Consider the following 113,597-nt stretch of genomic DNA (forward strand, 5'->3'; position numbering starts at 1 on the left):
GGCGCCCCGGGCCAACGCCAGCTCGGCCTCGGCAGGTGCGAACACGGGCACCGACAGCATCTTCTCCAGCCGGGGCATCAGCGCGTCGAGACCGCCGCCCGACCCGACCAGGACCAGCGCCTCGGGCCGCCAGTCGGCCTTGGTGAAAACGGCGTTCAGCCAACCGGTCAACGACCTCTCGCTGTCGATCGAATGGTTGACCGCGGTCTGCACTGCGCCTTCGCGCGTGTTCACCACGAGCGCGATGGCGGTGTCGCGCTCGACGACGCACACCGCGGTGACATCGTTACCGATCATTTCGGCGAGACCCCAGGCCAACGCCTCCGACGCCTCTGGCAACTGAACCGGCATGACGTTGTCGAAGCCGCAGTGGCTCAAGGACCTGAGCAGCAGCGAGGCCTCGAGGTCGGCGTCGTCGCTCCACGTCACGCCGATCGCATGCAACCGGTGGCCACGGTTGACGGCGAGCGCCTCGGCACGTAGCACCGCCGCCGCCGCCTCATCGGAGGTCTCGCGCGGCGAGGACCGACGAGCGGGAAGAATCTCGATGGCATCGCGGTCGACGGTTGCGCCGTCGGCATCCTGTCCTTCGACGAGGACAAGGCCGACAGCAGAACGTGTCACCGACAGGCCCAGTACGGCGTCCACCCACACCCCTTCGGACGTCCATCCACCGGGGGTGACCGTAACAGCCGGGCGCGCCGCCGGCTCCGCCGGGCAGGGGACAGCGGGGCGGGTCGGCCGACGATTGCGTGAATCGAAATGTGCTGTGCCGCTTCAATCCCCTGTAAGCATCGGCTGCTCCCCTTTGCCCAGGCATCCGTTCGCAATCCCGGGTGATCACGCCCGGGACGCATACTCCCGTGGCAGGGTGACATCCCATGGCAGCAGTCGAGCAGACGGAAGGCGCGCCCAGCGGCCGCACGGTATTCGGGCACCCGATCGGCCTGACCAATCTGTTCGGAGTGGAGTTGTGGGAGCGGTTCTCCTTCTACGGGATGCTGACGATTCTCGGCTACTACCTCTACTACTCGGCCACCGACGGCGGCCTCGATCTTCCCCAGAGCACGGCCACCGGCATCGTCGGCGCCTACGGTGGCCTGGTCTACCTCTCGACGGTGCTCGGCGGGTGGATCGCCGACCGGATACTCGGTATGGAGCGCACCGTGTTCTACGGCGGCGTGGTGGTGATGTTCGGCCACATCGCCCTCGCGGTCGTGCCGGGGTTGGCGGGTGTGGCCGCGGGTCTTGTATTGGTCGCCCTGGGTTCTGGCGCGTTGAAGGCCAATGCGTCCTCCCTGCTCGGCACGCTCTACGACAAGGGCGATCCCCGCTGCGACGGCGGATTCACGCTGTTCTACCTGGGGATCAACCTGGGCGCGTTCACCGGCCCATTGATCACCGGGCTTCTGCAGACCCGCGTCGGCTTCCACTATGGATTCGGTGCGGCTGCCGTCGGCATGGCTTTGGGGCTGGCGCAGTACGTCGTGTTCCGGCGGAACCTGGGCGATCACGGTCGCCATATACCTAACCCGCTGCCGCACAGCGCCTTCGGTCGGGCAGCCGGCGTGGCGGTGGTGGGCATCGCGGTCATCGTCGTGGTCTTCGCAACCGGTGTGGTGCAGCTGTCGAATCTGTCGCAGGTCACGACCGGGGTCATCGTCGCGGCATCGTTGACCTACTTCGCGGTGATGCTCACCAGCGGGAAGGTCTCGGCCGTCGAACGAACCCGGGTACGCGCGTTCATTCCGCTGTTTGTCGCCAATGCGGTGTTCTGGTCACTGTTCCAACAGATCTTCACCGTGCTCGCCGTCTATTCCGATGAGCGGATGAACTGGTCGATCTTCGGATGGACCGCGCCATCGAGTTGGATCGGGTCGATCGAGCCGGTCTGGATCATCGCGCTCTCGCCACTTTTCGCGGTCCTGTGGACCCGGCTCGGCGATCGCGCTCCGACCACGCCCCGCAAGTTCGCGTACGGCGTCATCGGAATGGGGTGCGCGTTCCTGCTGTTTCTGCCGATGGCCGGCACTACCGGCCGCGCGGTGCCCGCGCTGTTCGTCGTCGGCGTCATGGCAGTGTTCGCGATCAGCGAGTTGCTGCTATCACCGATCGGGCTCTCGGCCACCACAAAGCTTGCGCCCGAGGCGTTCCGCGCCCAGATGATGGCTCTGTACTTCTTCTCGGTCGGCCTCGGCACTTCGATGTCGGGCGTGTTGGCCCGTTACTACGACCCCGCGCGCGAGTTCGTCTACTTCGGCGTCATCGGGGCGGTCGCGGTGGCGGCGGGCGTCGCGGTGTTCACGCTGGCGCCCTGGATCAGTCGCCACATGCAAGGCGTGCACTGACGGGCGCGCCGGCAGTCATGCGCCCAGAATATCTCGCAGCAAAGCAGACTCGATGTTACCGCCGGACACGATGATCACGGTCCGGCCCGCGGGGGCAGCCCCCTTACGGTACGCGGCCAGCGTGACGGCCCCGCTGGGTTCGCTCACCAGGTGAGCGCGCTGGACGAGTTCCACCACAGCCGAACGGATTTCGTCTTCGGTCACCGTGACGACGTCATCGAGTACATGCTGTAGATGGGCGAAGGTCAGATCGGAAGGTTGCGAGCGCAGGCCGTCGGCGATGGTGCGGTTGCGCGCTTCGATCGACCAGTCGACCCGGTGACCGGCGCGCAAGCCCTCTGCGGTGTCGGCCGCGAGTTCCGGTTCCACACCGATCACCCGGGCGTTGGGGCACAACGCTTTCACCGCCGTGCCGATACCGGAGGCGAGGCCCCCACCGCTGACCGGGACCAGGACCGTGTCGACCGTGGGCAGATCCTCGGCGATCTCCAGCCCGATCGTGCCCTGGCCCGCGATGATGTCGGGATGGTCGAAGGGCGGTATGAGCACGCCGCCGGTCTCCTCGACAACTTCGGCGGCGACCCGCTCCCGTTGTCCCGCAGCGCACAACACCACCCGCGCCCCGTGGCCGCGAGTGGCCGCCACCTTGACGTTCGGCGTCTCCTCGGGCATCACGATGTGCGCGGGCACCGCGTACATCGCCGCCGCGTACGCCACCGCCTGGGCGTGGTTTCCGCTCGAGTACGCCACCACTCCCCTGGTACGTACGGACTCGTCGAGATGACCGATCGCGTTGAACGCCCCGCGCACCTTGAACGCCCCGATCGACTGCAGGCTCTCCGGTTTGATCCAGAGCGGCCGCTCTTCGTCGTCTGCCCACGGCGCAGGCAGCAGCGGTGTGCGCAACACGAAGGCGCGGATGCGCGCGGCCGCCCGCTCGATGTCGTCCAGTGTCACCAGGTCCACGAACCCAGTGTGCCCCGGTCGGACGGCACGTCGGGCGACTTGCGCCCGAGCGTCGTGTCGGACGTGAGATCGGCAACTCCGCCGCAGATTTGCGGTGATCAGGGAGGACACTGGAGCTATGGCTGGAACCCTGTACTTCGACGGTAACTGCGGGATGTGTACCCGCGCGGTCTACACCATCGTGAGGTTGAACCGAACCGGAAACTTGCGCACCGAGACATTGCAGAGTCCCGACGCGCCGGAGCGCCTCGGAGTTCCATCGTCGCGGATCAGCGAAGCCGCCCGCTGGCTTGACGATTCCGGCGATGTCTACGCCGGCGCCGAGGCGATGAACGCGGCGGTGTCGGCCGCGCTGGGAGTTCGGCTACCCCTTCTGATCTACCGCATCCCCGGCATCCGCTCCCTGCAAGACGCCGTGTACCGGTACGTCGCGGGCCATCGGTATCGCTTCCCGGGTACGACGCCGTACTGCGAGTCGCATCCGGCCGCCTGCTGACACGATGCGCGCGACCGAATTGGCCATCCGGCCAACGCATGCCGGTGACCTCGGCGCGATCGGTGATATCTACGCACACTACGTCGAAAACGGTGTGGCGACATTCGAACTCACACGGCCGGACCACACCGAATGGGAGCGCCGATTCGGCGCCGTCGTCGAAGCAGGGTTACCGTTCGTCACCGCAACCATCGACGGCGAGATCGTCGGCTACGCATACTGCGGTCCGTGGAAGCCAAGACCCGCATACCGGCACACCGTGGAGGACTCGGTGTATGTGGCCTCCCATGCCGTCGGCCGCGGAATCGGCGGCAAGCTGCTCGACGCGTTGCTGACCGGCTGCGCCACGGCCGGTGTTCGTGAGGTGATCGCCGTCATCGTCGAAGCCGACGGGGCGACTTCGGTCGCATTGCACCGTAGTCGCGGTTTCGTCGAAGCCGGTCGGCTGACCGCCGTCGGGTTCAAGCACGGCCGATGGCTCGACACCGTGCTGCTGCAACGCAGCCTCGCGACCTGATCGGTGTCGACGCACCTGCGATTGGCCGGAGAACCTCAGGGGCGCAACCCCGCTCCATCGCTTCCGGCGATCCCGTCGAGCAGGCGGTCGCAGACGGCATCCATGTCGCGGCGCGCCTGCTCCCGATCGGCCGCCCGCGATACATAGAGTGCGGCCTCGTCGAGCGCGCCCAGCAAGACGTGCGCCGTGGCGCGCAGCGACTGGTCGGGTATGGCGCCCTCGGCGACGGCATGCGCGAGCATCGCCTCGATGACCCCGAGGCCGTACTTCATTCCCACCTCGCGCCAGCGCCCCCAGCCGAGCACCGCGGGCGCGTCGATCAAAACGATCTGCTGCACGTCGGGCTCGGCGCAGCCGTCGAGAAAAAGCCGAGCGCCGACCCGCATGGCCTCCAGCGGATCCAACGGCTGCCGTGCGCTTATCTCACGCGCGATGTCGGCGACCATGCCGCATTCGATCTCTTCGTACACCGCTTCGAACAGGCCGGCCTTGTCGCGGAACTGATGGTAGAGCGCGCCTCGGGTGACACCGGCGGCCGCAACGATGGCCTGGGTCGAGACGTCGGCGAACCCCTTGTCCGCGAACAGTTTCCGGGCTGCCCCCATCAGCTGAGCGCGCGTTGCGGCGGTGCGCTCTGCCTGGGTGCGGCGGCCGCGTGAGCCTGCGGCGGCCCGGTCATTGACTTTCATACAAGCTGCACGTAACTTTCATACTATCTGTTTGTAAGTTGTCACGGAAAGGATAGCGAACATGCCGCGATTGGCGCTGGAACAGTCCACGATCGATTACCGCGTGTTGGGTCCGGAAGATTCGCCACATCCGCCGGTGGTTTTCGTGCACGGCATCCTCGTCGACAGCCGTCTCTGGGACCGCGTGGCCGATGGGCTCGCGCGGCAGGGCTACCGCTGCTATCTGCCCACCTGGCCGCTGGGTTCGCACACGATTCCGGTGAATCCCGGTGTGGAGCTATCACCGCACACCGTGGCCGGAATGGTCGGCGATTTCATTGCCGCGCTGGGGTTGTCGGATGTGACGCTGGTCGGCAACGACACCGGGGGCGGGCTGTGCCAATTGGTCGTAGACGATGATCCCGAGCGCATCGGACGGTTGGTGCTCACCAATTGCGATGCGTTCGACAAGTTTCCGCCATTCCCCTTCAACGTGGTGTTCGCGCTGCTGCGCGGTCCGATTTCGATCAAGGTGTTGTTCAGCCTGATGCGGCTCACGGCGCTGCGTCATTCTCCGCTCGGCTTCGGCCTTCTGACACACCCGGATCCCCAGTTGACCGCGTCATGGCTGGAGCCCGCCCGCACCGACGTGCGGATCCGTCGCGATCTGGCGAGGCTGCTGCGTGCGGTCGCCGGGACGGACCTGGCGGATGTGGCCACGAGATTGCCGCGCTTCACCAAGCCGGTCACCCTGGTGTGGGGTCAGCGCGACCGCGCCTTCACGCCGGCGCTCGGCAGGCGCCTGGCCGCGTTGTTTCCGAACTCGACGCTGGTCGAGGTGCCCGAGTCCAGGACATTCGTGTCCCTCGACGCACCGAAGGCCCTGATCGACGCGATCTCGGAGCCGGTCTCGCTGCGCTGAGTTGATCCCTTCCTGGGTGAACCTTCGCGGTCTACAAGACCGCCACGGTTGCAACGGCTTTCGCGTTTGCGCCGTTAGCTTTTGGTCAGGGTGAACTGACAGACGTCGGTGTAACCCTCCCGGAACAGGTCGGCGCACCCGGTCAGGTACTTCATGTACCGGTCGTAGACCTCTTGGGACTGAATGGCGATCGCCTCGTCCTTGTGCGCCTCGAGCGCTGCGCTCCAGTGGTCCAGGGTGCGCGCGTAGTGCAACCGCAGGGGCTGCACGAGCCGGACGTTGAATCCGGCCTTGGTCGCGTGGTTCTTGACCGCCACCGGTTGTGGCAGGTCGCCGCCGGGGAAGATCTCGTCCATGATGAATTTGAAGAAGCGGATCTTGGTCATCGTGACGGGCAGGCCGCGGGCGGCGAATTCGTCGTCGTCGGGCTTGACGATGGTGTGCAGCATCATCACGCCGTCGCTGGGTAGCGCCTCGTAGGCCATCTTGAAGAACTCGTCGTAACGGTCGCGGCCGAAGTGCTCGAACGCACCGATGGACACGATCCGGTCGACCGGCTCGTGGAACTGTTCCCAGCCCTGCAGCAGGACCCGCTTGCTGCGGGGGCTGTCGAGCTCGTCGAGCACCTTCTGGACATAAGCCTGCTGGTTCTTGCTCAGCGTCAGGCCCACGACGTTGACGTCGTACTTCTCCAATGCGCGCTTGATCGTCGCGCCCCAACCGCAGCCGACGTCGAGCAGCGTCATCCCCGGCTGAAGTCCGAGCTTGCCGAGCGACAGGTCGATCTTGGCGAGCTGCGCTTCCTCGAGCGTCATGTCGTCGCGCTCGAAGTAGGCGCAACTGTAGGTCTGGGTGGGGTCGAGGAACAGCCGGTAGAAGTCGTCGGACAGGTCGTAATGCGACTGCACGTCCTCGAAATGCGGCGTGAGATTCTGGGCGGTGTCGGTCGATTTTTCTGGCACGGTAAGCCTCTGGCGTCGGAAGTGGTCAGGTTCGAAGCTCCGCACGGTTCGAGAGCCTCCCCCGTGGGTGGCAGTTTACGCACAGCGCCTGCCCGCAGACGTCATTGCCCTGGTCATAGGGCTGAGCCGCGACGTTCGAGCGCCAGGCGCCATGTGTCGTGCAGCTGGAACCGCACTATCCTGGCAGGTGCATGTCAGCAGTCCCTCGAGAAGTGGAACGGAGACCGATCATGACCAGACCTGACGGCCTCGCGTTCGGCGAAGCCATTCCCGAAGCAGATGTCGCAGAGCAGCGCATCCCGGTGGACCCGGGCGAGCAGGACACCTGGCTTGACGCCGCTGCGGCCTCGACGGCACACACGTGGGACGCCGACGAGGCGGATCTCATCGATCAGTCGATCGAGGTGCCGATTCCCGACGACGACCTCGAACTCGAGTAACGACGCCCGGTTCTGCGCGCAGTTTCCGCGCGCGTGGAGCACCGTCGGGCCGATCGGCTGCCACCACCCGCCGGTGGTAGTAAGCATGAGGCCATGGATTTGCGTGCAGAACTGTTGGAGACCCTCGACTTCGATCCCGGCGCGTCCCGTGTCTTCGGCCAGCCCTATGAAGCGGCCGACGGCACGACCGTCATTCCCGTCGCAGAGGTGCGGGGGCGGGCACGGCGCGGCGGTGAGGCGAACGTCAGGGTGCTGACCAAACCGGCCGGCGTATTCGTCGTCAAGGACGGCAAGGCCGTGTGGCGACCCGCGGTCGACGCGACGCGCATCGCGTTGACGGGCATTCTGGTCGGTCTGGTCTCGGCGACGCTTGCCGGGGTGGCGATGGTGCGTCGCCCACCGTGGCCCGATCTGTACGGGGACATCTCAACGCGGTAGCCGGAATCGGTTCAGGCGGTTCGGCGACGTGCAAGCCCTAGTGCATCCGAGCGAATGGACGTTAGGGTGCTGAAAACGCTTGCGAGAGAGCGAGGCATCGGTGGACGGAGCGGTGACGGTGTCGATGGCGGCGCCGGCGGAGCGGATCTGGGACCTGATCGCCGATGTGCGGAACACCGGCAAGTTCTCCCCCGAGGTGATGGAGGCCGAATGGCTCGGCGGCGCGACCGGCCCGGCACTGGGCGCCCGATTCCGCGGACACGTCAAGCGCAACGAGATCGGGCCGGTGTACTGGACGACATGTGAGGTGACCGCCTGCGAACCGGGCCGCGAGTTCGGGTTCGCGGTGCTCCTCGGCGACAAACCGGTGAACAACTGGCACTACCGGCTCACTCCCGTTGACGGCGGCACCGAAGTCACCGAGTCGTTCCGGCTGTCCGAATCGATACCGATGAAGGTGTTCTCGGTGTTGGGCGGTCAACTTCGACGCCGCCGCAACATCCGCGACATGCGCAAGACGCTCGAGCGCATCAAAGCCGTCGTCGAATCGCCCGACGGCGGTTGAGGCCGCGGCGCGGTCCGTGATCAGACGCTGCGCAGGCGACGTACGCGATCACTGATCGCCCGCTGCGATATGCCGGCGTTTCTGGCCAGCGCCTCGAACGCGTGCGGGCAGCCCGGGTACACGTGCAGCTCGGTGGGCACCCCGGCGTCGGCGAGGCGGCAGGCATAGGCGATGTCCTCGTTGCGGAAGATGTCGAGGTCACCCACGTCGAGGTAGGTGTCCGGGAGCTCGCCGAGGTCCGCGGCGCGCGCCGGCGCGGCGTACGGCGACACTGAATCGGTTCCCGCGTCCGCACCGAGCAACGCGCCCCAGCCGGTGGCGTTGTCGTCATAGGTCCACGTCAGAAACGGCATCAGGGCCGGATTTTGGACGCTGGGGCGGTCGTCGAGCATCGGGTAGATCAGAATCTGTGCGGCGATCGCCGGCCCGCCACGATCCCGCGCCAGGAGGCAGACAGCCGCGGCCAGGCCGCCACCGGCGCTGTCGCCCATCACGGCGATCCGGGCCGGGTCGACACCGAGCGTCGTGGCGTTTCCGGCCAGCCAGCGTAGCGCTGCAAAGCAGTCCTCGACCGGTTTCGGGTGCGGGTGCTCCGGGGCGACGCGGTAGTCGACGACGAGCATCGGCACGCCAGAGGCAGCGACGTAGTCGCGCACCGCCGCGTCGTACAGGCGGCCGATGTGTTCGAGCCCGAAGATCATTCCGCCGCCGTGCAGATACAGTGCTGCGCTGCCGGGTTGTGCCCCCGCTCGGTGGTACCAGCCGAGCGGCACCGTTGCGCCGTCCTCAGTGCGCAACGAGTACCGCGTGACTTCGACGCCCTCGGCGGGGTTCCATGCGGCGGCGACCGAGTCGAACATCCGGTGTCCGTTGACCCGCCGCGACTCGACGTCGCCCACCGGTGCGGGTTCGATGTCACCGACTGCGGCCAGAAGCGGCGCCATCTCCGCCAGCACCTGGGCGTCGATGCCGAGAGCCATGGCCCAGACACTAACGTGGCTGAACGTGTTTGTGGCCGAAGATCAGCGCATCGTCCCGTTCGCCACGGCAACGGTGCTCCCGATAGCCGGTCTGGCCGCCCTATTGCATTGTGTCGCTGGCGCATTGGGTAACGACTATTGGTTCGACGAGGTGTACATGTTGGCCATCGGCCGCCATCATCTGGACTGGGGGTCGGCCGATCAGCCGCCGGTTGTGCCGGCCCTGGCCGCAGTGATGGACACCATCGCGCCGGGGTCGTTGATCGCGCTGAGGCTGCCCGCGGTGGTGGCCACCGCGGCAGCTGTGGTGGTTGCGGGCCTGATCGCCCGTGAACTCGGATGTGACCGCCGCGCACAGGGTTTCACCGCCGCTGCCCAGGCGACGGTGATCTGGACCTCGCTGGCCGGTCACTGGCTGACGCCCTACAGCCTCGAACCTGTGCAGTGGCTACTGCTCATGTGGTTGCTGGTCCGCTGGATACGCCTGCGCGATGACCGCGTGCTTCTCGCGGCCGGCGTCGTGGTCGGTGTGGCGGCGTTGACGAAGTTTCAGGTGGTGTTGTTGTGCGTCGTGCTGCTGGGCGCGATTGCGGCGGTGGTCCGCGCGACCTTCTGCGCAGGCCGATGCTGTGGGCGGGGGCAGGGATCGCGCTGCTGCTCGCGGCACCGACATTGGTGTGGCAGTTCAACCACGGCTGGCCCCAGTTGCAGATGGCCCCGGTGGTGGCCGGCGAAGCGGAGGCGTTGTACGGCGGTAGATCCGGTATCGCCGTTCAGCTGTTGCTGTACGCCGGGGTGGCAGGTGTCGCGCTGATGGTCTACGGGCTGTGGCGGCTCCGCGATTTGCAGTTTCGCGACTACCGCTTCATCGGCGTCGCGTTCACCGTGCTCTTTGTGGTGTTCGTGGCGACCGCCGGACGGCCGTACTACCTGGCTGGGCTGTACGCGCCGCTGGCGGCGGTCGGCGCCCTGGCGTTGCAGCAGAGCCGTGAGGCTGGGTCGCGTCGCGTGCGCTGGCTGGTGTGGCCGGTGTACGCGGTGAGTGCGGCGTTGGCGGTTGGGACGCTGGTTCTTTCGGTGTCCATGGTGCGCGACGACGTCGGCGAGCAGATCGCCGCGGGCACGGCCGAGGCGTACCGGAACCTTCCTGCCGAACAACGCGAGCGCACCGCGCTGATCGGCGGGTCATACATCGTCGCGGCGTACGCCGACGGCTACGCCATGCGGTACGGATTGCCGGAGGCCTACAGCGTCAACCGCAGCTACGGCTACTTCCCGCCACCACCGCGGGACAAAGACACCGCCCTGTACATCGGAAAGGACCCCAGCGAGTTGAGCCGGTATTTCACCGATGTGCGGGTCGTGGGCGACGTCGGGGACGAGATGCGGGCGTTCTTGATGACCGGACGGCAGGAGTCGTGGGACCGAATCTATTCGCAATCACGGACGTTGACCGTGTCCTGATTCGGCCTCGCGGTGCGGACCGGTTTGGTAGAACCCGGTTGGACAGAACGACGCCAGTCAGCCGCGAAACCGAGGGAGCGTTCGATGGGTCAGTGGTCACGAGAAGAACTCGAGGACGCGTTCCGCGGCTACCAGGATGCGGTGGTAGACATCGGCCGGACCTGGAACTGGGCGAGCTACGCCGACCAGTTCACCGAAGACGCGACATATGTCGAGCATGCGCTCGGCAACATGTCCGGTCGCGAGGCGATCCGCGACTGGATCGTCCCGACGATGAACACCTTCCCGGGCAGCGAAATGCCGTTCTATCCCGTCGAGTGGTACTCGATCGACGTCGACAAGGGCTGGGTCATCAACCGGAACGTCAACACGATGAAGGATCCCGGCGACGGCAGCGTGCACGGCACACCGGTCATCACCGTGCTCAGGTATGCCGGTGACGGCAAGTGGAGCTACGAGGAGGACGCCTACAACCCGATGAACTTCCTGGTGATGGTGCAGGGCTACATCCAACGCTGCCATGAGCTCGGCACGATCTCCGACGACGCCCGGGTGTTCGCCGGAAACATGAACTGGCAGCTGTCCTAACGAATTTCCGCTTCTGCGGCCGCACACGGCCTACTCTCGGGAGGGTGGGTATCGCGACGCCGCACACATCTGGAGTACAGCTGGCCCGGGCGAACGGCACAGCGCCGCCGCAGGTGCCGTTGTCCGACATCGACCTGGGCTCCTGGAAGTTCTGGGTGCAATCCGACGACTTCCGAGACGGCGCGTTCGCCACGCTGCGCCGCGAAGCGCCGGTGTCGTTCCATCTTCCGCTCGAGACACCCGGTGTTCAGGAGGGGCCCGGGCACTGGGCGATCACCCGGTTCGACGACGTCTGGTACGCAAGCCGTCATCCGCACATCTTCAGCTCGAGCCCGAGCATCACGATCAATGACGCCAACCCGGAACTGTCGGAGTACTTCGGCTCGATGATCGTGATGGACGACCCGCGTCATCTGCGGCTGCGCAACATCGTCAGCCGGGCGTTCACCCCGCGAGTGGTGGCGCGCACCGAGGCGTCGGTCCGCGACCGGGCCCGCCGTCTCGTCGAGGCGATGATCGCCGAACATCCCGACGGTCACGGCGAAATCGTCGGGGAGCTGGCGGGGCCGCTGCCGCTGCAGGTGATCTGCGACATGATGGGCATCCCGGAGGACGATCACCAGCAGATTTTCCACTGGACCAACGTGATTCTCGGCTTCGGCGACAAGGACATCGCGCAGGACTACGAGGAGTTCGTCAAGGTCGCGATGGACATCGGCGCCTACGCGACCGCCCACGCCGAGGACCGTCGGGCGCGTCCGCAGGAAGATCTGACGACCGCCCTGGTGCAGGCCGAGGTCGACGGTGAGCGGCTGACGTCGGCGGAGATCGCATCCTTCTTCATCTTGCTCGTCGTCGCCGGCAACGAGACCACCCGCAACGCGATCAGCCACGGCGTGCTGGCGCTCACCCGCTATCCCGAGGAGCGGGCGCGGTGGTGGGCAGATTACGAAACCCTGGCCCCCACGGCGGTCGAGGAGATCGTCCGGTGGGCCTCGCCGGTGATCTACATGCGGCGCACGCTCACCGAGGACTGTGAACTGAGCGGCGTCAAGATGGCCGCCGGCGACAAGGCCACGCTGTGGTACTGCTCGGCGAACCGCGACGAGGACAGGTTCGCCGACCCGTGGACATTCGACGTGGGGCGTAACCCCAATCCCCATGCCGGGTTCGGCGGCGGTGGCGCACATTTCTGCCTGGGCGCGAATTTGGCCCGGCGTGAGATCAGCGTCGTCTTCGAGGAACTGCACCGGCGGATACCTGACATCGCCGCGACCGAGGAACCGGCGCGGCTGCTGTCGCCGTTCATCCACGGGATCAAGCGCTTACCGGTGTCCTGGACACCTCCGTCACCGCCTGAGTGAAACCGAGCCGCTCGCGTGGCCGTCCCCGGGAAAACCTGTGTCGTCGGCTGCTCGACGGGTAACCAACGGCCATGCAACCCGAACACTTCCGCACTTTGCTGACCTCGAACGGCCCATACGCGTCGGTGTACTTCGACGATTCGCACAACACAGCCGACGCGGCCGCGCAGATGGAGTTGAAGTGGAGGTCGCTGCGTGAGCAACTCGAGCAGCAGGGCGCCGATCCGGCGGTGACGCAGAGCATCGAACAGGCCGTCGTGGAGACCACTCCGCCGGTCGGACCCAGCGGCCGGGCCGTGGTGGCGAGCCGCGACGGCATCCTGGTCAACGAGCACCTCATCCGGCCGATCAGCCCCGTCGTGCGCGTCTCGTCGCTGCCCTACATCGTCCCGGTCGTCGAACACGCCCTTGACCGGCCGACATACGCGGTGGTGATCGTCGACCACGAGGGTGGCGACATCACGCTGTACCGCGAGGGCACCGCGGTGTCGGACACGGTTGACGGTGATGCGTACCCGGTGCACAAGGCGTCAGGGGCGGAGACACCTGGCTACGGCGATCCGCAACGCGCCGCCGAGGGGGCGCGCCAACAGAACATCCGCGCGGTCGCGGGCGAGCTCACCACCTTGGTCGACGACGCCGGACCGGAGGTGGTGTTCGTCGTCGGCGAAGTTCAGTCCCGCACCGATCTTGTCGCGCACCTGCCCGAACGGGTCACCGCCCTGGTCGTCGACGTGAATGTCGGCGCGCGGCACAGCGGTTTCGACGACGCAGACCTGCAGCACGCGATCGACCAGGAGTTCCAACACCGCCGCCTGGCCGCGATCGACGATGCCGCACAACGGTTCAGCGCAGAGTCGGGCCGAGGTGAAGGCCTGGCGACCGAAGGCCTCGACGGCGTCACCGCGGCCCTGCGGGCCGGGGCGGTCGAGACGCTGATCATCGGCGACGTCGGTGATGCGACCGTCGTCGCCGGTGACGACCTCGCGACGATCGCACCGAATGCCAACGTGCTCTCCGAACTCGGGACGGCTCCGACCCAGACCCTTCGCGCAGACGAGGCGCTCCCGATGGCGGCGATCGCGACCGGTGCCGCGTTGATCCGCACCGATGAGCGCATCGCGCCGGCCGACGGCGTCGCGGCGATCCTGCGGTACGCGCTGCCCCGCTGACCGCCGCAGCTGCCGCTCAGCGGGCGCCGACGATATTGGCCAGCGCCGCGATCGAAGTGTCGTCGAGGTGCTGGCACAGCTCGAGAGGATGTTCGAAAACCCGTTGTGCCCCAGACTTTTCGAGCTCTGAACGGGACACTCCCCCGCTCAGCACCCCGATGCTGCCGACTCCGGCGCGCCGACAGGCCTCCATATCCCACACCGTGTCGCCCAGGAAGACGGCGTGCGAGGCCGTCACCCCGGCGCGCTCGAGCGCGATCTCGATGATGTCGGGTTCGGGTTTGGCGGTGTCCACGTCCTTCGACGACGTCACCGCGAACACCAGGTGGTCGCAGTCGAGCACCTCGCGCAGGACCGACAACTCCTCCTCCGGAGCCGAGGTCGCCAACACGACCCGGATGTCGAGCTTGTGGACGGCTTCGAGCAGTTCCCGCGCACCCGGCAACCGTCTGAGATGGGGTGCCAGTTCCTTGTAATAGCGCGAGTGCAGATCCTTGGCCTGCTCACGCGCTGCCTCGCCGGCTGCCCCGGCCAGGGTGTTGACCAGCGTCGTGCCGTCCATCCCGATCGAGCGGTGGATGCGCCAAGCCTCAACGGGGTGGCCGGCCTCCTCGAACGCCCGGTACCACGCGTACACGTGCAGGTAGTTCGAGTCGACCAGCGTGCCGTCGACGTCGAACAACACCGCCGACGTGGTCTTCGCCCGGCCGGTCACGGACGGCGCTGTTCGGGTGCCCGGGTGTGGTCGGAACGGGTGGGTGGATCCGCCGGTGTCCCATCGGCTGAGGTGGCGGCGGCATCCGTGGTGCCGGCCCTGGGGTCGAGAGCGTCGGCGCGGGCGCGTTGTTCGTTGAGTTCGTCGCGCTTGGTGGTCACGTCGTCGCGATGCGTGCGGGCGGCGTCCTGCAGCCGGGCCGCCTCGGCCGCCTTCGCCTCCGCCTCCGCCTGCGCGGCGCGGGCCCGTGCCTCGGTCTCCTGGGCCACGTTCTCGCGCTTGTCGACGTGCTGGGTCTTCTGGTCGATCTCCGCCCGGAGCCGGTCGGCCTCCATGCGGCGGCGCTTGGTGCGCGCATTGCGTGCCAGGAACGCCACCAGCGCGATGACGGCGATCACCGCGATGGCGACGACGATCCACACGATGACGTTGCTATCCATGTCGGCTCCTTCGATCGGTCGAGCCGGCTCATTGACGAACCCGCTAATTCTGCGGGTAACCGGGCGCAGGCCCGGTTAAACGGGGTGGGCCGCAGTCGCTACAGCGTCGCGGTCAGCGGGCCGGCCGGCGCGCAGACCGGTTGCGGCGGGTTACCCGTCGTCGAGCAACCTCGACCGGTGGCGACATAGGTGGCGCCGGGCTGGTGCGGCGAGAAGTACACCCGCGCCGGCAACAGCCCGTTGTTCTGCTCGCACCGCCCGGGGCCCTGGCCACCCTGCAGTTGGACGCAGGCGATCGATTGATACGGGATGGCGCCGTCGCATCCCGCCGGTGACATCGTCACGGCCACCATGGCGGTGCCCGAGACTTCGACGACGTGTGGCGGGGACAGCGTGTAGGTGCACGGCGGCGTCTGGGGATCGGCGCCCGCCGCGGCGGTGATCGGTAGACAGCTCAGGGCGACGGTGAGGACCGAAACCATCAGCGACCTGATCATTCCCAGATCCTAAGCCACCCTGGGCGCGTAAATGGCCGTCTCGCCGCGGTTTGCGTCAGCGCACGCCCAGCGCCTGCAGCATGCCGGTCGCGGCCCTCGGCCAGGTGAACTGTTCGGCGCGGCGGCGGGCCTCGTTGCGACGCACCGTTTCCGGACGGCTGATGACCGACGCGACGGCGTTCGCGATCGCGACCGGGTCGTTGTCGGCGGCCGCTCCGCTTTCGGCGTCCAGGATCTCGGTGAGCGCCGACGTACGCGACACCACCGCTGGTGTCCCACACGCGAGCGCTTCCAGTGCGGCCAGCCCGAACGTCTCGTGCGGGCCGGGCGCCAACGCGACGTCGGCGGTCGCCAGGATCGTTGCGACGGTGTCGCGGCAGCCGATGTAGCCGGTGAAGTCGACGGGCAGACGCGCGGCCTGCCGTTCGAGCCGCGTCCGCAGCGGCCCGTCCCCCACGACGACGAGCCTGGCGTCGACGCCCGTGGCGCGCAGTGCCGCAACGGTGTCGATGCTGCGGTGGGCATGCTTTTCCACCGACAGGCGACCGCAATGCACCAGCAGCGTCTGCTCCGGGGCGGCCCAGCGTTTCCGGACCGACGCGGAGCGGTGGCGGGGATGGAACTGGTCGAGGTCCACCCCCAGCGGCACGGTGAACACATTCGAGGCGTGGATGCGGTCGAACTCGTCACGCGCGAACCCCGTCGTACACACCACCGCGTCATAACTTTGGGCGGTGCGACGGTTCGCGATGTCGGCGACCATGCGCGCGGCCCGCTTCGGAAGCACCTGCCCGACAAGGCGATCGAGCCGCTCATGCGAAATCATCACCGTCGCGACGCCGTGATGTCGGCCCCAAGCGCCCAGGGAACGCAGCGTGAGCCGATCCGACACCTCGACGGCATCGGGGGTGAGCTGTTCCAGCAGTGCGGTCACCGGACCGGGCAGCGCCGCGCGATACCCGCCCGTGAACGGAATACCGCGCGCGGGCAACGAGATCCGAACGACTCCTGACGGCAGCCGCCGCGACTCGGGGCGTGCTCCCGGCACGACAAGGTAAACCTCGTGACCGCGTGCGCAGTATTCGGCACCGAGTCGGTCGACCGCCGTGCGTAGGCCGCCCGAGCGCGGGCCGTAGAAGTTCGCTACCTGCACAACCCGCATGCGCTCAATGTGACCGCGGTGCGTGTGCGGTCACCAACGAGGCGATGACGCTCGGGCGAAGTGCGCGTTAACAACGCTGGTGAAGTGTCGACTGCGTCAGCCGATGTAGCGGGTGAACCAGTCCTGCACGCGGCGCCACGCGTCGGCGGCCGCGGTGGCGTTGTAGCGCTCGCGGGTGTCGTTGAAGAACGCATGGTCGGCGTCGGGTTCGGTGACCAGTTCGAACACCAGGCCGGCCTTCTCCAGAGCCGCCCTGGCGACGGGCTCGGTGGCGTTCACCCGTTGATCGCGGTCGGCGTAAATCCCCAGCACCGCAACATCTTTCGAACGCGAAAAGTTCGGGTCCTCGGGCGTCGGGCCGTAGAACGGTACCGCCGCCGACAGCCGCGGCTCACCGGCGGCCAGCAGTCGCCAGACATAACCGCCACCCATGCAGAACCCGACGGCGGCGAACTTCTGGCGGGGGACGCGTCGCTGGAGTTCGTCGACACCGGACCTCAGGTCGGCCAGCGCCTCCTCGGGCGGAATCTTGCCCAAAGCGGCCGTCGCCTCGGCGGGGTCGGCGAACGTTGCCGTTCCGCCCTGCGCCGAGAGCAGATCGATCGCCAACGCGGAGTAGCCGATCCCCGCGAACCGTCCCGCCACCGAGCGGGTGTGATCGTTGAGTCCCTTGTTCTCGTGGATGACCAGGACGCCGCCCCGGGGGTTCGGCGCTTCGGCCCAGGCGCCCTGCAGTTCACCCCGAGGCCCGGCCCACGTGATCGGCGCGGTCGGCACGGCGTTCTCGGCGCCCGGGGGCGGTGCGCCCGGGTCACTCGACGTCACCGGCGCCTCCTCCGCGGGCTCACGGTTTCGGCTGCACGCGGCGATCAACGCCGACGCCCCGGCGGTGCCGACACCGAGCAGGGCGAGCCGACGCAGCGCCTCGCGCCGCGACAGCAGCCCGTCGACGTGGTCGGTGGCGATCTCTTCAGCGATATAGCGCTGCAACGGGGTCATCTCCGCGAGTATGCCCCCATGGATTCGACACCTGAACGCGATGCGTTACGCGGTCGTATTGCGGTCGTCGCCGGAGCCACCCGCGGCGCCGGGCGGGGCATCGCAGCCGCCCTCGGCGAAGCCGGTGCGACAGTGGTCTGCACGGGCCGCAGCAGCAGATCAAGCAATTCACAATCGGATTACGATCGTCCCGAAACTATCGAGGGCACAGCCGAACTCGTCACCTCACTCGGCGGTCTCGGCATACCCGTGCAGGTCGACCATCTCGACGTCGCGCAGGTTCGCCGGCTCGCCGACCAGCTCCACGCCGAGTTCGATGCAATCGACATCCTGGTAAACGACATCTGGGGTGCCGAACTGCTCAAGGGGCCGCCGCCGACGTGGAATCGCCCGATGTGGGACCACGACCTCGAGGCCGGCCTGCGAATCCTGCGGCTGGGCCTCGACACCCATCTGATCACGTCGCATTGTCTGCTGCCGCTGATGGTCGATCGACCCGGCGGGCTGCTGGTCGAGGTCACCGACGGCACCCGCGGGTACAACGCCGAGCACTACCGGTTGTCGGTGTTCTACGACTTGGTCAAAACCGCCGTGAATCGGCTGGCCTTCAGCCACGGCCACGAACTCGAGCCGTTCGGCGCTACCGCGGTAGCGGTGACGCCGGGGTGGCTGCGCTCGGAGATGATGCTCAACAACTATGGCGTCACCGAAGAGAACTGGCGCCAGGCGCTGGCGGCCGACCGTACGGATGGTCCGACCGCGCCACCCGGCTTCGAGAAGTCGGAGACACCGCGCTACCTCGGCCGGGGCATCGCGGCGATCGCCGCCGACGACTCCCGCGCCAAGTGGAATCAGCGGTCGGTCAGCTCCGCCGAGCTAGCCCGCGAGTACGGCTTCACCGACGTCGACGGCCGCCAGCCGGACAGCTGGTCCGTCGAATGACGTACGTCAGTCATTGGAGTAGACAAATCGCAGAATCTGTTCACGATTTTCATTGACACTCGTCAACTCGGGCTGTTCTATGGCGTGGTGAGCTACGACACGATCATCCGCAACGGTCGCTGGTTCGACGGCACCGGTGCCTCGTCGGCCATGCGAAACCTCGGTATCCGCGACGGTCGCATCGTCGCGGTCAGCCCCGACGACCTCGACGCGACCGACTGTCCCCAGGTCATCGACGCGACCGGCAAGTGGGTGCTGCCGGGCATGCTCGACATCCACACGCACTACGACGTCGAGGTACTGGGCGGCCCCGCCCTGGCCGAATCGCTGCGACACGGCGTGACCACCGTGATGCTCGGCTCCTGCTCACTGTCGACGGTGCATGTCGACGCCACCGACGCGGGCGACATCTTCGGTCGAGTGGAAGCGATCCCCCGAGAACACGTCATCGGCGCGATCGAGCACCACAAGACCTGGACGAATTGCGAGGAGTACATCGAGGCGCTGGAGTCGCGGCCGCTCGGCCCCAACGTCGCGGCCTTCATCGGGCACTCCGACATGCGAGCCGCGGTGATGGGCCTGGACCGCGCCACCCGCAAGGACGTGCGACCCACCACGGGCGAACAAGCACAGATGGAGCGCTGGCTGGCCGAGGCGCTGAAGGCAGGCTTCGTCGGAATGTCTTCGCAACAACTGCTTTTCGACAAGCTCGACGGTGACGTGTGCAGGTCGCGGACGCTGCCGTCGACCTACGCCAAGCCGCGGGAGCTGCGCCGGTTGAAGTCGCTGCTGCGCCGCGCCGGACGGGTGCTGCAGTCGGGCCCGGACATCCAGAACCCGCTCAACCTCGGCTCGCAGCTGGCGCAGTCGCTGGGCATCGTCCGCAATCCGCTCAAGACCAGCCTGCTGTCGGCGGCGGACGTGAAATCCAACCCGTACAGCATTCACGCATTGGGTCCAGCGGCCCGGCTTGTCAACAAGCTCGGCGGCAACTTCCGCTGGCAGCACCTGCCGGTGCCGTTCGAGGTCTACGCCGACGGCATCGACCTGGTCGTCTTCGAGGAGTTCGGGGCGGGCGCCGCGGCGCTGCACCTGCGCGACGAGGTCGAGCGCAACGAGTTGATGCGCGACGAGGCCTACCGCCGCCGCTTCCGCAAGGAGTACGAAAGCAAGCTGGGCATCCGCGTGTGGCAGCGCGACTTCTTCGACGCCGACATCGTCGCGTGTCCCGATGCTTCGGTTGTCGGCAAGTCGTTCGGCCAGGTCGGCCGGGACCGCGGCGGGCTGCACCCCGTCGACGCGTTCCTCGATTTGGTGCTCGAGCATGGCAGGGCGCTGCGCTGGCGGACCACGATCTCCAACCACCGGCCCCAAGTGCTCAGAAAGCTCGCGCGCGACACCGGTATCCAGATGGGCTTCTCCGACGCCGGCGCACACCTGCGCAACATGGCGTTCTACAACATGGGTCTGCGGTTGCTGCGCCACGTGCGCGACGCCGAGAAGGCCGGCCGGCCTTTCATGACGGTGGAACACGCGGTGCACCGGCTCACCGGGGAACTGGCCGATTGGTACCGCATCGACGCGGGCCATCTGCGTATCGGGGACCGCGCCGACGTCGTCGTCATCGACCCCGCGCGTCTCGACGATTCGCTGGACACCTACGCCGAAGCGGAAGTCGACCAGTACGGCGGGCTCTCACGCATGGTCAACCGCAACGACGACACTGTGGCCGCCGTGTTGGTCGGAGGGCGTGCGGTGTTCCTCGACGGCAACCTCACCGACGTCGTCGGCAATCGGCGGACCGGGCGGTTTCTGCGTGCGGCGCACAAGGCGCCGGCGCTCTCGCGACAGGAAGGTGAACTGGCCAGTGTCAGTTAGCGATACGGTGCTCGGCATGTGGAAGGCGCTTTCGGCGCGGGACTGGGAGGCGGTGAAGACCTTCCTGTCCGACGACTGCATCTACCTCGACATGCCGGTCGGCCCGACCGCTGCCGCGCGTGGGCCCGAAGACATCGTCAAGCGCCTCAAGATCGGCCTCGAGCCGCTGGCGTCCTACGAGAACTTCGACGGCCTGATGCTCGACAACGGTGCGGACGTGATGTACGAGCATCACGAGGAATGGCACTGGGCCACAGGCGAATCGGCAGTCCTGAAGTTCGTCAGCGTGCACCGCGTCGAGAACGGCAAGATCACGCTGTGGAAGGACTACTGGGACATGGGGGCGCTCGCCAACAACGCGCCGCCCACCTGGATGGAGGATTTCGCCAACGCCGACATGTCGTGGGTGTTCGACGCGACCGGCCTGGTCTAGGTCGTCAAACGCTCCAGGCCAGCCGGAACTTGTCGGTGATCTCCTCGGGGCTCAGCGCGCCGTAGTTGTCGTGCTCGTAGCGGCGCACCGCGACCACGGCGTCGACGGCCTCATCGCCGAGAATCCTTCGCATCAACGACGATCGGTTCAGCACATCGAGCGCATCGGTCTGCTTTTCGCATAGCAGTACGACGCCCGTCTCCCCGCGCTGGGCATCGGTCAGCGTCGCGGGGTCGACGGTCGTCTCCGGCGGCAGCGGCAGCCCGCGTTCGATCCCGTCCAGCGCAAGACCCAGGATCGCCGCGGTCGCGAAATACGGATTGGCCGACGGGTCGACCACCTTGACTTCGATGTTCGCGCCGTAGGGATTGCTCGGCCCGCCGATCAGGTATCGCACTGAGGCTTCGCGGTTCTCGGTGCCCCAGCAGACATACGCCCCGGCCCAGTTCCCCGGCTGCATACGCTGACCGGACAACACCGAACCGGCGAGCACGCCCTGCGCCTCGGGGAGGCCGGCCACCAGCCCCGCGATCGCCGACTCGCCCTCCCGCGTCATCCCGTTCGCGCCGGCGCCGTCGAAGAACAGCTCCGTCTCCCCTCGCTTCATCGAGAAGTGTTGATGCGCACCGGATCCGACACCGCCGGCGAACGGCACCGGCGACAGGCTCACCCGCATGCCGTACTGCCGCGCAACCCGTCCCACGATGATGCGCGTCAGCATCAGCGCGTCAGCCGCCGCGACGGGTGGCAGTGGGGCCAGCGAGATCTCGAACTGGTTGGCCCCGTACTCGGGGTGGAACTGTTCGATCGCGACGCCCGACGCGGTCGCGGCGTTGGTGACGTCGCGCACGAACCCTTCGAACTCCAGCACGCCGGCCAACCCGTACTGCGCCCACAGGTGCGACGGCAGGCGCGCGCCGTCGGGACCGACGAGCACAAACTCCATCTCGTGACCGACGACGGTGGTCAGGCCCTCGTCCGCCAACCTGTTCTGCACCCGGCTCAACGCCCCGCGGCTGCAGAACGGATCGGGAGTGCCGTCCTGGTTGAAGAACATCCCTGGCGCCCAGGCCAACCCGTCACCGAGGATGCGAAGCGCGCCGAGGTCGATGCGGATCCGTTGATCGCCCACCGGTGTGATCGCTCGGCCGTAAACGATGCCGGTGTGGTCGATCGTGAAGGCGTGCCAGACCGGGCTGGCGCCCAGTCCGGGATCGGCGAACGCCCCCATGCGGCGCAACGGCACGGTCTTGGCGTGCGTGAGCCCCGCCGGGTTGACGACCGTGCCGATCAGCGTGGCGACCCCGTCGGCTTCCAGCTGCGCGATCGCCGCGGCGGCGAGGGGCTTGGCTGCCACTGGATTCACGACAGCCATTGTGCGCGGTCGCGCCGGTGCTTACAGCGTGATCTTGCAGCTTTGACCGATGTCGAGCGTGCGAAGCATGCGGCCCATACCCAGCCACATAGCGCACGACAATGCCAAGTCGGTCAGCAGTTCGTCGCTGAAGTGTTCGCGGCAGCGGTCCCAGAAGTCCTCGTCGTCGCGCAGGCCGGTGTGGTCGCTCGCGAAACGTTCGGCGAACTCCGCGGCCACGCGTTCCTGTGCGCTGTAGCCCGGCCAGGTCCGCCACTCGGCGGCGTGGTCGTAGAGATCTTCGTCGACACCGGCGGCCAAACCCTCTGAGTCGCGGGTGTTTTGACAGACGACACACTCGTTGTCGAGTGCGATGACCATCCGTGCGAGTTCACGGACCCGCATGGGCAGTCGGTTCTTGGTGTAGACCGCGTTGGTGAAGCCTGCCATCGCGACGCCGATGTCCGGCGACTTCACCACCCAGGCGGCGGCGTCGTCGGCGGCGAAGTCCCCAATGCGGCTCATGACGGCATCGTACGCCGCGAGCCGCGGAATTGGAACGCGTTCTAGTTTGGTTTCAGCCCGTGGCGACCAACTGCGGGCGGTCGTCGGTCCAGTCGCGCTGCACCAGCATGCGGTGGGCGATTCGCTCGAGCGCCGCCTCCACCTGCAACCGGTCCGGACGCCCCTCGAACGACGGCGAGGTCGCCAGCTTCTCGACGATGCGCCCGACGATCGCGGTGGAGATCGCGTCGACCTGTCTGATGCCCTTTTGGGTGAGCCACAGCCGGCCGCCGGTGCGCAGCGCGAGACCATGACGCACGAGGTCGTCGAAGGCCGGTTCGATGACCTCGTATGGCACGCGCAGTCGTTCGGCGATGTCGGTCAGCGTGGCCGAACCGAACACCTGGTTCTGCCGGTAGATCTGCAGCAGCGCCCACATCTGGCAGACGTCGAGGTCGCAGCCGGGTTGCGCGGCAAGCGCGCGCAACCGGATGTCCGGCGAATCGCGGAACAGCCGGCCGACGGCCACCTCCAGAATCTTCTCCGGCGATTCGGTGCCCGGCATCCCGAAGCCCTCGCCGAGGTCGGTCGCCGACACCATTTCCACCTCACGCAGTTGCACTTCTTTCAGGAACAGCGAGACGACGAAGCCGACGACGGCGACCGGGACGACGTAGAGGAACACCCGGCCCAGCGAGTCGGCGTACGCATCGATGATCGGCGCGGCCATCTCCGGCGACAGCGTGTGCAGTGCCTGTGGCGACTCCGCGGCGAGCGGCGGCGCGCCGCTGACAGCCAGCGCCGGCCCGATCCGGCTCGCGAGGAAATTGGCGAACAGGCTGCCGAAAATCGCTGCGCCGAACGAACTTCCGATGGTCCGAAAGAATGTGACACCCGACGTCGCCACTCCGAGGTCGGCGAAGCTCGAGGTGTTCTGGACGACCAGGATGAGGACCTGCATGCAGAGACCGATTCCCGCGCCGAGGATGAACAGAAACAGCGACTGCTCCCAGGTCGGTGTCCCGGCATCCATGCCGGACAGCAAGAAGAACGCCACCGCCATGATCGCGGTGCCCGCGATCGGGAAGACCTTGTACCGGCCCGTGCGTCCGACGATGTTCCCGCTGCCGATCGAGGTGATGAGCATGCCCACGACCATGGGCAGGGTCCGCAGGCCGGATTCCGTCGCCGACACCCCGTTGACGAACTGCATGAACGTCGGCAGGAACGTCAGCGCCCCGAGCATGGCGAACCCGACGATGAAGCCCAAGATGCAGCACACGGTGAACACCGGGCTGGCGAACAGCCGGATCGGCAGAATCGGTTCGGCCGCATGCAGTTCCACCCAGACGAAGATCGCGAGCGCGACGGCCGAGGCCGCGAACAACCCGGTGATGACCGCCGACGACCACGGGTAGGTGCTGCCGCCCCAGCTGGTCGCCAGCGTCAGCCCGGACGCCCCCAGCCCGATGAAGAGAATGCCGGCGTAGTCGATCACCGCCCGGCCGGCCTTCGCCAGCGACGGGATTGCCACGGCACCGACCGCGAGCACCACGAGCGCGATCGGGACGTTGATCCAGAATGCCCAGCGCCAGCTGAGGTGGTCGGTGAAGAACCCGCCGAGCAGCGGGCCGATCACCGTGGTGACGCCGAACACCGCGCCGAGCGCGCCCTGGTACCGTCCGCGCTCCCGTAGCGGGATGACCTCACCGATGACCGCCATCGCCGTCACCATGATCGCGCCGCCGCCGATCCCCTGCAGGGCGCGCGAAGCGACCAGCGCAGCCATCGACCCGGCCATGCCGCACAGCACCGACCCGCCGAGGAAGAACACCACCGAGACCTGAAACACGGTCTTGCGGCCGAACAGGTCGCCCAGCTTGCCGACCACCGCGGTGACGATCGTCGAGGCGAGCAGGTAACTGGTGACCACCCAGGACTGGTGACCGGCGCCGCCGAGATCCGCGACCACCGTCGGCAGCGCGGTCGCCACGATCGTCTGGTCGAGGGCTGCCAACAGCATGCCGAGCAGCACCGCGACAAAGATGACGTTGCGGCGCCGGCGGCTGATCAGCGCGCCGCCGGACTCCCGGTCGGCGGCGGCGCTCGGCGTGGCCTGGCTGGTCATGTCTCCCTTCCGAGGCGAAACTCTCCACACCCATATCGTTAGTCAGGCTAGGAAAGTTACACACCCCGACGAGGGTTGCCCCGCGAACGTGCGTGAAACGCTGCGACAAGCACGCCGTGTCGTGTGCAAACCCGCGCGCGGAAAGGGCTCGCGGAAAGGGGAGGTGTCGCCGGGGTCCTCGGGGAGGCGCCTACAACGCGGTCGGCGGGCGCGACACGCACTGTGCCGCGTAGAGCTCGTCGCCGAGCTTGTCCATCAGCTGCAGCTGGGTCTCGAGGTAGTCGATGTGATCTTCCTCGTTGGACAGGATCTTCTCCAACAGTGTGGCCGAGATCGCGTCGCCCTTCTCGCGGCACATGATGATGCCCGGACGCAGGCGCTCCAGCACCTCGTACTCGATCGCCAGGTCGGCCTCGAACTGCTCACGCAAGGTCTGACCGATTCGCAGGGAGAACAACCGCTGATAGTTCGGGAGCCCGTCGAGCAGAAGAATGCGGTTGGTGATGTCCTCCGCGTGATTCATTTCTTCGAACGACTCTTTACGCGTGTATTCGGCGAGTTCGGTGAAGCCCCAATTTGCTTGCATCTTCGAATGCAGGAAATACTGGTTAATGGCTGTGAGTTCGCTCGTCAATTGCTCGTTGAGCAATTTCAGTACGTCCGGATCGCCTTGCATGGTGACTCCTAGGGCACTTGAGGGCTGGTCAGGCATCGCTTCGATCATGCACCATCCAAACTAGTCCAGTTATGGCCGACAAGCTCGCTTTAATGCTTGCGCGAGGCGTGTTTTCGGTCCAATGACGAGCCGTCGCGACGACTCGAGGCCCTGATGCGGGCCCTAGTCTGGACTGCCTAGGCTAAGTAAGGTTAGACTGCGCTAACCATTGGGCCGGAGTCGAGACAGGCGGTAAGAATCGATGAGTGAGTACGATCTGCACTCGCTGATTCTTGCGTGCGACTTTCGAGTCGATGATGTCGAGCGAATGTGGAAATGGCTCAAGAAACGTCACGATAATTTGCAATCAATTGGTGCCCATCATGTCGTCGTGTACACGTCGATTTGGGAGCCGAACCGCGTGCTCGTGACAATTGGAATCCGCAACCCCCGGTCAATTCGCGACGTTTTGCGCTCGTCGGCGGTTTTCGAGGTGTTCGACGTCGCCGGAGTCGACGACATTCCGCCGGTGTTCGGCGGCGAAGTGGTCGAGAAGATCGACCTGTACGCCCCCTCGCCCGCGGATCACGTGGGCCGCGTGGTGGTGGGCGTCATGTCGTCGGTCGAGGACGTGTCGGCGCTGATGGTCAAGGTGCACGACGGTATCGAGCGCTTCAAGCGCAGCGGGGTGCGCAAGATCTGGGTCTACCGCGCGCTGGACGACGGACACGAAGTGATGATCCTGCAGGAGATCGAGGACGAGCTCGCCGCCAGGCAGTGGATCGATCACCCCGATGCGGCCGCTGAGTGGATGTCCAACGTCGGGCTTGGCGCCTATCCGACGCAGTTCGTCGGTCGGTTCGCCCACCTGATGAGCGTCGACGGGCAGGGCTGACCGATGTTTGTCTGCCTGTGTACCGGAGTCACCAGCCACGACGTCACCGAATGCGTGGCCAACGGAGCCCGGACGTCCAAACAGATCGCCGAGGCCTGCGGCGCCGGCGGCGACTGCGGGCGGTGCCGGCGCACCCTGCGGGCGATCCTCGCGGCGCACGCCGAGGTCGAGGTCGAGGTCGACCACCCGGTGCCCAGGGTGGCGAGTCGCTAGCGGGCCGCTAGGCTGGCCCGCGCTTACCAGTGAACTCTGCCAGCGCGCTCGCGTTAGCCGCGGCGCCCATCAACACCGCGAAATGTTCGATCTCCCTGGCGGTGGCGGCGGCGATGCCGTCCCGGGTCGGGGCGGTGATGGTCTGCTTGACCGCCATCAAGCTCGCGACGGGCCGCGCCGCGAGTATGTCGGCGTGACGGCGGGCTTCGGGCAACAGCTCCTCGGGCGCGCACACCTTCCACGCCAGCCCCATTCGCTGTGCCTCATCCGCATCCACCCACTCAGATGACATCAGCAGCCAGGCGGCATTCTGGCGGCCCATCAACCGCGGCAGCAGGTACGACGACGCGGCCTCAGGCGCGACACCGAGGCTGGTGAACGGCGTCTTCAGCCGTGCGGTCGCCGACATGAAGACCAGATCCGCGTAGCCCAGAATCGTTGCCCCGATACCGACACCGACCCCGTTGACGGCGCAGATCAACGGTTTCGGGAAGTCTGCGAGCGCATCGACCATGGTCGTGAAATGGCTGCCCTGCTCGTTGAACGCGGGATCGGTGATGCGCCTTTGCATCTCGACGAGATCGTTGCCCGCGCTGAACGCCCGTCCCTCACCGGTCAGCAGCACCACCGCGACGTCGGGGTCGGCGGCGGCCTCGCGAAGGGCGACGGCGGTCGCGCAGTACATCTCCTCGTTGAACGCGTTGAGCACCTCGGGCCGGTTCAGGGTCAGGGTGCGGACCCGGTTGTCGTCGGCGATCTGCAGGGTCGTGTCAGCCACGGCAGCAGCGTAAGCGCTCCGCGAACTGACAGCCGCGGGCGGGTGCGACGAGCCGGATCGCGCGGGGCTGTTTCATCCTCACGGTGTCGTATCCGGCCCGATCACCGCGGTTCTTCCTGTCACCGGGAAGTGTTGGTAGCGAACGGGGTTCGATAGACATAACGACTGGTCGGCACCGTGTCGACGTCGTGGTTCGCGCCGAACGCTTCGGTGCTGGCCACCATGCGGTCCATCCGGCTGCGCAACTCGACGTCGTCGGCCGCACCGAAGAACGCGTGCAGATCGGAGGTCGCCGCTTCGGGGAACAGCTCCTCGACGATCGCTGCGATGGCCGGCGCCGCCGGCGTCAACGCGCGGACCACAGCGTTCTGCGTGTAACCGAACGTCGACTGCGTCTCGATGGCCACGGGTGTGTGGTCGACGTGCCAGCGCGTCAGCCAGGTCGCCTCGTCCAGCTCGGCCGGTCTGCGCAGCAACGCGACGTTGGCCAGGCCTTCGGTGCGTTGCCCGGGACGGGTGTCCGGCGGGGCGAGCGGGACCGATTCGGTGACGAGGTAGGCCGCGACCTCGTCGGCCTCCTTGCTCAGCCGGGCGAGCGCAGCGGTCACCGCGTCGCCGTAATACTGCTGCGTCCACAGGCTGACGAACCCGACCACCGGCGGGTCCAGCGTCGTCAGCGTCATCAACGAATCGCGCACCGGATCGTCGCGCACGTTGACGGTCAGCCCCGGAAAACCGAGGGCGAGCAGGTCGGTCACGACGGGTCCCCGAATCCGCTCGGCCCACGCCTCGTCTGCGTCCGTCGCTCTGAGCGTGATGATGATCTTTTCCACGAGGTGAACTCAACGCCCGGCGGCGCTCAGGCTTCCAGCCGCTGGCGGATCGCGGCGAGGCGCTGCCGGAGTTCCGCTTCGCCGATGATGCCGTGCGCCACCAGCGAATGCGCGAGTGACACCAACTGGTTCTCCGGATAGGGCAGGTTCGAGTACCGCGTCGCCGACAGCACGTCCTCCTCGTCGCGGCGCTGCTTGAAGTCCGGGACGTCGGCGTCGCAGGCGGCGCGGTCGAGCGCGTCGCACATACCGTCCAGGCTGGTCTTCCACGGCGGCACCGGGTTCTCCACCCCGTACTTGGCGGCCATCCGGGACCACACCTGGTTGCGCTCGACGATCTCTTCCAGAGGTGCGATCGCCGCCCGCTCGACGCCCGCCGAATCGGGTGTGCCGCTCATGCTTTCGGTACGGGATGAACGGCCGGGCGGGTGTCGGTGATGACGTTGGTGGTCACCCCCGCTTTCGGCAGCGCGACGCCGATCAAGCAGTCGCGCGTGACGATTTCGGCGAGTTGTTCCTCGGTCCAGTCCTCGGTGCCCTCGGGGCGCATGGGCATCACCATGAACCGGTGCTTCTGATTGGAATCCTGTACCCGGATGGCGATCTCGTCGGGCAGGTAAAGGCCGAACTCCGCCAGCACCTGGCGCGGCCAGCGGACCATGCGCCTGCGGTAGTTCGGCGTGCGGTACCACTCGGGTGAGTTGCCCAGGATGGGGCGCGGGTAGCAGGAGCACAGCGCGCAGACGATCACGTTGTGCAGTGTCGGGGTGTCGGCGAGGATTTCGAACGCGGTGAAGTCGCTGGGTGTACCGAATCCGGTCGGTTCCATCCAGTCGACGCCGACCTCCTTGCTGGCGGTCATGGGTTCGACAAGGGCGAGCTTCTTGAATTCGGGATCCAGCCACGCCCGGGCCACCAGGGTCGCCGCCGGAGTCGGCCCGATCTGCTCGGCGAACTCGGTGAAACGCCGATGCTCCTCGGCGGTGAAGATGCCCTTCTCGATGCACAGTTCGCGTAACGCGATCTCGAGGACCTCGAAGTCGGTGATCTCGTCGACCATCGGTGCGACGGTGCGGTCGTGATCGTGATCGTGGTCGTGACCGGTCATGCGGCGGCCTCCAGCCAATGCTCGGGAACCTCGGTCTGTATGACGTCGTCGCCGGTGCCGGTGTAGCCGTGCCACAACTCCGACATGGTGAACCGCACGACGTAGAACCATTCCGGCTTGGCCGGGCGGTCCCACGTCTCGTCCTCGGCCGCCGGGCTCTCATAGGCGACGGTCGCGATCTCGCCTCTGGCGCCGCGCACGTACTCCGGAGTGCGGGTGTAGAAGATCACCGGCAACTCGCGCACGACGACCGCGTCGCCGACCTTGAATTTCGGCTCGCCCGCCTGCCCGGCATAGACCTGCGGATCGCCCTTGCCGACGGCGTGCTTGTGGTGGGCGTTGCGCTTGACCGCCGCCCCGTCCCCTTCGAACTTCGGCTTCGCTTCCAGTGTCTTTCCGGCCAGGCCGCCCTCGTAGCGCGCCTTGACCTCTGCCATCCGTTCGCTCAACTCGGTCAATCCGATGTGATGTTTTTCGACCAGCACCCGCGCGACGGCCAACAGCCAGCGGCCGTAGTACGGCAGGCCCAGGTATTCAGCCCTGCCCACATCGACGTTGCCGAGCCGGCGGCGTTCCTCCGAGAGCCAGATGCCGCGCCAGGCAAGGACCTCGCAGATCACATACGTCATGTGCTCCCAGAGTTCGTACTGCTTGTTCTCGTACTTCATCGGCGCATCGGGTTCGCCGCCGACATCATGGACGGGTTTGAGGTATGCGGTGATCCGGTGGTGATCAAGGAGATCCGGGGTGGGCGCATCCGGAAGTTCGGGATAGGCCGATTTCAACCGGGCCACCAGATCGAGTTGAGCTGCTCGCTCGGCCGCCGTGCTCATGACGAGTCCCTTCGTTGCCGCGGCCGGCCATCGGACGGCAATCGCGGGTGCGCTCGGTGCTTCTCGTGCGACGTCAGCTGACTTTATCCGCGCACCCGCATGCTCGCAGGGGAATCGGATCCAGGACCGGGATCCGGTCGTCGGCGCGAGCTTTGCGCTGTGCCCCACGATATTTGACGCATCGGCAGGTGCGGGCATTGCGCGACGGGCGGAATCAGCCCGGCGACGCCACCTATCCGACGCGCGTGTGCTGCAGCCGAGAGAACCCGCGGAGGCGTCAGAATGAATGGGTGAGCACCGGCAGGCGGATCATCGACGCTCTCCGGCCGACCATCCCCGACATCGGGGCGGCGGCGAGGAGCCTGCTCGCGGTGCTGGCGGTGGCCGCCATCGGATTGCTTTGGGATTCGGGCGCGACCGCGGTGTGGGCGGCGAGCGCGGCGGCGGTCGCCGGGGCCATCGGACTGCAGGACAGCCCCGGCGGGCGGATCACCCGGGTGCTCGTCGTAGCCGTGGAAATGGGGGCCGCGGTTTTCCTCGGGTCGCTGGCGTCCTCGTTCGACGTCGTGTTCGTCGCCGTGCTCGCACTGTGGTGCTTCGCCGCCGGACTGCAGTGGGCGGTAGGCGCCAAGGCCGGCCTCGTCGCCGCCGCGGCCGGTGCGCTGCTCGCGATCGCGCCGCCACTGGCGCCGTCGGCGGGGTCGGTGCTGGTCCCGACCATCCTGACGATGGCCGCTGCCGCTGTGCAGGCAGCGTTGATCGCCGTCTGGCCGCCGCAGCGGTGGCGCACTCAGCGTGACGCGTTGACCGAGGCCTATCGAGCACTGGCCACCGCTGCGCGAGAGGGCGCGCAGGACGCCAAGACCCCCGCCGCGGCGGTACTGATGCCGTCGTTGCGCGATGCGTTCGTCGACACTCAAGCCGGCCGTCATCCCGAGGCCTACCGCGGCGGGCACCGGGTGCCCGAACGGATCATGGCGACGTTGCGTACGCTGCGCGGCGCACCTGACGAAACCCGCGAAGCGGTCTCACGGGTGCTCGCGGCCGCAGCCGATGTGCTGGACGCGATCGCCGGGCACAGCCGCACCGCGAGGCGTGACGCCGAGCACGGCCTGGTCCGTTTGGACACCGCGACAGCGGCGCTCGACGGTCCCGACGATGCTGCCGCGAAACGGCTTTCGCAACAGTTGCACGAAGCCGCGGAACTGCGTTTCCCCGATCTGTATCGGCCCGATCTCGTCAACCCGCTGCGTGCGGCCCGTGCGGCGGTGCGGGCGCACATGACGCTGACGTCGCCGATTCTGCGGCACGCCATCCGGTTGTCCGCGGCCATCGCGGTCGGTGCCGCCGCCGACCGGTTCGCACCGGTCGCCTACGGCTACTGGATCCTGCTCACCGTGTTGATGGTGTTGCGGCCCGAGACCGCTCACACCTACACGCGCTGCGTCGGCCGACTTGCGGGCATAGCGAGCGGAATCCTGGTTGCCTCGCTGGTCGCACTGCTGCTGCACCCGACGGGATTACTCGCCGCCGTGCTGGCCACGCTCTGCCTCGCATCGACGTACGCCGCGACCAGGACGGGTTACATCGCCACCAGTGCGACCGTCGCGGCCGCCGCCGTGTTCCTCCTCGAAATCGACACCGCCACTTCGGGTGCGACGCTCGAGGACCGTCTGTTCTCGGTTGTCATCGGTGGCGGCCTTGCGGTGGTCGCGCATGTCGCACTGCCCGATCACGCGCTGACCCGGCTGCATCACCGGGCCGGCGAGCTGCTCAAGACCGAGATCGACTATGCCGCAACGGTCATCCGCGCCTACGTTCATCGACTCGACCATCCCGCCGACGCCGTGTCCTCGGCGTGGCAACGCGCATTCCGCGCCCGCGCCGGGTTCGAAGCCGCCTCGGGTGCCACCCGGATGGAGTCCCGCGAGCTACGGCGGTGGTTGCGCTCGTACCGCACCGCGGTGAACGCGGTCACCATCTCGTGCACCGCGTTGGAGGACAGCCTGCCGAGCCGTCCGCCCACGTCGCTGACCCCCGAATTCATCGCCGCCGTGGACGATTTCGTCGACGCCCTGCGCGGGGCGCCGCCGAACCCCGGGACACCGTGGACCGTCGACCTCGCGGCGTTGACGGCCGCCAACCAGCAGGTGCGCGAGCGGGCGGCGGGGCTCACCGGCGAGGACGGCGCCGCCCGGGTACTGGTCGCCGAGATCGCGTCGATCACCCGTAGCCTGTCCGGGATCGCCGCTATCCGCGAGACCGCCTCGACCGAATGAACGCCTAGCCCAGTGCCTCACGCGCGCCGGTTGAGGCGAAGCCCAGCCAGGTGTGCCGGTTGCCGGCCCAGCACCAGCCGACCTTCGGTGCGTCACGGTTGGCGGCGCCGTCGCGACCGGTGCCGTTGCTGATCCACACGGCGGGCGTCCTGGCATCCAGCGCACCCGACGGCTTGCGCCGCCGCGAACCGATGGTCATGAAGCAGCGGTTGCGTTGCAGCGTGTCGGGCTGCTGCAACAGCCAGTGCAGGCCCTCGGTCAGTGTCAACGGCGAGCGCCCGGCGCCGGCGATGGCCGGAAGCGCTTCGTCGGGACTCCAGTTCGCCATCGCGTCTCCCCGATCCGGCTCGCGCACCACATACAGCGGGGCGTCCGGCAGCAGCACCGACGGGATTGGGGTGAAGTCGTCGACGTCGACCATGTCGGACACCACGAAGCCCGGTTTGCCGTTGCAGCGCACCAGCGGCGCCAACGCGGATGCGGGCACCAGGTCTGGGTGCACAGCCAGCAGCGCACGCCGACCCGCCGGCCGCGCGCACATCCCGCGCAAGCGGCCGGCGGGCAGCCGGGCAAGGTCGTGCACACCCAGCCGGATCAGTGTCTCGGCTTGTTCGGCGAGGGCCGGCAACGGCGTGGTGAGGGTCGGCATGGGCCGACAACGAAGCACGCCCGCCCGATAGTTCCTGCTGCGACTGATCCGTAGACTTCGACAGATGGCCATCAGCGACGACGATCTCGCCCGCCTCGGCCGCTGCGTGGAACTGGCGCGAGAGGCGCTCGACGAAGGCGATGAACCGTTCGGCTCACTGCTGGTCGACGGGACCGGCCGGACATTGTTCGAGGATCGCAACCGCGTCAAGGACGGCGACCGGACCCGCCACCCAGAGTTCGCGATCGTCCGCTGGGCGGTGGCCAACCTGAGCCCCGAGCAGCGGGCCGACGCAACCGTGTACACCTCCGGGGAGCACTGCCCGATGTGCGCGGCGGGCCACGCCTGGGTCGGTCTCGGACGCATCGTGTATGCCACGTCGTCGGCGCAGCTGACCGGATGGCTGACCGAATGGGGGGCGCCGACGTCACCCGTTGCGCCGCTGCCGATCACGACGGTGGCCCCCGGCGTCGTGGTAGACGGGCCGGCCGCGCAGTTCAGCGACACGATGAAGACCCTCTACGAGGCGAAGTTCCGGCCGTGACCGCGTCTTCGCGCGGTGCGGTGGCCGAACCGAGCTGGGTCGAACACGTCATCTGGTGGCACATCTACCCGCTCGGCTTCGTCGGGGCCTACCCCGCCGACCCGCCGCCCGGACCCGAGGAGCACCGGCTGCGCCGCATCGTCGACTGGCTGGACCACGCGATCGCGCTCGGTGCGTCGGGCCTCGCGCTCGGACCGGTGTTCGCCTCGAGCAGCCACGGCTACGACACCGCCGACCACTTCCGCATCGACGCGCGACTCGGTGACGACGAGGATTTCGACGTGCTCATCGGTGAGGCCCGCCGCCGGGGCTTGCGAGTGCTGCTCGACGGCGTGTTCAACCATGTCGGAACCGATTTCACCAACACATCGTGGTTTCGACGGCGCGATGGAGCTCTCGACACGTTCGAGGGCCACGGCGATCTCGTCGCGCTGGATCACGAGAACCCTGCAGTGGTGGACTACGTCGTCGACGTGATGACCCACTGGTTGCGCCGCGGTGCCGACGGCTGGCGCCTCGACGCCGCATACGCCGTGTCGGACCGATTCTGGGCGCAGGTGCTACCGCGGGTCCGCGAACAGTTCCCTGACGCCTACTTCCTCGCCGAGATCATCCACGGCGACTACGCGGAGCGGGTGCGCGCGTCGGGTTTCCACTCGGTGACGCAGTACGAGCTGTGGAAGGCCGTCTGGAGCAGCCTCAACGACGGCAACTTCCACGAGCTCGACTGGGCGCTGTTGCGCCACAACGAGTTTCTCGACACATTCGTGCCCACGACGTTCGTCGGCAACCACGACGTCACCCGGATCGCCAGCCGGCTGGACGACATCCGTCACCTCGAGCACGCGTTGGTGCTGCAGATGACGACCGGCGGTACACCGAGCGTCTACGCCGGTGACGAGTTCGCCTACCGCGGAGTCAAAGAGGAGAGGTACGGGGGTGACGACGCCGTGCGACCGGAGTTCGGCGCCACCGCGGTCGGTGCCGACGAACACGGCGAGGATGTACTGCGGCTGCACCGGTACCTGATCGGGCTGCGCCGACGCCATCCGTGGCTGCACACGGCCCGCACCTCGGCGCTGCTGTTGACCAACCGCCAGTACGTCTACCAGACCCGCGTCGGCTCCGAGGTGCTGATCGTCGCGCTGAACATCGATGACGGGGCGCTGCCGATCTCGTTGCCTGAACTCGGATTCGACCGAGGTGAGATCCTCGGGGGGTCGGGGGCTCCGCCGGCGGATGTCGTCGTGACGACCGACGTCGGGCCGCACGGCTGGCTGATCATCGCTCCGCGGTGAGCCGTTGGACGGTGAGCGGGTCCGGTTCGCCGTTGTAATACTTCGTCAACACCTGATCGAACACGGCTGCGGCGTCGGGGTCGTCGGCGGCTTGGCGGAACAGCGTCATCGACGATCGCACCTTGAGGTTGTCGGGCCAGCCGAACAAGTCGTCGGCAGACGCCCGCCCGCTGCGGGCGACCAGCTGCGCACACTCCCGCAGCCGCGCCCCCAGCACATCGTGTCCGAGGTAGGCCCTCGCCTCGGCGAGCGAGGAGATCCCGTACCGCTCCGCGATCGCGCTCCTGCCGAGGCCGCGCAGTTGCGGAAACACGAACCAGATCCAGTGGCTGCGTTTTCGGCCGGCGCGCAGTTCGGCCAGCACGGTTTCGTACACGGGCCGCTGAGCGTCGACGAAGCGCTGCAGGTCGAACGGATCGCCCGCAGGTACCGATTTGTCGTCAGCCATCTCATCGGCAAGTCTGGCAAGCTACTCTGTGCGATTCAATGACAGGTGCACCATCGTGAAGCGCCGGGTGCCGCGCCCCCGCGAGCTGGCGCCGCTGCTGCAGTTCAAGAAGCCGCAGCGCAACGCGACGCAACGCAGGCTGGCGGCCGCTCTGACGATCGACGACCTGCGACGGATCGCCAAGCGCCGGACCCCCAGGGCGGCGTTCGACTACGCCGACGGCGCGGCCGACGACGAACTGTCGCTGGCGCGTGCCCGGCAGGCCTTCCGCGACATCGAATTTCACCCGGCGATCCTGCGTGACGTCGCCAGCGTGGACACGAGTGCGACGGTGCTCGGCGGCCACGTCGCCCTGCCGTTCGGCATCGCGCCGACCGGCTTCACCCGCCTGATGCACACCGAGGGCGAGATCGCGGGCGCGCGCGCCGCCGCACGCGCGGGTATCCCGTTTGCGCTGTCCACCTTGGGCACCAGCTCCATCGAACAGGTCAATGACGCTAACCCGCACGGTCGCAACTGGTTTCAGTTGTACATGTGGAAGGACCGGGACAGGTCGATGGCGCTGGTCGAGCGGGCTGCGGCGGCGGGCTACGACACGCTGCTCGTGACCGTCGACGTACCGGGTGCGGGCGCGCGCCTGCGCGACACCCGTAACGGTATGTCGATTCCTCCGACGCTCACGCTGCGCACCGTGCTCGACGCGGTCCCCCACCCCCGCTGGTGGTTCGATCTGCTCACCACCGAACCGTTGTCGTTCGCGTCGTTGGACCGATGGCCGGGCACCGTGGCCGAGTATCTCGACACCATGTTCGACCCGACGGTGACCTTCGACGACCTGGCGTGGATCAAACAGCAGTGGCCGAACAAGTTGGTGGTCAAGGGAATTCAGACCCTTGACGATGCCAGGGCGGTCGTCGACCTCGGCGTGGACGGCATCGTGCTGTCCAACCACGGCGGCCGCCAACTCGACCGCGCACCGGTGCCGTTTCACCTGCTGCCGCGTGTCGCGCACGAGCTCGGCGACGATACGGAGATTTTGCTGGACACCGGTGTGATGTCCGGCGCCGACATCGTCGCGGCGATCGCCCTCGGCGCTCGTTTCACGCTGGTCGGCCGTGCCTACCTCTACGGCCTGATGGCGGGCGGTGAGGCCGGTGTCGACCGCGCGATCGAAATCTTGTCCCAGCAGGTCAACCGCACGATGCGGCTGCTCGGTGTGAGCTCTCTGAGCGAGCTCGGCCCGCGGCATGTCACTCAGTTGCACCGGTTCAGACCCGGCGTGTCGGACCTTCCACCGCGAACCACATAGGTACCTGTGTTCCCACAGGTAACAGCGCACTTCCTGCCTTCCTGAGTCCTCGCCGAGTCGTAATCGTTAGCCAACCGCGACGTCGTAACTGCATGTCGAGCCGACAGTCCCAGTGCCAGGACGTGTTTCATTACGCACGCACAGCAACGGCAATTGCTTGTGGAAGCGATGAAAGGTGGGTTGGTTGCCGTTATGAAGTTCTTCGAGAGGTGCCGAGGTACCGGCACGAAATTGTTGCGCCGGATGGCGGTGGTCGCCTTCACGGCGGCCGCGCTGCCCGGGCTGATCGGCTTCGCCGGGGGTTCGGCGACCGCGGGAGCCTTCTCCCGCCCGGGCCTGCCCGTCGAGTATCTGGATGTGTTCTCCCCGGCGATGAACCGCAACATCCGGATCCAGTTCCAGGGCGGTGGACCGCATGCCGTCTATCTGCTCGACGGCCTGCGCGCCCAGGACGATTTCAACGGCTGGGACATCAACACCCCGGCCTTCGAGTGGTATCACCAGTCGGGGTTGTCCGTCGTCATGCCGGTCGGCGGGCAGTCCAGCTTCTACACCGACTGGTACCAGCCGTCGCGGGGTAACGGCCAGGACTACACCTACAAATGGGAGACGTTCCTGACCCAGGAACTGCCCGCGTGGCTGGAAGCCAACAAGGGCGTGTCGCAGAACGGCAATGCCGTGGTGGGCATTTCGATGGCCGGCAGCACCGCGCTGACGTACTCGATCTACTACCCGCAGAAGTTCATCTACGCGGCATCGCTGTCGGGCTTCCTCAATCCCTCCGAGGGATGGTGGCCGATGCTGATCGGGCTGGCGATGCAAGACGCGGGCGGGTACAACGCCGAAAGCATGTGGGGCCCGTCATCGGATCCGGCGTGGAAGCGCAACGATCCGATGGTCAACATCCGCCAGTTGGTGGCCAACAACACCCGCATCTGGATCTACTGCGGCACCGGTACGCCGTCGGATCTGGACTCGGGTACCGCAGGCCAGAACCTGATGGCTGCGCAGTTCCTCGAAGGGTTCACGTTGCGAACCAACATCACCTTCCGGGACAACTACGTCGCCGCGGGCGGCACCAACGGCGTGTTCAACTTCCCGCCGCAAGGCACTCACAGCTGGGGCTACTGGGGTCAGCAGCTCGAGATGATGAAGCCTGACATCCAGCGGGTGCTGGGAGCGCAGGCCAGCGCCTAGGGCCACCGCCGAGATCCACCCACAACAGGAAGCCTGCCGTTTCCCCCGAACGGCAGGCTTCCTGCCGTTTCGGGTGTCCGTGTCGCGCTGTACGCGCAGAGTGAACGCCCGCGGGAACAAACACGACACCGCCAGGGTTGAGTCCGTTCGACTGAACTTTGGAGGTGTTTGATGGCTCAAGCCAAGACAGTGCCGGTGCTCTTCCTGAGCGAGTCGATCGTGCTGCCCGGAATGGTGGTGCCGATCGAGCTCGACGACACCGCGCGCGCCGCCGTCGAAGCGGCCAGGGCCGCCGCATCCGATGGAGCCGGCGAGCTGCTGATCGCTCCGCGGCTCGAGGACCGGTACCCGTCTTATGGTGTGCTGGCCTCGATCGTGCAGGTCGGCCGTACGGTCGGCGGCCCCGCCGCGATCGTGCGGGGCGGAAGCCGCGCGCACATCGGCGCCGGTGCCACCGGACCGGGCGCCGCGCTGTGGGTCGAGGTGACCGAGGTGACCGAGCCGGAGCCGACCGAGGAGACCGTGAAACTCGCCGCGGAGTACAAGAAGCTTCTGCTGGCGATGCTGCAGCGGCGCGAGGCGTGGCAGATCATCGACTTCGTCAACCAGCTCTCCGATCCCTCGGTGCTGGCCGACACCGCCGGATATGCGTCGTATCTGACGCAGGTCCAGAAGCGTCAGCTGCTCGAGACCCCGGACGTCGCCGCACGGTTGCGTGCGCTGATCGAGTGGACCGGTGATCAGCTGGCCGAGGTCGAGGTCAACGAAAAGATCGCCGAGGACGTGCGCGAGGGCATGGAGAAGACGCAGAAGGAATTCCTGCTGCGCCAGCAGTTGGCGGCGATCCGCAAGGAACTGGGCGATGACGACGGGACCGGGTCCTCGGATGACTACCGGAGCCGCATCGAGGCCGCCGACCTCCCAGAGAAGGTGCGCGAGGCCGCGCTGCGCGAAGTCGGCAAGCTCGAGCGGTCCAGCGATCAGAGCCCGGAGAGCGGCTGGATCCGCACCTGGTTGGACACCGTGCTGGAGCTGCCGTGGAACGTGCGCACCGAGGACGCGACGGATTTGACGGGCGCACGTGAGATTCTCGACGCCGACCACCACGGCCTCGACGACGTCAAGGAGCGCATCGTCGAGTACCTGGCCGTGCGTGCACGCCGCGCCAAGCGGGGCCTGCAGGTCGTAGGCGGCCGTGGGTCGGGCGCGGTGATGGTGCTGGCCGGGCCGCCCGGGGTCGGCAAGACGTCGCTGGGCGAGAGCGTGGCGCGGGCACTGGGCCGCGAGTTCGTCCGCGTCGCCCTCGGCGGCGTGCGCGACGAGGCCGAGATCCGTGGGCACCGGCGCACGTACGTCGGCGCGCTGCCCGGTCGCATCGTGCGCGCGATCGGCGAAGCGGGTTCGATGAACCCCGTTGTGCTTCTCGACGAGATCGACAAGGTCGGCTCCGACTTCCGCGGCGACCCCGCGGCGGCGCTGCTCGAGGTCCTGGATCCCGTGCAGAACCACACGTTCCGCGACCACTACCTGGACCTGGATCTCGACCTGTCCGACGTGGTGTTCCTGGCGACGGCCAACGTCATCGAGAACATCCCGTCGGCGCTGCTGGACCGCATGGAACTGGTCCAGATCGACGGATACACCGAAGACGACAAGGTCGCGATCGCCCGTGACTTCCTGCTGCCCCGGCAGCGCGAGCGGGCAGCGCTGACCGACGACGAAGTGACGGTGACCGAGGGCGCGCTGCGCAAGATCGCGGCGGACTACACCCGCGAACCGGGGGTCCGCCAGTTCGAGCGGCTGCTGGCCAAGGCGCTGCGCAAGGTGACGACGAAGCTGGCTTCCGAGACCGGCCCGATCGTTGTCGACGAGCCGAATCTCGTTGACTACCTTGGTCGTCCGCGGTTCCTGCCCGAGTCGGCCGAACGCACCGCGGTGCCGGGTGTGGCGACCGGCCTGGCGGTCACCGGGCTCGGCGGGGATGTGCTCTACATCGAGGCCGGGGCCAACGGATCAGATGGGGCCGGTGAGGCCACTCTGACCCTGACCGGACAGCTGGGCGACGTGATGAAGGAGTCGGCGCAGATTGCGCTGTCCTACGTGCGTTCGCACGCCGAGCAGTTGGGTGTCGACCCCGGGGCGCTGGATCGGCGGATCCACGTCCACGTGCCCGCAGGGGCGGTGCCGAAGGACGGCCCGTCGGCGGGCGTGACGATGGTGACCGCGCTGGTGTCGATGTTCACCGGCCGGCAGGTGCGCTCGGACGTCGGCATGACCGGTGAGGTCACGCTCAACGGCCGGGTGCTGCCGATCGGCGGCGTCAAGCAGAAGCTGCTGGCGGCGCAACGGGCCGGACTGTCAACGGTTTTCATCCCGCAGCGCAACGAGGCCGATCTGGACGACGTTCCCGCCGACGTGCTCGACGTGCTCGAGGTCAAGCCGATGACCGATGTCGCGGACATCGTCGCGCAGGCACTGGAACCAGCTCGGGTGCAGGCGGCGGCGGCCTGACGCGAAAATTGCGCGCCGGGTCGTGGTTTACAACGGATCACGACCCGGCGCGCAAAAACCGCGCGGCGAGTAATTGTCGGGGGCTGCCGCTACGGTCGTCTCATGGCCTACGACGAGGACCTGGCCAACCGCATCCGAGAACTTCTCGGCGGCACCCGTGGTGTCGAGGAGAAGCGGATGTTCGGCGGGTTGGCGTTTCTGATCAACGGCAACATGGCGGTGGCGGCCAGCGGGCAGGGCGGCCTGATGGTGCGGGTGCCACCAGACGACACCTCGAAGTTGCTGTCGCGTGACCACGTCGAGCCGATGGTGATGGCGGGACGAGAGACCCGTGGCTGGCTGCGGGTGTCGGTCGACGGCATCAGGACCAGACGTCAGCTGCAGTCCTGGGTGGGCCGCGGAGTCGACTACGCCGGAAGTTTGCCGCCGAAATAGCAGGGGTACGTCAGCGGAGATGGAGGCCGCGGCACGCAAGAAGGTGGTGGCGAACCTGCTGAGACATGCGGGCACCACTTATGCGCATGAGGCGGGTATCCGGTTGGCGGACAGACCCATGCCCCTCTTTCAGCTGCTGACCCTGTGCATGCTGGCCAGCAAGCCGATCGACGCCTCGATCGCCGTGGCGGCCGCGCGTGAACTGTTCAGTGCGGGCATCCGCACGCCCAAGGCCGCCCTCGAAGCAGATCGCGCCGTGATGATCCGCGCGTTCGGCCGCGCCCACTACGTCCGGTACGACGAGAGCTCGGCCACCCGGCTGACCGACATCGCCTCCGTTGTCGTCGAGGAGTACGGCGGGGATCTGCGCAAGCTCGCCGAGGCCAGCGGTCACGAAGTGCCGGCATTGAGGCGTTCGCTCAAGCAATTCAAGGGAATCGGCGACACCGGCGCGGACATCTTCCTGCGCGAAGTGCAGGACGTCTGGACCTGGGTACGGCCGTACTTCGACAAGCGGGCACTGTCGGCGGCCAAGACGCTCGGATTGCCCACCGGGACCGAGGAACTCGCCGCGCTGGCCCCGCGCAGGAACGCGAAGCTCGCCGCGGCGCTGGTCCGGGTGTCGCTCGACGACGAGCTACGCGACACCGTGTCAGCGCGCGGATGAGGCGGAGATGATCCGGATCGGCACCTCGGGCTGGTCGTACGACCATTGGACCGACGTGCTGTACCCCGCCGGTACTCCGGTGGCCAAGCGGCTGGCCCGCTACGTCGAGGAGTTCGACACCGTCGAACTGAACGCCAGCTTCTACCGGTGGCCGAAGGACACGGCGTTCGCCGGGTGGCGCCAGCGACTGCCCGAGGGCTTCACGATGTCGGTCAAGGCCCAACGCGGGCTGACGCACTACCGGCGGCTGCGCGAGCCGGAGCCATGGGTCGAGCGGTTCGACCGGTGTTGGACTCTGCTGGGCGACCGCGGCGAGGCGCTGCTAGTGCAACTGCACCCGGAGTTGGAGCGCGACGACGCCCGCCTGGAGTACTTCTTGAAACTGATGCCCGACCGGATCCCGGTGGCGATGGAGCTGCGGCATCCCTCGTGGGACGACCCGGCGGTGTACGAGACGTTGGCGCGCCACGAAGCCGCGTACGTGATCATGAGCGGCGCGCGGCTGCGCTGCGTTCCGCGGGCAACCAGCGAGCTGGTGTACATCAGGATGCACGGTCCCGACCAGGATTCGATGTATGCGGGCTCCTATCCCGACGACGAGCTCCGCCGCTGGGCGGACCGGATCATGGCTTGGGACCGCGAAGGCAGACGCGTCCTGGTGTATTTCAACAACGATCTGGGCGGTCACGCGGTGCGTAATGCGCAGACGCTCAGAGCCATGGTGACCGACTGACGCGCCGAGGGCACCCCCGCGTCGAGCCCCGAAATCGGGTTCCGGCACGCTTGGGAGCCGAAATGCGTGTCCTATGTCTGATCTCGGCCGTCGCCATCCTGGCGGCGGGCTGCTCGGGTGAGCGGATCGTGACCACCGACGAGCCGCCCGCGGCGTCCCCGCCGACATCCACCACCAGCGCACCTCCCCCGCCGCCGAACACCAGGCACCTCGTCAACGCGTTCGACTACGTCGCCCACCCGGCAGGAACAGCCGTTTATTACTTCACCACTCCGAGCGGACGATGGGCGTGTGCGATCGTGCCGCGCGCCAAGGCGGGCTGCCAGTCGGCGACATCCTGGCAGTCGAGCATGAACATCACCGGCGAACCGGACACGGTGCCCAACGCCGAGGGCGAGCAGACGGCGCCCAACGCCGTGATCATCGAGCACGAGGGCCAGCCGCGATTCGTCGCGTTGGAACAGCCGGAATTCGTCCTCGAGAACGCAAAAGTGCTCGGGTTCAACCGAATCCTGGCGGCCGCCGGGTTTCGCTGCAACGTGCAGGAAGCCGGCGTTTCCTGCATGAGCGAGGCGACGGGGCGGGGCTTCACCTTTGCCCCCGAGGGATTCAAGCCGCAGTACACCCGGGTGCCCGCCGACGCACCCTAGCCACCTCAGAGCATCGTGGCGGTACCGTCCGCATTCACCTGAACCTTGGCGCCGGCGATGTCATCGCCGACCGTGGCCGCCGCCTCTTTCTGGTCGGTGATGACGGCCAGCACGCGCGAGTCCTCGGGCGTGCGTACGGCGAGAAACGCCTTCTCCGGCGAGCCTTCCCGGCTGAACGGCGTCGTCCAGGTTTCGACCGTGCCGACCCCGGACCATTCCACCAGGGCGGTACGAGTCGGCTCGCGATCGACCTCCGGTTGCACGTCTTCCCAACGGAATTGATGCGCAGGCGGTTCGGCGCTGTAGACCCCGAAGCTGTGCTTGGTGAGGTAACCGCCGTTCGCGGTGATCAGGCCGAGTTGGCCGGGCTGGGTCGCGAGCCGCTCGGCCATGGTGGCGATCGAGTGGGTGACGTAGTTGTTCCACGGCCCGCCGGCGAAGGTGAGCCCGCCGGTGACCGTGAGCGGTCTGGCGGCATCCCCGATCGGCAGCCCGAGTTCGTTGGCGGCCACCTGCACCGCCGACGGGAAGCACGAGTAGAGGTCGACGAGCGCGACGTCATCGATGCCCAGCCCCGCCAGTTCCAAGGCGCGTCGACCCGCGATCCGGATGGCCGGCGAGGTGTAGAACTCTGCGCGCTCCCCGATCGCGTAGGTGTCGTGCGCGTCGGTGCCCGAATACGGGAAGATCCAGCGGTCCCTGGGGATCTGCAGATGAGCCGCCTTCTCGGCCGAGGTGACGACGAGCGCCGCCGCTTGGTCGACCATGTTGTTGGAGTTCATCAGCTTCGGGTACGGCCAACTGATCATCCGGTTGTCCGGACCGGCGCGCCAAATCTGCTCCGCCGGCACCGGGTCTCGGCTCCAGGCGTGCGGATTGTTCGCGGCCACCGCACTGAACTGCGCCCACAGTTCGCCGATGCGACGGCGGTGCTCCTCGCTGGACTCGCCCGCGGCGATTCGCAAAGCCTGCTCGAACATCGGGTAGACATACGCCGGCCGGTCCAGGTGGATCCGGATCTCGGCGGGTCCGGCCATCGGCACCCCCTCGTCGGCGCCTTCGGCCAGCGGAACCGACTCGTCCTGGTGGGTCCATTGGGGCTTGATACCCTTGGCCCGCAACCGGGTTCGGGTGCGCCAGGTCTCCGCGCCGGCGATCAGGACGACGTCGACACGGCCGCTCTGGATGTCCCGGCACGCCTCGTTGACCAGTGACTGCGGTGTGTTGCCGCCGACCCCGGTGTAGCGTGTGGTGGCGCTGTCGGCGTTAAGACGTTGCGCCAGAAGCAGTCCCGGGTCGCGATATCGCCAGGACAGCAGGCTGACGACGCGCACCGAGTCGACGGCTTCGAGCACCCGCGGATCGGCGGCGGCCCGCGCGGCAGCGACCATCAGGTCGATCGGTTCCGCGTCAGGGTTCTCGTCGCGCTGGCTGAGCTGTCCGTAGCCCGCCAACACCGGTGTCCTCGGGTCCATCACGGCCTTCCTTCGTAGGCGAAGAGCACGCCATCGGCGATGAGCCGATCGGCCTCCTCGGCGGACATGCCGAGGACCTGCTCGCAGATCTGGCGGGTGTGCTCTCCCGGCATCGGCGCCGGTCGCATCTCCGCGGGCGGAATGTTGGTGTACGGCGCGGGCCCGGTCTCACTGAGCACGGGCTCCTCGAACAGCGGATGTCCCATGGCGGCGAACACGTTTCGGAAGCGCACCTGCCGGTCGGCAGGTACATCGACGGCGCGGTTCATCGGCGCCGCGGGGATCCCCGCCTCCTGCAGCGCGTGCGCCACCGCCGTCTTGTCCCGAGCGCGGGTCCACTCGGCGATGTCGGCGCCGCCGGTGAGGGCGGTCAACGCGTCGCGGTCGGCATCGGTGCGAAGCGAGATCACGCACCACTCGTCGTCGCCTGCACACGGGTACACGCCGTGTACGGCAGCGTCGTCGACCACCGGCAGGTGTGCGGCGCGTGCCGCCTCGGTGACATAACGCGTCGCCAACTGGTTCACCGCGGCCTCGGCTTGCGAGACATGTACGTGCGCGGGTTCACCGGTGCGGTCGCGCCGGATCAGCGCTGCCAGCGCCGCGATCGCGGTGATTCGCGCGGCCACATGGTCCGGGAAGATCGTCGTCGCGTCGTAGAACCCACCGTCGACCGACGTCCACACCGAGGTGATGCCCGTCGTTGCGCGCACCAGCGGCCCGTAACCCATCCGCGCGCTCCACGGGCCCGTCGAGCCGAACGCGCTGCTCTCCGCGAGCACGATGCGGGGGTTCAACTCCCGCAGACGCTCATAGGAAAACCCGAGCGCAGCAAGGGTTCCCGGCTTGAAGTTGGCGAACACCGCGTCGGCACCGGCAACCAAGCGGGCGAATAGTTCGGCGCCCGCGGCGGCGCGCAGGTCGAGGCCCAGGCTCTGCTCGTTGCGGTGGGTCAGCACCCACGACCTGCTCATCACCTGGCCCGGCGGCGTCTGTCGCAAACCGTCGGGGTAGGCGGCGCTCTCGATCTTGATCACTTCGGCGCCGAGGTCGGCGAACAACCGGCCCAGTTCGCCTCCGGCGACGATGATGCCGAGGTCGAGAATCCGCAGGCCGTCGAACGGGCGCTGCACCACGGCCGCCTTCCCGCGTGCCGTGGCCGATGGCTCACCGGCCCAATGGGCTTCGTCGGCCCCCGGAGACCGGGCCAGCCATCCCACCCCGGTGTGACGTCCGTCCACGACGAACGGCCCCGCGGGCGCGACGACCTGCGCCCCCGGCGCGAAGTCCGCCGCGGTCAACGCGCCCACGACGCGGAGATGTTCGGAGGCCAACGCCTCCGCGGGCGTCAGTACCGCGGCGATCGGCACCCCCCGCACCTGCCCCTCCGCCACCAGGGCATCCATGGTCTGCGGGGCGAAGAAGTCGGCGATAAGCGCGTTGAGTTCCCGCGAGGCCGCGTACCGTGCGGCGATCGTGTCGAACTTCGGATCGGCGAACTGCTCCGGTTCGCCCAGCCAGGCGCGCATTCCGCGCCACTGGCGCGCGGAGAGCAGACAGACGCGGACGTGTCCGTCCTTGCAGGCGAAGATCGGGTAGATGTTCTGGTTACGCGGCCTGCCGCGCCAGATCTCGGTGGTCTTCTTGAGGCCCACGGCGGCCTGACCCTCCGACCCGAACGGCGGGTCGAGCGACTGGAGCACGCCCTCGAACCGGGAGAAGTCGATGTAATCTCCTGTGCCGTCGCGCAACCGGCGGTAATAGGCGGCCAGCACCGCCCACGCCGCCTGCACCGCGGCCGTGCCCGATGCCAGCCCGATGGGCGGCAGCACCGGAGTTCCCGAGGTCGGTCCGGTGCGTGAGAGCGCGGTCGACAGCGCATAGAGCACCGGGTCGGTGGCCCGCCACGTCGCGTACGGACCGGAGGTGCCGAAGTCGGTGACCGACAGTGCCACGAGATGGTCGAACCGGCGCGCTAGCTCGACGCACGACGTTCCGAATCGCCCAGCGCCGCCCGGGTTTCCGCTGTCGACGACGATATCGGCGGTACTCGCGAGATCGAGCAGCCGCCGGTAGTCGCCGGGCTGGGCGGGATCGAGGACCGCGCAGCGCTTGTTCGCGTTGTCCACCGCGAACGGCACACTCGTCCCGGCGACGGTCGGCAGGGCGCGGCGCGCGGCGCCCCCCTCCGGGGGTTCGATCTTCAACACGTCGGCGCCGAGGTCGGCGAACAGCCGGCACACCGCGTCGGATTCCGCACCGCCGAGATCGAGCACCCGCGCGGATGCCAGCAGTGGCTCGCTCATGCGGCCAACAGCCGTTCGGCCCAGCGCAGGCGCTCGTCGGTGTCGGCCGCCACGTACATCAGGTCGACGAACATGTCTTGGTAGCCGCCGGCGGCGAGCATCCGCACCGCCTCGACGGCCCGCTCGATCGGCGTGCCCTCGGCGACGTTGACACGAAGGTAGGTGTGGATGGCCGACGGATCCCGGCCCGCCGCGCGGGCGGCGTCGTCGATGATGCGCCGATGCCGGTCGAGCATCTCGGGGAACACTTTGCCGGGGACGTTGACTGTGGGCAGCCATCCGTCGCCGCGCGCGCCGATCCGCGTCAGCCCGGCCGCAGTGAACGAGGCGAGGTAGATCGGCGGCGGCTGTTGCACCGGCTTGAGGTCGACCCACGACGGCGGGATCGACCAGCGCTCGCCGTCATGAGCCACGGGATTCGTCGTCCACAGGGCTTGCAGCACGTCGAGCAGCTCGTCCAGCTGTGCCCCGCGGCGGCGAAACGGCGCGCCCGCTGCCTGGAACTCCTCGGGTGACCAGCCGATGCCGAAGCCGGGCAGCAGCCGCCCACCACTGACCACGTCGAGGGCGGTCAGCTGGCGGCCCAGCTGCACCGGCGGATACCACGGCGCGACGAAAACACTGCTGCCCAACCGGACCCGGCTGGTGACGGCGGCCGCCACCGCCAGCGCGATGAACGGGTCCAGTCCGGTGCGGAACTGTTCGGGAATGGTGTCGGCACCCGCGTAGCCGACGCTGGGCTGCACAGCCGTGATGAGGCGGTCCCCGACCCACAGGCTGTCGGCGCCGAGGTCTTCGACCGTCTTTGCGAAACGGGCGAGATCGGCGCCCGCGGGTCCGCCGTACTGCGGCAATGCGAATCCCAACACGCTGGACAGGCTAGTGCGTAGGTTCTGGTGCAGTGGGTATCAGGGCTGGGTACCAGAACCCACACGCGCTGTTCGCCAACCCACGGCGTTCACCCGGCACGACGATGATGAGTTAGATGACCGCCCAGGCACTGTCCCCCACGCTGTCCGACGATGAACTCACGCTGATCGACGCGTACTGGCGCGCGGCAAACTATCTGTCCGTCGGACAGATCTACCTGCTGGACAATCCGCTGCTGCGGGAGCCGCTCGCGCCGCAGCACGTCAAGCCCCGCCTGCTCGGACACTGGGGTACCACGCCCGGGCTCAACCTCGTCTACGCGCACTTGAACCGCATCATCCGCAACCGCGACGCGAACGTCATCTACATCACCGGACCGGGGCACGGCGGTCCCGGCCTGGTCGCGAACGCCTACCTGGAAGGCACGTACAGCGAGGTGTACTCGGGCATCTCCGAGGACGCCGAAGGCCTGCGAAAGTTGTTCCGGCAGTTCTCTTTCCCCGGCGGCATCCCGAGTCACGTCGCCTCGGAGACGCCCGGGTCGATCCACGAGGGCGGCGAACTCGGCTATGCGCTGGTGCACGCGTACGGCGCGGCGTTCGACAACCCCGATCTGGTGGTGGCGTGTGTGATCGGCGACGGTGAGGCCGAAACCGGCCCGCTGGCCGCGAGCTGGCATTCGAACAAGTTCCTCAACCCCGTCACCGACGGTGCGGTGCTGCCCATCCTGCACCTCAACGGGTACAAGATCGCCAACCCGACGGTGCTGGCGCGGATCCCACAGGAGGAGCTGGAGTCGCTGCTGTTCGGCTACGGCTACCGGCCCATCACGGTGGCCGGAGACGATCCGGCCAACGTGCATCAGCAGTTGGCCACCGCACTCGACGAGGCGTTCGACCAGATCGCTGCGATCCAGCGCGCCGCCCGCCTCGATGGTGAGGCCGGCCGCCCGCTGTGGCCGATGATCGTGCTACGCACTCCGAAGGGCTGGACCGGTCCCGAAGAGGTCGACGGCAAGAAGGTCGAAGGCACCTGGCGGTCCCATCAGGTGCCGCTGTCGGGCACCCACACCAACCCCGAACACCGTGCGCAGCTCGAGGATTGGCTGCGCAGCTACCGACCCGAGGACCTGTTCGACGACGACGGCGCGCTGCGGCCCGAACTGCGTGCGATCGCGCCGGGAGGGCAGCGGCGGATGAGCGCCAACCCGCACGCCAACGGCGGCCTGCTGCTCAGGGATCTCGACTTGCCCGCGTTCGCCGATTACGCGGTGGCGGTCGACAAGCCGGCCTCCGAGTCCGCCGAGGCCACACGGGTGCTCGGCACCTTCCTGCGCGACGTCATCGCCCGCAACCCCGACCGGTTCCGGTTGATGGGCCCTGACGAGACCGCGTCGAACCGGCTGTCGGCGACCCTCGAGGTGACCGACAAGGCGTGGCTGGCCGAAATCGGGCCCGACGACGAGAATCTCGGGCCGGAGGGCCGCGTGATGGAGGTGTTGTCCGAACACCTTTGCCAGGGCTGGCTCGAGGGTTACCTGCTGACGGGCAGGCACGGGCTGTTCAACTGCTACGAGGCGTTCGTCCACATCATCGACTCGATGCTCAATCAGCACGCCAAGTGGCTCTCCAGTAGCCGCGAGCTGCCGTGGCGGCGCCCGATCGCGTCGCTGAATTACCTTCTGACATCGCATGTCTGGCGCCAGGATCACAACGGCGCGTCGCACCAGGACCCCGGGTTCATCGACCATGTCGCCAACAAGCGGCCGGAGGTCGTGCGGGTCTACCTGCCGCCTGATGCCAACACGCTGTTGTCGGTGGCCGACCACTGCCTTCGCAGTCGGCACTACGTGAACGTGATCGTCGCCGGTAAGCAACCGGCGCTGACCTATCTGGACATGGACTCCGCGATCGCGCACTGCACCAGGGGTCTCGGCATCTGGGACTGGGCAAGCAGCGGCGCCGGGCATCCGGATGTGGTGCTCGCGTGCGCCGGTGATATCCCGACCCTGGAAACCCTGGCCGCTGCCGACATCCTGCGCCGGCGGTTGCCCGAGGTGAAGGTTCGGGTGGTCAACGTCGTCGACATCATGCGGTTGCAACCCGACTCCGAACATCCGCACGGACTGTCGGAGCGGGAGTTCGATTCGATCTTCACGACGGACAAGCCGGTCATCTTCGCCTACCACGGCTACCCGTGGCTGATTCACCGGCTGACCTACCGCCACGCCAACCACGCCCAGCTTCATGTGCGCGGCTTCAAGGAGCGCGGTACCACAACGACCCCGTTCGACATGGTGATGCTCAACGACCTCGACCGGTTCCACCTCGTCATGGACGTCATCGACCGCGTCGACGGACTGGGCAGCAGCGCGGCCGGGCTGCGCCAGGAAATGGCCGACGCCCGCCTTGCGGCGCGGCGCTACACCCGTGAGCACGGAGAGGACGATCCGGCGATCTCGGAGTGGACGTGGGACCCGGACTACCGGGCGCCCTCGCTTTCGCAGGATTCGCTCAGCGAACAAGACCGCTAGACTGGATCTTCGTGTCCGACCAAGCCGTGCTAGCCGAGCGTCCGCATCCGCTGGTCGAACAGCTCTCCGCGCTGCATCACTTCCGCACCTACGTCGACATCGCGGTGGTCGTGGTGGTGCTGGCGTTGACAAACCTGATCGCGCATTTCACCACTCCGTGGGCCAGCGTGGCGACGGTTCCCGCGGCGGCGGTCGGATTGCTGCTCCTTGTCCGCTCCCGCGGGCTGGGCTGGGCCGAACTCGGGTTGAGCCGCGACCACTGGAGGTCCGGCGCCGGTTACGCGCTGGCGGCCGTCGGGGTGGTGCTGTCGGTGATCGCGATCGGCGCGCTGCTGCCGTGGACGCGGCCGATGTTCATGAACAACAACTACGCGACGATCTCCGGCGCGTTGATCGCGTCGATGGTGATCATCCCCCTGCAGACCGTGATCCCCGAGGAGCTGGCTTTTCGGGGCGTGCTGCACGGCGCGTTGAACCGCGCCTGGGGTTTCCGCGGCGTCGCGGCGGCGGGTTCACTGCTGTTCGGTCTCTGGCACATCGCCACCTCGCTGGGTTTGACCAGCAGTAACGTCGGGTTCACGCGCATCTTCGGCGGCGGGGTGATGGGTACCGTCGCGGGCGTGACGTTGGCGGTGGCAGCCACCGCGGTCGCCGGGTTCGTGTTCACCTGGTTGCGGCGTCGCAGCGGCAGCCTGATTGCGCCGATCGCCTTGCACTGGTCGCTCAACGGGCTCGGCGCCCTGGCCGCCGCGCTGGTGTGGCACCTGAGCTGACGCAGACCGCCGCTGGCCGAACTCTAGACGGTCAGCACCGCCGCCCCCGACACCCGGCCGGCGGCGAGATCGCTGAGCGCCTCATCCGCCCGATCGAGCGGATACTGCGGGCTTGTCACTTCGATGCGGTACTCACCGGCGAAGGCCAGAAAGGCTCGGGCATCGGCTCGCGTGTTCGCGGTGACTGACCGCAGTTGGCGCTCCTGGAAGAGGTGACGCTGGTAGTTCAGCGCGGGAACGTCGGAGAGGTGGATGCCGGCGATGGCCAGTGTGCCGCCACGATCGAGCGCTTCGAGCGCGGAGGGCACGAGGTCGCCGACGGGTGCGAACAGGATCGCGGCGTCGAGCGGGGCAGGTGGCGGGTCGGCAGCGCCCTGAGCCGAGGCCGCTCCCAGTGACAGCGCCAGCGCGCGGGCGGCCTCCCCGCGGGTCATGACGTGGACTTCGACGCCCTGCGCGATCGCCACTTGGGCGGTCAGGTGCGCGCTGCCGCCGAATCCGTAGATTCCCAACCGCCCGCCGGGCGGTAGCTCGGCGCGCACCAGGGCGCGATAGCCGATGATGCCCGCGCACAGCAGCGGCGCCAGTTCGGTGTCGGAGTAGCCCGCCGGCAGCGGATGAGCGTATGCGGCTGGCACCGTGGCGAATTCGGCGTATCCCCCGTCGGCGTCCCAGCCCGTGTAGCGGGACTCGGGGCACAGATTCTCGGCCCCTCGGATGCAGTACCGGCATCGTCCGCAGGTGTGCCGAAGCCATGCGATGCCGACGCGGTCGCCGACGGCGAACTCGGCGCCGACGCCCTGCCCCGCCTCGACCACTTCACCGACGACCTCATGGCCCGGGATGACCTGCGGACGATGCACGGGCAGGTCGCCTTCGGCGACGTGAAGATCGGTGCGGCACACGCCACATGCCCGCACTGCCACCAGAAGCTCGCCGGGCATCGGTCGCGGAATCTCGACGCGTGCCCGCTCGAGTGGTCGAGTGCTCACCGGCCCGGGTCGCCGAACCCGCCACGCCGTCATGGTCGAGATCGCCATACCTCATCGTCGCCCGGTGAATCACGAATGCACCACCCCGGGAACGAGCATCTTCACTGTGAGCGAACGACGCTAACGACCGCCGCGGTGCGCCAGACAAATGTGGTGGACGCCGCGGTGTTGAAGCGGTAGGGATAACCCCGATTCCTCACTCATGACAACGGCATAACCTGGAGATAACGGTGGACCGTCGAACATCGGCGGAACGGGCTTCGTACCCGGCGCAGGACTCCGGTACCGCGAAGGGAGAGGACGAGATGAGAACGCTTGTTGCATTGGCGGTCGGCGCGCTTGCGGCCGGCGGCATGGCTTTCGCCGCCCCGGCCCACGCCGGATGCCAGGGCGGCTGGACGCCGTGGGGTGGCGGGACGATCTGCGACGGACCGGTCAGCGCCGACGGCAACTTCGAGCGGTGTCAAACCGCAGGCGCGATGGGGTTCGGCGGCACGAATTGCGTCATCTTGAACGTCGCCAACGCCAACCCGCCGCGGGTTGGGCCCTGACCACCGCACGCGCACTGAAGAATTCGGCTTCCGCCACGGCTTGATGTCGTGGCGGAAGCCTTGACTTCGTCAGGGCGGAGGCACCATCCCCGGCGCGTTCTCCGGTGCGACCGGAACGGGCTCCCCGACGCCGGGCCGTGGCGCAGGCGCGTTCGGATCGGGTGGGGGCGCATTGGGAGCCGGTGGAGGCGGCGGGGCGTTCGGATCGGCCGGCGCCGGAGGCGCGGCGTTCGGAGCCGCCGGCGGCGGGGCGTTCGGATCCGTCGGCGCCGGCGGGCCGGTGTACGGCCGAATCGAGTTGGCCAGCGTCACCGCTTCTTCCTTCGGCACAGGGTTGTTCGCCGTGCCGAGCCAAACGACGAACCAGCGCTCAGGGGCGCGCTGCCCGCGCGGCGTCTCCGGCTCGACCGGATTGCCGACGACACCGGCCCAGATCTGACCGTTCGGCTTGTTGGTGTCGGTGAACTTCACCTCGTAATACGAAGCGACGCCCGGCATACCGTCTGCGTTGAGTTCGAAGGTCTCCTGGTTGATCCGCGTGCCGGGGAACGGCATGAAGAACTCGCCCATATCGGACGCCAACCGCTGAGCGGCCTTCGCGTTATCGGTCTCGGCCCCGGCGAAAAGCTTCAGGTCGAGTCGGCCGAGCAGAATGCTGGTGTCGTTGGGCGGCTCGGCACCTTCGGGTGCGATCTTGGTCACCAGCGCCTGCCCATAGGACAGCTGCGACGCGTCCGACACCTTCCAACCCGCAGGCACGACGTAGCTGAGTCCGCCTGCAGGCGCTTCGACACGCCCGGGGTCGCCGGGCGGCGGGGCGGGTGCATTCGGATCGCCGGGCGCCGGCGCAGGCGCAGGCGCACCGGGCGCGGGTGGCGGCGCAGGCGCGCCGGGCGGTGGCGGTGCCGGCGCGGGCGCACCAGGTGGCGGCGCGGGCGCGGGTGCACCCGGTGCGGGTGCGGGCGCTGGTGCCCCGGGCGGTGGCGGCGGTGGCGGGCCCTGCAAGAACGTGTTGCCGGGCGGCGGGGGTGGCGCCGGCGTCGGCTCGGGCTGCGCCTGCGCCACCGTTGGCAGCGCCAGCGCAACCGCGGTGGCGCCAGTCAGCGCCGCGACTGCAAGCGTCTTGGAGAGGCCCCTGCGAGGGAACGAAATCGCGTCCGGCTGATCCATGGAGAAGAAACTACCGTGTTACCGCCGTGACGCAAGTGCGTATTGCTCAAAAAGTGCTCAATTGAGAAATTGCTGAGAACCGGAAATGCCATGCAAGGCAACAGTACCCGGAATTGCTGACACGACGGTGTCCCCGCGCGTGGCGCGGGCTTGTCGAACCGCGTTCACCGCCGGAGGACGACGGTCGTCTAACTCGTTTTTCGCAGCCGCCCAGATGTCCGTTACGGGCCCGGGTGGATGGTGACCTCCTGCGCTTTCACGGCGAAGTACGCGCGCTCGCCGGGCGCCAGGCGCAGTTCGGCGGCGGAGTCCGCGGTGATGTCGGCGGCGAGCCCGGGGCCGCCATCGGGTTGTTCCTCGGCCCGCACCCGGATGGCCGGCCCGCGGCCGTCGACTTCGGCGATGGTCACTTCAACGGTGTTGCGGGGGCTGCCGTGCGGTCGCTCGCGGTACACCGCGACGGCCGCCGGGTGAAACAAGGCCACCGCCGAAGCCCCCGCCGTCACGTCCACGCCCGCGGTTCCGTACCAGGTGCCGCCCCACCGGGTGGTCAGCACCCCGCCGCCGGCCGCCGTGCCGCGAACCAGGTTCACTCCCGCCAGCCGCGCGCCGAATCCACTGCGCGGAGCCGTCAGAACCGTTGCCGCAGAACCATTTTCCATAACACGGCCGGATTCGAGCACCAACACCCGATCGGCGAGCGTCACCACGTCGAGCACGTCATGGGTCACCATCACCGCCGACCGGCCGTCGCGCACCAGCACCCGGCGCAGCACCTTGCGCATCGCAGCGGCGGTCGCGACATCGAGCTTGCTCAACGGCTCGTCGAGGAGCAACACGTCGGGTTCGGCGGCCAGCGCGCGGGCCAGCGCCACCCGCTGGGCCTGGCCCCCCGACAGGTGGCGGGGCCTGCGGTCGGCCAGATCCGTCGCGTCGACCTCTGCAAGCCAGTGCTCGGGTCGCCTACCGCCGGGCGGGAAGGCCACGTTGGCGGCGACATCCAGATGCGGAAACAACAGCGGATCCTGCAGCAGCAACCCGACGCGGCGGTCGTGGGTCGGCACGTCGACCCGCGTTGCGGTGTCGGTGAGCACCCGATTCCCCACGCGCACGACACCGTCGTCGGGCCGGACCAAGCCCGCGATGACGTGCAGCACCGTCGACTTGCCCGCCCCATTGGGGCCCAGCACGGCCAGCACCTCACCGGCGGCGACGTCGAACTCGACATCCACGCCCCGATGCTCGACAACGGCCCGCAGGCTGACTCCTGTCACGCCGCACTACCAGGCACTGTCGCCCCGCAACCGCCGACTGCCCAGGCCCAAGACCACCACCGCGGCCACCACCACGAGCAACAACGACAACGCCACCGCGGCATCGGCGTCGCTCTCCCGCTGCAGATAAATCTCCAACGGCAGCGTCCGGGTGACGCCCTGACGAGAGCCCGCGAACGTGAGCGTGGCGCCGAATTCGCCCAGCGAGCGCGCGAATGCCAGCACGGATCCGGACACCAGGCCGGGAATCAGCAGCGGCAACGTCACGCGCCACCACACCCGGGACGGCCGGGCGCCCAGCGTGGCCGCCACCATTTCGTAATCGGCGCCCGCGGTGCGGGCGGCCCCTTCCAGCGCGATGACGAGGAACGGCAGCGACACGAACGTCTGGGCGAGCACCACCGCCGTCGTCGTGAACGCAATCTGGACACCCGCTGCCTCCAGGTACTCCCCGATCAGGCCGAGCCGGCCGAACGCGTAGAGCAGCGCGATACCGCCGACCACCGGAGGCAGCACCAACGGCAGCAGAATCAGCGGCCGCGCCGCGCGGATCAGCCGGCTGTCGCTGCGCGCGAGCACCAGGGCCATCGGCACACCGAAAACCAGACACAGCGCGGTGCTGGCGGCCGCCGTCCGCAGGCTCAGCAGCAGCGCGCTGATGGAGGACTCGCTGCTGATCAGGTGCACGAAATTCGGCCAGTCCACCCTCGCCGCCACCGCGACAAGAGGTACGGCGACGAACAGCGCGCCGACCGCGGCGGGCAGGTACAGCCAGCGCGGCAGGCCAGCCGAGATGCTCAACCGCTCGCCGCCCTGCGCCTCACGGGAAAAACCCTATGGCACATGCGCCCGCGCGCCGGTTTCGCGCCCTAGCTACTGTCCAGTAACATTGCCCGGGATCGCTGAGTTCAGCGTTGGCACGACAAGGAGGTCCCGCGATGGAGGTGCTCGTCACCGCCGGTGACACGGATTTAGGTCGCACGATCGCCGGAGGCTTCCGCGACGCCGGTCACCGGGTCGTGATCGCAGGTGCCCGCCGCGACGACCTCGAAGTCGCCGCCAAGGAACTCGACGTCGACGCAATCGTGTTCGACAACACCGATCCCGCCAGCCTGGAAGCGGCGCGACCGCAGTTCCCGCACCACCTCGACACGATCGTCAATGTGCCCGCGCCTCGTTGGGACGGCGGCGACCCGCGCACCTACTCGCTGTCGGAGCTGGCCAACGCGTGGCGGGAGGCGCTCGACTCGACCGTGCTGTCAGCGGTACTGACCGTGCAGATCCTGGGCGATCACCTGCGCTCGGGCGGTTCGATCGTCACCGTGGTTCCCGAACACCCGGTAGAAGGCAGTGCCGAAGCGGCCATCAAGGCGGCCATCTCCAACTGGACCGCCGGCCAGGCCGCGCACTTCGGCACCCGCGGCATCACGGTCAACGCGGTGGCGTCGGGACGCAGCACCGAACCGGGCTACGAAGGCCTCTCGCGTACCCCGCCGCCGGTGGCCGAGGAGATCGCCCGGCTCGCGCTTTTCCTCTCCACCCCTGCGGCGCGCCACATCACCGGCCAGACGTTGCACGTCAGCAAGGGTGCGCTGGCGGACTTCGGCTGAACTTTTCGCTGACGGGGAATCGACCCCGATCAGCCGTGGTTACGTGAAGACGTGACCATCAAACTCGGACTGCAGATCCCCAACTTCTCCTACGGCACCGGCGTCGACCAGATCTTCCCGACGGTCATCGCGCAGGCTCAGGAAGCCGAGGCCGCGGGCTTCGACTCCGTCTTCGTGATGGACCACTTCTACCAACTTCCCGGCCTCGGCACGCCCGATGCGCCCATGCTCGAGGCGTACACCGCCCTTGGGGGGTTGGCCACCGCGACCGAACGCGTCCAACTCGGCACGCTGGTCACCGGCAACACCTACCGCAATCCCACGCTGCTGGCCAAGGCCATCACGACGCTGGACGTGATGAGCCAGGGCCGCGCGATCCTCGGCATCGGCACGGGCTGGTACGAACTGGAGCACGACTCCTTGGGGTATGAGTTCGGGACTTTCACCGACCGCTTCAACAAGCTCAACGAGGCACTGCAGATCATCCTTCCGATGCTCGAGGGCGACCGTCCGACCGTCGATGGCAAGTACTACCGCACCAAGGAGGCCATGGCGGAGCCCCGCTTCCGCGATCACGTTCCGCTGATGATCGGCGGCAGCGGCGAGAAGAAGACCATTCCGCTGGCGGCCAAGCACTTCGACCACCTCAACCTCATCGCGGGCTTCGACGAGCTGCCGCGCAAGGTGCAGGTCGTGAAGGAGCGCTGCGAGGAGATCGGCCGCGACCCCGCCACGCTCGAGACCAGCATGCTGGTCGTCGCGATCATCGACGAGAACGTCACGGGCGATGTGATTCCCGACGACTTCAAACAGCAGGCGGTCTACGGCAGTGCCGAGCAGGTCGTCGAGCAGGTGAAGGCCAAGGTTCTCGACGCCGGCGTCGATGGGGTGATCCTGAGCCCGGTGACGAGCCTGAACGGATATCAGCCGGGCGGCATCACCGCGGTCGGTGAGCTTCTCAAGCCACTTCTCGGCGGCTGATCGGGCCGACGGCGTGGGAAATGCCACAGCTAACGGAATCGTCGATCGCAGGTTCGGGCGGCTACCGTTGCGGGTAGAACTGCACGTGACACCGTCGAGGAGCCCAACATGAGCCATCCCGGAGCCACTGCATCTGATCGGCACAAAGTCGTCATCATCGGGTCAGGCTTCGGCGGATTGACCGCTGCCAAGAAGCTGAAACGGGCCGATGTCGACGTCAAGCTGATCGCGAAGACAACCCACCACCTGTTCCAGCCGCTGCTGTACCAGGTGGCGACCGGCATCATCCCGTCCGGCGAGATCGCGCCGCCGACGCGGATGATCCTGCGCAAGCAGAAGAACTGTCAGGTGTTGCTCGGCGACGTCACCCACATCAACCTCGCCGACCAGACGGTCAAGTCGGAGCTGCTGGGCCATACCTACGTCACCCCGTACGACACGCTGATCTTGGCCGCCGGAGCCGGCCAATCCTATTTCGGCAACGACCATTTCGCCGAGTGGGCCCCCGGCATGAAGTCCATCGATGACGCGCTGGAGCTGCGCGCGCGCATCCTCAGCGCGTTCGAGCAGGCCGAACGCTCGAGCGATCCGGCCCGGCGCGAGAAGCTGCTGACATTCACCGTGGTCGGTGCGGGCCCAACCGGCGTCGAAATGGCCGGGCAGATCGCCGAATTGGCCGACCACACGCTCAAAGGCGCGTTCCGCCATATCGATTCGACCACGGCACGGGTGATCCTGCTCGACGCGGCGCCCGCGGTGCTGCCCCCGATGGGCGAGAAGCTCGGCAAGAAGGCCCAAGCGCGGCTGGAGAAGATGGGCGTCGACATCCAACTCGGCGCCATGGTCACCGATGTGGACCGCAACGGCATCACGGTCAAGGACTCCGACGGCACGATCCGGCGCATCGAATCGGCGACGAAGGTGTGGTCGGCCGGTGTGCAGGCCAGTCCGCTGGGCCGCGATCTCGCCGAGCAGTCCGACGTCGAGGTCGACCGGGCCGGTCGCGTCCTGGTAGAGCCCGACCTGACGATTCCCGGCCACCCCAACGTGTTCGTGGTCGGCGACCTGGCCCACGTCGAGGGCGTGCCCGGGCAGGCGCAAGGCGCGATCCAGGGCGGCAGGTACGCCGCCAACGCGATCAGGGCCGAGTTGAAGGGCGCCGACCCCGCTGCGCGCGAACCGTTCCAGTACTTCGACAAGGGCTCGATGGCCACGGTGTCGCGATTCTCCGCCGTCGCCAAGATCGGTCCGCTCGAGTTCGGCGGCTTCATCGCGTGGTTGGCCTGGCTGGTGCTGCACCTGGTGTACCTAGTCGGGTTCCGCCGCAAGATCACCACGCTGCTGTCGTGGACGGTGACCTTCCTGTCGACGCAGCGCGGCAACCTCACGATCACCGAACAGCAGGCCTACGCCCGCACCCGGATTGAAGAGCTCGAGGAGATCGCCGCGGGGGTACGAGACACCGAGAGGGTCGCCGGCTAGCGCCATTGGCGTACTCAGGCGTTGCGAACGGCGCTGCGCCATAGCCCAACCCACGTGTTTGCGCCAGCACAGCGCCGAGGCCGCCAGAGCGTCGCACCTGGCAAACGGCCGATCAACGCCTGGCGAGCCACAGGTTAATTTGTTCGTCACATACAGACATTTCGTAGAAACACAGCCGCTCTAACGTCCCAGTTCGACACCGCGTGGTGTCTCACGTGCCGCTTGACTATCGACGCTCGTCGGCGATGGGCGTTGCTGTTCTCGGGAAAGGCTGTCCATGCGACTTGTCCGACGCTCCTCGTGGAAACGTTCGGCTTTCAGGGCGGGAAGCGTCGTCGCCGCGACCGCGTTGCTGCTGTCCGGCTGCGGAAGCAAGGCCACCGAATCGGATTCGGCAAGCGCCGCGTCGTGCGTGGACACTTCCGGTCCCACCGTCAAGGTAGGTGCACTGAACTCACTGTCGGGCACCATGGCCATCTCCGAAGTGACCGTGCGCCACGCGATCGACCTCGCTGTCGAGCAGATCAACGCCGCAGGCGGCGTGCTGGGCAAGCAACTCCAGCTCGTCGGTGAGGACGGGGCGTCCGAGCCGACCATCTTCGCCGAGAAGGCCGAAAAGCTGATCAGCAGCGACTGTGTCGCCGCGGTGTTCGGCGGTTGGACCTCCTCCTCGCGCAAGGCCATGCTGCCCGTTTTCGAAAGCGCCAACTCGCTGCTGTACTACCCGGTGCAGTACGAGGGCCTGGAGTCGTCGAAGAACATCTTCTACACCGGCGCCACCACCAACCAGCAGATCGTCCCGGCGTTGGACTACCTCAAGGAAAAGGGCGTCAAGTCGCTTTACCTCGTGGGCAGCGACTACGTGTTTCCCCAGACCGCCAACCGGATCATCAAGGCGTATGCGGACGCCAACGGCATCGAGATCAAGGGTGAGGACTACACCCCGCTGGGTTCGACGGACTTCTCGACGATCGTCAACAAGGTCCGCACCGCCGACGCCGACGCGGTGTTCAACACCCTCAACGGCGATTCCAACGTCGCGTTCTTCCGGGAGTACCGCAACGTCGGCCTGACGCCGCAGGCGATGCCGGTGGTGTCGGTGTCGATCGCCGAGGAAGAGGTCGGCGGCATCGGCGTGCAGAACATCACCGGCCAGCTGACCGCGTGGAATTACTACGAGACCGTGGACAATCCGGTCAACAAGGCATTCGTCAAGGCCTACCAGGACAAGTTCGGCGCCGACAAGCCGACGTCGGATCCGATGGAAGCCGCTTACGTCTCGGTGTACCTGTGGAAGAACACCGTCGAGAAGGCGAAGTCGTTCGATGTCAAGGCAATTCAGGACAACGCGGACGGGGTCACCTTCGACGCTCCCGAGGGCCTGGTCACCATTGACGGCGAGAACCATCACATCACCAAGACGGCCCGCATCGGCGAGATCCGTCCCGACGGGCTCATCTACACGGTCTGGGAGTCACCTGGCCCGATCGAGCCGGACCCGTACCTGAAGTCCTATCCGTGGGCAGCAGGGCTCTCCAGCTGAGATGGATGTCCTGATCGGACAGCTGGCAACGGGGTTGAGCCTCGGCTCGATCCTGTTGCTGGCCGCGCTGGGGTTGTCCCTGACCTTCGGCCAGATGGGCGTCATCAACATGGCGCACGGCGAGTTCATCATGGCGGGCTGCTACACCGCCTATGTGGTGCAGCAGATTGTGTCGAGTGCCGGTGCGTCGCTCTTGATTTCGCTCGTGGTCGGTTTCGTCATCGGCGGCGCGATGGGCGCGCTGCTGGAAGTGACGCTCATTCAACGGATGTATCACCGCCCGCTCGACACGCTGCTGGTGACGTTCGGCGTCGGCTTGATCCTGCAGCAGGTGGCCCGCGACATCTTCGGCGCGCCTGCGGTGAACGTTGTCGCGCCGCCGTGGCTGTCCGGCGGTATGGAAATCTTCGGGGCGGTGGTGCCCAGGACGCGCATCTTCATCCTGGTGTTGGCGATCGCCTGCGTGGCGGCGCTGGCCACCGCGCTCAAAGTCAGTCCCATGGGACGGCGCATCCGCGCGGTCGTGCAGAACCGCGACCTGGCCGAAACCAGTGGCATCTCGTCGCGCAAGACCGACATCACAACGTTTTTCATCGGATCGGGACTGGCGGCGGTGGCCGGTGTGGCGTTGACGCTGATCGGTTCGACGAGTCCGACCATCGGGCAGAGCTATCTGATCGACGCGTTCCTGGTTGTCGTCGTCGGCGGCCTCGGCCAGATCAAGGGCGCCGTGATCGCGGCGTTCGCGCTGGGCTTCCTGAATTCGTTCATCGAGTACAACACCACCGCATCGCTGGCGAAAGTGATCGTGTTCGTGGTCATCGTGATCTTCCTGCAGGTCCGCCCGCAGGGCCTGTTCACCGTTCGGACAAGGAGTCTCGCGTGAGGGTCCTATTGGGCCGGTGGCAGACGTGGGCCGGTTTCGGCGTCGCGGCGGTGTTGCTGTTCGGGGTGGCGCCGGTCGTGTTGTCGGACTTTCGGCTGTCGCTGCTCGGCAAGTTCCTGTGCTTCGCGATCGTCGCCGTCGGTATCGGTTTGGCCTGGGGCCGCGGCGGCATGCTGGTGCTCGGCCAGGGCGTGTTCTTCGGCATGGGCGGCTACATGATGGGTATGCACCTGAAGGTCGCCGACGCGCAGATCCGCGGTAATGACGTCCCCGACTTCATGCAGATCGCCGGGGTGCGCGAATTACCGGCCTACTGGCAGCCGTTCGCCTCCCCCGCCTTTACGTTGCTGGCGATCGTGGTGCTGCCGACGGTCATCGCCGCGGCGCTGGGCCTGGGCGTCTTCAAGCGCCGCGTCAAAGGCGCGTATTTCGCGATCCTGTCGCAGGCGCTCGCCGCGGCGCTGGCGATCCTGTTGGTTGGGCAGGCCAGCCTCGGGGGAAGCAACGGGCTCAACAGGTTTCGTACCTTCTTCGGGTTCACCCTGAACGATCCCGCGAACCAGCGGATGCTCTATTTCATCGCCGCCGGTGTGCTGCTCCTCGTCGTCGCCGTGGTCCGGCAGCTCATGCAGAGCCGTTACGGCGAGCTGCTGGTGGCCGTTCGCGACGGCGAGGAGCGGGTGCGTTTCCTGGGCTATGACCCGGCGAACATCAAGGTGGTCGCCTACGCCGTCGCCGCTCTCTTCGCCAGCATCGCCGGCGCGCTGTTCGCACCGATTGTCGGGTTCATCGCACCATCACAGGTCGGCATCCTTCCGTCTATCGCGTTCTTGATCGGTGTGGCGATCGGCGGACGTACAACGTTGCTGGGACCGGTGCTGGGCGCGATCGGTGTTGCGTGGGCGCAAACCCTGTTCTCCGAACGCTTTCCCTCGGAATGGACCTACGCGCAGGGCCTGCTGTTCATCGTCGTCGTCGGCTTCTTTCCCGCCGGTTTCGCCGGGTTGGGGGCGCTGTACAGGCGGTGGCGCACACGCAGACCCAAACCGCTGCCGGAGGTGGAGCGGCCCGCCGCGGTCGACACCGATCCGGACGCGGAGAAAGTTGGGGCATCGACATGAGCGGTGCGAAAGTGGAACCGGTGGCCGGTGGCAACGTCGGCATGGGCACCGAGTACCTCGAAGTCCGCGGCCTGACGGTGGATTTCGACGGTTTCAAGGCGGTCAGCGACGTCGACCTGACACTGTTTCAAGGCGACCTGCGGTTCCTGATCGGTCCGAACGGCGCGGGCAAGACCACTGTCATCGACGCGATCACCGGGCTCGTGACCGCCACCGGCTCGGTCAACAAGTCGGGCGTGGAGCTACTCGGCAAGAAGGTGCATCAGATCGCGCGGCTGGGGGTGGGCCGGACCTTCCAGACAGCCAGTGTCTTCGAACAGCTGACCGTGCTGCAGAACCTGGATATCGCTGCGGGCGCAGGACGCTCGCCGTGGACGCTGTTGCGACGACGCCGCGGGATGCTGCCGTCCGTCGAGGCGGCCCTGGACACGATCGGGCTGACCGAGCTGGCCGAAGAACCCGCCGGTGTGCTCGCCCACGGCCAGAAGCAGTGGCTCGAGATCGGCATGCTCCTGGTGCAGAACGCAGACGTCCTTCTGCTCGACGAACCGGTCGCGGGGATGAGCCATGAGGAGCGCGAGGAGACCGGAAACCTGCTGCGCCGCATCGGCGGTGAGCGCACCGTCGTCGTCGTCGAGCACGATATGGATTTCATGCGCGCGTTCGCCACTTCGGTGACCGTGCTGGCCCGCGGGCGGGTCGTCGCCGAGGGATCGGTCGCCGAGGTGCAGGCCAATCCGAAGGTGCAGGAGGTCTACCTCGGCACGGCGGCCGCCGGCGCTTCAACCTTGCCCACGGGCGGGCCCTCCGAACTCATCGAGGAGAACTCCTGATGCTCCGGCTAGTCGACGTACACGCTGGCTACGGCCGCTCCGACGTCCTGCACGGGGTCGGCGTCGAGGTGCCCTCGAACGGGGTGGCGGCTGTGATGGGCCACAACGGGGCCGGTAAGACCACACTCCTGCGCGCCGCCGTCGGCCTGTTGAAATGCAGTGCCGGAAGAGTGCTTTTCGACGGTGACGACATCACCAATCTGCGGCCCAGCGCGCGGGTGGCGCGTGGTCTGGCGTATGTGCCGCAGGGCCAGCAGTCGTTCGGCCAGCTGACGACGGCCGAAAATCTTCAGGTCGTCGCCGACGGACGCAAGAACGGCAAGCAGCTGATCGACGAACAGCTCGACCTGTTCCCCGCGCTCAAGGAGCTCCTGCCGCGGCGGGCCGGGCTGCTCTCGGGTGGCCAACGCCAACAGCTGGCGATCGCCCGCGCGCTGATCACCAGGCCCAGGTGTCTGATTCTCGACGAGCCGACCGAGGGCATCCAGCCGTCGGTGGTGGCCGAAATCGAGGCCGCGATCACCGACTTGACCAAACGCGGCGACCTGGGCGTGCTGCTCGTCGAGCAGCACATCGGATTCGCGCTGGAGTCGTCGCAGCGCTATTACATCCTCGAGTCCGGCCGCGTCACGTCCAGCGGCGCAGGCGGTTCGGCCTCGGAGGCCGAAGTCCGCGCCGCCATGGCGATCTAGCCGGCTAGAGCCGGGCGCCCTGCCAGGTTGCAAGGCAGCCACCGCCCGCCAGCGCCAGCGCAACGCCGTCCGTCTCGATGTGGCTGCCCGGGTAGCGCAACTCACTGACACACGCCATCGGCGCGCCGAGCTCATCGTCGGTCAGCGAGCCGCTGCCCATCTCGATGCGATGGCGCAGCAGGGCGGACCCGTCGACGTCCGCGTGCAGCGACCCGACCCAAAAACCCTGCCGCTCAGCAGTTCTACCTATCTGGACACGCTCCCGCAGCCGGAGGCGACCAGATCCGGTGAGGTCAATCCGGGTAGCGGCGATGTGCCGCGACGTGGCGGCCACCACGGTCGGCTGCGGATCGACGTCGAGAACTCCTGCCACCTCCAGAGCCCAGACTGTGTGCGACTCATCCGTCCTCGGGCCCGGCAACGTCACCGTCGCCGCCGCGGTGCGCACCCGCAGTGACGCGCCCGGCTCGACCACGATGCGCACACGCACTGCGTCGCCACCGAGCGGGGTGGCGGCGGCCGACACCAGATGCACTGTGTCGGGTTCGGTCTCGCGTGCGGCGAGCCCGCCGGTGCATTCGATGCGCGGCCGGCGGTCGCGACGGGCGACGATGAGGACGTCCGAACGCACTAGACCGAACCCTCGCTACTCCCCCAGGCGTGCGCAGACACCCGCAGCTGCGCACGCACCCAGGCCAGCACGGCGGTGGCAGCAGGGTCTTCGGTCAGCGAGATCAACACTGTCGGCCGGTCACCACGCACCGTCGCCGCGTCGCGACGCATCACTTCGAGATCAGCCCCGACACGCGACGCCAGATCGGTCTTGTTGACCACCAACAGATCTGAGTAGGTCACCCCCGGCCCGCCCTTGCGCGGCACCTTGTCGCCGCCGGCCACATCGATGACGAAGATCTGCACGTCCACCAGCCCGGATGAGAAGGTGGCCGTTAAATTGTCACCGCCGGACTCGACCAAAATCAGGTCGAGCCGGTCGTTTTCCGCGATGAGGTCGTCGATGGCATCGAGGTTGGCGGTGATGTCGTCGCGGATTGCGGTGTGTGGGCAGCCGCCGGTCTGGACCGCGGCGATCCGCCGATCGGGCAGCACGGCGTGGCGGCGCAGGAAGTCGGCGTCCTCGGTGGTGTAGATGTCGTTGGTGAGCACGGCCAGGGACAACTCGTCGCGCAGTTGCCTGCACAGCGCCGCGACGAGCGCGGTCTTGCCGGAGCCGACGGGGCCGCCGATGCCGATGCGCAGCGGCTCTCCCGGCTCTCGATGTCGCTTCGGCCGGTCGGTGTGACGGTGTGGCTGACCGTCGAGGAAATGTGGTGGCATCGCTTCTCTTTCAGGAGACGAACAAAGGTCGCTCGCGTTGGGTATGCCGTTGGGCCAGCGCGTCCAACAGCGGATCGGACAGGTCGGAAAGTTCCTTGGCGGCCTCGGCGGCGGTCTGCTCGCACAACGTGGACAGCTCGAACGTCAGCGCTGCGACGTCACCGGGATCGAGGGCGAGCAGACGCTGGGCAGCCGTCGCCGAACCGGTCATGGTGGTATAGACGATCGACAGCGCGGTGAGCTCGGGGGTCATCTCGCTGGCCGCACCAACCGCGCCCGCCGCGACGGCTAGGTGCGGCGTGCTTCCGAGCGTGTCCCAGCCACCGTCCGGCCAGACCCGCCGCGCCAGCCGGATCAGGCCGCGGCCCTGTGCGCGGGAGGCTCGCCGGGCGGCGGGAGCCGGTGTGCGAGCATCGGTTTCGCGGTCCGCCTGATCGATGCCTAGTTCACCGGCATGCACCGCGGCCGCTACCGATGCCGTCACCAGGCCGTGGGTACGGATGCGACGACGCAGATATGCCCGAAGCGTCGCGAGGTCGCAGACCAGCCCCTCTGTCACGGCCTGCTCGACACCGCCGGAATGCACGTGCCCGCCCGTCGGCAGTCGCGAGTCGGACAGCGCGAGTAGTGTGGCCAAGGGGGTCAAAGGTGAACTCCTAGAAGAGGAAATAGCGCTGCGCCATGGGTAATTCGGCGGCGGGCGCCTCCTGCCACACGTCGCCGTCGATACGCACGGTGAACGTGTCCGGGTCGACGTCGATGTCCGGAAGCGCGTCGTTGAGAGGCATCTGAGCTTTACCGACTTGTCGAACATCGCGGACCGCTACCAGACGCCGATTGACGGCCAGGCGGTCGGCGAGCCCGTCATCGACGGCCTGCGGCGAAACGAAGTGCACCGATGTCGCCGCCGCGGCCGCAGGCGCCGCGCCGAACATCGGTCGGGGCAGGACGGGCTGCGGCGTGGGAATCGACGCGTTCGCGTCGCCCATGGCCGCCCATGCGAACATTCCGCCCTTCAGCACCGCGTACGGGCGGACCCCGAAGAACGCCGGTTCCCACAGCACGAGGTCGGCGAGTTTGCCGACCTCGACCGATCCGACTTCCTGGTCGAGCCCGTGCGCGACGGCCGGACAGATGGTGTATTTGGCGACGTAGCGGCGGACGCGGGTGTTGTCTGCTTCGTTATCGCCGGGTAGCGCGCCGCGCCGTCGCTTCATCACGTGTGCGGTCTGCCAGGTGCGGAGGACCACCTCCCCGATACGGCCCATGGCCTGCGAGTCGCTGCCGATCATCGAGATCGCACCGATGTCGTGGAGCAGATCCTCGGCGGCCATCGTCGAGGGCCGGATCCGACTCTCGGCGAACGCGAGATCCTCGGGCACCTGGGGGTTGAGGTGGTGGCACACCATCAACATGTCGAGGTGTTCGTCAAGCGTGTTGACGGTGTGCGGCCGGGTCGGATTGGTCGAACTCGGCAGGACGTAGGGCTCGGCGGCGACCCGGATGATGTCGGGTGCGTGGCCACCCCCTGCGCCCTCGGTGTGGTAGGCGTGGATCGAGCGGCCATTGATCGCGCCGATCGTGTCCTCGACGAAGCCTGCCTCGTTGAGCGTGTCGGAGTGAAGTGCGACCTGGACACCGGAAGCGTCGGCGACGGTGAGGCAGGCATCGATCGCCGCAGGTGTCGACCCCCAGTCCTCGTGGAGTTTGAAACCCGAAGCGCCGCCGCGCAACTGCTCCCACAATGCGTCGATGCTGACCGTGTTGCCCTTGCCGAGCAGGGCCACGTTCATCGGCCACGAGTCCAGCGATTCGAGGATGCGCGCGAGGTGCCACGCCCCGGGGGTGACGGTGGTGGCCTTGCTGCCCTCGGCTGGGCCGGTACCGCCGGCGACGATGGTGGTGATGCCGCCGCCGAGCGCCTCCGCCATGAGCTGCGGACAGATCAGATGCACGTGGCAGTCGATCGCCCCCGCGGTGACGATACGTCCGTTGCCGCCGATGATCTCCGTCGACGGCCCGACGACGAGCGAGGGATGCACGCCCGACATGATGTCGGGATTGCCGGCCTTGCCGATGCCGACGATGCGGCCGTCGCGGATACCGATGTCGGCCTTGATGATTCCCCAGTAGTCGATGATCACGACGCCGGTGATCACGGTGTCGGGCGCCCCGTCGGCCCGGGTCGCGCGCCCTTGTCCCATCGACTCGCGTAGTACCTTGCCGCCGCCGAACACCGCCTCGTCACCTGCCCGCCCGGGGCCGCCGCTGCGGTCCTCGGTGATCTCCACGAACAGATCCGTGTCGGCCAACCTGATGCGGTCGCCGGTCGTCGGCCCGAACAGGGCGGCATACCTGGCGCGAGACAGCTCGCTCATGAGGCGTCCAGTCGGCCCGGCGGTTGTAGGGTCAGCCCGTGGACCTCGCGTGATCCGGCCAGCGGCACCAACGAAACGTGCTGGGCGACACCTGGTTCGAAGCGCACCGCGGTACCGGCTGGAATGTCGAGCCGGTGGCCGTGGGCAGCGTCGCGGTCGAACTCCAGAGAAGCATTGGCCTGCGGCAAATGCACATGGCTGCCGACCTGGATGGGCCTGTCGCCGGTGTTGACGACGTCCAGTTCGATGCGCCGCGCGCCCGGGTTGAGCTCGATATCGCCCTGCCCGTAGACGATTTCACCCGGGATCATCGGATGGGATGGTGGACGGTAACGAGCTTGGTGCCGTCGGGAAACGTCGCCTCCACCTGGACGGCCTCGAGCATTTCGGGAACGCCGTCCATGACATCCTCGCGGCCGAGAACCTCGCGGCCGCTGACCATCAATTCTGAAACGGTGCGACCGTCGCGGGCACCCTCGAGGAGGTGGTCGCTGATCACCGCGACCGCCTCGGGGTGGTTGAGCTTGAGGCCGCGGGCCTGTCGGCGGCGCGCCAGTTCGGCGGCATACGAGAGCAGCAGCCGGTCCTGTTCGTGCGGGGTCAACAGCATAGTGCGGGATATTGCCACGCCAAGCGAGTTTCAGCAGCACACGCGCTGCTCGCGGTCACTCGGCGGGCATGTTCTGCAGCCGCACCTGTCCGCGCGCGACGAGTCGGTCGTCGTCGTCGGTGATGGTGATCTGCCACAGCTGCTGGCGCCTGCCGCGGTGGATCGGTGCGGACACCGCGGTGACCGTTCCCGACGAGATCGCCCGCAGGAAGTCGGTGTTGTTGTTGACGCCGACCACGTGCCCACCGCCGTTGCCGGCGAGCCAGACTGCCCCGGACACGCTGGCCAGGCTTTCGACGATCGAGCAGTACACGCCGCCGTGCACGATGCCGTACGGCTGCAGCAGCTTGTCCTCGATCTTCAGCTGTGCCCGGGCGCCGTCGGGACCGAGTTCGAGGTAGGTCAGGCCGAGCTCGCGGTCGAAGCCCTTGCCCAGTTCGGAAGCCAGGTCCGCCGCCGCATCGGGGGTCACATCGGGGGTCACGCGAACGTGTCTACACGCTCGCCGACATCATGACCCCGCCGGGTGGCGCGAGTTAGGGTCAATCATGGCCAAGACCGCGAAAGACCTCGTTGCAGAAGCCAACGCCGTGGTGCCCAAGATCTCCCACGACGAGGCTCGGGAACTGATCAGCAAGGGCGCGTTGGTCGTCGACGTGCGCGACGCCCCCGAAGTGGAGAAGAGCGGCAAGGTGGCAGGCGCCGTTCACGTGCCGAGGGGCATGCTGGAGTTCCGCGCGGACCCGGAGTCGCCGTATCACGACCAGCACTTCTCCAAGGACAAACCCGTGATCCTCTACTGCGCATCCGGCGGGCGCTCGGCGCTGTCGGGTCAGGCGCTCACGGAGCTCGGCTACCAGCAGGTGTACAACCTCGGCGCGTTCGGCGACTGGGCCGACAGCGGAGGCGCCGTCGAAAAGGCTTGACACACATAGTTTTCAGCACGGATGCGGACGGGCCCCACACCAATGGTGTGGGGCCCGTCCTCCGTGTGGACCGGGGGTCTCTGCAGCCCTCAGGACTCCGGCGCGGTCCGGTGGTTCTCGGTTGATCCTTGCTCGATCTCTGCCATGAGCATAGGCAAGGCTGCCCTAATTAAGCAAGACCTTCCCTGCGGTGGCCCGGGAGGTGCCCCGCACGGGCAGGCCGAATCCCACGAGCGCGTCGAGCACCGCCTGGCCGCGCCGCATGCTCGTCCACTCGCTCGACCCGGCGAGCAGCGGCACCTGGGTCGCCGCGCCGACGACCGCTCCCCCCACGACATGCCACATCGCCGCGACCGACATCGCGCCCGCGCTGATCTCGCTCAGCTTGGCGAACAGCGGCGCGAGCGCGCGGTGACTGCGGTGCGCCACCCACGTCGTCAACGCGGCCTCGCTGGGCAACGCCACGATGCCGTCGCGCGTCGAGCACCCGCGGGCCGACCCGTGCCCGAAGCACGGATCGTCTTGCAGCGCCCGCACTGTCGGGTCGACGACGCCGACCCAGTCGATCGCTCCCTCGGAGTCCACGTGCACCCACAGGTTCTCCAGGCCGGTGTCCCATGCGCGCCCTTCGAGCACCAGAAGCGGCACGACGCGTCCGACGACGACGTGGGCGAGCGTCGCCGCCAACTGATGGGCCACCGCCGCGCGGCTGTCGGTCTCCTCGGCCGCCAGGTCGAACATGACCTGCAACCGGTCGGTGGTCAGCGCCTCGGCCAGTGGCCACCATCGCCGCCGCGACAAATCGCCCATCACCGCGACGCCGTACACCCGCGGACACTCGGGGTAGAGCTCGCGCAGCCGTCGACTCGACTCATGCAGCGGCAGCGTCCTGCGGATCGCCATGCTCGCGATGAGTGGATCGTCGACCAGAACCGTCATGGGGCCTCCCGATATCGAGTTAGGTAAGCCTTACTATAGCTAGGCGCGCTAGGACGGCTAGACCCTGTGACTGCTTTCACACCGCCGGAAGAACGGGCGGTGACCACGGCCGGAGTGGAGTTTGGCGAAACCTGCCGGCCGTCCACCGTGCGGAATACGACACACGGTAGTAACCAGTAGTAAGCTGGATCCACGGCCTCTAGGAGAAGAACTGACCATGGCGAAGTTGACGCGTCTAGGGGAACTGGAACGCGCAGTGATGGATCACCTGTGGTCCACCCGCGAGCCCCAAACCGTGCGCCAAGTTCACGAGGCGCTCTCCGCCCATCGCGACTTGGCCTACACCACGATCATGACCGTGTTGCAACGGCTGGCGAAGAAGAACCTCGTCGTGCAACACCGCGATGACCGGGCCCATCGCTACGCGCCGACTCACGGCCGCGACGAACTCGTCGCCGGCCTGATGGTCGACGCGCTCGACCAGGCCGCCGATTCGGGCAGCCGGGAGGCGGCACTTGTGCACTTCGTCGAGCGGGTCGGCGCCGACGAAGCCGCCGCGTTGCGTCGCGCGCTGGCCGAATTGGAGAGCGAGGACGGCGTCGCGCCGCCCGCTGGCAATCCGGGCACCGGCTGAGGGAGACTGACAGCGTGTCCGCGCTGGCCTTCACCGTCATGGCGCTGGTCCTCTCCGGACCGGTGCCAGCAGTGCTGGCCCGCGCATCCTGGCCCTACCGCGCACCCCGGGCGGCCATCGTGCTGTGGCAGGCGATCGCTCTGGCGGCCGTGCTGTCGGCTTTCTCGGCCGGCATCGCGATCGCGAGCCGCCTGTTCGCGCCGGGTCGCGACGGGAGACCGACCACGACGCTCACCAGCGAAATAGCGGTTCTGGGCTGGCCGGTCTGGATCGCCTACGTGGTGGTTTTCGCGCTGACACTGGTCATCGGTGCCCGCTTGATCGCCTCGGTACTGCAGGTCGCGATCGCGACACGGCGCCGGCGCGCTCACCACCGGATGGTGGTGGACCTGGTGGGTAAGTCGCAGAAATGGGCCCACGCGGTAGCCGGGGATGGGTTGCGCATCCTCGACGTGAACCAGCCGCTGGCCTACTGCCTGCCGGGCGTACGCAGCCGCGTCGTCGTCAGCGAAGGTACGTTGACCACGTTGGCGGACAAGGAGATTGCCGCGATCCTGTCCCACGAACGCGCGCATTTGCGGGCCCGGCATGATCTGGTGCTCGAGATGTTCACCGCGGTACGCGCGGCGTTTCCGCGTTTCGTCCGCAGCGCAAGTGCGCTGGATGCGGTGCGGCTGCTGATCGAGATGCTGGCCGACGACGCGGCAGTGCGCACCGCCGGTCCCACTCCCCTGGCCCGGGCCCTGGTCGCGTGCGCGGCCGGCCGCACGCCGTCGGGTGCGCTGGCCGCGGGCGGGCCGACCACGGTGCTGCGGTTGCACCGCCTCGGCGGGGCACCCAACAGTCTGGCGCTGGCCGCGTGCGCGTACTCGGCCGCGGCCGCGGTGCTGGTGGTGCCCACCATCGCCGTGGTCCTGCCGTGGCTCACCGAACTGCAACGGTTGTTCGCCGCTTAGGCCCGACGAAGCGTTCACCACAACAAAACAACGAAAGGCTGCCCGAATGAGCTCTGACGATTCCGCTTCGACCACCGGTACCGCTCAGATCGGGGTCACCGGCCTTGCCGTCATGGGATCGAACATCGCGCGCAACTTCGCCCGGCACGGATACACCGTCGCGCTGCACAACCGCTCGGTCGCCAAGACCGACGCGTTGCTCGAACAACACGGCTCCGAGGGCAAGTTCGTGCGCAGCGAGACCATCGCGGAATTTCTGGACGCGCTGGAGAAGCCGCGTCGGGTGCTGATCATGGTCAAGGCCGGCGACCCGACCGATGCGGTCATCACCGAGCTCGCCGACGCGATGGACGAAGGCGACATCATCATCGACGGTGGCAATGCGCTCTACACCGACACGATCCGCCGGGAGAAGGCGATGCGCGAGCGTGGGCTGCACTTCGTCGGGGCCGGCATCTCCGGCGGCGAGGAGGGTGCCCTGAACGGGCCGTCGATCATGCCCGGCGGCCCGGCCGAGTCCTACACGTCGCTGGGCCCGCTGCTCGAGGAGATCTCCGCGCACGTCGACGGCGTGCCGTGCTGCACGCACATCGGGCCCGACGGCGCCGGCCACTTCGTGAAGATGGTGCACAACGGCATCGAGTACTCCGACATGCAGCTCATCGGCGAGGCCTACCAACTGCTGCGCGACGGCCTCGGCAAGACGGCCGGTGAGATCGCCGACGTCTTCGATGAGTGGAACACCGGCGATCTGGACAGCTTCCTGGTGGAGATCACCGCGAAGGTGCTGCGCCAGACCGACGCCAAGACCGGCAAGCCGCTCGTCGACCTCATCCTCGACGAGGCCGAGCAGAAGGGCACCGGCCGCTGGACGGTGAAGTCGGCGCTCGATCTCGGCGTTCCGGTGACCGGTATCGCTGAGGCGGTGTTCGCGCGCGCCCTGTCCGGATCGGTAGCCCAGCGCGAGGCCACCACTGGACTGGCCTCCGGCGGTCTGGGCCAAAAGCCGACTGACGCAGCGAAATTCACCGAGAACGTGCGTCAGGCGCTGTACGCGTCGAAGATCATCGCCTACGCGCAGGGCTTCAACCAGATTCAGGCGGGCAGCGCGGAGTACGACTGGAACATCACCCCCGGCGACCTGGCCACCATCTGGCGCGGCGGCTGCATCATCCGCGCCAAGTTCCTCAACCGGATCAAGGACGCGTTCGACGAGGACCCCGACCTGCCGACGCTGATCGTGGCGCCGTACTTCCGCAGCGCTATCGAGGCGGCAATCGACGGCTGGCGCCGCGTCGTCGTCACCGCCACCGAACTCGGCATCCCGATTCCCGGTTTCTCGTCGGCGCTGTCCTACTACGACGGTCTGCGTCAGGAGCGGCTGCCCGCCGCACTCACCCAGGGGTTGCGCGACTACTTCGGCGCGCACACCTACGGCCGCATCGACGCCGAGCGCACCAAGCGCTTCCACACCCTCTGGAGCGGGGACCGCAGCGAGGTCGAGGCCTAGATTTTCCCGGCCGAGCAGTCGCAAATTGCCGCATTTTCGCGGTTTTTCGGGGCATTTTGCGTCTGCTCGCGCAGGGAAATCGGCCAACTAGACTCGTAGGCGATGCGCTTCCTCGACGGGCACAACCCGCCTTACGACCTGACCTACGACGACGTCTTCATCGTCCCCGGACGCTCCGATGTCCAGTCGCGGATGGACGTCGACCTGTCGACCTCCGACGGCTCGGGCACCACGATCCCGGTGGTGGTCGCGAACATGACCGCCGTCGCCGGGCGCCGGATGGCCGAGACGGTCGCCCGCCGCGGTGGCCTCGTCGTGCTGCCGCAGGACTTGCCGATCTCCGCGGTTCAGGAGACCGTCGACTTCGTCAAGAGCCGCGACCTCGTGGTCGACACCCCGGTCGTGCTCGGCCCCGACGACTCGGTGTCGGACGCGACCGCGCTGATCCACAAGCGCGCGCACGGCGCCGCGGTCGTGGTGTTCGAGGGCAGGCCGATCGGCCTGGTCACCGAGGCCAACTGCGAAGGCGTCGACCGCTTCACCCGGGTTCGCGACGTCGCCGTCTCCGACTTCGTCACCGCGCCGGTCGGCACCGAGCCGCGCAAGGTCTTCGATCTGCTCGAACACGCGACCGTCGACGTCGCTGTGCTGACCGAGTCCGACGGAACGCTGGCCGGTGTTCTCACCCGCACCGGTGCGATCCGGGCGGGCATCTACACACCCGCGGTGGACGACAGGGGGCGGTTACGAATCGCGGCCGCGGTCGGCATCAACGGCGACGTCGGCGCCAAGGCACGCAGCCTGGCCGAGGTCGGGGTGGACCTGTTGGTGATCGACACCGCGCACGGGCACCAACTGAAGATGCTCGAGGCGATCGAGACGGTGTCGACGTTGGATCTCGGGTTGCCGCTCGCGGCGGGCAACGTGGTGTCCGCCGAGGGCGCCAGGGACCTGATCGCCGCCGGAGCGGGGATCGTGAAGGTCGGCGTCGGCCCGGGCGCGATGTGCACGACGCGCATGATGACCGGTGTCGGCCGCCCCCAGTTCTCGGCGGTTGCCGAATGTGCCGCCGCGGCAACGCAACTGGGCGCTCACGTGTGGGCTGACGGCGGTATCCGGCATCCACGCGACGTGGCGTTGGCGCTGGCCGCCGGCGCGTCCAACGTGATGATCGGCTCGTGGTTCGCGGGCACGTACGAGTCACCCGGCGACCTGTTGCGCGACCGTGAGGACCAGCCGTACAAGGAGAGCTACGGCATGGCGTCCAAACGGGCGGTGGCCGCCCGCACCGCCGGTGACGGCGCGTTCGACCGGGCCCGCAAGGCGCTGTTCGAGGAGGGCATCTCGACGTCGCGGATGGGTCTTGACCCATCCCGCGGAGGCGTGGAGGACCTGCTCGACCACATCACCTCGGGCGTGCGCAGCACCTGCACCTACGTCGGCGCCGCGAATCTCGCCGACCTTCACGAGAAGGTGGTGCTCGGGGTGCAGTCGGCGGCCGGCTTTGCTGAAGGGCATCCGCTGCCCACGGGCTGGTGATCCCGCACCCGCGTCCTCAGCCGTTACCATGGTTTTCCTCAGTCATCTACGCGAAAGGGATCCCGTGCCGCAGGCACCCGTCGAGGCCCGGGTTTCAGAGGGGGCCTTCCCGGCCTTGCGGCCCGACCGCGAGCCCCCCGACGCCGAGCCCTCCTCTAGGCGGCCGGGCAGCAGGCCCGGCACCCCTACGGGGAGGATCCGATGACGGTCGCCACGTCGCTGCTGTCGCTGTTGGCGTTCGCGCTGCTGACCGCGGGCACCGCGGTCTTCGTCGCCGCTGAGTTCTCGCTGACCGCGCTCGAGCGCAGCACCGTCGAAGCCAACGCGCGCAGCGGGCACCGCCGCGACCAGATGGTCCGGCGGGCGCACCGCACGCTGTCGTTCCAGCTGTCCGGAGCGCAGGTCGGCATCTCGATCACGACGCTCGCGACCGGGTTCCTGGCCGAACCCGTGGTAGCCAGGCTGATCCGCCCCGGCCTGGACGCCGTCGGGATGCCGGAACGGTTCGCGGGCGGGTTGGCCCTCGTGCTGGCCATCGTGATCGCCACGTCACTGTCGATGGTCTTCGGTGAGCTGGTGCCGAAAAACCTCGCGGTCGCGCGGCCGGTGCCGACGGCGCGCTGGTCGGCCGCGCCACAGCTGCTGTTCTCGGCGCTGTTCACCCCGCTGATCCGGCTGACCAACGGGACCGCCAACATGATCCTGCGCCGGCTGGGCATCGAGCCGGCCGAGGAGCTGCGCTCGGCCCGCTCCCCACAGGAACTGGTGTCGCTGGTGCGCAGCTCCGCGCGCAGCGGCGCGCTGGACCCCATCACCGCCGTGCTGGTGGACCGCTCGCTGCGGTTCGGCGACCGCTCCGCCGAGGAACTCATGACGCCGCGGCAGAAGATCGAGGCCCTCGACGCCGACGACACGGTCGCCGATCTGGTGACCGCGGCGATCAGGACCGGATACTCCCGTTTCCCGATCATCCGGGGCGACCTCGACGAGACGATCGGCATCGCACACGTCAAGCAGGTCTTCGAGGTGCCGACCGGCAAACGCGACAGCACCCGGCTGGCCACCCTGGCGCTTCCGGTCGCGAGGGTGCCGTCGACGCTGGACGGTGATGCGGTGATGACACAGATCCGCGCCAACGGGCTGCAGACCGCGCTGGTGGTCGACGAATACGGCGGCACCGCGGGCATGGTGACCGTCGAGGACCTCATCGAAGAGATCGTCGGCGACGTCCGCGACGAACACGACGACGAAGCGCCGGATGTGGTGCCCGCCGGGCGCGGCTGGCAGATATCGGGCCTGCTGCGCATCGACGAGGTCGCCGGCGCGACCACGTTTCGCGCCCCCGACGGGGACTACGAGACGATCGGCGGCCTGGTGCTCGAGAAGCTGGGTCACATCCCCGAAGAAGGCGAGTCGGTGGAACTCGACGCGTTCGATCCCGACGGCCCGATCGAGAATCCGAACCGCTGGCTCGCGACCGTGGTGCGGATGGACGGGCGCCGCATCGATGTGCTGGAGCTGACCGAACTGGGGCGGCGCGGCGACGGATCCGGTACCGGACGGGGCGATGGGAGCCGCGCCGATGGGTGACTTCCTCGGTGTGCTGCTGACCGTGCTGCTGCTCGCCGTCAACGCGTTCTTCGTCGCCTCGGAGTTCGCGTTGATCTCCGCGCGCCGCGATCGGCTCGAGGCGCTGGCCGAACAAGGCAAGAAGAGCGCGGTCACCGTGATCCGCGCGGGCGAGCGTCTGTCGCTGATGCTCGCCGGCGCGCAACTGGGCATCACGATCTGCTCCATCCTGCTCGGCCGGGTCGGCGAACCCGCCGTCGCTCACCTGCTGGAAAAGCCGTTCGACGCCGTCGGTGTCTCCGATGCGGTGCTGCACACCGTCTCCTTCGTCGTCGCACTGACGATCGTGGTCGTGCTGCACGTCTTGCTGGGCGAGATGGTGCCGAAGAACATCGCGATCGCCGGGCCCGAGTCGGCGGCGATGCTGTTGATCCCGACCTATCTGGTGTGGATTCGCCTGGCTCGACCGCTGATCGCGTTCTACAACTGGTGCGCCAACGCCACCCTGCGCGCATTCCGCGTCGAGCCGAAGGACGAACTCGACGTCACGGTCTCGACCGTCGAACTGTCCGAGATGATCGCCGAGTCGCTGTCCGAGGGCCTGCTCGACCCGGAGGAGCACGGCAGGCTCACCCGCGCGCTGCAGATCCGTGATCGTGCCGTCAAGGACGTGGCCTTCCCGCTGCGCGACATCAGGACGGTGTCGGTGGCGCGCGACGGCGCGGGGCCGACGGTCAGCGCGGTCGAGCAGGCACTGGCCGAAACCGGCTACTCGCGTTTTCCGATCACCGACGCGTCCGGCGCCTACCTCGGTTACCTGCATATCAAGGACGTGCTGGCGTTCGTCAACGACCCTGACGCGGTGCTGGACTTTGCCATGGTGCGCCCGCTGCCGCTGGTGCCGGCGTCGCTGCCGCTGCCCGACGCGTTGTCGCGCTTGCGGCGCACCAACAGCCACCTGGCACTGGTCACCGCGCCCGACGGCAGCGTGGAGGCGATGGTCGCGCTCGAAGACCTCGTCGAGGATCTGGTGGGCACCGTGCGAGACGGGACACACCGTGTCTGACGTCGCCCGGGTGCTGTGCGAGGCCGAGTGGACGGACCGCGAGCGCCGTCACCGTCGGCGCGTCGACGACTTCCTGCGCACCCACCGGTCCGACGACACGCATCCGGTCTGGGATTTCCTGTTCACCTACTACAGCCTGCGGCCTGGGCGGTTGCGGACCTGGCATCCCGGGTTCGGGATCGCGCTGGCCGGTGCGGCCGCGCAGCGATACCTGCGCCGCACCGGATACCGGCCGGACGGCGCCGCGGTGACGGTGGCCCGCGACTACCTGCTGGCGCGGCTGGACACCGTCCGGTTCATCGGCCGTCTGCTGTGTGCGACGGAGGCGCGTCCGGCACGGCTGAACTGCTTCGGCCTGCACGAGTGGGCGATGGTCTACCGCGCGCCGACGGTGCGTCACGACCGGGTGCCGCTGCGGCTCGGCGCCGCGGGCACCGACGCGGTCGTCGAGTCGATGCCGTTGCGGTGCACCCACTTTGACGCGTTCCGGTTCTTCACCGGGCCGGCCACCCGGCGCAACACCGAGCAGCTCACCCGGGCGGGCCAGACCGCCAGCGAACAGCCGGGCTGCCTCCACGCGGCGATGGATCTCTTCAAGTGGGCGGTCAAGCTTGGGCCACTGGTGGCGTCGGAGTTCGTGATGGACTGTCTGGACCTGGCGGCCGATGCTCGCGCACTCGACATGCGGGCCAGCCCCTATGATCTCCGCGACTACGGATTCGAGCCGATCGCGATCGAGACACCGGCGGGTCGAGCCGAATACGTTCGGCTCCAGCAGACGGTTGCTGAGCGGGCCGCGCCGCTGCGGGCCGCGCTTGCCGATCGGTGTGACCGGCTACTGACGACCGCGGCTGGCGGATAGCGCCAGTTACCGGTGGGTAAGCTGGTTCGACAGCTTGAGGGAGGAATGATGACCGATCGCGTGACGGTTGGGAACCTGCGCGTGGCCCAGGTGTTGTACGACTTCGTCAACAACGAGGCGCTGCCGGGCACCGATATCGACCCCGACACCTTCTGGTCCGGGGTGGACAAGGTCGTCGCCGACCTGACGCCGAAGAACGACGAGCTGCTCGCCCGGCGAGACGAGCTGCAGGCCCGGATCGACAAGTGGCACCGGCAGCGGGTGATCGAGCCGCTCGACCCCGAGGCGTACAAGGCGTTCCTCACCGAGATCGGGTACCTGCTGCCCGAGCCCGACGACTTCACCGTCACCACCGCGGGCGTCGACGACGAGATCACCACGACTGCCGGTCCTCAGTTGGTGGTGCCGATCCTCAACGCCCGCTTCGCGCTGAACGCCGCGAACGCTCGGTGGGGCTCGCTCTACGACGCGCTCTACGGCACCGACGTGATCCCCGAGGACGACGGCGCCGAGAAGGGCGGCAGCTACAACAAGGTTCGCGGCGACAAGGTCATCGCCTATGCCCGCCGGTTCCTCGACGGTGCCGTGCCGCTGGCGTCCGGCTCTTGGAGTGAGGCCACCGGACTGAAGATCGACGACGGTCAGCTGCTCGTCGATCTGGGCGACGGAAACTCGGTCGGACTCGCAACGCCCGAGCAGTTCGTCGGCTACACCGGCGAGCTCGGCTCCCCGCAATGGTCGGTCCTGTTGCGCAACAACGGCTTGCACATCGAGGTTCTCGTCGACCCGCAGTCCCCCGTCGGCTCCACCGACGCCGCAGGCATCAAGGACGTGGTGCTGGAGTCGGCGGTCACCACGATCATGGACTTCGAGGACTCGGTGGCCGCGGTCGACGCCGACGACAAGGTGCTCGGCTACCGCAACTGGCTCGGGCTCAACCGCGGCGATCTCACCGAAGAGGTGAGCAAAGGCGGTGAGACGTTCACCCGTAAGCTCAACGAAGACCGCACCTACACCACCCCGGATGGCGGCGAGTTGACGCTGCCCGGTCGAAGCCTGCTGTTCGTGCGCAACGTCGGCCACCTGATGACCAACGACGCGATCCTCATGACGGTGAACGGCGCCGACGGCGAGCAATACCGAGAGGTGTTCGAAGGCATCCAGGACGCGCTGTTCACCAGCTTGATCGCGATGCACGGCCTCAAGTCCGGCGACGATAACGGGCCGCTGGTCAACAGCCGGACCGGCTCGGTGTACATCGTCAAGCCGAAAATGCACGGCCCGGACGAGGTGGCCTACACCGTCGAACTGTTCAGCCGCGTCGAGGACGTGCTCGGACTGCCGGCCAACACGCTCAAGATCGGCATCATGGACGAGGAGCGCCGCACCACGGTCAACCTCAAGGCGTGCATCAAGGCGGCCGCGGACCGGGTGGTCTTCATCAACACCGGTTTCCTCGACCGCACCGGCGACGAGATCCACACCTCGATGGAGGCGGGTCCGATGATCCGCAAGGGCGCGATGAAGAGCACCCAGTGGATCCAGGCCTACGAGGATCAGAACGTCGACCTCGGGCTTGCGACCGGCTTCTCCGGCAAGGCCCAGATCGGCAAGGGCATGTGGGCGATGACCGACCTGATGGCCGACATGGTCGAACAGAAGATCGGCCAGCCCAAGGCCGGGGCCACCACCGCGTGGGTCCCCTCGCCGACCGCGGCCACCCTGCACGCCATGCACTACCACGAAGTCGACGTCTACGCGGTGCACAAGGAGCTCGAGGGCAAGAAGCGCACCAGCATCGACCAGCTGCTGACCGTGCCGCTGGCCAAGGAGCTGGCCTGGGCGCCCGAGGAGATCCGCGAGGAGGTCGACAACAACTGCCAGTCGATACTCGGCTACGTGGTGCGCTGGATCGACGCCGGCGTCGGCTGCTCGAAGGTGCCCGACATCCACAATGTTGCACTGATGGAAGACCGTGCCACACTTCGGATTTCGAGCCAGTTGCTGGCGAACTGGCTGCGCCACGGCGTGATCACGCCCGACGACGTGGTCGCGAGCCTCAAGCGGATGGCGGCCGTCGTCGACAAACAGAACGAGCAGGATCCCGAATTCAAGCCGATGGCAACGGATCCGGACCACAGCATCGCGTTCCAGGCCGCGCAGGAGTTGATCCTGTCCGGCGCCGAGCAGCCGAATGGCTACACCGAACCGATCCTGCACCGCCGGCGGCGCGAATATAAGGCCGCAAGCGACGGTGCGTGATCCGGTGACCGGTCGACGTCGCGGGTAAGGGCGGAAGTGGGCAGGCACAGCAAACCGGATCCCGAAGATTCGGCAGGTGAGGACCGACACGACGAGTCCCGGACCGAGCGATTCGACCGGCTCGGCGGGACCGAACCCGAGCGCGGTGCGGGCTACTTCGGGGGGTTCGGCTATCCCGACGATCGTCCCGAGCACTCGGATGAATACCCGGGCGACTACCGGGACGACTCCCCGGACCAGTCGGACTACGAAGGCTACGAGGCCTACGAGGACTACGACGGACCCGAGTATCCCGAGTCGCAGAGCGGCAGCGGCTCGGCTCCCCCGCCGGGCATTGGGCCCAGGTCGGGCCCGCAGCACAGCGGCGACTGGGAGGGCGGTGAATGGACCGGCAGCCATCGCGCGGTGACCGCCGGCAGGCGCGGCGTCAGCGTCGGTGTCATCGCCGCGCTCGTCGCCGTCGTCGTCGCCGTCGGCGCGGTCATCCTGTGGCGTTTCTTCGGGGACGCGCTGTCCGACCGCAGCGACCAGGCCGCGGCGCGCTGCGTGGACGGCGAACTGGCCGTCGCGGTGGTCGCCGACCCGGCCATCGCCGCGCACATCCAGACGCTGGCCGACCGCTACAACGAAACCGCTGCCCCGGTCGCCGACCGGTGCGTCAAGATCGGCGTCAAACCGGCCGAATCCGACCAGGTGGTCAACGGGTTCATCGGACCCTGGCCCGCCGAGCTCGGCGATCGGCCGGCCCTGTGGATCCCCGGAAGCTCGGTGTCCGCCGCGCGGCTCGAGGCTTCCGCGGGCGCCCAGACGATCATCGACAGCCGCTCGCTGGTCACCTCGCCGGTGCTGCTGGCCGTGCGGCCGCAACTCAAGGGCGCTCTCGCACAACAGAACTGGTCGACGCTGCCGCGGCTGCAGGCCAGCCCGGCGTCGCTCGAGCAGCTGAACCTCCCCGGCTGGGGTTCCCTTCGCCTGTCGCTGCCGCTCAGCGGCGACAGCGATGCGTCTTATCTGGCCGCCGAGGCGGTCGCGGCGGCCTCGGCACCGGCCGGTGCGCCGCCGAGCGACGGCACGCGAGCGGTGAACACGCTGGTGGCCAATCAGCCGAAGCTGGCGGACAAGAAGGCCTCGACCGCGATGGACGCGCTGCTCAACGCGGCTGATCCCGCCACAGCGCCGGTGCACGCCGTCATCACCACCGAACAGCAGCTGTACCAGCGCAGCGCCCAGTTGCCCGACGCGGGCAAGACAGTTGCCTCCTGGCTGCCGCCCGGCCCACCGGCCGTCGCCGATTTTCCGACGGTGCTGCTGGAGGGCGACGGGCTGTCGCAGGAACAGAAGAGCGCGGCCAGCGAATTCGCCCGGTTCATGCGCAAACCCGAGCAGTTGGCCGAACTCTCCAAAGCCGGTTTCCGCGCCGAGGGCGCGACCCCGCCGGACAGCGACGTCATCGATTTCGCTCCGCTGCCGGCGCCGTTGTCGGTCGGCGACAACGAGATGCGGGCGACGCTTGCCAATGCGCTGACTGCGCCGGCGGCGAACCCGGCCGTGACGATCATGCTCGACCAGTCGATGCCCACCGACGAGGGCGGCCAGTCCCGGCTCGAGAACGTGGTCGCCGCGCTGACAGCCCGGCTGCAGGCGCTGCCGCCCTCGGCGGCAGTCGGCCTGTGGACCTTCGACGGCACCGAGGGGCGCTCCGAGGTGAGCACCGGACCGTTGTCCGACCAGGTCAACGGTGCCCCGCGGTCGGCGGCCCTCACCTCGGCGCTGGACGAGCAGTCCGCATCGGGCGGCGGCGCGGTGTCGTTCACCACGCTGCGCCTGGTCTACACCGAGGCGATGGCGAATTACCGTCAGGGCCAAGAGAACTCGATCCTGGTGATCACAACGGGCCCGCACACCGACCAGAGCCTGGACGGCGAAGGTCTGCAGGCCTACATCCGCGGCGCGTTCGACCCGGCACGGCCGGTAGCCGTCAACGTGATCGACTTCGGCTCCGACTCCGATCGCGAGACCTGGCAGGCCGTCGCCGAGGCCAGCGGCGGCAACTACCAGAATCTGACGAGTTCGGCGGGCCCCGAACTCACCGAGGCGATCGCCAACTTCGTGGGCTAAACGGGCGCCGAACGGGTGTTACCCGCACGCTTGCTGCGGCGACGCATGCATTGAGCCCACAGTCGGCGGAACGGGGAACTAGGCGAACGCGGCGACCGGCGGGCACGAGCACATCAGGTTGCGGTCGCCGTACGCCCCATCGATGCGACGCACCGGCGGCCACACCTTCGGCCGGAAGTTCTTGCCGAGCGGATAGGCGGCCTGCTCGCGGGTGTAGGGATGGTCCCACTGGGCCACCAGCAGGGACTCCGCGGTGTGCGGCGCATTACGCAGCGGATTGTCGTCGACGGGCCACTCGCCCGAGCCGACCTGGTCGATCTCGGCGCGGATGGCGATCATCGCCTCGCAGAACGCGTCGACCTCGGCCAAGCTTTCGCTCTCGGTGGGCTCGACCATCAGCGTGCCCGCGACCGGGAAGCTCATGGTCGGAGCGTGGAAACCGTAGTCCGCCAACCGTTTCGCGACATCGTCGACGGTCACTCCGGTCTGCTTGGTGATCGCGCGCAGGTCCAGGATGCACTCGTGGGCGACCATCCCGTTCTCGCCGGTGTAGAGCACCGGGTAGTACTCATCGAGGCGGCGGGCGACGTAGTTGGCCGACGCGATCGCGGTCAGCGACGCCGCACGCAGCCCACCGGCCCCCATCATCCGGATGTAGGCCCACGTGATCGGCAGGATCGACGCCGACCCGTACGGCGCCGCCGACACCGCGTGCTTGCCCCCGAGTTCGCCGGCCAGCGGATGACCGGGCAGGTAGCGCGCGAGGTGTTCGCGCACCGCGACGGGCCCCACCCCGGGTCCACCGCCGCCGTGCGGGATGCAGAACGTCTTGTGCAGGTTGAGGTGGCTGACGTCGCCGCCGAAGCGACCGGGCCGGGCCAGACCGACGAGCGCGTTGAGGTTGGCGCCGTCGACATAGACCTGGCCGCCGACGTCGTGTACGGCCGCACAGATGTCGGCGATGTCGTGTTCGTAGACGCCGTGGGTGGACGGGTAGGTGATCATCAACGCCGACAACCGATCGGCATGCTCGGCGACCTTCGTCCGCAGGTCGTCGAGATCGACGTCCCCGTTCGTCCGGCACGCCACCACCACGACCCGCATCCCCGCCAGCGCGGCCGATGCCGCGTTGGTGCCGTGCGCACTCGATGGGATCAGGCAGACGTCGCGGTCCGGCTGGCCGCGTTCGGCGTGGTAAGCCTGGATCGCCAGCAGACCCGCGTATTCGCCCTGCGAGCCGGCGTTGGGCTGCAGCGACACCGCGTCATAGCCGGTGATGTCGGTCAGCCACTTCTCCAGATCGGCGATCAGCTTGCGCAACCCGGGGGTGTCGGAGGCCGGCGCGAACGGGTGCTGCCGGCCGAACTCCGGCCAGGTGATCGGCTCCATCTCCGCGGCCGCGTTGAGCTTCATCGTGCACGATCCGAGCGGAATCATGCTGCGGTCCAACGCGATATCCTTGTCGGCCAGCGACCGCAGATAGCGCATCATCTCGGTTTCGGTGCGATACCGCGTGAAGGCCGCATGGGTGAGGAACTCCGACGTCCGCGTCGTAATGCGTGGCCCGTCGAACGCCGAGTCCACCGGTGTCGCGCCGAACGCGGCCAGCACCGCCGCCACATGGGCCTCGGTGGTGGCCTCGTCGCACGACACGGACACGTGATCGTCGTCGACCAGCCAGACGTTGATCCCGCGCGCCTTCGCGGCGTCACGCACCGCACCCGCCCGCCCGGGCACTCGAGCCAGCACCGTGTCGAAGAACGCGCGATGCACGACGTCGACACCGGCCGCTGACAGGCCGGCGGCCAGGGCCCGCGCCCGCTCGTGCACGCGGGTGGCGATCCCGGTCAGGCCGTCTGCGCCGTGATAGCTGGCATACATCGCCGCCATCACGGCCAACAGCACCTGCGCGGTGCAGATGTTGCTGGTCGCCTTGTCGCGACGGATGTGCTGTTCGCGGGTCTGTAGGGCCAAGCGGTAGGCCGGCGACCCATCCGCATCTACGGACACCCCGACCAGGCGGCCGGGCAGTTGCCGGGCGTGTTTGGCGCGCACGGCCAGGTAACCGGCGTGCGGTCCGCCGAATCCCATTGGTACGCCGAACCTCTGGGTGCTGCCGAACGCGACGTCGGCGCCGACTTCGCCGGGCGGGGTGAGCAGCGTCAGCGCCAGCAGGTCGGCGCCGACGGCGACCAGAGCACCCCGCTCGTGTGCCTGTGCGATCAGTGCGGTCCAGTCGTTGACGCATCCGCTGGCGCCGGGCAACTGCACGATGACGCCGAAGAAGTCTCCGTCGGGCAGGCCACGTGTGAGGTCGGCGCTGACGAGCTCGATGCCCAGCGGCTCGGCGCGGGTGGCCAGCACGGCGGCGGTCTGCCGGTACACGTCAGCGTCCACGGCCAGGCGGTGCGACGGACCACGCACGGCCCGGTGCATCAGGGTCATCGCCTCGGCGGCCGCGGTGCCCTCGTCGAGCATCGAGGCGTTGGCGACCTCGAGACCGGTCAGGTCGGTCACCATGGTCTGGAAGTTCAGCAGCGCCTCCAGGCGGCCCTGGCTGATCTCCGGCTGATACGGCGTGTACGCCGTGTACCAGGCGGGATTCTCAAGGATGTTGCGGCGCAACACCGGCGGCAGCAGCGTGTCGAAATAACCCTGTCCGATCATCGACACGGCCACCGTGTTCAGCGTGGCCAGCGAGCGCAGTTCGGCCAGCGCCTCCTCCTCGGTGGCGGGCGCGGGTAAGTGGTCGAGGCCGGGGGCAAGGCCGTCGGCGGACAGCGTGTCGAGGATGCCCGACGGCAGCGCCTTGTCGGCGAGTTCGTCGAGCGAACCCACACCGATGGTCTTCAGCATCGTCGCGACCGCATCGGCATCCGGGCCGATGTGGCGGTCGGCGAAGTTGTGCTGGTGGTGATCGAACACTGGGGGATGCTCCAGTCGCATAGAGAAACCGTGTGGGTTCCTCTCCCTCTGTCGTCGACCCGGACCGGGCGCCTGAGAGATTCGGCGCTTCCCGGCCCGCCGCTTCCTGGCGGCGAGAAACGCCTTTCCCCATGGGCGGGTAAGCGCCCCATAGCTGTGGGCTTACCGCTTTCCAGAGGCATCGGGGCCTGACGCGGTCCGGGGGCCTGAGAGGTTGACGGAGAGGTGTTGCTCCTTCGGCGTCCGTGACTGGCGGTCACGGAACTCTCCCGCACCAGGGCGATGCACGGGCGATTCTACCGCTAGCCGTGCGCGTCTACACGCCCAGCTGGACACTCACCTGTACGCCGAACAGACGCAGACTGTCCCTTTCAAGCCGCGAAACAGGGCAGTTTGCGCCTGTTCGCGAGAGGAAAGGTCAGCCGATCTTGCGGTCGCGGTGCTTGCGGCGGGAGGCCAGCTCGTCCTCGGGCGCCGCGATCGACTCGCCGCCGTCGGCCCGTTCACCCGGGAAATCGGCGATCGCGCCGGTCAGCTCCCGCATGGCGCCCGACACCGCGATGCCGAACACACCCTGGCCGCCCTGCAGCAGGTCGACCACCTCTTCGGCCGACGTGCACTCATAAACCGTGGTGCCGTCGGAGAACAGCGTGATGTTGGCCAGATCGCGAACCCCGCGCTGACGCAGATGGTCCACGGCGACGCGGATGTTGTGCAGCGAGATGCCGGTGTCGAGCAGCCGCTTGACGATCTTGAGAACCAGGATGTCCTTGAACGAGTACAGCCGCTGGCTGCCCGAGCCGGCCGCGCCGCGGATCGACGGCACGACCAGCGACGTCCGCGCCCAGTAGTCCAGCTGCCGGTAGGTGATGCCCGCGATCTGGCAGGCGCTCGGCCCCCGATAGCCGACCAGCTCGTCGGGGACGGAGTCGTCGGGGAAGAGTCCCGCCTGCACGGGTTCTGATGTCGATTCCGAAGGTGCCGTCAGTTCCGAATCCGCGGGGCCGCTAGCAGCAGTGAGATCCAGCTGCTCCTGACGTGGCGTGTCTCCCACTTCTCGATTCCTCTCGCCGATCGAACCCGCGTCTGTGACCTGCGTGGGCGCACATCCTGCCAAGCCCGAGTGTGTCGAGCATACGCTTTGCGCCGTGCCTTCGACTGCCCATCAGTGGTCCGGCCACCAAAGTATGGCTGCCCCAAACGTAGATGGGGAAAACGCGCGCCGCGTGTCGAAGCGACGAGACGTTTCCGTGACTAAAAGCCCAGGAAGCCTCGCCGCGTGATCGTCGTCCGGCTAGGTCCGATGGCCAGACTCCTCAACGCGGCTCGTGCCTCGCCGCGTGATCGTCGTCCGGCTAGGTCGCCTTGAAGTCGTCGGGCGACACGCTGTCGAGAAACTCCTTGAATTTCTCCACCTCGTCCTCGCGCACCGCGCCCGCTGCCTCGTCGTCGTTCTCGTCGGGGATGATGAGGCCGGCCTCCGCGAGCACCGCCTCCTCGACGTAGATCGGCACCCCGACCCGCAGCGCGATCGCCACCGAGTCCGACGGCCGCGCCGAAACCTTGATGTCGCGGTCGAAGATCAGGTCGGCGTAGAAGGTGCCTTCCTGCAGGTCGACGATGCGTACCTCTTTGAGCGAATGACCAAGCGCGGCAATGACATCGCGGATCAGGTCGTGGGTCAGCGGCCGGGCCGGCTCGACTCCCTGCTGTTCGAGCGCTATCGCGGCCGCCTCTGACTGGCCGATCCAGATCGGCAGATACCGGTCGCCGTTGGACTCCCTCAGCAGCAGGACCGGCTGGTTCTGAGGCTGCTCCACGCGAATGCCGACCACACGAACCTCACCCATCTGTGTCTGCCCTCCGCGCCGAAGAAGCCAGCCTGTTAGCCATCGCTTCGAGTCTAATCCTCAGCGATCCAGTACGTCGCGCACCGCGGACTTGATCAGGGATGTGTGCAACGTGATCGCCAGCGCCGCCACCTCACGCGCCAGGTCGTCGGCGCGGTCGCGGGCGCCGGCCTTGTTGGCCTTGACGATCGGTCCGGCGATTTGGGCGATCAGGTCGGACTGCCGGTCGGCCGCCGAGCGGAACGCCCGCAGATGCCGGGCCTCGACACCGTAATCCGCCAGCGCCCGCGCACACTGCGCGATCACCACGGAATGCTCGTCGAAAAATCCGCCGGGTCCGGTGGTGATGATCCCGGCCTTCACGAGCGCGCTCAGAAGTTCATCGTCGACGCCCGAGCGGGCCAACAGGTCCTCCCGCGACAGCCGCACCTGCGTCGGCGCCACCGCCGAAACCGCCCCGGCATCACCGTCGGCCGCTACCGGCACCAGACGCGGCACCCCGTAGGCGGATCCGCTCTGGGGTAGCTCGCCGTCGGGCTGCGCGTCGAGCTGCGCCTTAATCACCTTCAACGGCAGGTACTGGTCACGCTGGGCGGTCAGGATGAACCGCAGGCGCGCGCAGTCGTAGGCGGTGAACCGCCGATAACCCGACGCGGTGCGCTCGGGGGTGACCAGGCCTTCGCCCTCCAGGAACCGGATCTTGGAGATGGTCACGTCCGGGAAGTCCGGTCGCAGCAGATCGAGGACCGCTCCGATCGACATCCCAGTGAGCGCGGGAGTGTCGGGCGCGCTCACTTAGCTGCCCGGACCGCTGTCGTCGCTCTTGGGCCCGGTCAGGAACACCAGGCGGAACTTGCCGATCTGCACCTCGTCACCGTTGGTGAGTACCGCGGAGTCCACGGGTTCGCGGTTGACGTAGGTGCCGTTGAGGCTGCCGACGTCGACCACCTGGAACTCGCCGCCCTCGAGCCGGAACTCGGCGTGCCGACGACTCACCGTGACGTCGTCGAGGAAGATGTCGCTGTCTGGATGCCGCCCGGCCGACGTGGTGGGCTGGTCGAGCAGGAACCGGGAGCCCGCATTCGGCCCACGCTTGACGACCAGCAGCGCCGAACCGGCAGGTAGACCTTCGACGCCCGAGACGGCGCCCTCGGTGCCCGCCGTCGCCGGGGCGTCCAGTTCGTTGAGGAAGTCGGCGCGGAAGACCGATGTCGTTTCCACGGTGACTTCGTCAGACGTCTGGTCGGTCCCAGAATTCCGGTCGTTTTCCGTCACCCGCTGCTCCTAACTGGCTGCTGTGGCGATACCGCGTCTGATTTGACCGTACCGCGCAGTGGACGTGATTGTGCCCACCACCGCCGGATCGGCCCCTAGTTGGCGTCCGGTGTGCAGAACCCTAACAACCCGTCATTCAGTCACCGTGCTGCGGTAGCCGTCGGCATCGAGGAGCCCGCGAAGCGCGTCCTCCAATGCGCCGGCGTCGGTCTGCAACTCGACCAGCCAACCTTCGCCGTAGGGGTCGGAGTTGACCAGCTGCGGGTTCCCCTCCAGATCACCGTTCACCGCAACCACTTTGGCGGTGACGGGAGCGTAGAGGTCCGACACCGACTTGGTGGACTCCACCTCGCCGAACGACTCGCCGGCCGTCACCTCGGCGCCGACGTCGGGCAGCTGGACGAACACGACGTCCCCCAGCGCCGACTGCGCATAGTCGGTTATCCCGACCCGCACGGTGTCGTCGCCGGTGCGCAGCACCCACTCGTGTTCCTCGGTGTAGTGCAGGTCGGCTGGGATTTCGCTCACGGCGCTCCTCGTTCTTCAGCGTTCGGCGTGGTTGGCCACTGACCCTCATTTGACTGGCTGAGCGTATTGGCGCTGTTTCGGTTGTCGCAAGGCGGTCACGTCGACCCGGTCGGACTGTTGCACCGTCATGGTCCCGCCGACGCGTTCGACGCTGTCCATGGCGCCGCCGGGAATGGTCATCGCGGCGGCCAGGGTGGGTGGATCACCAATGGCCAGAACGGAATACGGCGGCTTCATCGGCGAGTTGTCGACCACCAGGGCGCCGGGGTCGCCGACCACCCAGGTGTCGACGCCGACGCGCACCGAGGTCTGTTGACCCGGTCCCCCGCCGCGGATCTCCATGGCCTCGGCGCCGGCGTTGCGGAGCTCGTTGATCACGTCGAGCAGCGTCTCGGCGGGGACGCCGGGCGCGGTGTCGGTGATGGTCAGCGTGACGCCGGGCCCGGTCGCGGCCACGGTGCCGATCAGGATGGACAGTGCGGCCAGCCGGGCCTGCGCGTTCTCGACCGCGGCCTGGTCGCTGCTGCCGGACGCCTGCAGCTGCGTCAGTGTGCGCTGCAGGTCGCTCACCTCGGTGTTGAGTGCGGCCTCCCGCTGCTGCAGCGAATCGAGCAGCACCAACAGGTCGGCGGGCCGGGCGGTTTCCAGCGCATCGCCGGATTCGTTCTGCCGCACCTGGGTGACGATCGCCACGCCGAGCACGACACAGAGCAGCACCGCCAGCGCCCGAAAGATCAGCTGTGACCGGGTGCCCCGCCCTCCTCGCAACTCGTCGAGGTCGGGTGCGGGCGCATCGGGCGGCAACTCGTGGCGGCCGTGCTGCTCCGGCTGCTCGTGCTGCGGGGTGTGCTCACTCATGCGTCACGCGCCGAATAGCCTGCGCCGCAACGCGGCTGCGTTCCCGAAGATCCGGATCCCGAGCACGACGATGATCGCCGTCGACAGCTGGGTGCCGACGCCCAGCTGGTCACCGACATAGACGATCAGCGCAGCGACCAATACGTTGAACACGAACGACACCACGAACACCTTCGAGTCGAAGATGCGCTCCAGATACGCTCGCAGCCCGCCGAAGACGGCGTCGAGCGCGGCGACGACCGCGATCGGCAGATACGGCTGGACGAAGTCGGGAACGTCGGGGCGGAAGACCAGCCCGAGCACGATGCCGACGACCAGTGCGGCGATTCCGATCATGTGTCTGACTTCATCTCTGTGTCTACGGCCCAATCTCCTTGGCGAAGTTGATTTCTCGGACGGAGGCGGCGGGCAGTTCGAGCCCGTCACCGGTGCTGACGCTGACTCCGACGCCGTAGGAGACCTCCAACAGTCGAAGTCGTTGCAGGCCGGGGCTGCGGTCGAACACGCCCTGCATCGCGTGTGGCGGTCCGATCGCGAGGACGACGTATGGGCTGCTGATCGGTTGATTGTCGACCAGGATCCCGCCGCCCGCCTGTCGGACCGTCACATTGGGTCCGATCCGCACACCGCCCACCGACAGCGCTTCGGCGCCGCTGACCCACAGCGAGTTGACGACCAGTTGAAGATCGCGGTCCAGGATCACCTGCCGGCTGCCCGGCACCCGCTCCTTCGACACGTCGCTGAGGTCCGCGGATACGCCCGGGTCGGTGATGGTGATCGTCAGGCCGGGGCCGATCACGGGTGTGGCGGCCGCAGCGAAGTTCGCCCCGTCGAGTCGTTCCAGCAGTTGCTGGCCGCGTGCATCGCCTTCGAGGCGGTTGCGCCGTTCGTCGTCGACTTCGGCGGCCAGCGTGTCCCTGCGGGCCGTCATGGCCGCGGTGTCGGCTTCGGCCGTCCGCACGCTGCCCGCGAGCACCTGCTGCGTCTCGCGGACGCCCGGGGCGGTCGCGCGGGCCTGGGCCATCGCAACCGCGAACACCACCACCAGCAGCAACGCACCGGCCACTTGCCAGATCCACGTCTGCCACCGGGGCCGCACCCGACCGGCGGCTTTGGCCTCGGCCGCCGCCGCATACCCGGGGTCGAGGTGGTCGGTCAGCAACGACCGCAGCAGCGACGGGACCGGGATCAGCGTCGGTCGGTCCGCCTCGTGGGCGTTGCGGCCCGCCTGCGGGTCGTAACCGCCGAGCGTTCTGCGGAAGCTCTGCGTCATCGGGCGTCCGGGCTCGTCGCGCGCGCGTTCATCGCGTCACCTTCGGCAGCTGTCGCACCACCATGCCCACCTGGATCAGGTACAGCAGACCGGACCACAGGTACATCACCAGGCCCCAGATCAGGAAGGCCCAGCCGATGGCCAGCACCACCCGGCTCCAGGTCGCGTCCCACTGCCCCAACAGGATCAGCGGCAGCCCGGACATCAACGCGAACGTGGCGGCCTTGCCGACGTAGGTGACCGGCAGCGCGGTCAGGCCGCGGCTGCGTAGCAACGGCAGCGTCGTGGCCAGCACGGCATCGCGGCCGATCAGCGTGAGCACGATCCACCACGGAAGCGAGCCCTGAATCGCCATGGCGATCGGGACCACGAGCATGTAGATGCGGTCGACGGCCGGGTCGAGCAACTCCCCCAACCGCGACGACTGGTTGTCGACCAGCCGCGCGATCTTGCCGTCGGCCCAGTCGGAGAACCCGCTGAACATCAGCACCGCCACCGCCCAGGCGTTGGCGTGCACGACCAGCAGCAGCCAGAGGAAGACCGGCACCAACACCAGGCGCAGCACGCTGAGCACGTTGGGCACCGTGAGCACCCGGTCGCGGGCCTGACCCGCCTCGTCCGGCGGCGAGGGCGCTTGGCCATGCGCCTCGGTCATGGACTCAACCTAGCGGAACACGCCCGGCAGGCTCAGCGCCGACAGCGAGTCGTCGGCGAGCGGGTTGTCGTGCACCATGTACGTCCACGTCGAGGTCGGGCGGGCCAGTTTGGAAAGGTCGACCCCGGGCTCGTCCTCGATCGACGATGCGGTCTCGAATGTCTGCTGGGCCGCTTCGATCGCATCGGCGGCCAGCGAGGCGAACGCGTCGACGGCCATCCGGTGGAACTCGTCGATCGGTGTCTGGTTGCCCAGCGCCCTCAGGTGGATGCTCTCCCGGATGTCGGCCAGATACGCCAGGTGGTCGGCCCATCCTCGGTCGAGGTGGTACAGCATGATCAGCCGGCAGATCTTCTCCAGCTTCTCCTCGCCGAGCCGCTCGACGACCTCCTCGTAGCGGTTCGGCGACAGATCGGCGAGCTCCTCGCGCGCGGTCGGCGTGCGCAGCAACGTGTTTCGGCGTTCGACGATGATCGCGCGCTGCTGGGCGATCAGCTGGTTGTAGCGCCAGTTGTTGGCGTGGATGTCGAGCATCCGGCCTTCGGCGATGCGCTGCGCGTGATCCAGCAGAGTGGCCGCCTTAGGGCTCACGACGCGGCCGTCGTCGTCGCTGTCCATCGGAAGCTTGTTCGGTTCCAGATGCGCCACCACCACGTCGTCTTCCCAACTGGAGAAGAACACCGACGAGCCGGGGTCGCCCTGGCGCCCGGCGCGACCGCGTAGCTGGTTGTCGAGCCGCTCGGTGTGGTGCCGGCCGGTGCCGATGACGTGCAGCCCCCCGAGCTCGGCGACCTCGTCGTGGTCGGCCTCGTCGGAGCCGCCGAGGCGGATATCTGTGCCGCGGCCGGCCATCTGGGTGGACACCGTGATGCTGCCGAGCTTGCCGGCTTCGGCGATCACCGCGGCCTCCTCGGCGTCGTTCTTGGCGTTGAGCACCACCGCCGGAACGCCCGCCTTCACCAGCTTCTCGTGCAGCTCTTCTGACTCGGCCACGTCGCGGGTGCCGACGAGCACCGGTTGCCGGGTCTCGTGGATCTCCTTGATGTGCTCGACGATCGCGTCGTTCTTGGCCGCCGCGGTGACGTACACGCGGTCGGTTTCGTCCTGGCGGATGTTCGGCTTGTTGGGGTCGATCGGCGAAACGCCGAGCTTGTAGAACTGGCGCAGCTGCTCGCCTGCGGCCAGCGCGGTGCCGGTCATGCCGCACACCGTCTGGTACCGGTTGACTAGCGCCTGGACCGTGATGGTGTCGAGCACCTCACCGGTCTCGGTCGTCTCGATGCCCTCCTTCGCCTCGACCGCGGCCTGCAGACCGTCTGGCCAGCGCTGCAGCTGGGCGATCCGGCCGCGGGAGGCGTTGATCAGATGCACGGCGTCGTCGCGGACGATGTAGTGCACGTCGCGCTGCAGCAGCACGTGCGCGTGCAGCGCCACGTTGATCTCGGTGAGTGTGGTGGCGACGTGCTCCTCGGAGTACAGGTCGATGCCGCCGAGCTTGGCTTCCATCTTCTGCGCGCCGATCTCGGTGAGATGCACGTTGCGGCTGTCGGTGTCGGTGTCGTAGTCGACGCCGGGCGTGAGTTCGCCGACCATCCGGATGATTTCGACCTTCGGGGTCTCGCGGTGGCTGGTGCCCGCGAGGACCAGCGGCACCAGCGCTTCGTCGACGAGCACCGAGTCGGCCTCGTCGATCAGCGCGACGTCGGGATTCGGTGAGACCAGGTCGGCCACGTCGGTGACCAGCTGATCGCGCAGCACATCGAAGCCGATCTCGTTGACCGAGGCGTAGGTGATGTCGCATTTGTAGGCCGCGCGGCGCTCGTCGGCCGTCGAGCTCTCGGTGATCCAGCCGACAGTCAGGCCCAGCGCCTCCAGCAGCGGGCCCATCCACTCGGCGTCGCGACGCGCCAGGTAGTCGTTGATGGTGATGACGTGCACGCGCCGGCCGCCCAGCGCATAACCGGCCGCCGCGATCGCGCCCGACAGGGTTTTACCTTCACCGGTGGCCATCTCGACCACGTCGCCGGCGAGCATTCGCAGTGCGCCGAGGAGCTGCACATCAAAAGGACGGAGCTGGGTCGTCCGTTCGGCGGCTTCCCTGGCGACCGCCAGGAACTGCGGAATGTCGGTGGACTCGGCGAGGTCGTCGAGGATCAGCAACTTGGCGGCCTTGCGCAGTTGTTCGTCGTCGAGCGCCGCGGCCTTCTCGTCGAACTCCGCCGAGCCGCGCACCTGGGCCATCGACTGGGCCTGGTCGCGGTCGGTGCTGGCGCCGAGCAGCCGCCAGAACCTGCTGCTGACACGACCTGAATTGCGGGTCTTCGTCTTCACCACACCGCTACCGTACGCGGCCCCCGGACTGCAGGTCGCGCACCGTCGCGCTCAATCGAGCGGCCGGAAATCGATGCGCGCGGAGTCGGACACCGCCTCGAACCCGATCTTCTGGTAGATCGCGTTCGACGTCGGATTGGCCAGGTCCGTGAACAGCACGACGCCGGCGTCGCCGCGATTCAACGCCCCCTGTGCGGCCGCGGCGGTGACGGCTGAGCCGTAGCCGTGCGCGCGGCGGTTCGCGGGGGTGAAGACGGGACCGATGCGCGAGACCCCGGCCGCGGCCGAGCGCAGCAGCGCCATGCTCACCGGCGTGCCGTCGACGTCCCACAGCACGAACCGGTCACCGCGGCCCATCGCGGCGTCGACGAATACGCCGCCCGCGGTGTCGGGATGTCCGGGCGTCTCGGCGAAGAACGACTGCACCCAATCGGCCAGCACGGGGCGATCCGGGTCCGCCGCGATGCGAGCCGAACCCGCGACACGTGCCGGCGGCTGCAACGTCCCGAGCCGGTACAGCCGCTCCTCGAGCGTGACGGCGGCTACTCGACCCGTGCTTTCACTCCAGGCGTCGGCGAACGCGGTAGTGGCGTGGCGAGCACCGCGCACACCGGTGAGGTCGGGACACCTGTCCGCGACATCGCGGGCGACGGCATCGATGTGCTCGGCGGGAATACCGTTGCACGCCAAGGGGTATGGCGGTGTCTGCAGCGCCACGCCGAGGATCTCCGAGTCCTGCCACAGTGACAGCAGCAGCGCGTCGTCCGGCAGCGCGGCCCGCAGGACGGTCAACTCGATCGTGTTGGCGATCGGGTCACGGCGATAGACCGGCTCGGCGATCGCGAGGAACTCGTCGGCGGAATCGTGAAAGCGCAGCTCCATGACTCCAGCATCGGTGCGAATCTCGAACGCGTCGACTGATTTTCGTCGCGCTCACCCGCAACAGGACCTACGCCAGGTTCGACCGGCGGGGGTACGCCACCGTCGGATCGGTCAGCGCGTTGACCACGGCCGGCAGGCTCGAGGAAAACGCCCGCTCCAGGGCGGGTCGCAGCTCGGCGGGCGTCGACACCAGTTCGCCGTGCCCGCCGAGAGCCGTGACCACCTCGTCGTACCGGGTGCCCGGCCGCAGATCGGCCACCACCGAGTAGCCGTACAACATCTCCATGGGATGTTTCTCCAGCGCCCAGATTCCGTTGTTGCCGATCACCGACACCACCTGAACCCCGTGTCGTACCAACGTATCCCACTCCATGCCGGAGAACCCGAAGGCGCCGTCGCCCTGCAACAACACGACCTGCCGGTCCGGCCGGGCCAGCTTGGCGGCCAGAGCGTATCCGGGCCCCGAGCCCAGACAGCCGAACGGGCCGCTGTCGAGCCAGGCGCCCGGCACGTGGCTGTCGATGAGGCGGCCCGCATATGAACCGAAGTCGCCCGCGTCGATCACCACGATCGCGTCGCGGTCCAGCATCGTATTGAGCTCGGCGTACACCCGCATCGGGTGCAGCGGCGTGCGGTCGTCACGAAGTTCGTCAGCCTCGGCGGTGCGCGCCGCGGTCTCCACCGCACGGAGGTCTGCGATCCACGCTTCGTGGTCGGGCGTGGCGGCCGCCGACAACGCAGACAAGGTCGCGGTGAGGTCACCGAATAAACCGGCGGCGACCGGTCGCGCTGGTGCCCGCTCGGGGGCCACCCGGTCGACGGCGATCAGCGCAGTGTCGGCTCCGAACACGCCCCCGAAGCCGAGGCGGAAGTCCATCGGCACACCGATCACCAGAGCGACGTCGGCTTCCTTCAACGCCTTCGACCGCGCCCGCGAGAACGCGAGCTGATGGTCGGCGGGCACAACGCCGCGAGCCATCCCGTTCATCAGCACCGGGATGCGCAGCGACTCGGCAAGCTTCAACAGGGCGGTCTCGGCGTGGCCCCACCACACGTTCGTCCCGGCCATGATGACCGGCCGCCGCGCCCCGGCCAGCAGTCGCACTGCGACGTCCACCGCATCGCCCTCGGCGTGCGCCTGCGCGGGCGGCCGGCTCAGCGCTCCGGGCCCACCAGTGTCGGCGGTCTCACTGAACACGTGGTCCATCGGGAAGTCGACGAACGACACCCCCGATGGCGCCCCGCCCGCCCCGACCGCTGCCCGCAGCGCATCGTCGATCAGCCGCCCGACGGCGTCCGGCGACTCCGCGGTGGCCGCGAACCGGGTCAACGGCGAGACGAACGGGACGTGGTCGATCTCCTGCAGGCTGCCCTGCCCCCACCGCAACGCCGGCGCGCGGCCGCCGAGGATCACCAGCGGCGACTGGTTCTGCTGCGCGGCCGCCATCGCGCTCATGCCGTTCGTGACTCCGGGACCGGCCGTCAACGCCGCCACGCCCGGCACCCGCGTCACCTTCGACCAACCCTCGGCGGCGAACGCGGCGGTCTGCTCATGGCGGGTGTCGATCAGCCTGATGTTCTCCGCCCGGCAGCCGTCGTAGATGGAGAACAGGTGCCCACCCGAGAGCGTGAAGACCGTGTCGATGCCGCTGGCCCGCAACCGCCGGGCGATCACGTGTCCCGCGTTCACCGCGTCAGGAGCCGCAGCGTCGGTGCTCATGCTGGCAGCATAGAGAGCCGCGGCGCTCGAGGGTCGACGCGCGACCGGCAGTGAGACCGGCGCAGCGCCTCCGACAGGTTGTCGAGGTACCTTGCCCGAATGGAAGAGGGAATGTTCGCCCCCACGCTGGACTGGGGCAACGAGCTTCTGGCGTCGCTGACATGGATCGGCCAGGCGTGGGCGGTCGCGGCAGTGTGCACCCTGGCGATCCTTGTGCTGATCGCCCGTTTCACGGAGTGGGGCAGACAGTTCTGGCGCATCACCGGCGACTACTTCAAAGGCCCGGAGAGCGTCAAGGTCTGGCTCTGGCTGGCGGTGATCCTGCTGTCGGTGATCGTCGGTGTTCGACTTTCGGTGCTCTTCACGTACCAGGGCAACGACATGTTGACCAGCTTCCAGGTGGTCGCGTCCGGTCTGGGTACCGGCGACGACGCGATCAAGGATTCGGGCCGGGACGGGTTTTGGTTGTCGATGCGGGTATTCGCTCTGCTAGCTGTTCTGCACGTCGCACGGATCATGTTGGACCTGTTCATCACGCAACGGTTCATGCTCGCGTGGCGGGTTTGGCTGACCGATCGGTTTACCGGCGACTGGCTCGACGGCAAGGCGTACTACCGGGGCCGGTTCATCGACCAGACGATCGACAACCCCGATCAGCGCATCCAGCAGGACATCGACATCTTCACCGCCGGCGTCGGCGGACTGCCCAACACCCCGAACAACACCTCGACCTCCACGCTGCTGTTCGGCGCTGTCAACGCCGTCGTCTCGATGATCTCGTTCACCGTGATCCTTTGGGGACTGTCTGGGCCCCTCACGCTGCCGGTCGTCGGCGAGGTGCCCAAGGCGATGTTCTGGATCCTGATCGCATACGTCCTGTTCGCATCCGTCTTCGCATTCTGGATCGGCAGGCCGATCATCTCGCTCTCGTTCAACAACGAGAAGTTCAACGCGGCGTTCCGGTACGCGCTGGTGCGGCTGCGTGACGCGTCCGAGGCGGTCGCGTTCTATCGCGGGGAAATCGCCGAGCGCACCGGCCTTCGCCGACTCTTCGCCCCCGTGGTGTCCAACTACAAGCGCTACATCAACCGGATGATGGGGTTCTACGGCTGGAACCTGTCGATGGACCAGATCATCGTGGTACCGCCGTACTTGTTCCAATTCCCGCGGTTCTTCAACGGCGAGATCACGCTCGGCGCGGTGAACCAGTCCGCGGCGGCGTTCGGCAATATCGAACAGGGCCTGTCGTTCTTCCGCAACGCGTACGACCAGTTCGCCGGTTACCGTGCGGCGATCATCCGATTGCACGGGTTGGTGCTGGCCAACGAAGCAGGCCGGGCGCTGCCGGAGATCACCACCACCCCGTGCGCCGACGGCAGCGTCCGACTCGACGACATCGAGGTCCGCACCCCGGACGGCAGGCAGCTCATCAACCCGCTCGACCTGCGGCTGGAGATCGGCGAGACGCTGGTCGTCACCGGTCCGTCCGGCGTCGGCAAGACCACTCTGCTGCGCAGCCTCGCGGAGTTGTGGCCGTTCACGTCCGGCACGTTGACACGGCCGTGCGGGCCGAACGAGACGATGTTCCTGTCGCAACTGCCCTACGTGCCGCTCGGGGACCTCCGCGCCGTGGTGAGTTATCCGAACGAGGGTGGCGCGATCGAGGACCGAGAGTTGGAGCGCACACTCGAAGCGGTGGCACTGCCCCATCTCGTCGGCCGACTCGACGAGGTCCAGGACTGGGCCAAGGTGCTATCCCCCGGCGAGCAGCAGCGCATCGCGTTCGCGCGCATCCTGCTGACCAAGCCCAAGGCGGTGTTCCTCGACGAGTCGACGTCCGCGCTCGATGAGGGGGTGGAGTTCCTGCTCTACCAGTTGGTGCGGACACGACTTCCCGACACGATCCTGGTCAGCGTCAGCCACCGCAAGACGGTCGAACAGCATCACAGCCATGAGCTGGAACTGCTTGGTGAGGGCGAGTGGCGCTTCAGTCGCATCGAGGGCGACGAACCGGTGCCGGTCTAACGCTTGGCGGCGTGTGCGCCCGCGCGCCTGCCGAAGAACGAGCCCTCGCCGAGTTGCGTTCCGCTGGCGTAGCCCTTGCCGTCCTGGGCGATGTTCGATGCGCACGCGCCCGCGGCGTAGAGCCCGGGAACGGCCGAGCCGTCCTCGCGCAGCACCTCACCGTCGATCGACACCGCCAGCCCGCCCATGGTGAACCCCGAGTACATCGCCCGGCCCAGTGACAGGTCGAACACCGCGTACGGTCCGTTGTCTTGGGCGGCAAGGTATTCCGGTTGTTTGTGAAAATCCGGGTCCTCGCCGTGGGCGGCGTGCTCGTTGTAGCGGTTCAGCGTCGCCACCAGCTTGCCATCCGGAATGCCAAGTGCGGCTTCGACTTCCTCGATGGTCTCCCACCCGTCGAGGAACTTGATCAGCGGCATCTCCGGCATCTCCATGTGCGCCTCGTCGACGATCAGGTACGCCGTCTGCTCCGGTTGTTCCAGGACGAACGCCGATGTGCGCGAATGGTAGGAGTCTTCGGCGACGAACCGCTCACCGTTCTTGTTGACGATGATGCCGGTCAGCAGAATTTCGGGCGGGTAGGCGGCGGCGGTGATGAACAACTGGTCCAGGTTCTTGGCGACCCCGCCCGCCGAGATGCCCAACCGGATGCCGAGGCCGTCGTCGTTCGGATTGCCGAGGATATAGGGCTCAACCTCGCCGTGATGCTTGGTCTTTCGCTTCTGCCCCAGCGCCGGCGTGTAGTGCGCCACCATCTCCGGGTTCATCGCAAACCCGCCCGCGGCAATGACGACGGCCTTGGCCCGCACGGTGCCCGTCTCGCCGAAGTGCTTCCACTGCACCCCCACGACGCTGCCGTTCTCGACCACCAGATTGGTCGCGCCCGTCTCGTAGCGGATCTGCACGCCCAGATCGGCGGCGCGCTTGACCAACAGGTCGATCACCATCGCCGCGCCGCCGAGTTCCCCCGGCACCGGAACCGAGTGGCCGCGCGGCGCGGGCTTGGCCTGCTCACAGAACGGCCACACCTTCTCGTTGCCCGTGTACGACAGCCCCTCGGTGCCCGGCGGAACCACCACCTTGCCCGGGTAGTAGCTGCGCTCGAACTCGAAGCCGAGGGCTTCCAACCACTCGAAGTGCTCGACGCTGCCGTCGCAGTACGCGCGAATCTTGTCGTGCTCGGGCTCACGTGACATTGCGACGAGGTACTTGTACATCTCCTCCGGGCTGTCGTCGTGCCCGGTCGCCCGCTGCACGGCGGTTCCGCCGCCGAGGTAGAAATGTCCGCCGGCCATCGACGTCGTGCCGCCCGCGTCCGCTGCCCTCTCCAGGACCAGCACCCGCGCACCCTCGGCCGCGGCACTGACGGCCGCGCACCCGCCGGCGATGCCGAAGCCGATCACCACGACGTCGGCCTCGTCGGACCATGCCGTCACATCGGCCGCGGCGACGGTGTCGGGGGCGTCGGGAATCTGGGTGCTCACTTCTGCTCCTGTTTGATGTATTCGAAGAATGCCTTGATTTCGGCTGGGATGTAAGCGATCTCGACATAGGGCACGCCGGCCGCCGGCGCGGCGACGTACGCGAACCGCATCCCGCCGGGCATCACCCCCTGGGCGACGACCTCCTCGGCGCCGGCAACCGCGCCGTTGAACTCCTCGACGGAAGACTTCTCGACGCAGATGTGGTGCAGCCCAGGCCCGGTGCTGTCGAGGAATTCGGTGTAGACGCTGCGCCCGGACACGGGCGCGATGAGCTCGAGTTGCGTGTCACCGGCGTAGCTCAGCGAGATGTTCGCGACGAAATCCGCCGGTTCACCGCGGAAGGTGCACGCATCCGGTGCGAAGTGGACGTCGGGCATGCGGACCCACTTCTTGGCGCCCAACAACGTGGTGAGCGCATGTTCGGTGGCCTCGAGGTCCCGCGTCACCCACGCGATCTGGACAGGTGTCTGGGCATGCATCGGGTCGAGGATATCCGCGCCCGGCCGCGAAGGCTAGAACGTGTTCTAGTTACTCCTCGCCGTAGTACGCCTTCAGGCACCGATCGGCCGAGCCGCGTGCGACTTCGGGGTCTTCCCCGGCAGCGACGTTGGCGGCGAACCACTGTTCGCCGGACAGTTTGAGGAAGCGGCGCCCGTCTTCGGTGGTCGTCCACTCTTGCCCTTCGGCCGGATCGACGGAGTCGCCGGTGGCCAAGTGCAGTGCCAGGCCCAGCAGCATGGAGTCCCAGCCCATGCCCACGGCGCCGGGCCCGAACTGACGCCAGGTGTCGTCATCGACCTGCGCGATGTGCTCGACCACAAGACGGGCCCGGTCGACGCCCTCGCCGACGACGCTGACGTCGATCCAGCTGACGCTGCCCATGCTCTCCCAGGTGGCGGTGAAGTTCTTCGGCGGATCGCAGGTCAGGACCGTGCCGTTGGCGTGACCCTGCAACTGGTAAGAGCCGCCGAGTTTGAGCTCACCGGAGACCGGTAGGAACCACCGCTCGATGCGTTCGGCGGTGGTGACCGCGTCCCAGAGATCCTCCTGGTCGGTGTCGTGGACCTGGCTGATGGTCACGACGCGCGCCTCCCCCGAGTCGATCGTGCGGGTCCCGACGGTGCGCCTGACCGCGTTGATTTGATGGTCGACGTCGATGTCCTTCATGGAGCCTTCCTTCGTCGTTGTCGTTTTCCGCGGGCGATCTCGGTGCCGAGCGCATTCAGCGGCGGGGTCCAGAAGCGGCGGAACGCATCGAGCCACTGGTCGACGTCCTGCAGCGCCGTGCCGTTGACCGCGTAGAGCCGGCGTTGGCCGTCCGGTCGTACGGACGTGAAGCCGTTGTCGCGCAACACTTTCAAGTGCTGCGAGACAGCCGGTTGAGTGATCGCGAACTCCTCGGAGATGGTGGCGCCGATCGCACCGGCCGACATCTCGCCGTCGGCGAGCAGTTCGAGGATGCGACGGCGCACCGGGTCCCCGAGGACGTCGAACGCGTGCACCGGTTCAAGGTAAAGCCACGACTTATATAAGTCAAGCTTTATTAGATTGCCGCCTTATGGCACCGAACTCGCCGACGCGGCGGAGATGACGTCTTGGCTCGCCTGCTGCCTGGCCGTGTGCCACGACACCGCGGCGGGATACTTGCCCCAGGTGCTGTTGAACATGCCGATGAGCGCCGCCCGGTTGTCGGGGGTGATGACATACACCGGCCCGCCGGAGTCGCCCTTCTGGCTGACCACGCCGTTGGCCATCGTGAACCAGCCGTTGTTGACCGCCTCGACGTTGCCGCAACTCTCACCGGTGACCACGCCGAAATGGCACACCGGTTGCCCCGGCGCAGGCACCACAGCGGGGTCCGACACCAGCACCCTGCCGCCGGGCAGGACGTTGTTGACCGCGACGTCGGGGGCCAGCGCGATCGCCTCCCAATCGGCGATCTGATGGTTGGTGTCCACGGTGGCGCCGTTGGGCGTGTTGTCGCGGAACACGGTCTGCATGCCGATGAGGTTGCCGTCCCGGTCCCGGACCGGCCCACTGCCCCGGCAGTGTCCGGCGGTGAACGCGATCCGCGCCTGCGGGTCGACGTAGCCCAGCGTGCAGACGTTGGTGTCCTGGCGGATTTCCATGCCGGGATAGACCAACACACCCGGGGTTGCCTGCGCGGGCGCGGAACAGAGCGCGAGCGCCGCGATCGGGGCGGCCGCGGCCGCTAGTACGCGTTTCCATGGTCGGCGCACTGTCGCCTCCGCTCCTCGGGCCGATTAAGCCTCGGGCACCCGCGCGTTGCGGGCTCCATATACCCGGGCGAGCATGCGGAAAACCGCACCCGATACGGAGCAACCACTCGACGATGGTCCCGTCACTTGCCCATCGGCGAAGATCACCGTCGTGTTACGCCCCGGCCGCATTTTCGCCACGGGCTAGGAATCAAACCCTACGCCGAGGGCGTCAAGCGTCCGCAGGAAAACGTTGCGGTGCCCGGCTTCATGGTCGGCGCGGTCCAGTGACCAGCGGGTCGCCTGGATGGCGATGCTCGCCAGCGGCTCCGGCGGAAACGGCATCGGCCGCTCGCGCACCATCTGCAGTTCCGTGCGGCCGGTGGGTCGGCCGTCGAGCAGATCGAGACACACGTCGGCGGCGAACCGCGAGGCGCCCACCCCCAGCCCGGTGAACCCGTTGACGTAGGCGACGCGACCGTCCCTGGCGAGTCCCCAGTGCGCGCAGAACCGGCTGTTGGTGTCGATCGCACCAGCCCAGCGGTGGCTGAAGCGGACGTCGTCGAGCTGCGGAAAGGTGAGGAAGAAGTGCGCAGCCAGGCGCCGGTACGTCGCCGGCCGGTCCTCGTAGCCGGGGTCGACCCTGCGTCCGAAGTGGTAGACGGCGTCGTAACCGCCCCATACAATGCGGTTGTCCATGGTGAGGCGGTAGTAGTGGAACTGGTTGGCGCAGTCGCTGATCCCCTGTCGGTCGCGCCAGCCGATGCGGTCCAGCTGGACGTCGGTGAGCGGCTCGGTGGCCAGCACGTAGTCGTAAACCGGGACCGTGTGCAACCGGTTTCGCTTGAGCAGGCTCGGATAGACGTTCGTGGCCAGTACCGCCCGCCGGGCGGTGATCACCGCGGGCGTGCTGTGCACCCGAAGACCGACGCCACCGGAATCCAGCTGCGTGGCGTTGGTGTGCTCGTAGATTCGCACGCCGGCGTCCCGGCACGCCGCGGCGAGTCCGAACACCAGCTTGGCGGGGTGCACCAACGCACAGGTGTCGGCGCTGAACAGCCCCCGAGGTAGGTCGGCGACCGCACCTTGGCTTGCACTTGCGCCCTGCCGAGGAACTGCCCCTGCCCGTCGGCCGCGGCCTGTCGCAGCCAGTCGACCTGATGAGGTTCCGTGGCTACCGTCAGCATGCCCGTGCGTTGCCATTCGGCGTCGAGACCCAGCTGCCGGATCTCCGCTTCCATACCGTCGAGGTTGTCCCGCCCCATCGCCTCGAGTGTGTGAATCTCGTTGGGCCAGCGCGCTTTTCCATTCGCAGTGCCGTGGGTGAGGCTGGCCTCCACAAAGCCTCCGTTGCGCCCGGACGCCGCCCATCCGATCCGATTGGCCTCGATCAGCACGATCCGCTGGTTCGGGTTGCGACGCGCGGCGTGCAGCGCCGTCCACAACCCGGTATATCCACCACCGACGACGACCAGATCGCACGTGACCGGCAGGGTCAGCGCCGGGTATTGCGGCCGAGTCGTCGGACTGTGGGCAGTCAGCCAGACCGAACCCGGCGCACTCGCCGCCAGCGAACGTTCTACCTGACCAGGATCGACCGGGGCGTCGAAGACGGTGTCCACCTCGCGGACACTACGACGCCGACCGTCGCGAGTGGAGCATCCGCATGTCGAAGCCGAGGATCTGCCAGACCCGATGGACGATGGGCGGCGCGCCGACCAGCCGTAGCTGTGATTGGCATGCCTGCTCCAGGGCTGCGGCAGCCCGAACGCCAAGGAACGACAGTTCGCTCACGTCGAGGTCGACGGGGCCGTCTGGAAGCGCCGCGAGCGCGCCGACGAGGGCGGGCACGCCGAAGGCATCGATCTCGCCGTCGAGGACCGGGCCGGATGTTCTGCAGTACAAGCCGAACGGGGTGCAGGAGCCGGCGGGGCCATGGCGAAGGGGGTGCAGGGCCATCACCGCTTCGGCCTGATCATCGATCACGCCGATGTCGTAGGCGCATAGCGCGGCCATCGGATTGCCTTGGGCCATCCACGCGTCGGCGACATGTTCCCAATGAGCGTGGCTGGCGTGGCGAGTCGGGTCTGCGATGAGCGGCGTTATGTCGCAGAACACGCGAAGGCCACGGTAGCCGTCGGCAATCGCCTTTCCCACCGCATCGGAGTATCGGGCAAGCTGGGCATCCACGTCGATCGGCGCGGATAGGTCGTGAAGCTCATCGATGCCGACATGGACGACCTCTTGCAGGGAATCAGCCCCGGGGGCGTCAGTGATTGCGGCGAGTAATCCAGCACCGGCGTCGTCATCGGCGGTGACCGCGATCGGTCGTTGCCCGAGCTTGGCGCCTTCCAATAACCACTCCGCCGCGGCGGCGTCGCGCTCGGATCGGGTCGAGTACGCCCAGCAGGCGTGATCGTTGCAGCCGGTTTCCCGTGCGCTGTCGAAAAACCCGGAGGCCCTCGGTGCAGTCCCCGCAGGCCGAGCCTGCCGAAGATCAGGCTGCATCGCTGCGGCCTCTGTCTGACGAGGAGATCTCCGCCCAGACCGACTTGCCATGGGGGCCGGCGTCGACGCCCCACCGACTACACAGCGCATCGACAACCAGGAGTCCTTTACCGCCTGCTGCTTGGCGTGCCCGATCGAGGACAGGGCGATCCGGGCTCAGGTCCTCAACGGCGATTTCCACCGCGGCGTGAGTGCGGCTGATCGATACGCGGAAGGGGGAAGCGGCATGGATTATGGCGTTTGTCGCCAGTTCGGACACGACAAGGGATGCGTTGTCGATGATCGCGTCTCTGCCCCATGCCTTCAGCCGGTCGTTGACGAACTGGCGGGCGGCCCGCACGGCGCTTGGCACCGGGACGTACAACTCCGTTGATTCCAGGTCGCGAACGACCTCGTTTCGACTTGGCGCGGCCTCGACACCGGGGTCAGCCGACCCGTATGTCTTGGGCGCCACGACGCTGGAGTGCTGAGCGCAAACCTGTTGCACGCTAACCAGATCGGTGGCAGTGGTGAGGATGTCCACAGGATAGGCGCAATAGAGGGAGAACTCATGACTGGCCAGAAGGTCGTTCCACATGGCTTCGAGCTCGATCGCCGTAGCAACGTCATCGGCGGCCCACAGCAGTGCCACCATCTCCCCGAACGCGCGCACCCGGCGTCGGCCACTGCTCGCCGCGGTGATCACTCCGCCGATCACCTCGACGAATCGGTCCCGGTGCAGGGCGCCGTCGATCATGAATTTCGCCAACGTCTCCGCGGCGTCCAGGGCGCGGTAGCGGCCGGTTCCACGGGCTGCGCGCAGGTCGACACCGTGCTCGGCGAGCCGACGGGCGAAGGCATCGCAGTGTGCCGAAGTCGCGATGACCACCACCGCGTCATCGGAAGCCAACCCGTCGGCCAGGTAGCGGCTGACATCATCAACAACATCATCGTCGGCGTGATAGATGTTCACGACGTGGTCATGCGGCTCCGGGGAGACTCTCCCGTGTCCTGCTTGGGTCATGGTGGTTGATCCTCCGGACTCGTCGCCGTCGCCTACCGTGAGCATAGACTTCGCAGCCGTCAGGCCGGCCTCGAAGAACCTCTGTTCCTGGCCCGGTGCCGGCTACGCGGTAACCGCGGCGGATTCCTCCGACACGACGCTCAGCTTGGCGGGCATCCAGCCCGGCGGGCCGAAGATGTACCCCAGCTTGTCGCGCCAGCGGGACGCCCGCCGCACGTCGCGGACAATCGCCACATACTCGTGCGTCTGCAGCGTCCAGATGTTGTAGGTGTCGACCTGCTTGGTCAGTCCGTAGTGCGGGCGGACGGTTTCGGCGGCGAAACTGCCGAAGATCCGGTCCCACACGATCAAGATGCCGCCGTAGTTCTTGTCGAGGTATTGCCGATCCATGCCGTGGTGCACGCGGTGGTGTGACGGTGTATTGAAGACGAATTCTATTGGCGCCCAGAGCTTGCCGATCCGCTCGGTGTGAATCCAGAACTGGTAGATCAGGTTGATCGAGAAGCTGGCGAAGACGATCCACGGCGGCACGCCCAACAGTGGCAGCAGCGCACGCAAGAAGACGTCCCCGCTGATGTTCCACTTCTGCCGTAGTGCGGTGGCGAAGTTGAAGTACTGGCTGGAGTGGTGCGCCTGGTGGGTCGCCCAGATCAGCCGGATCCGGTGCGCCATCCGGTGATAGACGTAGTAGAGCAAGTCCACGCCGACGATCGCGATCACCCACGTGTACCAGGCGTCGGCGGGTAACTGCCACGGTGCGACGTAGACGAACAATGCCGCGTAGCCCAGCAGCGCGATGAAGTTCAGCACCCCGCTGGTGCCGATCGAGACGACGCCCATCCAGATGCTGGCCCAAGCGTCGGACCGCTGATACGCCCCGGCCGGTGCGCGCCCGGATTCCGATGTCGCCGCCGAAGCGGCTCCGACCTCCTCGTGCGCAAGCCTGCGGGCGGCGGTCCATTCGATGACCAGCAGCAGCAAGAAGAACGGCACCGCGAATGTCACGGGGTCGTGCATCAGCGGTGGCAACACGTGCGACAAGGCAGCACTCGCGTCCACGTCGAAACCTCCGGAAAAAGCATACGGCTCAGCGGAAGCTGAGCACCTGATCGCCCCACGCGGTGCGCACGTCGTGGTCGAGGTCGTCGACCACGCGGTCCTGGGCGTCGATGACCAGGGTGGCGCGGCCGGGATCGCGGTAGGGCGGCCACACCGGATCGCCCGGCCCGCCGGCCGGCGTGCCGTCGACGGCGAAGTTCAGCCAGCGCCGCCGCATCCGCGCCGAAACCGCCCGACCCGCTTTGAGCCCGCCGAGCTTGAAGGTGGGATCCTTCGGGCCGGCGACCAGATTGCCCCATACATAAGGCAGTTCGGTGGCGTGCGCGGCGCCGAGGCGCAATAGTCGCAGCATCGGGGTGGCGAAGTCGAACCGGTACAGGTAGACCGGTGCCACCTCGCGATGGCCCTCGGCGAACCACACCGACGGCATCCGGAACCCGATGTCGCGAGCCACGCCCATGCCGATGGCCTTGCCGCGGCCGCGGTAGGCAGCGCGGATCCGTTCCTCCTCGGGCAGTTGCAGATCCGGCTGCTCGGCGGCGATCTCGGCGAACATCGCGCGGATCGCCTTGGGCGTGATCGGCATCAGCGGCGACCTCATCCAGCGGAACAGCGCGGCTTCGTGCTTGTTGGTTCCGATGATCAGCGGGACCGGATGCGTGCGGCCGTCGCGGGCCAGCTGCACCGGATGCGCCGGCACCACATCGCCGTCGATGATCGGCGCGAACGCCAGCGTGCCCGGGGTGCGCACCGGAATGTCGTCGAACACCCGCTTGGACGCCGCCAGCAGCGCCGCCGTGGGCACCGACGGCAACCGGTCGGCTTCGTCGGGTCGCACGCCGAGTTCGTCGAGGAACAGCTTCGCGACGCGCCGCGAACGCTCGCGATCGTAGATGGACGTCGCGGGTGAGCTCTGTGCGATCGCCGCTCCGAACAGCCCCGCGGCGGCCGGGCTGGCCAGCAGCGTAGTGATGATCCCGGCGCCGGCGGATTCGCCGAAGACGGTCACCCGATCCGCGTCTCCCCCGAACCCCTCGATGTTCTCGCGGACCCACTGCAGCGCGAACAGCACATCGCGCAGGCCGAGGTTGGTCGTGAACCCGTCACCGAACTCCGACAGGTCCAGGAACCCCAGCGCGCCCACCCGGTAATTCACGGTGACAATCACTGCCTCGCCGCCTGCTGCGAGTGCACGCCCGTGGTAGAGGGGCTGCGCCGACGAACCGAGGACGTAGGCGCCGCCGTGCACCCACACCATCACGGGCTTACCCGCTCCCGGCTCGGTGTCCGAGGCGGCCCACACATTGAGGGTCAGGCAGTCGTCGCCCTGCGGCGCCCCGAGATCGAGCGGGATCCGCGGATCGGTCGGCTGCGGGCACACCGGGCCGACCCTGGTGGCGTCCGCCGGCTCGGACCAGCGTGTGGGCGGTTGCGGCGGTCGCCAGCGAAGCTCCCCCGCAGGCGGCGCCGCGTACCGAATTCCCTTCCACACCTTCACGGTTCCGTCGTCGACGCCGCGGACCGGACCGCCCGCGGTGTCGACGACCGGACCGTCGTCGGCGGTGCGCCCGGCATCGGCCGTCATCAGGACTCCTTGGCGTCGGCGGAAAACTGCCTCACCAGGCTACGCGGGGCACGGCTGGCCTCCGATAGCTTGGTGGCGTGATCAAGTGGGCGTTGCTCGCCGGGGCCATCGCCGCTGAGGTCGCGGCGACGTTGTCTTTGCGTGCCTCTCAAGACCATTCGGTGTGGTTGCTTGTGGTGGTCCTCGGCTATCTCTGCGCGTTCGTGTTGTTGACGATGGTGTTGCGCGCCGGGATTGCGGTGGGGGTGGCCTACGGCATCTGGGGCGCGTTGGGCACCGCGTGTACCGCGGTACTGGCGGCCGTGTTGTTCGGCGACCCGTTCACCTGGCCGATCGTCGCCGGCATCGGGCTCATCATCGCCGGCGTCCTGCTCATCGAGCTCGGCTCGCATCGGGCGGCCGAGACGTGATGTGGTGGACGCTCGCGGGCGCCATCGCGATCGAGGTTGTCGCGACGCTGTCGCTGCGGGCCTCCGACGGCTTCCGCAAGAAGGCCTGGATCGCCCCAGTGGTGCTCGGCTACCTGGCGTCGTTCTACCTGCTGTGGCTGACGCTGGGACTCGGGATGCCGGTCGGCATCGCCTACGGAGTGTGGACCGCGTGCGGGGTCGCGCTCGTCGCGCTGATCGCACGGGTGTTGTTCGCCGAGCCGCTCACCTGGGTGATGGCCTCCGGCATCGCGCTGATCGTGGCGGGTGTGCTCACGATCGAGTTGGCGGGTGCCGCGCACTGAGCACACCGGCCAGCGCGAGCACCACCACGCCGGCCACCGGAACGCTGAGCAGACCGACCCGCAGGCTCGTCGCATCGGCGACCAGCCCGACGATCAGCGGCGCGCCGAAGAACCCGATCCGCATCAGCCAGGTCAGCACCGTCAGCCCGCTGCCCGGCCGCAGGCCGGGAAGCTGATCGGCGCGGTGCATGGCGGCCGGGATCAAGGTGGCCACCCCGAAACCTGCGGCGGCGAACCCGCCGACCGTGGCGGGCACCGACGGAAACGCCAGCGCCGCACCCATGCCCGCAGCGGTGAGGACGCCGCCGGCGCGCACGACCGCGCGTTCGCCGAACCGGTCGACGAGCCGGTCTCCGATCAGCCGCCCGACGAACATCGCCCCGGCCAGCGCGATGTACCCGAAGGCGGCGACTGCGCCCGGCGCATTCAGGCTGTCGCGCAGATACAGTGTGGCCCAAGAACTTCCGGCGTCCTCGACAGTGGCGCCCGCGACCGCGATCACCACCAGGGCCAGCAGTGCGACGTACACCGCCGTCCCGGCGCCACCCGTACCGGTCAGGTGCGCGGCCGGATGGTCGTCGTGATCGGGTCCCTTCAGCAGATACGGGTAGGCGAACGCGACCACCGCGCAGCACAGCGCCGCGGCGATCGTCAGATGCGTGGTCCGGGAGATGCCGAGTGCGATCGCCCCGGCGCCCATCAACCCGCCGACGATCGCGCCCGCGGACCATACGGCGTGAAACGAGTTGATGATGGAGCGGCCGTAGCTGCGCTGTAGCCGCAACCCGTGGGCGTTCTGTGCGACGTCGGTGATCGCATCCGATGCGCCCGCGACGAACAACGCCGCAGCGAGCATCAGCGGGCTCGATGCCAGGCCGGCGGCCACGACGAACGCGGCGATCCCGACGGTGCCGACGACCGCCACCCGTGACGAGCGGTAACGCCGGATCAGCGCCGCCGCGGTGAGTCCGGCGACCAGCGCGCCGGCCGAGAACGCCGCGATCGCCGCGCCGTACACCGCGTTCGACAACTGCAGGTCGGTCTTGATCTCCGGATAACGCGGAAGCAGGTTGGCGAAGATCGCGCCGTTGCTCAAGAACAGCGCGGCCACCGCGATCCGGGCCCGCCGGTGCTGCGCCCGCGCCGTGTCCAACCGGTCGGCCGCCATGCGGGCGACCTTACGCGAGGACGAACAGAGCAGATCACCGCCGAACGTGCCGCGACCGCCGAAGTTGCGGCGGTTTCTTCGCTGTGGGTTCGCCTTGGTCTCACGGTGGGTACGCACCGGATCGTGTCGATCCGCGAGTCGCTTCCCCGCCAGGCAAGATTGGCGCCATGACAGTCCAGGTTGAGCTGCCCGCCGCATCGCTGGTGGAGTTGGCGCGACGCTATGGTGTCGCGGCCGAATACGAGGACTGGACCGGCACGCGAGTGCCCGTTGCCGAGTCGACGCTGATCTCGGTGCTCGCGGCGCTCGGTGTCCCGGCCGCCACCGAGGACGACCGCGCCGCCGCGCTCACCGCGCACGACCGCGAATACTGGGGGCGTCGCCTGCCGCCGACGATCGTCGGCCGGGCCGGTGTCACGTCGCCGTTCTGGGTCCACGTCACGCACGGCGGCCCGGTGGCACTCCGGATCCACCTGGAGGACGGGACGGTCCGCGCGAATCTGCGTCAGGTCGAAAACAACCGGCCGCCTTACGACTTGGACGGCAGGTTGATCGGCGAGGCGACGTTCGAGTTGCCCGCCGACCTCCCGATCGGATACCACCGGCTGCACCTGCAGGCGGACTCGGCGGAGACGAGCACGCCGATCATCGTCTCGCCGGCGTCATTGCAACCTCCTACCGGCCGGCAGTGGGGGCTGGCCACCCAGTTGTACAGTGTGCGGTCTGAAAGGTCCTGGGGCATCGGCGATCTGACCGACCTGACCGATCTCGCGGTATGGTCGGCGGCCCGACATGGCGCGGGCTTCATCCTGGTCAACCCATTGCACGCGGCCGCTCCGGTCGCGCCGATGGAACCGTCGCCCTACCTGCCCACGTCGCGTCGCTTCGTCAACCCGATCTACCTGCGCGTCGAGGCCGTCCCCGAGTACGCCTACGTCCGTCGTCGCAACCGGATGCGCAAGGCGCGTGAGTACCTGCAGGCACGGGCCGGCCGTACCGACCAGATCGACCGCGACGCCGCGTGGAGGGGCAAGCGCGCCGCGTTGGAGGCGGTATACGCGGTGCCGCGTTCTGCGGGGCGCGAGCTCGCCTACGCCGCCTACCGCGAGCGCGAGGGTGGCAGCCTGGACGACTTCGCCGTCTGGTGTGCGCTCGCCGAGCGGCACGGCGCCGACTGGCATCGTTGGCCACCCGAGCTTCAGCACCCGGCGAGCGAGGCCGTCGCGGACTTCGCCGCCGAGAACGCCGAGGCCGTGGACTTCCACCGTTGGCTGCAGTGGCAGCTCGACGACCAGCTGACCGCGACGCAGGCCACCGCCCTGCAGGCGGGCATGAGCCTGGGCGTCATGCATGACCTGGCGGTCGGGGTGGACCCCAACGGGGCGGATGCATGGGCACTGCAGGACGTGCTGGCACTCGGGGTCACGGCGGGTGCGCCACCGGACGAGTTCAACCAGCTCGGCCAGGACTGGTCGCAGCCACCGTGGCGACCGGACCAACTCGAGAAGCTCGCCTACGAGCCGTTCCGCGCACTGGTCAACGCCGTGCTACGACACGCGGGCGGCGTGCGGATCGACCACATCATCGGGCTGTTCCGGCTGTGGTGGATCCCGCGGGGCGCGCCTCCCACCGAAGGCACCTATGTGCGCTACGACCATGAGGCGATGATCGGCATCGTCGCGCTGGAGGCGCACCGGGCGGGAGCCGTCGTCGTCGGCGAGGACCTCGGCACCGTCGAGCCGTGGGTGCGCGACCACCTGCGTGAGCGCGGTCTGTTCGGGACGTCGATCCTGTGGTTCGAGGCCGACCGCGACGGGGACGGTGGGCCGCTTCCCGCCGAGCGCTGGCGCGAGTACTGCCTGTCGGCGGTCACCACCCACGATCTCCCTCCGACGGCCGGCTACCTGGCCGGCGAACACGTCCGGCTCCGCGACGAACTCGGCCTGCTGACCCGGCCCGCCGAGGAGGAACTGGCCGCCGACCGCGAACAGCAGGCCGGATGGTTGAGCGAACTGCGACGCGTCGGCCTACTGAGCGGCGACCCCGAGGACATCGGCGTCACCGAGATCGTCGAGGCGCTGCACCGCTATCTCGGTCGCACACCCTCGCGGTTGCTGGCGCTGTCGCTGACCGACGCGGTCGGTGATCTGCGCACCCAGAACCAGCCGGGCACCACCGACGAGTATCCGAACTGGCGGGTGCCGCTGAGCGGTCCCGACGGCAAGAAACTGCTGCTGGAAGACGTATTCGAGGATGCCGACGCGGCGAGACTGGGCGAGATCATGCGGGCCGCGGTGCGCCCGACGGTGTAACGCGGGCGGGACTTCCTCCGGTTTCACATTCGAACCGACTGCGATATGTTCGCACCGCGCCGACCTAGGGAGATGCCGTGAACAAGCTTGTTGTGCTCAGCGGTGGGCTCGTCGCTGTCGGTTCCGCGGCACTGGTCGGCGCCGGTATCGCGCTGTCCCAGCCGGCGGCGAACAACTACAACGTGGTCGGTGAGCCGTATCAGAAGGCGCTGCAGATCCTGAAGTCGCAGGGCGTCAAAGGGTCGTTCGGCGGATCGTTCGGCAGCGTGCTGCCGCAGGCGGAGTGCCTGGTCGACCAGCAGAAGATGACCTCGGGCGGCCGCATCCTGCTGATGCTCGACTGCAGCCAGAAGGCGGCCGACATGATCGCCGAGATGGGGCCGTCCGGCGGGCCCAGGGTCGGCAGCAACGGCATCACCACGGTGACGCCC

General features: G+C 67.8%; 111 protein-coding genes, 1 pseudogene and 1 riboswitch (1 of these 113 running past the window's edge). Of the genes and pseudogenes, 52 read left to right on the plus strand and 60 right to left on the minus strand.

The window, feature by feature from the left end:
* The coding region (locus AU187_RS03945) for a DUF7159 family protein (RefSeq protein ID WP_502687730.1) at positions 1–648 on the minus strand (648 nt) is incomplete at its 3' end.
* Positions 649–881: 233 nt separating this feature from the next.
* On the opposite strand from AU187_RS03945, the gene AU187_RS03950 reads away from it, so the two are divergent.
* Positions 882–2,348 (plus strand): peptide MFS transporter, encoded by a 1,467-nt coding sequence (locus AU187_RS03950; protein WP_059098478.1) that lies wholly within the window; start codon positions 882–884, stop codon positions 2,346–2,348.
* Between the two features lie 15 nt (positions 2,349–2,363).
* Here AU187_RS03950 and AU187_RS03955 read toward each other — a convergent pair whose 3' ends face one another.
* A complete protein-coding gene (locus AU187_RS03955; protein ID WP_059098479.1) occupies positions 2,364–3,314 on the minus strand; it encodes a threonine ammonia-lyase in 951 nt (316 codons plus the stop codon).
* Positions 3,315–3,432: 118 nt separating this feature from the next.
* Between AU187_RS03955 and AU187_RS03960 the strand changes: the two genes are divergently transcribed.
* Both AU187_RS03960 and AU187_RS03965 read left to right on the plus strand, forming a co-directional pair.
* Positions 3,433–3,810, plus strand: a complete 378-nt coding sequence (locus AU187_RS03960; RefSeq protein ID WP_059098480.1) for a thiol-disulfide oxidoreductase DCC family protein — start codon at positions 3,433–3,435, stop codon at positions 3,808–3,810.
* A 4-nt stretch (positions 3,811–3,814) separates the two neighbouring features.
* A complete protein-coding gene (locus AU187_RS03965) occupies positions 3,815–4,327 on the plus strand; it encodes a GNAT family N-acetyltransferase (RefSeq protein ID WP_059098481.1) in 513 nt (170 codons plus the stop codon).
* A gap of 35 nt (positions 4,328–4,362) precedes the next feature.
* Here AU187_RS03965 and AU187_RS03970 read toward each other — a convergent pair whose 3' ends face one another.
* A complete protein-coding gene (locus AU187_RS03970; RefSeq protein ID WP_059098482.1) occupies positions 4,363–5,016 on the minus strand; it encodes a TetR/AcrR family transcriptional regulator in 654 nt (217 codons plus the stop codon).
* Positions 5,017–5,077: 61 nt separating this feature from the next.
* On the opposite strand from AU187_RS03970, the gene AU187_RS03975 reads away from it, so the two are divergent.
* Complete coding sequence (locus AU187_RS03975; RefSeq protein ID WP_059098483.1) at positions 5,078–5,917, plus strand: alpha/beta fold hydrolase; 840 nt, start codon at positions 5,078–5,080, stop codon at positions 5,915–5,917.
* A gap of 74 nt (positions 5,918–5,991) precedes the next feature.
* On the opposite strand, the gene AU187_RS03980 is transcribed toward AU187_RS03975, so the two are convergent.
* The gene (locus tag AU187_RS03980) at positions 5,992–6,879 is read right to left on the minus strand and encodes a cyclopropane mycolic acid synthase family methyltransferase (RefSeq protein ID WP_059098484.1); all 888 of its coding nucleotides are present in this window, start codon (positions 6,877–6,879) and stop codon (positions 5,992–5,994) included.
* A gap of 230 nt (positions 6,880–7,109) precedes the next feature.
* On the opposite strand from AU187_RS03980, the gene AU187_RS03985 reads away from it, so the two are divergent.
* From AU187_RS03985 to AU187_RS03995, 3 genes are all read left to right on the plus strand, one after another.
* Positions 7,110–7,319 (plus strand): Rv3202a family protein, encoded by a 210-nt coding sequence (locus AU187_RS03985; protein WP_059098485.1) that lies wholly within the window; start codon positions 7,110–7,112, stop codon positions 7,317–7,319.
* 93 nt (positions 7,320–7,412) lie between these two features.
* Entirely contained in the window at positions 7,413–7,757 is a 345-nt protein-coding gene (locus AU187_RS03990; protein ID WP_059098486.1) for a hypothetical protein, read from the plus strand.
* Between the two features lie 100 nt (positions 7,758–7,857).
* Positions 7,858–8,322 (plus strand): SRPBCC family protein, encoded by a 465-nt coding sequence (locus tag AU187_RS03995; RefSeq protein ID WP_059098487.1) that lies wholly within the window; start codon positions 7,858–7,860, stop codon positions 8,320–8,322.
* Positions 8,323–8,342: 20 nt separating this feature from the next.
* On the opposite strand, the gene AU187_RS04000 is transcribed toward AU187_RS03995, so the two are convergent.
* Positions 8,343–9,302 (minus strand): alpha/beta hydrolase, encoded by a 960-nt coding sequence (locus AU187_RS04000; protein ID WP_059098488.1) that lies wholly within the window; start codon positions 9,300–9,302, stop codon positions 8,343–8,345.
* Here AU187_RS04000 and AU187_RS25860 point away from each other — a divergent pair.
* The 4 genes from AU187_RS25860 to AU187_RS04020 all read left to right on the plus strand — a co-directional run bounded on the left by AU187_RS25860 (position 9,301) and on the right by AU187_RS04020 (position 13,890).
* Positions 9,301–10,116 carry a glycosyltransferase family 39 protein gene (locus AU187_RS25860; RefSeq protein ID WP_231740255.1) on the plus strand — a complete coding sequence of 272 codons (816 nt, stop codon included), beginning with the start codon at positions 9,301–9,303 and terminating at the stop codon, positions 10,114–10,116. The genes AU187_RS04000 and AU187_RS25860 overlap by 2 nt on opposite strands.
* A 734-nt stretch (positions 10,117–10,850) precedes the next feature.
* On the plus strand, positions 10,851–11,354 hold the full coding sequence (locus AU187_RS04010) for a Cif family virulence factor (protein WP_059166253.1): 504 nt from the start codon (positions 10,851–10,853) through the stop codon (positions 11,352–11,354).
* Positions 11,355–11,398: 44 nt separating this feature from the next.
* Positions 11,399–12,718, plus strand: a complete 1,320-nt coding sequence (locus AU187_RS04015) for a cytochrome P450 (RefSeq protein WP_059098490.1) — start codon at positions 11,399–11,401, stop codon at positions 12,716–12,718.
* Positions 12,719–12,789: 71 nt separating this feature from the next.
* Positions 12,790–13,890: an Rv2629 family ribosome hibernation factor gene (locus tag AU187_RS04020; protein WP_059098491.1), complete on the plus strand. Its 1,101-nt coding sequence runs from the start codon at positions 12,790–12,792 to the stop codon at positions 13,888–13,890.
* Between the two features lie 16 nt (positions 13,891–13,906).
* Here the strand turns inward: AU187_RS04020 and AU187_RS04025 are convergent, their stop codons facing one another.
* From AU187_RS04025 to AU187_RS04045, 5 genes are all read right to left on the minus strand, one after another.
* The gene (locus tag AU187_RS04025; protein ID WP_059098492.1) at positions 13,907–14,605 is read right to left on the minus strand and encodes an HAD family hydrolase; all 699 of its coding nucleotides are present in this window, start codon (positions 14,603–14,605) and stop codon (positions 13,907–13,909) included.
* A complete protein-coding gene (locus tag AU187_RS04030) occupies positions 14,602–15,045 on the minus strand; it encodes a hypothetical protein (RefSeq protein WP_059098493.1) in 444 nt (147 codons plus the stop codon). Before AU187_RS04030 ends, AU187_RS04025 begins: the two co-directional genes overlap by 4 nt.
* A 98-nt stretch (positions 15,046–15,143) precedes the next feature.
* On the minus strand, positions 15,144–15,542 hold the full coding sequence (locus tag AU187_RS04035; RefSeq protein ID WP_059098494.1) for a hypothetical protein: 399 nt from the start codon (positions 15,540–15,542) through the stop codon (positions 15,144–15,146).
* Between the two features lie 55 nt (positions 15,543–15,597).
* Positions 15,598–16,704: a glycosyltransferase gene (locus AU187_RS04040; protein ID WP_059098495.1), complete on the minus strand. Its 1,107-nt coding sequence runs from the start codon at positions 16,702–16,704 to the stop codon at positions 15,598–15,600.
* Between the two features lie 96 nt (positions 16,705–16,800).
* Positions 16,801–17,703, minus strand: a complete 903-nt coding sequence (locus AU187_RS04045) for a dienelactone hydrolase family protein (protein WP_059166254.1) — start codon at positions 17,701–17,703, stop codon at positions 16,801–16,803.
* A gap of 18 nt (positions 17,704–17,721) precedes the next feature.
* Here AU187_RS04045 and AU187_RS04050 point away from each other — a divergent pair, with 18 nt between their 5' ends.
* The 3 genes from AU187_RS04050 (at position 17,722) to AU187_RS04060 (ending at position 20,956) form a co-directional block, all read left to right on the plus strand.
* Positions 17,722–18,645: an SDR family oxidoreductase gene (locus tag AU187_RS04050; protein ID WP_059098497.1), complete on the plus strand. Its 924-nt coding sequence runs from the start codon at positions 17,722–17,724 to the stop codon at positions 18,643–18,645.
* A gap of 87 nt (positions 18,646–18,732) precedes the next feature.
* Positions 18,733–20,523, plus strand: coding sequence for an N-acyl-D-amino-acid deacylase family protein (locus AU187_RS04055; RefSeq protein WP_082683786.1), 1,791 nt, complete (start codon positions 18,733–18,735; stop codon positions 20,521–20,523).
* Complete coding sequence (locus AU187_RS04060) at positions 20,513–20,956, plus strand: nuclear transport factor 2 family protein (protein WP_059098499.1); 444 nt, start codon at positions 20,513–20,515, stop codon at positions 20,954–20,956. Before AU187_RS04055 ends, AU187_RS04060 begins: the two co-directional genes overlap by 11 nt.
* A gap of 4 nt (positions 20,957–20,960) precedes the next feature.
* Here AU187_RS04060 and AU187_RS04065 read toward each other — a convergent pair whose 3' ends face one another.
* The 4 genes from AU187_RS04065 to bfr all read right to left on the minus strand — a co-directional run bounded on the left by AU187_RS04065 (position 20,961) and on the right by bfr (position 25,618).
* Complete coding sequence (locus AU187_RS04065) at positions 20,961–22,322, minus strand: type I glutamate--ammonia ligase (protein ID WP_502687731.1); 1,362 nt, start codon at positions 22,320–22,322, stop codon at positions 20,961–20,963.
* Between the two features lie 30 nt (positions 22,323–22,352).
* Entirely contained in the window at positions 22,353–22,835 is a 483-nt protein-coding gene (locus tag AU187_RS04070) for a carboxymuconolactone decarboxylase family protein (protein ID WP_059098501.1), read from the minus strand.
* A gap of 52 nt (positions 22,836–22,887) precedes the next feature.
* A complete protein-coding gene (locus AU187_RS04075) occupies positions 22,888–24,942 on the minus strand; it encodes an MDR family MFS transporter (RefSeq protein ID WP_059098502.1) in 2,055 nt (684 codons plus the stop codon).
* Between the two features lie 190 nt (positions 24,943–25,132).
* On the minus strand, positions 25,133–25,618 hold the full coding sequence (gene bfr / locus AU187_RS04080) for a bacterioferritin (RefSeq protein WP_059098503.1): 486 nt from the start codon (positions 25,616–25,618) through the stop codon (positions 25,133–25,135).
* A 241-nt stretch (positions 25,619–25,859) separates the two neighbouring features.
* Here bfr and AU187_RS04085 point away from each other — a divergent pair, with 241 nt between their 5' ends.
* The gene (locus AU187_RS04085; RefSeq protein ID WP_059098504.1) at positions 25,860–26,492 is read left to right on the plus strand and encodes a hypothetical protein; all 633 of its coding nucleotides are present in this window, start codon (positions 25,860–25,862) and stop codon (positions 26,490–26,492) included.
* Positions 26,493–26,495: 3 nt separating this feature from the next.
* Positions 26,496–26,705: a (2Fe-2S)-binding protein gene (locus tag AU187_RS04090; RefSeq protein ID WP_059098505.1), complete on the plus strand. Its 210-nt coding sequence runs from the start codon at positions 26,496–26,498 to the stop codon at positions 26,703–26,705.
* A gap of 7 nt (positions 26,706–26,712) precedes the next feature.
* On the opposite strand, the gene AU187_RS04095 is transcribed toward AU187_RS04090, so the two are convergent.
* The 5 genes from AU187_RS04095 to AU187_RS04115 form a co-directional block, all read right to left on the minus strand.
* Positions 26,713–27,483, minus strand: a complete 771-nt coding sequence (locus AU187_RS04095; protein WP_059098506.1) for an enoyl-CoA hydratase/isomerase family protein — start codon at positions 27,481–27,483, stop codon at positions 26,713–26,715.
* A gap of 119 nt (positions 27,484–27,602) precedes the next feature.
* Entirely contained in the window at positions 27,603–28,316 is a 714-nt protein-coding gene (locus tag AU187_RS04100) for an EthD domain-containing protein (protein ID WP_059098507.1), read from the minus strand.
* Between the two features lie 26 nt (positions 28,317–28,342).
* The gene (locus AU187_RS04105) at positions 28,343–28,714 is read right to left on the minus strand and encodes a hypothetical protein (protein WP_059098508.1); all 372 of its coding nucleotides are present in this window, start codon (positions 28,712–28,714) and stop codon (positions 28,343–28,345) included.
* Positions 28,711–29,424 (minus strand): thiocyanate hydrolase subunit gamma, encoded by a 714-nt coding sequence (gene scnC / locus AU187_RS04110; protein WP_059098509.1) that lies wholly within the window; start codon positions 29,422–29,424, stop codon positions 28,711–28,713. The genes AU187_RS04105 and scnC overlap by 4 nt, the downstream gene beginning before the upstream one ends.
* Positions 29,421–30,257, minus strand: a complete 837-nt coding sequence (locus tag AU187_RS04115; RefSeq protein WP_059098510.1) for an SH3-like domain-containing protein — start codon at positions 30,255–30,257, stop codon at positions 29,421–29,423. Before AU187_RS04115 ends, scnC begins: the two co-directional genes overlap by 4 nt.
* A gap of 290 nt (positions 30,258–30,547) precedes the next feature.
* On the opposite strand from AU187_RS04115, the gene AU187_RS04120 reads away from it, so the two are divergent.
* A complete protein-coding gene (locus AU187_RS04120; protein ID WP_156425431.1) occupies positions 30,548–32,536 on the plus strand; it encodes an FUSC family protein in 1,989 nt (662 codons plus the stop codon).
* Positions 32,537–32,540: 4 nt separating this feature from the next.
* Here AU187_RS04120 and AU187_RS04125 read toward each other — a convergent pair whose 3' ends face one another.
* Positions 32,541–33,185 (minus strand): DUF5701 family protein, encoded by a 645-nt coding sequence (locus AU187_RS04125; RefSeq protein ID WP_059098511.1) that lies wholly within the window; start codon positions 33,183–33,185, stop codon positions 32,541–32,543.
* Positions 33,186–33,249: 64 nt separating this feature from the next.
* On the opposite strand from AU187_RS04125, the gene AU187_RS04130 reads away from it, so the two are divergent.
* Together AU187_RS04130 and AU187_RS04135 are read left to right on the plus strand one after the other, a co-directional pair.
* On the plus strand, positions 33,250–33,729 hold the full coding sequence (locus tag AU187_RS04130) for a nucleoside deaminase (protein WP_059098512.1): 480 nt from the start codon (positions 33,250–33,252) through the stop codon (positions 33,727–33,729).
* A 20-nt stretch (positions 33,730–33,749) separates the two neighbouring features.
* Entirely contained in the window at positions 33,750–35,027 is a 1,278-nt protein-coding gene (locus AU187_RS04135) for an alpha-amylase family protein (protein ID WP_059098653.1), read from the plus strand.
* Here the strand turns inward: AU187_RS04135 and AU187_RS04140 are convergent.
* Positions 35,011–35,475 (minus strand): DUF1810 domain-containing protein, encoded by a 465-nt coding sequence (locus AU187_RS04140; RefSeq protein ID WP_059098513.1) that lies wholly within the window; start codon positions 35,473–35,475, stop codon positions 35,011–35,013. The genes AU187_RS04135 and AU187_RS04140 overlap by 17 nt on opposite strands.
* A gap of 55 nt (positions 35,476–35,530) precedes the next feature.
* Between AU187_RS04140 and AU187_RS04145 the strand changes: the two genes are divergently transcribed.
* The 7 genes from AU187_RS04145 (at position 35,531) to AU187_RS04175 (ending at position 42,977) form a co-directional block, all read left to right on the plus strand.
* Complete coding sequence (locus tag AU187_RS04145) at positions 35,531–36,784, plus strand: alpha-hydroxy acid oxidase (RefSeq protein ID WP_059166302.1); 1,254 nt, start codon at positions 35,531–35,533, stop codon at positions 36,782–36,784.
* A gap of 192 nt (positions 36,785–36,976) precedes the next feature.
* Entirely contained in the window at positions 36,977–37,981 is a 1,005-nt protein-coding gene (locus AU187_RS04150) for an esterase family protein (RefSeq protein ID WP_059098514.1), read from the plus strand.
* 171 nt (positions 37,982–38,152) lie between these two features.
* Positions 38,153–40,492: an endopeptidase La gene (gene lon, locus AU187_RS04155; RefSeq protein WP_059166255.1), complete on the plus strand. Its 2,340-nt coding sequence runs from the start codon at positions 38,153–38,155 to the stop codon at positions 40,490–40,492.
* Between the two features lie 102 nt (positions 40,493–40,594).
* On the plus strand, positions 40,595–40,927 hold the full coding sequence (locus AU187_RS04160) for a TfoX/Sxy family protein (RefSeq protein ID WP_059098516.1): 333 nt from the start codon (positions 40,595–40,597) through the stop codon (positions 40,925–40,927).
* Positions 40,928–40,946: 19 nt separating this feature from the next.
* A complete protein-coding gene (locus AU187_RS04165) occupies positions 40,947–41,594 on the plus strand; it encodes an HhH-GDP family DNA glycosylase (protein ID WP_059098517.1) in 648 nt (215 codons plus the stop codon).
* Between the two features lie 7 nt (positions 41,595–41,601).
* On the plus strand, positions 41,602–42,327 hold the full coding sequence (locus AU187_RS04170; protein ID WP_059098518.1) for a DUF72 domain-containing protein: 726 nt from the start codon (positions 41,602–41,604) through the stop codon (positions 42,325–42,327).
* Between the two features lie 62 nt (positions 42,328–42,389).
* Positions 42,390–42,977 (plus strand): hypothetical protein, encoded by a 588-nt coding sequence (locus tag AU187_RS04175; protein WP_059098519.1) that lies wholly within the window; start codon positions 42,390–42,392, stop codon positions 42,975–42,977.
* Positions 42,978–42,982: 5 nt separating this feature from the next.
* Here the strand turns inward: AU187_RS04175 and AU187_RS04180 are convergent, their stop codons facing one another.
* From AU187_RS04180 to AU187_RS04190, 3 genes are read right to left on the minus strand one after another with little or no spacing between them, the layout of a single operon-like run.
* Positions 42,983–44,452 carry an acetyl-CoA acetyltransferase gene (locus tag AU187_RS04180; RefSeq protein ID WP_059098520.1) on the minus strand — a complete coding sequence of 490 codons (1,470 nt, stop codon included), beginning with the start codon at positions 44,450–44,452 and terminating at the stop codon, positions 42,983–42,985.
* A complete protein-coding gene (locus AU187_RS04185; RefSeq protein WP_059098521.1) occupies positions 44,452–46,758 on the minus strand; it encodes a CaiB/BaiF CoA transferase family protein in 2,307 nt (768 codons plus the stop codon). The genes AU187_RS04180 and AU187_RS04185 overlap by 1 nt, the downstream gene beginning before the upstream one ends.
* The gene (locus AU187_RS04190; protein ID WP_059098522.1) at positions 46,755–47,627 is read right to left on the minus strand and encodes a TIGR03619 family F420-dependent LLM class oxidoreductase; all 873 of its coding nucleotides are present in this window, start codon (positions 47,625–47,627) and stop codon (positions 46,755–46,757) included. The genes AU187_RS04185 and AU187_RS04190 overlap by 4 nt, the downstream gene beginning before the upstream one ends.
* A 116-nt stretch (positions 47,628–47,743) precedes the next feature.
* Between AU187_RS04190 and AU187_RS04195 the strand changes: the two genes are divergently transcribed.
* Positions 47,744–50,161 carry a phosphoketolase family protein gene (locus tag AU187_RS04195; RefSeq protein WP_059098523.1) on the plus strand — a complete coding sequence of 806 codons (2,418 nt, stop codon included), beginning with the start codon at positions 47,744–47,746 and terminating at the stop codon, positions 50,159–50,161.
* Between the two features lie 11 nt (positions 50,162–50,172).
* The gene (locus tag AU187_RS04200) at positions 50,173–50,934 is read left to right on the plus strand and encodes a CPBP family intramembrane glutamic endopeptidase (RefSeq protein WP_059098524.1); all 762 of its coding nucleotides are present in this window, start codon (positions 50,173–50,175) and stop codon (positions 50,932–50,934) included.
* 23 nt (positions 50,935–50,957) lie between these two features.
* Here AU187_RS04200 and AU187_RS04205 read toward each other — a convergent pair whose 3' ends face one another.
* Positions 50,958–51,974 carry a zinc-binding alcohol dehydrogenase family protein gene (locus AU187_RS04205; RefSeq protein WP_059098525.1) on the minus strand — a complete coding sequence of 339 codons (1,017 nt, stop codon included), beginning with the start codon at positions 51,972–51,974 and terminating at the stop codon, positions 50,958–50,960.
* Positions 51,975–52,231: 257 nt separating this feature from the next.
* Here AU187_RS04205 and AU187_RS04210 point away from each other — a divergent pair, with 257 nt between their 5' ends.
* Positions 52,232–52,477, plus strand: a complete 246-nt coding sequence (locus tag AU187_RS04210) for a CDGP domain-containing protein (RefSeq protein WP_059098655.1) — start codon at positions 52,232–52,234, stop codon at positions 52,475–52,477.
* 69 nt (positions 52,478–52,546) lie between these two features.
* Here AU187_RS04210 and AU187_RS04215 read toward each other — a convergent pair whose 3' ends face one another.
* The 3 genes from AU187_RS04215 to AU187_RS04225 all read right to left on the minus strand — a co-directional run bounded on the left by AU187_RS04215 (position 52,547) and on the right by AU187_RS04225 (position 55,722).
* Positions 52,547–53,647 carry an APA family fibronectin-binding glycoprotein gene (locus AU187_RS04215; RefSeq protein ID WP_059166256.1) on the minus strand — a complete coding sequence of 367 codons (1,101 nt, stop codon included), beginning with the start codon at positions 53,645–53,647 and terminating at the stop codon, positions 52,547–52,549.
* A gap of 221 nt (positions 53,648–53,868) precedes the next feature.
* A complete protein-coding gene (locus AU187_RS04220; protein ID WP_059098527.1) occupies positions 53,869–54,921 on the minus strand; it encodes a sulfate/molybdate ABC transporter ATP-binding protein in 1,053 nt (350 codons plus the stop codon).
* 6 nt (positions 54,922–54,927) lie between these two features.
* On the minus strand, positions 54,928–55,722 hold the full coding sequence (locus tag AU187_RS04225) for an ABC transporter permease (protein WP_172800155.1): 795 nt from the start codon (positions 55,720–55,722) through the stop codon (positions 54,928–54,930).
* 137 nt (positions 55,723–55,859) lie between these two features.
* Between AU187_RS04225 and AU187_RS04230 the strand changes: the two genes are divergently transcribed.
* The 8 genes from AU187_RS04230 (at position 55,860) to urtE (ending at position 64,069) form a co-directional block, all read left to right on the plus strand.
* Entirely contained in the window at positions 55,860–56,531 is a 672-nt protein-coding gene (locus AU187_RS04230) for an SDR family oxidoreductase (protein WP_059098528.1), read from the plus strand.
* Positions 56,532–56,582: 51 nt separating this feature from the next.
* Positions 56,583–57,512 carry an LLM class F420-dependent oxidoreductase gene (locus AU187_RS04235; protein ID WP_059098529.1) on the plus strand — a complete coding sequence of 310 codons (930 nt, stop codon included), beginning with the start codon at positions 56,583–56,585 and terminating at the stop codon, positions 57,510–57,512.
* 108 nt (positions 57,513–57,620) lie between these two features.
* On the plus strand, positions 57,621–58,994 hold the full coding sequence (locus AU187_RS04240) for an NAD(P)/FAD-dependent oxidoreductase (RefSeq protein ID WP_059098530.1): 1,374 nt from the start codon (positions 57,621–57,623) through the stop codon (positions 58,992–58,994).
* 355 nt (positions 58,995–59,349) lie between these two features.
* Positions 59,350–60,537 carry an urea ABC transporter substrate-binding protein gene (urtA, locus tag AU187_RS04245; protein WP_353612188.1) on the plus strand — a complete coding sequence of 396 codons (1,188 nt, stop codon included), beginning with the start codon at positions 59,350–59,352 and terminating at the stop codon, positions 60,535–60,537.
* A gap of 1 nt (position 60,538) precedes the next feature.
* Positions 60,539–61,423, plus strand: a complete 885-nt coding sequence (urtB, locus tag AU187_RS04250; protein ID WP_059098532.1) for an urea ABC transporter permease subunit UrtB — start codon at positions 60,539–60,541, stop codon at positions 61,421–61,423.
* Positions 61,420–62,544 carry an urea ABC transporter permease subunit UrtC gene (urtC, locus tag AU187_RS04255; protein WP_059098533.1) on the plus strand — a complete coding sequence of 375 codons (1,125 nt, stop codon included), beginning with the start codon at positions 61,420–61,422 and terminating at the stop codon, positions 62,542–62,544. Before urtB ends, urtC begins: the two co-directional genes overlap by 4 nt.
* Positions 62,541–63,377 carry an urea ABC transporter ATP-binding protein UrtD gene (urtD, locus tag AU187_RS04260; RefSeq protein ID WP_059098534.1) on the plus strand — a complete coding sequence of 279 codons (837 nt, stop codon included), beginning with the start codon at positions 62,541–62,543 and terminating at the stop codon, positions 63,375–63,377. Before urtC ends, urtD begins: the two co-directional genes overlap by 4 nt.
* On the plus strand, positions 63,377–64,069 hold the full coding sequence (urtE, locus tag AU187_RS04265) for an urea ABC transporter ATP-binding subunit UrtE (protein ID WP_059098535.1): 693 nt from the start codon (positions 63,377–63,379) through the stop codon (positions 64,067–64,069). The genes urtD and urtE overlap by 1 nt, the downstream gene beginning before the upstream one ends.
* A 4-nt stretch (positions 64,070–64,073) precedes the next feature.
* Here urtE and AU187_RS04270 read toward each other — a convergent pair whose 3' ends face one another.
* Genes AU187_RS04270 through AU187_RS04300 form a run of 7 tightly spaced genes read right to left on the minus strand, consistent with a single transcriptional unit; the run spans position 64,074 to position 68,876 of the window.
* Positions 64,074–64,700 (minus strand): urease accessory protein UreD, encoded by a 627-nt coding sequence (locus tag AU187_RS04270; RefSeq protein ID WP_059098536.1) that lies wholly within the window; start codon positions 64,698–64,700, stop codon positions 64,074–64,076.
* Complete coding sequence (gene ureG / locus AU187_RS04275; RefSeq protein WP_059098537.1) at positions 64,700–65,404, minus strand: urease accessory protein UreG; 705 nt, start codon at positions 65,402–65,404, stop codon at positions 64,700–64,702. Before ureG ends, AU187_RS04270 begins: the two co-directional genes overlap by 1 nt.
* 10 nt (positions 65,405–65,414) lie before the next feature.
* Complete coding sequence (locus AU187_RS04280; RefSeq protein WP_059098538.1) at positions 65,415–66,050, minus strand: urease accessory protein UreF; 636 nt, start codon at positions 66,048–66,050, stop codon at positions 65,415–65,417.
* A 10-nt stretch (positions 66,051–66,060) separates the two neighbouring features.
* Complete coding sequence (locus AU187_RS04285; protein WP_059098539.1) at positions 66,061–67,782, minus strand: urease subunit alpha; 1,722 nt, start codon at positions 67,780–67,782, stop codon at positions 66,061–66,063.
* Positions 67,779–68,093 carry an urease subunit beta gene (locus AU187_RS04290; RefSeq protein WP_059098540.1) on the minus strand — a complete coding sequence of 105 codons (315 nt, stop codon included), beginning with the start codon at positions 68,091–68,093 and terminating at the stop codon, positions 67,779–67,781. The genes AU187_RS04285 and AU187_RS04290 overlap by 4 nt, the downstream gene beginning before the upstream one ends.
* Complete coding sequence (locus AU187_RS04295; protein ID WP_059098541.1) at positions 68,090–68,392, minus strand: urease subunit gamma; 303 nt, start codon at positions 68,390–68,392, stop codon at positions 68,090–68,092. Before AU187_RS04295 ends, AU187_RS04290 begins: the two co-directional genes overlap by 4 nt.
* Positions 68,393–68,447: 55 nt before the next feature.
* Complete coding sequence (locus AU187_RS04300; RefSeq protein ID WP_231740256.1) at positions 68,448–68,876, minus strand: PaaI family thioesterase; 429 nt, start codon at positions 68,874–68,876, stop codon at positions 68,448–68,450.
* A gap of 64 nt (positions 68,877–68,940) precedes the next feature.
* On the opposite strand from AU187_RS04300, the gene AU187_RS04305 reads away from it, so the two are divergent.
* Positions 68,941–69,318, plus strand: a complete 378-nt coding sequence (locus AU187_RS04305) for a rhodanese-like domain-containing protein (RefSeq protein WP_059098542.1) — start codon at positions 68,941–68,943, stop codon at positions 69,316–69,318.
* 165 nt (positions 69,319–69,483) lie between these two features.
* Here AU187_RS04305 and AU187_RS04310 read toward each other — a convergent pair whose 3' ends face one another.
* Positions 69,484–70,257 carry a hypothetical protein gene (locus tag AU187_RS04310; protein ID WP_059098543.1) on the minus strand — a complete coding sequence of 258 codons (774 nt, stop codon included), beginning with the start codon at positions 70,255–70,257 and terminating at the stop codon, positions 69,484–69,486.
* A gap of 217 nt (positions 70,258–70,474) precedes the next feature.
* Here AU187_RS04310 and AU187_RS04315 point away from each other — a divergent pair, with 217 nt between their 5' ends.
* The 9 genes from AU187_RS04315 to AU187_RS04355 all read left to right on the plus strand — a co-directional run bounded on the left by AU187_RS04315 (position 70,475) and on the right by AU187_RS04355 (position 82,773).
* Entirely contained in the window at positions 70,475–70,891 is a 417-nt protein-coding gene (locus AU187_RS04315; RefSeq protein ID WP_059098544.1) for a BlaI/MecI/CopY family transcriptional regulator, read from the plus strand.
* 14 nt (positions 70,892–70,905) lie between these two features.
* A complete protein-coding gene (locus AU187_RS04320) occupies positions 70,906–71,847 on the plus strand; it encodes a M56 family metallopeptidase (protein ID WP_059098545.1) in 942 nt (313 codons plus the stop codon).
* Between the two features lie 46 nt (positions 71,848–71,893).
* Positions 71,894–73,357 carry an NADP-dependent phosphogluconate dehydrogenase gene (gene gnd / locus AU187_RS04325; protein WP_059098546.1) on the plus strand — a complete coding sequence of 488 codons (1,464 nt, stop codon included), beginning with the start codon at positions 71,894–71,896 and terminating at the stop codon, positions 73,355–73,357.
* A 102-nt stretch (positions 73,358–73,459) separates the two neighbouring features.
* Positions 73,460–74,896, plus strand: a complete 1,437-nt coding sequence (locus AU187_RS04330) for a GuaB1 family IMP dehydrogenase-related protein (RefSeq protein WP_059098547.1) — start codon at positions 73,460–73,462, stop codon at positions 74,894–74,896.
* A gap of 201 nt (positions 74,897–75,097) precedes the next feature.
* Positions 75,098–76,486, plus strand: coding sequence for a hemolysin family protein (locus AU187_RS04335; protein WP_059098548.1), 1,389 nt, complete (start codon positions 75,098–75,100; stop codon positions 76,484–76,486).
* Complete coding sequence (locus AU187_RS04340) at positions 76,479–77,531, plus strand: hemolysin family protein (RefSeq protein WP_059098658.1); 1,053 nt, start codon at positions 76,479–76,481, stop codon at positions 77,529–77,531. The genes AU187_RS04335 and AU187_RS04340 overlap by 8 nt, the downstream gene beginning before the upstream one ends.
* A complete protein-coding gene (locus AU187_RS04345; RefSeq protein ID WP_172800156.1) occupies positions 77,524–78,393 on the plus strand; it encodes a 3-methyladenine DNA glycosylase in 870 nt (289 codons plus the stop codon). The genes AU187_RS04340 and AU187_RS04345 overlap by 8 nt, the downstream gene beginning before the upstream one ends.
* Before the next feature lie 48 nt (positions 78,394–78,441).
* Entirely contained in the window at positions 78,442–80,655 is a 2,214-nt protein-coding gene (locus tag AU187_RS04350; RefSeq protein WP_059098660.1) for a malate synthase G, read from the plus strand.
* Between the two features lie 36 nt (positions 80,656–80,691).
* Positions 80,692–82,773: a substrate-binding domain-containing protein gene (locus AU187_RS04355; protein ID WP_059156952.1), complete on the plus strand. Its 2,082-nt coding sequence runs from the start codon at positions 80,692–80,694 to the stop codon at positions 82,771–82,773.
* A gap of 78 nt (positions 82,774–82,851) precedes the next feature.
* On the opposite strand, the gene gcvP is transcribed toward AU187_RS04355, so the two are convergent.
* From gcvP to AU187_RS04420, 13 genes are all read right to left on the minus strand, one after another.
* Positions 82,852–85,719, minus strand: a complete 2,868-nt coding sequence (gcvP, locus tag AU187_RS04360; RefSeq protein ID WP_059098550.1) for an aminomethyl-transferring glycine dehydrogenase — start codon at positions 85,717–85,719, stop codon at positions 82,852–82,854.
* A gap of 163 nt (positions 85,720–85,882) precedes the next feature.
* Positions 85,883–85,980: riboswitch (glycine riboswitch) on the minus strand.
* A 136-nt stretch (positions 85,981–86,116) separates the two neighbouring features.
* A complete protein-coding gene (locus AU187_RS04365; protein WP_059098551.1) occupies positions 86,117–86,752 on the minus strand; it encodes a MerR family transcriptional regulator in 636 nt (211 codons plus the stop codon).
* 301 nt (positions 86,753–87,053) lie between these two features.
* Complete coding sequence (locus AU187_RS04370; protein WP_059098552.1) at positions 87,054–87,548, minus strand: bifunctional nuclease family protein; 495 nt, start codon at positions 87,546–87,548, stop codon at positions 87,054–87,056.
* Positions 87,549–87,608: 60 nt separating this feature from the next.
* A complete protein-coding gene (gene ftsR, locus AU187_RS04375) occupies positions 87,609–88,343 on the minus strand; it encodes a transcriptional regulator FtsR (RefSeq protein ID WP_059156953.1) in 735 nt (244 codons plus the stop codon).
* Positions 88,344–88,823 (minus strand): glycogen accumulation regulator GarA, encoded by a 480-nt coding sequence (gene garA, locus AU187_RS04380; RefSeq protein ID WP_059098554.1) that lies wholly within the window; start codon positions 88,821–88,823, stop codon positions 88,344–88,346. It lies immediately after the preceding gene.
* Between the two features lie 132 nt (positions 88,824–88,955).
* Complete coding sequence (gene gcvH / locus AU187_RS04385; RefSeq protein WP_059098555.1) at positions 88,956–89,351, minus strand: glycine cleavage system protein GcvH; 396 nt, start codon at positions 89,349–89,351, stop codon at positions 88,956–88,958.
* Positions 89,352–89,396: 45 nt separating this feature from the next.
* Positions 89,397–90,209 carry a DUF881 domain-containing protein gene (locus AU187_RS04390; RefSeq protein ID WP_059098556.1) on the minus strand — a complete coding sequence of 271 codons (813 nt, stop codon included), beginning with the start codon at positions 90,207–90,209 and terminating at the stop codon, positions 89,397–89,399.
* A 3-nt stretch (positions 90,210–90,212) separates the two neighbouring features.
* Positions 90,213–90,545, minus strand: a complete 333-nt coding sequence (locus AU187_RS04395; protein ID WP_059098557.1) for a small basic family protein — start codon at positions 90,543–90,545, stop codon at positions 90,213–90,215.
* Positions 90,546–90,567: 22 nt separating this feature from the next.
* On the minus strand, positions 90,568–91,482 hold the full coding sequence (locus tag AU187_RS04400; RefSeq protein ID WP_059098558.1) for a DUF881 domain-containing protein: 915 nt from the start codon (positions 91,480–91,482) through the stop codon (positions 90,568–90,570).
* A 28-nt stretch (positions 91,483–91,510) separates the two neighbouring features.
* Positions 91,511–92,137, minus strand: a complete 627-nt coding sequence (locus tag AU187_RS04405; protein ID WP_059098559.1) for a CDP-alcohol phosphatidyltransferase family protein — start codon at positions 92,135–92,137, stop codon at positions 91,511–91,513.
* Positions 92,138–92,146: 9 nt separating this feature from the next.
* Positions 92,147–94,471, minus strand: a complete 2,325-nt coding sequence (secA2, locus tag AU187_RS04410) for an accessory Sec system translocase SecA2 (RefSeq protein ID WP_059098560.1) — start codon at positions 94,469–94,471, stop codon at positions 92,147–92,149.
* A 48-nt stretch (positions 94,472–94,519) separates the two neighbouring features.
* Positions 94,520–95,350 carry a GNAT family N-acetyltransferase gene (locus AU187_RS04415; protein WP_059098561.1) on the minus strand — a complete coding sequence of 277 codons (831 nt, stop codon included), beginning with the start codon at positions 95,348–95,350 and terminating at the stop codon, positions 94,520–94,522.
* A 67-nt stretch (positions 95,351–95,417) separates the two neighbouring features.
* A complete protein-coding gene (locus AU187_RS04420) occupies positions 95,418–97,070 on the minus strand; it encodes an acetolactate synthase (protein WP_059098562.1) in 1,653 nt (550 codons plus the stop codon).
* Positions 97,071–97,181: 111 nt separating this feature from the next.
* Here AU187_RS04420 and AU187_RS04425 point away from each other — a divergent pair, with 111 nt between their 5' ends.
* Positions 97,182–99,095 carry an ABC transporter ATP-binding protein/permease gene (locus AU187_RS04425; protein WP_502687732.1) on the plus strand — a complete coding sequence of 638 codons (1,914 nt, stop codon included), beginning with the start codon at positions 97,182–97,184 and terminating at the stop codon, positions 99,093–99,095.
* On the opposite strand, the gene AU187_RS04430 is transcribed toward AU187_RS04425, so the two are convergent.
* The 10 genes and pseudogenes from AU187_RS04430 to AU187_RS04475 form a co-directional block, all read right to left on the minus strand.
* The gene (locus tag AU187_RS04430) at positions 99,092–100,567 is read right to left on the minus strand and encodes an FAD-binding protein (protein WP_082683787.1); all 1,476 of its coding nucleotides are present in this window, start codon (positions 100,565–100,567) and stop codon (positions 99,092–99,094) included. The genes AU187_RS04425 and AU187_RS04430 overlap by 4 nt on opposite strands.
* Positions 100,568–100,575: 8 nt before the next feature.
* On the minus strand, positions 100,576–101,058 hold the full coding sequence (locus AU187_RS04435; RefSeq protein WP_059098565.1) for a VOC family protein: 483 nt from the start codon (positions 101,056–101,058) through the stop codon (positions 100,576–100,578).
* Between the two features lie 49 nt (positions 101,059–101,107).
* Positions 101,108–101,746 carry an SRPBCC domain-containing protein gene (locus tag AU187_RS04440; RefSeq protein WP_059166258.1) on the minus strand — a complete coding sequence of 213 codons (639 nt, stop codon included), beginning with the start codon at positions 101,744–101,746 and terminating at the stop codon, positions 101,108–101,110.
* Positions 101,743–102,081, minus strand: a complete 339-nt coding sequence (locus AU187_RS04445) for an ArsR/SmtB family transcription factor (RefSeq protein WP_059098567.1) — start codon at positions 102,079–102,081, stop codon at positions 101,743–101,745. Before AU187_RS04445 ends, AU187_RS04440 begins: the two co-directional genes overlap by 4 nt.
* 54 nt (positions 102,082–102,135) lie before the next feature.
* Entirely contained in the window at positions 102,136–102,819 is a 684-nt protein-coding gene (locus AU187_RS04450) for an Rv1815 family serine proteinase (protein WP_059098568.1), read from the minus strand.
* Positions 102,820–103,002: 183 nt separating this feature from the next.
* Positions 103,003–104,420, minus strand: a pseudogene (locus tag AU187_RS04455) (NAD(P)/FAD-dependent oxidoreductase).
* A 10-nt stretch (positions 104,421–104,430) separates the two neighbouring features.
* Complete coding sequence (locus AU187_RS04460; RefSeq protein WP_082691746.1) at positions 104,431–105,396, minus strand: MEDS domain-containing protein; 966 nt, start codon at positions 105,394–105,396, stop codon at positions 104,431–104,433.
* Positions 105,296–106,309 carry an MEDS domain-containing protein gene (locus AU187_RS04465; protein ID WP_172800158.1) on the minus strand — a complete coding sequence of 338 codons (1,014 nt, stop codon included), beginning with the start codon at positions 106,307–106,309 and terminating at the stop codon, positions 105,296–105,298. The genes AU187_RS04460 and AU187_RS04465 overlap by 101 nt, the downstream gene beginning before the upstream one ends.
* Before the next feature lie 102 nt (positions 106,310–106,411).
* Positions 106,412–107,326, minus strand: coding sequence for a sterol desaturase family protein (locus AU187_RS04470; RefSeq protein WP_082691749.1), 915 nt, complete (start codon positions 107,324–107,326; stop codon positions 106,412–106,414).
* Positions 107,327–107,396: 70 nt separating this feature from the next.
* Positions 107,397–108,953 carry a carboxylesterase/lipase family protein gene (locus tag AU187_RS04475; protein ID WP_059166261.1) on the minus strand — a complete coding sequence of 519 codons (1,557 nt, stop codon included), beginning with the start codon at positions 108,951–108,953 and terminating at the stop codon, positions 107,397–107,399.
* Positions 108,954–109,030: 77 nt separating this feature from the next.
* Here AU187_RS04475 and AU187_RS04480 point away from each other — a divergent pair, with 77 nt between their 5' ends.
* The gene (locus AU187_RS04480; RefSeq protein ID WP_059166262.1) at positions 109,031–109,363 is read left to right on the plus strand and encodes a DMT family transporter; all 333 of its coding nucleotides are present in this window, start codon (positions 109,031–109,033) and stop codon (positions 109,361–109,363) included.
* On the plus strand, positions 109,363–109,686 hold the full coding sequence (locus tag AU187_RS04485) for a DMT family transporter (protein WP_059098574.1): 324 nt from the start codon (positions 109,363–109,365) through the stop codon (positions 109,684–109,686). The genes AU187_RS04480 and AU187_RS04485 overlap by 1 nt, the downstream gene beginning before the upstream one ends.
* On the opposite strand, the gene AU187_RS04490 is transcribed toward AU187_RS04485, so the two are convergent.
* A complete protein-coding gene (locus AU187_RS04490) occupies positions 109,655–110,854 on the minus strand; it encodes an MFS transporter (protein WP_059166303.1) in 1,200 nt (399 codons plus the stop codon). The two genes, AU187_RS04485 and AU187_RS04490, sit on opposite strands and share 32 nt — an antisense overlap.
* A gap of 167 nt (positions 110,855–111,021) precedes the next feature.
* On the opposite strand from AU187_RS04490, the gene malQ reads away from it, so the two are divergent.
* Entirely contained in the window at positions 111,022–113,166 is a 2,145-nt protein-coding gene (malQ, locus tag AU187_RS04495; RefSeq protein WP_059166263.1) for a 4-alpha-glucanotransferase, read from the plus strand.
* Positions 113,167–113,243: 77 nt separating this feature from the next.
* Positions 113,244–113,597 carry the 5' portion of a hypothetical protein gene (locus AU187_RS04500; RefSeq protein WP_059166264.1) on the plus strand. The gene runs 57 nt beyond the window's last position, so 354 of the gene's 411 nt are visible here — the first part of the coding sequence; its start codon is at positions 113,244–113,246; the stop codon falls past the right edge of the window.

Source organism: Mycobacterium sp. IS-1556, assembly GCF_001499985.1.
In the GTDB taxonomy this organism is placed as follows: Bacteria; Actinomycetota; Actinomycetes; order Mycobacteriales; family Mycobacteriaceae; genus Mycobacterium.

Excerpts from the sequence above, each read along its gene's own strand:
- AU187_RS04435 (WP_059098565.1), bottom strand. The coding sequence starts at position 101,058 with ATGCATGCCCAGACACCTGTCCAGATCGCGTGGGTGACGCGGGACCTC.
- AU187_RS04150 (WP_059098514.1), top strand. The coding sequence starts at position 36,977 with ATGAAGTTCTTCGAGAGGTGCCGAGGTACCGGCACGAAATTGTTGCGC.
- AU187_RS03950 (WP_059098478.1), top strand. The coding sequence starts at position 882 with ATGGCAGCAGTCGAGCAGACGGAAGGCGCGCCCAGCGGCCGCACGGTA.
- AU187_RS04020 (WP_059098491.1), top strand. The coding sequence starts at position 12,790 with ATGCAACCCGAACACTTCCGCACTTTGCTGACCTCGAACGGCCCATAC.
- AU187_RS03970 (WP_059098482.1), bottom strand. The coding sequence starts at position 5,016 with ATGAAAGTCAATGACCGGGCCGCCGCAGGCTCACGCGGCCGCCGCACC.
- AU187_RS04485 (WP_059098574.1), top strand. The coding sequence starts at position 109,363 with ATGTGGTGGACGCTCGCGGGCGCCATCGCGATCGAGGTTGTCGCGACG.
- AU187_RS04440 (WP_059166258.1), bottom strand. The coding sequence starts at position 101,746 with ATGAAGGACATCGACGTCGACCATCAAATCAACGCGGTCAGGCGCACC.
- AU187_RS04415 (WP_059098561.1), bottom strand. The coding sequence starts at position 95,350 with ATGGAGCTGCGCTTTCACGATTCCGCCGACGAGTTCCTCGCGATCGCC.
- AU187_RS04330 (WP_059098547.1), top strand. The coding sequence starts at position 73,460 with ATGCGCTTCCTCGACGGGCACAACCCGCCTTACGACCTGACCTACGAC.
- AU187_RS04395 (WP_059098557.1), bottom strand. The coding sequence starts at position 90,545 with ATGATCGGAATCGCCGCACTGGTCGTCGGCATCGTGCTCGGGCTGGTC.
- AU187_RS04400 (WP_059098558.1), bottom strand. The coding sequence starts at position 91,482 with ATGACGCAGAGCTTCCGCAGAACGCTCGGCGGTTACGACCCGCAGGCG.
- gnd (WP_059098546.1), top strand. The coding sequence starts at position 71,894 with ATGAGCTCTGACGATTCCGCTTCGACCACCGGTACCGCTCAGATCGGG.
- AU187_RS04215 (WP_059166256.1), bottom strand. The coding sequence starts at position 53,647 with ATGGATCAGCCGGACGCGATTTCGTTCCCTCGCAGGGGCCTCTCCAAG.
- AU187_RS04230 (WP_059098528.1), top strand. The coding sequence starts at position 55,860 with ATGGAGGTGCTCGTCACCGCCGGTGACACGGATTTAGGTCGCACGATC.
- scnC (WP_059098509.1), bottom strand. The coding sequence starts at position 29,424 with ATGACCGGTCACGACCACGATCACGATCACGACCGCACCGTCGCACCG.
- AU187_RS04180 (WP_059098520.1), bottom strand. The coding sequence starts at position 44,452 with ATGGACCCGAGGACACCGGTGTTGGCGGGCTACGGACAGCTCAGCCAG.
- AU187_RS04205 (WP_059098525.1), bottom strand. The coding sequence starts at position 51,974 with ATGGCGATCTCGACCATGACGGCGTGGCGGGTTCGGCGACCCGGGCCG.
- AU187_RS03990 (WP_059098486.1), top strand. The coding sequence starts at position 7,413 with ATGGATTTGCGTGCAGAACTGTTGGAGACCCTCGACTTCGATCCCGGC.
- AU187_RS04350 (WP_059098660.1), top strand. The coding sequence starts at position 78,442 with ATGACCGATCGCGTGACGGTTGGGAACCTGCGCGTGGCCCAGGTGTTG.
- AU187_RS04335 (WP_059098548.1), top strand. The coding sequence starts at position 75,098 with ATGACGGTCGCCACGTCGCTGCTGTCGCTGTTGGCGTTCGCGCTGCTG.
- AU187_RS04195 (WP_059098523.1), top strand. The coding sequence starts at position 47,744 with ATGACCGCCCAGGCACTGTCCCCCACGCTGTCCGACGATGAACTCACG.
- AU187_RS04075 (WP_059098502.1), bottom strand. The coding sequence starts at position 24,942 with ATGACCAGCCAGGCCACGCCGAGCGCCGCCGCCGACCGGGAGTCCGGC.
- AU187_RS04140 (WP_059098513.1), bottom strand. The coding sequence starts at position 35,475 with ATGGCTGACGACAAATCGGTACCTGCGGGCGATCCGTTCGACCTGCAG.
- AU187_RS04175 (WP_059098519.1), top strand. The coding sequence starts at position 42,390 with ATGCGTGTCCTATGTCTGATCTCGGCCGTCGCCATCCTGGCGGCGGGC.
- AU187_RS04425 (WP_502687732.1), top strand. The coding sequence starts at position 97,182 with ATGTTCGCCCCCACGCTGGACTGGGGCAACGAGCTTCTGGCGTCGCTG.
- AU187_RS04285 (WP_059098539.1), bottom strand. The coding sequence starts at position 67,782 with ATGAGCGAGCTGTCTCGCGCCAGGTATGCCGCCCTGTTCGGGCCGACG.
- AU187_RS04035 (WP_059098494.1), bottom strand. The coding sequence starts at position 15,542 with ATGATCAGGTCGCTGATGGTTTCGGTCCTCACCGTCGCCCTGAGCTGT.
- AU187_RS04465 (WP_172800158.1), bottom strand. The coding sequence starts at position 106,309 with ATGACCCAAGCAGGACACGGGAGAGTCTCCCCGGAGCCGCATGACCAC.
- lon (WP_059166255.1), top strand. The coding sequence starts at position 38,153 with ATGGCTCAAGCCAAGACAGTGCCGGTGCTCTTCCTGAGCGAGTCGATC.
- AU187_RS04210 (WP_059098655.1), top strand. The coding sequence starts at position 52,232 with ATGAGAACGCTTGTTGCATTGGCGGTCGGCGCGCTTGCGGCCGGCGGC.
- AU187_RS03985 (WP_059098485.1), top strand. The coding sequence starts at position 7,110 with ATGACCAGACCTGACGGCCTCGCGTTCGGCGAAGCCATTCCCGAAGCA.
- urtD (WP_059098534.1), top strand. The coding sequence starts at position 62,541 with ATGAGCGGTGCGAAAGTGGAACCGGTGGCCGGTGGCAACGTCGGCATG.
- AU187_RS04160 (WP_059098516.1), top strand. The coding sequence starts at position 40,595 with ATGGCCTACGACGAGGACCTGGCCAACCGCATCCGAGAACTTCTCGGC.
- gcvP (WP_059098550.1), bottom strand. The coding sequence starts at position 85,719 with ATGCGACTGGAGCATCCCCCAGTGTTCGATCACCACCAGCACAACTTC.
- AU187_RS03965 (WP_059098481.1), top strand. The coding sequence starts at position 3,815 with ATGCGCGCGACCGAATTGGCCATCCGGCCAACGCATGCCGGTGACCTC.
- AU187_RS04370 (WP_059098552.1), bottom strand. The coding sequence starts at position 87,548 with ATGGGTGAGGTTCGTGTGGTCGGCATTCGCGTGGAGCAGCCTCAGAAC.
- urtB (WP_059098532.1), top strand. The coding sequence starts at position 60,539 with ATGGATGTCCTGATCGGACAGCTGGCAACGGGGTTGAGCCTCGGCTCG.
- AU187_RS04340 (WP_059098658.1), top strand. The coding sequence starts at position 76,479 with ATGGGTGACTTCCTCGGTGTGCTGCTGACCGTGCTGCTGCTCGCCGTC.
- AU187_RS04030 (WP_059098493.1), bottom strand. The coding sequence starts at position 15,045 with ATGGATAGCAACGTCATCGTGTGGATCGTCGTCGCCATCGCGGTGATC.
- AU187_RS04405 (WP_059098559.1), bottom strand. The coding sequence starts at position 92,137 with ATGACCGAGGCGCATGGCCAAGCGCCCTCGCCGCCGGACGAGGCGGGT.
- AU187_RS04460 (WP_082691746.1), bottom strand. The coding sequence starts at position 105,396 with ATGCGCTGTGTAGTCGGTGGGGCGTCGACGCCGGCCCCCATGGCAAGT.
- AU187_RS04070 (WP_059098501.1), bottom strand. The coding sequence starts at position 22,835 with ATGAGCCGCATTGGGGACTTCGCCGCCGACGACGCCGCCGCCTGGGTG.
- ureG (WP_059098537.1), bottom strand. The coding sequence starts at position 65,404 with ATGCCACCACATTTCCTCGACGGTCAGCCACACCGTCACACCGACCGG.
- AU187_RS04115 (WP_059098510.1), bottom strand. The coding sequence starts at position 30,257 with ATGAGCACGGCGGCCGAGCGAGCAGCTCAACTCGATCTGGTGGCCCGG.
- AU187_RS04125 (WP_059098511.1), bottom strand. The coding sequence starts at position 33,185 with ATGCCGACCCTCACCACGCCGTTGCCGGCCCTCGCCGAACAAGCCGAG.
- AU187_RS04010 (WP_059166253.1), top strand. The coding sequence starts at position 10,851 with ATGGGTCAGTGGTCACGAGAAGAACTCGAGGACGCGTTCCGCGGCTAC.
- AU187_RS04290 (WP_059098540.1), bottom strand. The coding sequence starts at position 68,093 with ATGATCCCGGGTGAAATCGTCTACGGGCAGGGCGATATCGAGCTCAAC.
- AU187_RS04315 (WP_059098544.1), top strand. The coding sequence starts at position 70,475 with ATGGCGAAGTTGACGCGTCTAGGGGAACTGGAACGCGCAGTGATGGAT.
- AU187_RS04040 (WP_059098495.1), bottom strand. The coding sequence starts at position 16,704 with ATGCGGGTTGTGCAGGTAGCGAACTTCTACGGCCCGCGCTCGGGCGGC.
- AU187_RS03975 (WP_059098483.1), top strand. The coding sequence starts at position 5,078 with ATGCCGCGATTGGCGCTGGAACAGTCCACGATCGATTACCGCGTGTTG.
- AU187_RS04470 (WP_082691749.1), bottom strand. The coding sequence starts at position 107,326 with ATGCACGACCCCGTGACATTCGCGGTGCCGTTCTTCTTGCTGCTGCTG.
- bfr (WP_059098503.1), bottom strand. The coding sequence starts at position 25,618 with ATGCAAGGCGATCCGGACGTACTGAAATTGCTCAACGAGCAATTGACG.
- AU187_RS25860 (WP_231740255.1), top strand. The coding sequence starts at position 9,301 with ATGGCCCAGACACTAACGTGGCTGAACGTGTTTGTGGCCGAAGATCAG.
- AU187_RS04165 (WP_059098517.1), top strand. The coding sequence starts at position 40,947 with ATGGAGGCCGCGGCACGCAAGAAGGTGGTGGCGAACCTGCTGAGACAT.
- AU187_RS04240 (WP_059098530.1), top strand. The coding sequence starts at position 57,621 with ATGAGCCATCCCGGAGCCACTGCATCTGATCGGCACAAAGTCGTCATC.
- AU187_RS04000 (WP_059098488.1), bottom strand. The coding sequence starts at position 9,302 with ATGGCTCTCGGCATCGACGCCCAGGTGCTGGCGGAGATGGCGCCGCTT.
- AU187_RS04490 (WP_059166303.1), bottom strand. The coding sequence starts at position 110,854 with ATGGCGGCCGACCGGTTGGACACGGCGCGGGCGCAGCACCGGCGGGCC.
- AU187_RS04390 (WP_059098556.1), bottom strand. The coding sequence starts at position 90,209 with ATGAGTGAGCACACCCCGCAGCACGAGCAGCCGGAGCAGCACGGCCGC.
- AU187_RS04170 (WP_059098518.1), top strand. The coding sequence starts at position 41,602 with ATGATCCGGATCGGCACCTCGGGCTGGTCGTACGACCATTGGACCGAC.
- malQ (WP_059166263.1), top strand. The coding sequence starts at position 111,022 with ATGACAGTCCAGGTTGAGCTGCCCGCCGCATCGCTGGTGGAGTTGGCG.
- AU187_RS04295 (WP_059098541.1), bottom strand. The coding sequence starts at position 68,392 with ATGCTGTTGACCCCGCACGAACAGGACCGGCTGCTGCTCTCGTATGCC.
- AU187_RS04090 (WP_059098505.1), top strand. The coding sequence starts at position 26,496 with ATGTTTGTCTGCCTGTGTACCGGAGTCACCAGCCACGACGTCACCGAA.
- AU187_RS04310 (WP_059098543.1), bottom strand. The coding sequence starts at position 70,257 with ATGACGGTTCTGGTCGACGATCCACTCATCGCGAGCATGGCGATCCGC.
- AU187_RS04130 (WP_059098512.1), top strand. The coding sequence starts at position 33,250 with ATGGCCATCAGCGACGACGATCTCGCCCGCCTCGGCCGCTGCGTGGAA.
- AU187_RS03960 (WP_059098480.1), top strand. The coding sequence starts at position 3,433 with ATGGCTGGAACCCTGTACTTCGACGGTAACTGCGGGATGTGTACCCGC.
- AU187_RS04420 (WP_059098562.1), bottom strand. The coding sequence starts at position 97,070 with ATGAGCACCGACGCTGCGGCTCCTGACGCGGTGAACGCGGGACACGTG.
- AU187_RS04085 (WP_059098504.1), top strand. The coding sequence starts at position 25,860 with ATGAGTGAGTACGATCTGCACTCGCTGATTCTTGCGTGCGACTTTCGA.
- AU187_RS04105 (WP_059098508.1), bottom strand. The coding sequence starts at position 28,714 with ATGAGCGGCACACCCGATTCGGCGGGCGTCGAGCGGGCGGCGATCGCA.
- AU187_RS04305 (WP_059098542.1), top strand. The coding sequence starts at position 68,941 with ATGGCCAAGACCGCGAAAGACCTCGTTGCAGAAGCCAACGCCGTGGTG.
- AU187_RS04050 (WP_059098497.1), top strand. The coding sequence starts at position 17,722 with ATGGATTCGACACCTGAACGCGATGCGTTACGCGGTCGTATTGCGGTC.
- AU187_RS04045 (WP_059166254.1), bottom strand. The coding sequence starts at position 17,703 with ATGACCCCGTTGCAGCGCTATATCGCTGAAGAGATCGCCACCGACCAC.
- urtE (WP_059098535.1), top strand. The coding sequence starts at position 63,377 with ATGCTCCGGCTAGTCGACGTACACGCTGGCTACGGCCGCTCCGACGTC.
- AU187_RS04475 (WP_059166261.1), bottom strand. The coding sequence starts at position 108,953 with ATGACGGCCGATGCCGGGCGCACCGCCGACGACGGTCCGGTCGTCGAC.
- AU187_RS04185 (WP_059098521.1), bottom strand. The coding sequence starts at position 46,758 with ATGAGCGAGCCACTGCTGGCATCCGCGCGGGTGCTCGATCTCGGCGGT.